The organism is Viridibacillus arenosi (assembly GCF_001955655.1).
In the GTDB taxonomy this organism is placed as follows: Bacteria; Bacillota; Bacilli; order Bacillales_A; family Planococcaceae; genus Viridibacillus; species Viridibacillus arenosi.
Genome location: NZ_MSPW01000003.1, coordinates 288,357 through 403,699, shown reverse-complemented (window position 1 = coordinate 403,699; position 115,343 = coordinate 288,357). Strand labels below are relative to the sequence as shown.

The following is a 115,343-nucleotide window of genomic DNA, read 5'->3' as shown; positions in this document are numbered from 1 at the left end:
AGTGTCGGGATAGACACTTTTACCGAGGATGATACAGAAGCTTCTATCGTGAAAAAGGCAGATCAAGCTCTGTATGTTTCTAAAGAAAATGGTCGAAATCGTGCTACACATTTTATAGATTTATAATGAAAAATTCAACCATACTAGAATCAAGTTCACCACACTGAAATGTAGTTTTGGTAAAGCGTTTATCTACATGGGTTCTTATTAAAATAGCTCCTCAATAAAAAGTTGATCAGCAGTTAACGACCAACTTTTTATTGAGGAGCTAAATTTTTTTATTACAGTTAGTAAAACAGTTTTGACTGAAGAATGTCTAATGCACGATCAATATCCTCTAAATCTTCTTCAGAAGCATGTATTATGCGATTTAGGAAGCGAGATTCAACTAACTTAAATGTCTCGTTCATCATAGCTTCTCCATCTTTTGAAAGACGAATATATTGTTTCCGTCGATCTTTTGTATCACTTAACTTTTCGATTAGATTTTTTTCACTTAACTTTTTAAGTTCTCGACTTGTATTTGGCATAGATAAATGTTGGCAATCACTAATTTCACTAGGGGTAACAGGCTTTTGACTTACTGTAATAGATTCTAAAATGTTATATTGCACTGGCGTGATGGAGTCAGATTTAGCACCTTTTGTTAATTCATGTGTCACACTATGAACAGAAGTTGTAAATGAAACCCATTTATTAAACAGAGCATTTTTGTCCATAAATTTCACCTCTTACTGTGAAGATAACAAAAATATTATCATATTACAATTATCATTTGACAACAAAATGAAACAACTGTATATTTTAGTTATCAAATGATAAGTGAAGAGGTGCAATATGAAAACATTGGTAATTTATACATATCCAAATCATAAAAGCTTAAACTATGCATTTTTACAAGAAGTCATTAAAGGAAGTAAAGAGAATCCTAACATCAAAGAATTACAGATATTAGATTTATATGAAGAAGGTTTTGATCCACTTTTAGTATTTCATGAGAATAAAAGAAGACGTGATATGTATCGTGATCCATCTTTAGAAAAATACCGTGATCAAATTACTTGGGCAGACAAAATTGTCTTTGTCTATCCAATCTGGTGGGGGAGACCACCAGCAATGCTTATGGGATACATTGATCAATTATTTGCAGCGAACTTCGCCTACAGGGATAAAAAGGGACTGTTCCCAGAGGGGCTTTTGAAGGGTAAGTCTGTTGTCTGCATTTCTACGATGAAGGGACCTGCAAAGTATCCACTTTTATGGTTGAATAATGCACATAAAGTATTGATGAAAAAAGCGTTATTTAATTTTGTGGGGATCAAAAAAGTGAAGTTTTTCGAATTTGGGAATATGGAAAGTCCAAATGGAAGACAAACAAAAAAATTAGAAAAAGTTTATCAATATTTCAAAAAAGTAGAAATATAAGATTTCTCAGTTTGAGATAAATATTATAGTTTAAAGTAAGAAGCCGGCTTAAAGTAATAAATTTGAGCCGGCATTATTTATCTTTTTTAATTGTCCTTTTTCATTATAAAACTTATATGTCTGCCAGCTTGTTTATCCTGACGATAGGAGAATCCTTCGGGGCTCATAAAAGTGCATGTCTGATCAATTGTAATTCGATCAGCCGGGATTCCAGCAAGTTCACATTGTTTTTTCACTGTTTGCTGATTATCAATATGATACTTGTGAGTTTTATCATTAAAATAGATAAAATCATCTGCGTAGCCTAGGTTTTTGAATTTTACATTTACATCAGCATCAACTTCAAATTTTTCTTGGCTAAGAGCCATACCAATATGAATATGCAAATCATTAGGATTACAGTTTTCGATTTGTATTAAATGATTAAAAACGTTTAATGTTATTTCTTTTACTGTACCTTGCCATCCGGAGTGAATGACCCCGATTATACCAGTTACTTCATTATAAAAAATCACAGGTACACAATCTGCAGTAAAGGAACATAATAATAGATTCGGTTCATAAGTATACAGAGCGTCTGTATCCGTGATAGCGGTATCAGTACAATCTGCACCACGGCCTTTATCAGCAAGTGTTACCTTATGCAAATTCGAACTATGTGTTTGACTGGCGCAGACAAAAGTTTCAACCTCACAATTCAACGAAGCGGCTAATTTTCTACGATTCTCCATCACATAATCTTGGTTTACACATGCATGAAGAGCCATGTTGTTGCTTTCAAGTTCAGTTTCATCTTTTAAGGTTATTCCTGCAATTAATCTCTCATTGTTTAAATACATGTTTGTTTTCATACTTTCACCTCATTTTAATAAATATGAATCGTTTGATGATGTATATTATCCTTTGAAATTACCAATACATCAATGCTTCAGTGAGCTTTTTAAACGTTAGACGCTAATTATTACTATTTTAAAAAATTACTGCTTAACTTTCCTTGTCATGTATTAATTATTTTAAGTGATTTCTATAAGATTTACAGCAATATTATGTAACTAACAATTTAATTTTAAAATCATACTTGCTACGCAACCTACAAAACTATATATTGACTTTCGTTCTTCTTTCTATTAAATTCATTAAGTAGACCAATCGTTATAATTTTTATTTAGAGGTGATTCTATGACTAATAAAAATCAATCACGTGAACGAATTTTAAAAGCAGCTACTCGACTATTCCATTTAAATGGCTTTCATGCAACGGGTTTAAATCAGATCATTAAAGAATCAGGTGCTCCTAAAGGTTCTTTATATCACCACTTTCCAAATGGTAAAGAACAATTAGCTATTGAAGCAATTCAAATATCTGCTTCTCGTATTGCAGCTGAAATTAAAGATCATCTTAATACAATTGAAGATCCTCTTGAAGCTTTCCAACATCATATTGACGTTATTGCAAAACGTTTTGATAATATAGAAGATGAGGATAGCTTAACAATTGTGCCTTTCGGTCTCATTGCATCTGAAACAGCATTAGTAAATGAAAACATGCGTATGGTTTGTGAAGATACATTTCTATATTGGGAAAATTTATATAAAGAGAAGTTGTTGGCAAATGGATACAGTGATGAACAAGCAACAAATATTAGTACGACATTAAATGCCCTTATTGAGGGTGGGGTAACACTATCTTTAACACAAAAATATGGTGGACCACTAAATCGGGTAGGACAAATGCTTCCATTATTACTGAAAAAGTAAGGAAGCTTTTATTTATCAATTTTATATAGACTGGTCTATTAATTATAATTGAAAGGATGTTTATTTTGACAACATCTACACAAATGGAACAAGTAAGAAATCCAAAAGCAATGGCATTTGTATTAATGTTTGGTGCTTTTATCGGTTTGTTTAGTGAGACAGCATTAAATATGGCACTCACGAATATTATGGAGGACTTCTCTATATTAACAGCAACAGCACAATGGTTAACAACAGGTTATTTATTGACATTAGGTATTCTAGTACCTGTATCTGTACTTCTAATTCAATGGTTTACAACTAAGCAATTAGTTGTTAGCTCTTTAATTTTTTCTATTATTGGGACCATTTTAGCAGCATTAGCACCAAACTTTACTTTGTTATTGATTGGTCGTTTGATTCAAGCAATTGGTACCGGTATTTTATTACCTTTAATGATGAATGTCATTTTATTGATTTTCCCAATTCATAAACGTGGCGCTGTAATGGGTTTAATGGGACTTGTGATTACTACAGCGCCTGCAATTGGCCCGACAGTAGCGGGGGTAATTGTTGATACATTGGATTGGACATTTATCTTTTGGATTAGTTTAGTTCTTTATGCGGGGCTTATTGGTTTTGGATTGAAAAATATTGACAATGTATCTCGTATTACGAAACCGTCAATTGATGTACTTTCAATTTGTCTTTCGACTATTGGTTTCGGTGGATTAATTTATAGTCTTAGTTCGATTGCTGAAAAATCATTTTGGTCTACACAAGTATATATACCATTCTTTATAGGGTTTATTGCACTTGTTTTATTTATCCTTCGTCAATTAAAGATGGAACAACCTATGATTAATTTACGAGTTTTTAAATACCCTATGTTTACACTAGGCACAATGTTATTGTTTAGTGGAATGTTAATTGTTTTATCAACTGCTATTTTATTACCAATTTATTTAAAAGGTACACTGTTATTAAGTGCAGCGTTAGCAGGTCTTGTATTATTACCTGGTAGTTTATTAAATGCTTTACTGTCACCAATTGTAGGGAAATTATTTGACCAATTTGGTGCGAAGAAGTTTTTACCATTTGGCTATTTATTGACACTAACAGGCAGTATAATATTTGCTGTGACAATCTCTGCTGACACACCAATTTGGCAAATTATTTTGGCGAACATGATTTTATTTATGGGAATCTCAATGATTATTATGCCAGCACAAACAAATGGCTTAAATCAATTGCCTCGTAACCTATATGGAGACGGATCAGCAGTCATGAACACATTACAACAAATTGCGGGTGCAACAGGAACAGCACTTGCGATAACATTGATGACTAGTGGTCAAAAAGGCTATATTGAGAACTTTCCTGACTCATCACCAACTGAATTCCTAGCTGCCGGTATCAAGTATACCTTCTATTTTATTTCAGCAATCTCTTTCATTGGTTTCATTTCGTCTCTATTTATAAAACGTGTACGTGTAAGTGGAAGCTGATTGATTGTTCTGAATATAAAAATACGATAAGTCACTAGTAGCTTATCGTATTTTTGTTAGAAAGCATGTTCAATTTATTATTATGTTTGACGTGTGTTAAGTACTAAAAAACTCCCTAATATCTTCATTTTTTACTAGAGCTTGGACAATAACTGGTGTAAACTTAATCAAGTGGAAGATTTTTTCTGTGATTTGTTGTGGTGAATGCATTTCACATAGAAAAAGGCTTCTTTTTTCTATGTGTTCGTTTAGATTAGACATTTTACGTCCTACTAGAAAAGTTGAAATATTAATAAAAGGAGTTTGTATGTTTAAGAATTATATAAGTAATAATCAGAAATTATATTATTTTACAATATTAATAGTAATAACGATTATGACCATGGGATTGTTGATTAAGAACCCCCTTATTGGAGAGTTAGGTGTTGGTTTTATTGTCCACCTTTCTATTGTTGTGATTATTTCCGTAAGCTTACTGCTCTATCCAAAGTATGGAACGCATCGTTTTAGAACAATCATTATTATTGAAGCGTTCATCTATTTTTATAACATTTTCTTTTTATATCCAGAGACTTGGTCTAATTTTATTTTCCTTTGTTTTATACCCGCAGTTGCGATTATGTTTTTTGATTCAAAACTCTTTTATTTTTCTTTAATTATTAACTCTATATTAGTATTAATTACTTTCGGTTTTATTGGGTTTGTTGATCACGGTAATCAATATATTTATATTAAACAAGACTTAGTAGGTAATATCTTTAACTATGTAGGTAGTCAAGCTCTCATATACTTTATCTTCTATCTAACAAATCTACGTGTGAAAAAACAAGAATTATATTATGAACAAATAAAACAAGCAGAGCGTTTGAAAACAGCAGGTCAATTAGCAGCTGCTGTTGCGCATGAAATTAGAAATCCGGTCACGGTTGTTAAAGGTTTTTTGCAGTTTTTTGAACAAGATCCTCAATTTAATGATGATGTAAAAAGCAAATTTTCTTTAATGATTGATGAATTAAATACAGCTGAAAGTGTGGTTTCTCAATTTTTGTCTATCGCAAAGCCAGATAAAAAACAAGATATTGAATCAGTGAATTTAAAAGTTGTTCTTCAAAGCGTAACAGACTTACTAAATTCTTATGGGCTATTAAATAATAATAATATCGAATTAGAAGTAAAAGAAGATTGTTACATAGCAGCTAACAAAATAGAGTTAAAACAATTACTGATCAATATTATAAAAAATGCAATAGAGGCTTCTGAAATTGGTGAGTCTGTTATTGTAACTGGTGGAATGAAGCAAGATTTTGTAGAGATTCAAGTAATAGATCATGGGCATGGAATGTCTGAAACGGAAATAGAATGTCTTGGTACACCTTTTTACTCTCTAAAAAGTAAAGGGACTGGTTTAGGTATGATGATTTGCTATAATATAGCAGCAAAATATAATGGAACAATTGAATTCCAAAGTTCAATAAATGAAGGAACTACTGTAACTATTCGCTTCCCATCGAAAAATTAGACTGTTAAATAAGATTGCATTGGATTACATAAAATGAGGAAACTTGAAATATTTTGATTATTATTTTATGGAATTCTCAACAATAACCTTTACTCAATTTAATCATGAAATAGACTTGTCAGTACTCTAAGCAAATGACTTGCCCCGTGGGTAGGTCATTTTCTCTTTATTTCTATGACTTAGTAATCGTCTGAAATAGGAAGGCTACTTTAATGGAGTAACTCCAAAGAAATTTGCAGCATTATTTGTTGTGGTCCCTCTAATTAGATAGTAGAGATACGAGAACATTTTGCATGTTTTCATTAAATGAGAACAACTTGATATTACAGGGTTAACGTATTCTTAGTTGAACCAACTGACAAACATTTTCAAAAAATTACCATGATTTCTAACATATCAAGATAATTAGGAGGTAGGTAAAGTGTCAAATAGAATAATGGATTCCATTGACTTTCCAATGGTGAAAATTCCCGGAGGAGAAATAGAATTAAGAGACGATAGATTAAAAAGCAAATGGAATGTTGAACTAAGTCCGTATCTTTTTGCAAGTTACCCTGTAACTATGAACCTTTACAATGCTATTACAAATAAATCGCCTATTTCCTTTGACAGGAATCTAAAACCGGTTGTGAATATTTCTTGGTATGATGCAATTTCTTTTTGTAATCTACTTTCACAAAAAGTTGGACTGAAAGAGTGCTATTCTAAAAGTAATGATGGAGAAAACATTATTTGTAATTGGGGATCAAATGGCTTTCGACTTCCTTCAGAAGCAGAATGGCAATATGCATGTAAGGCAGGGACTAAGGGTTATAGATACGGAGAGCTTGATAAGATTGCCTGGTATAACGAAAATTCAGGAGGAAAAATCCATGAAGTAGGAAGAAAGGAACCGAATGCATGGGGACTATATGATATGTTAGGGAATGTTTGGGAGTGGTGCTTTGATTTATACGATGAACAAGTGTACGGCTCCTACCGAATTTTCCGAGGAGGTAGCTGGGCTGAAGAGGCAAGGGGATGTGGAGCAACATGTCGACGTCGTAGCCATCCTTCGTTTTTCATAGACGACCTTGGATTCAGACTTGCTAAGTCTTTGTAACTTCTACAAATAAGCCAACTTTCTAGGTTTACATCACAACTAACTGTCACTTTGTTGGCGGTTTTTTTTGACCCCAAAACAACATAAAGATTTAATAAAGCTATTAATTAACTTAAAGGGAGTAGGAATTGTTAATCGAATTTCATTAAAATCCTACTAATAGTTATATCCGTATATGTATGATAAGTAAACATGTTTTGCTCCAGATGATTTGTATGAGAAAATGAATAATAAGTTATTAAACATGAATGTGAGTAATGTATTAAAGAAAGTCTAGAAAGGACCGAAAGATGGATTTTTCAATGAATGAAAAAAAGATAAAGTTTTTATGTGGAGAAGTCGCTTTTAAAAAGGGTAAATCTTATTATCAAGCTGGAAAAGTAAATCTTCATACCTATCAACAAGATGATTCGATAATCGAAGCTAGTGTAAAAGCTGGAGCTGATTTTGACGTCACAGTGAATGTAGATGCCGATGGAGAAATTGTAGCTCAGTGTAGTTGTCCACCAGTAGGGTTTGTGAAAACGTACTGTCAGCATATTGCAGCTGTCCTACTTGCTATTGAAGAGAAGCAGCAAATTGAAAATGCATTGACTACCAGAATGCTGGGCTTATTTGAAAATAAATTGAAGCAGCAAAGTGGCCAGGGATTACATTTTGACAATAGACAGTCACTTAATGTTGAATTTACTTGCTTACCAGTTTTACTTCCTAATATGGAATATGTGTTTGGAATTGAGATAAGGGTAGGTTCTAATGTATTACATAACATCTCGAAAGTAACCCAGTTTCTTCATGACTTAGAGTTAAGAGAACCGTTTGAATATGCACAGGGATTGGTTTATGTACCTGAGCTCCACAGCTTTCCAAGAGAATCCGATGATGTCCTTCAATTTTTGATAAGAAGTCAACGTGTAAAAAGTAATAGTGACATACAAGATGATTTGGTTTTAATTTCTGCGACTGATTGGGAGCAGTTGCTTCCTTTATTAACTGCTGCCCCGGGAGTACGATTCATGCAAGGGAATAAAATTTATAAAGGGGTACAAATTGGACAAGATCTTCCTTTAAGTTTTGAATTTGATGAAGCTAATACAGTTGACTACCGCTTGAATGTTAAAGGTCTTGAAGAGATAAACGTTTTAAAAGCTTATGGCTATGCTTTTTCAGAAGGCGTATTGTTCAAACTTCTTCAGGAAGATTGTCATCGATTAGCAGAATTAAAAGGAATGTTGAATGAGTCGGGAAAACACCAGCTCGTTATTTCAGAAAATCAAATCGATCATTTTATGAGGAATGTCATACCTGGCTTGATGAAACTAGGACAGGTAAATATTGCAGAATCCGTTTCAAAAAGAATGGGGGAAACACCACTTCGAGCCAAGTTATTTCTGGACCGTGTAAGGCATAGATTGCTTGCAGGTTTGGAGTTCCATTATGATCAAGTCGTTATAAATCCTTGTGAAGAAGCAGAGCAACCCTTTCCACATTTTCCAGGGGTTAAGCGACAGCGAACAAAAGAAGAACAAATTATCAAGCTACTACTTGAAAGCTCCTTTACTCAAACGTCAGGTGGATTTTACTTATATGATGAAGAAGCAGAGTATCAATTTTTGCATCATAACATCGCTGAATTAGAAAAATCAGTTCAAATTTATGCTACAACTTCAGTGAAAATGCGGATTCATAAAGGGTATACGGGACCAAAGATAAAAGTCGAAGTAGGTGAACGAACAGATTGGATTGCATTCCAATTCGACATCAAGGGCATTTCAGAATCAGAAATTCAAGAGATACTCACTTCATTGGAGGAAAAACGAAAGTATTACCGAATACCAAATGGCACGTTAGTATCATTGGAAACACCTGAATTTTTAGCACTCTACCAAGTTGTAAGTGATTTGGAACTGTCTGCTAGAGATATCATTGGAGAAGAAATCAGAATCCCATTAATTAAAGGAATGCAATTAATAGATTCTATTGATCAAGGTGATTTAGTCAATCCGGGTGAAAATTTCACCAAGCTTATGAAAAACTTAAAGGATCCAGAAAAGGTCGAAAATACAGTACCTAGTACTTTAACTACAGTACTTCGAGATTACCAAAAAGTGGGTTTCAGTTGGTTCAAAATGCTAGCCAAATATAAATTCGGTGGCATTCTTGCGGACGATATGGGGCTTGGAAAGACACTACAAAGCATTGCTTACATCGAATCAGTGCTACCGGATGTTCGAGAGCGAGAATTGCCCATATTAATCATCGCACCTTCGTCTCTCATCTATAATTGGAAAAATGAGTTGGAAAAGTTTACGCCTCATATAAAAGTACAAATCATTGATGGCAACAAAGCGACCAGAGTTTCCTTGTGGAATAAGTCTATTGGTGCCGATGTAATCATCACTTCGTATCCTTCATTACGAATGGATGTATCACTTTACCGCAAAGAGAAATTTCATACATTATTCTTGGATGAGGCGCAAACCTTTAAAAATCCAGTTACCAAGACTGCTAAATCGGTGAAAATGATTCAGGCAGACTATCGATTTGCACTAACGGGAACGCCAATAGAGAACTCTTTGGATGAACTGTGGTCAATATTTCATGTCGTCTTCCCAGAGTTGTTGCCAAATCGAAGAGCCTTTAGCGAATTAAGTAGAGAAAATGTAGCAAAAAGAGTACGTCCATTTATATTAAGACGTTTGAAAAAAGAGGTTTTGAAAGAGTTGCCAAATAAAATTGAAACTATGCAATTCTCGGAGTTACAAGAAGAGCAGAAAACATTATATGCAGCTTATTTAGCTGAGTTGAAAAATGAAGCTTTGAAACATTTAAGAAATGGCAGTTTTCAAAAAAATCGTATAAAATTTTTATCTGGTCTGACAAGACTCCGTCAAATCTGTTGCCACCCTGGATTATTTGTTGATGAATATGCAGGAGGATCGGCAAAGTTTGAACAATTGAAGGGAATTATTGAAGAATGCCGTATTTCAGGTAGACGAGTACTGATCTTTTCACAGTTTACTCAAATGCATAGTATTATCAGACACTATTTAGCCTACCAGGGTATACCCTATTTTTACTTAGATGGACAAACTCCTCCGGAAGATCGCGTAGAATTATGTGAGCGGTTTAATAATGGAGAAGGGAATATATTTCTTATTTCCTTAAAAGCTGGGGGCACTGGTTTAAATTTGACAGGTGCAGATACGGTAATACTTTATGATCTTTGGTGGAATCCTGCAGTCGAGCAACAGGCTGCAGACCGAGCACATCGTATGGGTCAAACAAATGAAGTACATGTAATTCGTTTGGTGGCTAAAGGAACGATAGAAGAGAAAATATATGAGCTTCAGCAGAAAAAGATGCATCTCATTGACGAAGTAATTCAGTCGGGCGAAGATTCCTTGACTTCTATGACAGAACAAGATATTCGGGAAATTTTGATGATTGAATAGATGAATCTCTAAGAATTATAGAAAACAAATCCTCCAAATTCTGAGCGAATTGGAGGATTTGTTTGTGTTATTTAGATTACGTAAATATACTCTTTAGTCATATTCACAATGATAGTAGAATGGATAAGCATCGCAACGTCCATTACATTATCATTTACTTTGAAATTACGTATAAACCTCCACAGTGAGAAATAGCTTGAAATTCACAATTAGCAACACCTAGTAATGAAGAATTTAGTTCTTCATAAACAAAATAAAATTCATCATCATCCCAATAGCCAATGCTATCTTTTCTGCAATTTTCAAGATTTTCACGTGTTTGAAAAGCAATATCGCCAATTAATATTTTGCCATTCTCAGAGAGCAAAGATAGTAAGCTCTTAATAAAAGCCATTTTTTCATCATCTGATAGATGGTGTAATGTATACGTGCTGACAATAAAGTCATATTTATTACCTTGTAACTGCTCAGGTAAACCATTTGAAATATCCCACTCCATCAGATTCGCCATCGGCATTTTAGATTGTGCAATTTCAATCATCTTTGCAGAAAAGTCTAATCCATCTATGTGATGATCATTTTCATATAGTTTATTTGTTAAAACACCTGTCCCGAACCCTATATCTAACACTTTTGCTTGATTTACCTGCATGATTTCATTAAATATAGCACTTAATATATTTTTATATCCTGCAAATGGATATAAATTATTATCTTCGCTTACTTGTACAGTTTTATCGTAATCATTTGCCCACAAATCAAATCCTTGTTTATTTAGCATGAAGCTCCTCCTAAAATGTGAACGAGCATTCAAGCATGCCTATAAAAGTTAATGCTTGATTAGTCGCCCATCAGTTCTCCTAAGTTCTTATGATATTGAATAATAGTAATGTTTTTCATCATAAACCCCACCCTTCTTAGTTAAAACAATATTAACATAATTCTGAATATATTAATACCATATTTTAGTATAAGTTTTAATTGATTAATATATATGTAAGAAAAGAAGCAATGAATTTATTATTAGTATCAACTCATTAAATGCAATTGTTTGCCATATATTGAAACAAAATAAGTTGGTGTATTGAGGAGGAGTATATTATTCATACAAAAAAAATACGATTACGGAAGATACAGCATCTTGCCTATGAAATCATGGATGAGATAAATACTAATAAAGAGGAGAAACAGTTTGATACCTTGAGTCCTGTGATTGACAATCTATCTCGAGCAATCGGTGACTTAACAGATCCTTTAGGGAATTATTCGTTGGACTATATAGAAGAAAAAGTGAAAAATGCTCACTATCTATTATTTAAAAATGAAAATGTTAATGCTTATAAATATCAAAAATAAGAAGGGGGCTACTCCTAAAAATTCGATGATTATCGAATTTTGGGAGAAGCCCTATTCCTTTAAATTTTTTTATAAAAAATAGCTTTTCTTTTGCTAATTAATAAACTTTTAAAAGAAAAATATGGATTTGTTGAGAGGAAAACGTAAAAGGTTCTAAAGAAAAACAGTATGTTTTTCTTTAGAACCTTTATTTTAGGTACTTATTAGTCAGTCCCCTAAGAAAATTAGTTTTTCTCCGGATCGAATGTTTTACAATCCGTTTCTTCACTATTAGATGCTTGGTTACCCTTTTGACTTACTACATAAATTGCTTCAGCAGTACATTTATTTCCAGAGCCCCAATACGTACAGTTATTCACTTCGCAAAGAATCTGTTGAGCCATAGTATCACACCTCCTCTTTCGTTTATCTTTAACAAAAATGAAGTGATTAATACTTGATTCAGGAAAGGGAAGCAAAAACAATTTCTGTATTACGGTGGTTAGAGATGCTAACTCCTTAAGCCTTGAACTTCCAAAAACTAGAATAGAACAAAATGTATTTAAAAACGAAACTAAAGAATGATCTAACAATTTTCTATAAGAAAGAAGAACTATAAAGCGTATTTGACTCTACTGTGATGGCTTATTTAGAAGTTTCTTGAAGTTCAATTTTAACTACTTTTTCTGTATCGGTAGTAAACTCAATTTTTACAAAAACACCGAACTCTCTGTTTCCCTCTTTTAACCATAACTTAAACTTTTCAATTGTTGTATCTTTTTTCGATTCTCTACCTTGATGAAGGTAGTCAATTATTTTTGCATTGGGATATTTTGAATGAGTCTCTATTAAAGCGAGCTTTCCCCACTTAACGTATGTTGGAACATCTTGTTGCGCATGAGCGCTATTTAGTGTATGTATTGGTGTTGAATTAGCAATAATAAAAATTCCAAGTGCAATAAACGTTTTACGCATATTTGAACTCATCTCCTTTATTATAGAATGAGTAATTTGCTTAAAAGCATTCTGTATTTAGTATTATTTTTTGAAAAACTTTTTAGCTTTAGACAACAAATAAATGGACAAACTATGAGGGAAATGAAAGTAATACTTAGAGGGAAATAAAAAATATAAAAAAACTAGATAATTTAAGTAATAATAGTTGACTAAAACTTAGTAATCTTATAGGATTTAATTGACTGATGGATCAGTCGAGGGAGTTGACTAACATTCAAACACAAGATAAACGCAAACAAGAACGTAAACAACAGCTACTTTCGATTGCTTTAGAAATGTTCGCAACACAAGGCTACGATAACACAAAGATTTCTGACATTGTTGCAAAAGCTAATGTATCCCAGGGAACATTTTATTGGTATTTCAAAAGTAAGGAAATGATTGCTAGTGAAATGTTGAACGATGGACGGTTAGCAATTTTACATACAATATCAATGGGGTATAGAGTAGAAAAAGCTTCTGTTCAAGATGCATACATATCATCAAGAAATCTTTTTGAACAACTTTTTCACTTTGCGGGGAAAAATCGATATTTTATGGGAATCCTACTTAAAGGAATCCATTCTCAACCGATTTTGCAACAGCAAGTGGAGTTGATAAAAAAAGAGATGCAAGAAGCTTTTGCAAATAATATTCGAAGAGCTTCTGCCTTGAAAATGTTACCACGTCCAGTAGATCCCGTATTACATTCAGTTTTTGTTATGAGCTTGTTGGAAGGCGTATTGTCAAGATGGTTATTTCAATCTGAAAATGAGGAATGGCAACAATTAGAGTTAGAGCAGCTTGTTGAAAAGACCGTTCAATTTGAATTTTTTGGACTGTTTGGTATGTAATCAAAGGAGGAAAACATAATGAAAAAAGGTAAAATTTTCTTCGCTTTAGCTGCAACAGCGGCACTTATTTTAGGTGCATGTGGCAATAGTGAGACAAAAAAAGAAAGTAATAACAATACATTAAGCGCAATTCAAGAAAAAGGTGAAATGACAGTAGGGATTATGGGAACGTATGCACCTTATAATTTCATGAATTCAGATAAAGAATATGATGGTTTTGATGTCGATATTGCAAAAGAATTGGCAAAACGCTTAGATGTAAAAGCAAAATTTGTAGCACAAGATTTTTCGGGATTAATACCAGGATTACAAAAAGGAAAATTCGATGCTTTACTAAGTCAAGTAACGATTACACCAGATCGTGAAAAACAAGTTGATTTTACTGCACCATATATTACAAATGATGTGAAAGTTATTGTGAAAGAGGATAATACTTCTATTAAGGCAGTAGAAGATTTCAAAGGTAAAAAAATCGGTGTTGGTCTCGGTACGAATGACGAAGCATTTTTACGAAATGAATTAATGCCAAAAGTCGGAGACTTCAAAATTAACACATATGATGATGTCATCACAACGTTAAAAGATTTAGAAGCAGGCCGTGTAGACGCAACAATTAATAATGTATATGCATTAAAACCAATCATTGAAAAGAATGGTTTTAAAGTGAAAGCTGTCGGTGAGCCAATCAAATCTGATCAAGCAGCAGTTGCAGTGAAAAAAGGTAATAAAGAATTAGTTGAAGCGATGAATAAGGCATTGGCTGATATGAAAAAAGATGGAACATATAAAGAAATCTTCGTAAAATGGTTTGATGAAGAACCAAAAGCAGATTTAGGAAAGTAGGAAGTTTAGATGGATATAGTTATTGATAATCTTCCTTTTTTACTAAAAGGTGCTTATTATACACTATTAATTACAGTGGTATCAATGTTCTTTGGCTTAATAATCGGTTTAATAACGGCGATTGCTCGCATTAAGGGCAATCGTTTCTTCCGCGGAATTGCGAGAGTTTACGTATCGATTATTCGAGGAACACCACCACTTGTTCAAATAGTCATCGTCTATTATGGGCTTGTAGATTATGGGGTTGAATTAGATTCTTTAACAGCTGCTTATATTGCTTTAAGTATTAATATTGGTGCCTATGTTTCTGAAGCATTCCGTGGTGCAATTCAATCTGTACCAACTGGCCAAACAGAAGCGGCGCTAGCAACAGGGATGACTGAAGCACAGGCCATGCGTCGTGTAGTTATTCCACAAGCGATTCGCTATGCCATTCCACCACTTGGTAACACATTTGTTGGTATGTTAAAAGAAACATCTTTAGTTTCAGTCATTGCGGTAACGGAACTTATGCGTTCTGCTCAGCTACTAGTAGCACAGTATTATGTATATATGCCGTTCTATTTAGCAATTGGATTGATGTACTGGATTATGAGTACAGTCTTTACATTTATATTAAATAAAATCGAAAAAAGATTATCGGTCTATTAAGGGGGGAACGTAATGTTACAAATAAAAGACTTGTCAAAGAGCTTCGATCAAAATGAAGTCTTAAAGCACATTTCATTGACGATTCCTGCCCATCAAGTTGTTGCTGTTATTGGACCAAGTGGTTCAGGGAAAAGTACGTTTTTGCGTTGCTTAAACGGACTCGAAACTATCACTGGTGGTAGTGTTACTGTTAATAATCATTTATTGCAAGCAACAGACTCGAAAAAGGTTCGCCAAAAAACAATTCACTCCATTAGACAAGATACAGGAATGGTATTTCAACAGTTCAATCTGTATCCGCATAAAACGGTTATTGAAAATGTTATGGAAGCTTTACTAGTCGTGAAAAAACAATCAAAAGAACAAGCCGAAAAAATGGCTTCTGCATTATTAAAGCGTGTTGGCTTACAAGAGAAAGAAGATGCTTATCCTTCAAGATTATCAGGAGGTCAGCAACAGCGTGTAGCCATTGCTAGAGCACTTGCAATGGAACCAAAAATCATGCTATTCGATGAACCAACATCTGCACTGGATCCAGAACTAGTCGGTGAGGTTTTACAAGTAATGAAAGAACTTGCTGAAGAGGGTATGACGATGGTGATTGTTACACACGAAATGAAATTCGCTAGAGATGTGGCAGACCGTATATTATTTATGGCAGATGGACAAATTGTCGAAGATGCAGAACCAAAAGTATTCTTTACCCAACCATCGACAGAACGTGCTCAGAAATTTTTAGCAAAAGTAAATGAATTTTAATAGAAGAAAGGTTGATTAATATGCAAATAAAAGCAAAATGGCAAGGTGGACGTGCCTTTGAAGCAGTAGGGCCAACAGGATACCCAATGGTAATGGATGCAACTGCTAATTATGGAGGCGAAGGTAAAGCCCCTACACCAACTGAAATGTTACTTAGTTCTTTAGCAGGTTGTATTGGTATAGATGTTACAATGATTTTAAAACCACATTTAGATAAAATCGATTCTATCGAAATTACAGTAGATGGTGAACGACGTGAAGAACTTCCAACGGCTTTCACAGCAGCAACTTTATTATTTGATGTAAAAGGCGATATAGATGCCAAAAAAGTCTTACGTGCAATTAAGCTTGGAGAAGAGAAGTATTGTGCAGTTTCTGCCTCTTTGAAAGCTGAAGTTACTTATCGTTTAATGTTGAACGGTGAGGAAGTAGCGATAACTGAATAAGATTTATTTAGGAGCTGCCTAGGATATAGGCAGCTTTTTTTGTATTTAATGATTTTTTGTCTACATATTAGGTTGGCTTATTAATCAACTGTAACGGAAAGTTCCTTAACAAGTAGTGAAGGGGAACCGTAGCCGTCTGGAAGGAAGTAAAGGTCTGTACAGGTTTCCTCAATATCCTTCATCAATTCATAGAAGTTACCTGCAATGGTCATTTGCTTAATTGGCGAAGCAATTTTACCTTCTTTAATATGGAAACCAGTCGCCTCAACGGAGAAATCTCCAGAAATTGTATTCGTGCCTGAATGAAGACCAGACAAGTCTGTAATAAGGATTCCTTCAGATACTGATACGAGTAAGTTATCTAAAGTTCTTTCACCTGTTGCAATGTACATATTTTGTGGTGCGATAGAGAGCGTGCTTTTGTAAGAAGGTTTATGTGCATTTCCTGTTGTTTCGCAGCCTTCTAATTTTGCTGATTTCCTGTTATGGAGTAATGTTTCAAGAGTTCCATTTGAAATAATTGCTTGTTTTTTTGTAGCAACACCTTCTCCGTCAAAACTTGATCCAGACAGTGCCTCTGGGTGGAATGGATCATTTAGTACTGTCACTAAATTTGATGCAACTTGTGTTCCCACTTTTCCTTTTAAAAGTGACTGATCTTTTTGCGCGTTCTCTGCTGAGAAGATAGGCGTAAATATTGAAAGTAATGAAGCAGCCGCGTTATGGCGCATTATTATAGGATATTTTCCAGACGGAATGGATTTCTCACCGAGATTAGATAATGCTTCTTCTGCAGCTTCTTTGGCAATTTCATCAGCATCGAGCGATTGGAAATCACGAGTCATTTTCCTGAAGCTACCTGTTTTCATTTCTTCGCCGTCTTTAACGACTGTTGAAACGAATATGATAAGTCCATTCTTTTTCTCTGTTAATGAAAGACCTTTACTGTTTGCTAATGATTGTTCTCCTGAGAAATCATGAAGTACACAATAGTCGAGTGTTACAATACGCGGATCGTATGCACGTATTTTCTCTTCAATAGACTTTATTAACTTTATCTTTTCAGAGATTTGTACATTCGCAAGCTCTTCACTATAAGATTGATAGATTGTATATTCATTACTTCCTTCGAAAATATCAGTTCCATCATCCTCATCAAGCACGTCTGCATTTGCTTTTGCATTGTCTATTAAAAATGATATCGAATCCTCATCGGTTTTTTCTGTATAGGCATAACCCATTTTACCGTTATAAAGACCCCGTAAACTAAGTCCACCATCCACAGATGTTTCGTAGCTATCAATTTCTCCTTCAAAAATCATACATTGAAATGATTCAGCTTTTTCATAGAATACTTCAGCTTCTTTGAAACCGGCATCCATTGCTTTTTGTAGTAGTTTTTCTTGGAATTCAGTGATATTCATTACTTATTCCCCCTTTGTCCCACCGACAGTAATTTCACTGACACGAATCATAGGCTGGCCGACATTAACTGGGAGGCTGCCACTCATCGCTCCACACATACCTGCGCCGTGTGCAAGGTTATTCCCAACGCGATCAACTAACTGTAATGTTTTTGCTCCGTTCCCTATAAGTGTTGCTCCCCGTACTGGGTGTGTAATTTTTCCATCTTTGACGATGTATGCTTCTTCAACTGCAAAGTTGTAGTCACCAGTAGCTGGATTAACTTGACCTCCACCCATATATTTTGCGTAAATGCCATACTCTGTTGAAGCGATAATATCTTCTGGTGTTGATATACCTGGAGCGATATACGTATTTGTCATACGTGATGTCGGACTGAAGCGATAAGACTGGCGGCGTGAAGAGCCAGTTGATTCAGTTTTCATACGACGTGCATTCAATTTATCAATTAAATAACCTTTTAAAATACCATTTTCAATTAAGACATTTTTTCTTGTTTTCTCACCCTCATCATCAATATTAAGTGAACCCCATTCGTTTGGTAGGGTGCCATCATCAATGTAGGTGACGATTTCCGGTGCAACTCTTTCACCAACTCGATTTGCGAACACTGAATTGTTTTTTGCGACAGCTGTGGCTTCTAGTCCGTGTCCACAAGCCTCATGGAAAATAACGCCACCAAATTCATTATCAATGATTACTGGGAATTTCCCACTAGGGCATTCTTCTGCATGTAGCATTGTTACTGCTATACGTGCTGCTTCTCCTGCATAGTGAGTCAAATCTAGGTTTTCCATAAATTCAAATCCGGCATGAGCACCAGGTCCGTAGAAACCAGTTTGCAGTTCATTGCCTTCTGAAGCAGTTGCTTGAATGGCTAGTCTACTGTGGACACGAGTGTCCTCCACAAACTTTCCTTCTGAGTTGGCAATGAGGATGTTTTGTTCTTCGTCCATATAGCGTATACCAACTTGACGAATGCGTTCATCATAATTTCTAGCAATTTCATTTGCCTGTCTCATAATAGAAGCTTTCCTTGCATGTTCTACAGTTTGAGGCATTTGCGCGATTTGATGAATTGGGTTAAATATCTCTTTTTGGAGCGGGTGAATCGTACCTGTTCCGCCGCCTTTTATAGCAAGTGCAGCCCGCTTAGCTGCGAGTAACAAGCCTTCTTCAGATATATCATTCGTATATGTGTAAATACTTTGAAGACCAGAAAAAATACGTATACCTATTCCAAAATCACGACCAGATATACTTTTTTCTATTTTGTTACTTTGTAATGCAATGTTATTTACATACTTATCTTCAATGAATATTTCAGAGAAGTCACCCCCCGTAGAAAGAGCCGCATTAAGCACGTTTTCAATAATAGATTGTTTGATCATTTACCTTGCCCCCTTTACTAAATTATAGCGTAATATGTAATATTTGGTTCGTATTTATTGAATTTTTTGTATAATTAAAATTAATTTTCAATAGCATTATGGATCACCATAGTTAGTAAAGTCAAGATACTAGAGATTTATTAGTAATAAGAAGAATTATAATAGACATAGATTGACGACAATATAACGTTAATTTGAAAAAACATCTTAACAAAAAAGGGTATTTATATTAAATATAGAAGTTAATGTTAAGTTGAATTTTTGGAGGTTATTAGAAAATGAAAATCATGATTAAAAATCTTCCAGACTATGAGGTAGCTTATATTAGGCATTTTGGAAGTTATTTTGAACCTAGTGATCATTGGGGAAGACTAGGGGAGTGGGCAGCGAGGAATGGATTGTTTCCACCCACTCAAAACTATATAGGATTGTCTATTGATAATCCTGAATTTGTAGCTCCGGAATTGTGTAGACACGATGCTTGTATTACATTACCAAAGGATTTTGTAAAAGAAGAGCACTCGGAAATACATTTTAAAACAATAACAGGGGGACTGTATGCTCTATACCAGTTCTATGATACACCTGATAAATTAGCAAACGCTTATCAAGCCGTTTTTGGAGATTGGATACCTCAAAGTGACTATGTTGCAGTTGATAAGATTAGCTTGGAATTTAGTATGAATAACCCTTTAGATGATCCTGAGGGGAAATGCAAAGTCGATTTGTATGTACCTATTAAGAAAAAGTTATCTAAAGATGAATTAATTACAGAATTTGAGCAAGCACAAGATTGGGTAATTAGCTTGAAAAAGCATTCTGAGAATGATTTTTTCAAACCTATTGCAAAAGATAAATGGTCTGTAGCAGAAATTATTGGGCACTTAGCATATTGGGATAAATATGTACTAGAAGAAATACTACCAAATATGAAACAGAATGCTGATATTAATAGTATAGACTTTCAAGAATTGAATAATCAGGCGTCTAACTATGCTTTATCAGGTATATTTGGTATGAGCTTAATAGATCAATTTGTAGAAGGCAGAGAGCGTCTAGTCGCCGAATTAAAAGGCAAATCTGACGCTGAATTTTATGTGCAATTTAAAATCAATGGAGATGAAGTTGACCCAGATTCAGGTGCGCCTTTTTCAATGTATAGCTATATTAGTAGTTTTATTTGGCATGATAACCATCACAAAAAGCAAATAATTGCATTTTTTAATAGTAAGTACTCTGAAGATTTTCAGGTGAAATAAGAAACAGGAGTTAAGCTGTGCTAACAGCTTAACTCCTGCTTTTTTAGAATGCTTATATTAGGCTATCTTTTGTTGTAATTTCAAATGTTTTACTAAGCGTACTTGATACAAGTTTAATAGCATCTACACCTTCTTCAAGCAGACCAGCCATCCAGAAGAAACCATGAATGACACCATCGTAACGTTTTAGTTGTACAGGAATGTTTGCTTCTTGCAATTTTTTTGCATAGGCTTCACCTTCATCTCTTAAAGGATCATATTCAGCGGTTATAACTAATGCAGGTGGTAAGTCCTTTAAATTAGTTGCTTTTAGAGGAGAGACGTAAGGACTTTCTCCATCGCTGTCACTGTTTAAATAATGATTCCAAAACCATTGCATTGTGTCTTTTGTTAAAAAGTATCCATCTGCGTAATCCAAATAAGAAGTAGTTTTTAAGTTATAATCTGTCACAGGATATACCAATACTTGTTGAATAATATTGTTGACACCAAGATCTCGTGCTTTCAATGATACAACAGCTGCGATATTGCCACCAGCACTATCACCGCCAACTGCAATTCTAGAAGCATCTATATTTAATTCTTTTGCATGATCTATTAACCATTCGATTACCGCATAGCTATCATCAATTGCTGCTGGAAACTTATTTTCTGGAGCTAATCGGTAGTCAACTGATACGACAACACATTGCGACTCGGAAGCAATTTGGCGACAAGGATTATCCACTGAGTCAAGGTTGCCAATGACCCACCCCCCACCATGGTAATAAACAAAGACAGGTAGAGCCTCTTCGCTTTTAATTGGTGTATATATTCGAACAGGAACTTCTCCAACATTCGTGTCTAGAGTTCGATTGACAACACTCTCTAACTCTACACGCTCACCTGCTAATTCTTCTATAGCAATACCGTTTCGTGCTTCTTCTGGACTTAATTCGTGAGTTGGTGAAGTACCTGATTGTTCTAATTGTTCTAGCAATAATTTTACCTCTGGTTTCAATGCCATATTAAAATGCCCCTTCCTATAAATGAGAGATATAGATTACTATGAAAAATATCAATACTTTATTCTATCAATCATTTTATTTTAATATTTAAGTAATTCGGTTCTTTAACATTTGGATAAGGAAATGACATACTAACACGCCAATTCTAGCTATACAACAAAAATTTATTAAATAATGCTAAAATAAAAATATCTCTCATACTATAGGAAACGACAAAAACTCGACAAGTTTATGTTGTTGAAGTTGAGGGTAAAACATATAAAAGAGTAGTTAATCCGTTAAAGGGAGGAAGATAATAATGAAAGCAATAGGAAAAGTGTCATCTCTGCTTGTTATTATCAATTTACTATTTGCCTGTTCTAATGATAAGGCAGAAGTAAAAACAAATGATGAGACTAATGAAAGTAAAACTCAAGTTCAAGAGGTAAAGGATAAGAACAATAATGGTGAAATTGAACAAAATGATACTGCAGAAAATGAAGTTGTCAAAACGAATAATGCTCTATCTGAAGAGGAAGTATTGAAGGCAATCAAAACACAGTTGAAAACGGATTTATCTAAAATATTACCAAGCAAATTACCTTTATCTAAGGGAAAGCATTTAACAGCAACAACTAAATCATCAGCTAATTATTATGAAGTGGTATTTATGGAAAGTGATAAGCCGATAGCTATTAATAATAAGGCGTTAAAAAATAAACAAAAAGCAACTGTGATTGCTCGATTAAACGTTAAAAAGTACGCTAATTTGACAAAATCGAGTGAACAAATTGCATTTGAAGATTATAGCAAGCTCGGAGGACAAGAAGTGGATCTGGGTTACGGCATTACAGGGTATCAGGATGCTGGAGCTGGTTCAGTATTTACAAGTTGGAATGAAGGAAGATGGGCACTTAATACTCGCTCGCTAACAACGAAAGGGGAGCAGGGGGTAAAATTAGCGAAAGAAGCAACAAAATTCTTAGAAACTAACACACTCCCAATCCCGAAACCAAATGGACTCGTTCACCTCGACGTAGAGCGCTCAGGTAACAGAATTACTTGGCAAAAAGAAAAAGTCGTGTATACTATTGATCAAGTAAAAGATCCTATGAAAGCTTTAGAAATTGCAACTTCTTTCGAAAAATAAATCATTATAAGAAGTAAAAAATAGAGCTGACTCTACCATGAGGAGAATCAACTCTATTTTTTTATGGCATTTAGAGACCCAATAATTTAATGAAATCGTCAATACTTAAATAACACTATTTATTTTTGGTTTTTAAGTATTGAGTAAATGAATGTATCATGAGCTTTATTATTTTGGTACATATAGTCGCGAAGAACGCCTTCTTTTTGAAACCCAACTTTAGTAAGTAACTTACTTGAGGCCACATTATCAACAAATACAATAGCCCCTATACGAGTTAAACTCATATCATCAAAACCGTAAGAAAGGATTTTAGATAAGGCTTCTAATGCATACCCGTTTCTCCAATGGTCGGGGTGAATTTCATAACCTATTTCTGCTCGTTTATGATTAGGCGACCAAGCATGAAAGCCAATTGTTCCAATTATGCCCTTGAATCCTTTTTTTTGAATACCCCATCGTATACCTCTTTTTTCTGCATAGTTTTTTGAAAAAAGGTCGATGAATTTTTCTGCTTGTTTTATATCTTTTAGAGTATCTTGTCCGTAATAACGTGTAACATTGTCATCAGAAAAATAAGCAAAAATATCTTCTGCATCATCCGTTGTTATTTCTTTTAATAGTAATCTCTCTGTCTCTAATTTAGGAAACATCTTATTACACCCCTTATTCTTTATTTAAATTTCTTCTAACATTCTAAATATTCCCATAAGGCTAATGCAAATCCTTATCAAGCTTTAATGAATAACATGTTCTTATTCAACAAATATTTCTAAAATCCTTTAAATTAATAATAATGGTAACTTCAACCTTTGGTAATATAAAAAAACAATTGTTTCTTAATCGGATACATATAATTGATTTCTCCATAATTGTATGTATTTTCATATATGAATAAGTGTAAGATAAAAGGGAATTACAGCTAACTTTTATATCCGATTTAATATTTTAAACAACTATATTGGAGGAATAAATATGAGACTATTGATTATTCGACATGGAGAATCAGAAGCAGATATTCTAAACGTACATGAAGGAAGAGCAGATTTTGAACTGACAGAAGTTGGACAACAACAAGTGATACTTTTATCAGAATGGGTAAACAATCATTATAAATTAGATAAAATTTATAGTAGTACTCTGAAAAGAGCGACTCAAACAGCCTTATTATTGGGCAATAAACAGCAAATTGAAATCGAGTTTGATGAAGATTTAATGGAATGGAATAATGGGCTAATAGCGGGGTTGTCAAGAGAAGAAGCGGAAGAAAGGTATCCTTTAGTTATAGATCTAGCACCTCATGATGCTGTTTATGAACAAGAGTCCATTTTAGATTTTAGATATAGAGCAGAAAAGATACTATCTAAAATCATTTCTGAAAATCCTGATGATGCAACCATTGCGATTGTTAGTCATGGGGGAATGATAAACAAACTATATCAATCATTTTTAAAGCTACCATTTGATACAAATGTAATTTTTCATTGTGGAGACACGAGCTTACACGAATGGACCATTAAAGATAATCAAAGGCATATCGTATTTTCAAATCGCCTAGAGCATCTAAACAATTTAAAATATAATGGTTAAAACAAATAGTAGTATGAAGAGCTGCGAGTTTTTGGCAGTTTTTTTGTTTATGAATAGAAAAGAGAGGCAAATAATATTGCCTCTCTTTTTCAATTAGCTATTGTTCATAAAATACAAAAACCAAACAGCGTGATTTTGTTCATCAAATGATGCTTGCATAAATTGTTGCTGTATAAATGTATTATTAGCTTCTCTTGCAACCTCATGATAAAAGTCTACAGTTTCTTGTTCATCTTTAAAGGCGTGAAGAATGCCACTTCGATAATTAGTAGGACAATTCACATTCATTTTAGGAGTGTACTGTGTCCCTGTTAGTGAAAAATATATTTGTGAGAAAATTTGAAAATGTCTCATTTCATCACTTCTAATTTCCAAAATTCTGTCTCGAATTTCTTTATTTGGTGACTGTTTTGACAATACTTCATAACACCGAATAGCTGTGAATTCCCCATCAATGGCTTTAGCAATATCAGTTATTAACTTGTTCGGTAATTGTTGTTGTAACGAATTATAATTCAATATCCATTCACCTCGTTGGATATTTTATGTAAGGTAACAGGGGAATGTTACGAGTCCAAGTGTGTATAATAGCGCAAAGAAGACAAGTTTCTTTATCTAAATCGTGAGCTTATCTAGCTTAGCAGATATAAATCTTAGAATTTCGGTCTTTTCTTGCTGTAGTTTTTTAAAAAATATGCATCCATATTACAAATCCAATAGGTGGTAAATGTGATATACGGATAATATAGGAAGTGTAGAAAAGGGGAGAACAGCCTTGTTGAGTAATGAAGCCGGGGTTTTGAATAGAAAGAAGTTAGATTAAGATAAGAAATGTAGCATAAGCCATATCAGGTTACGATAAAGGATGAAGATTTTATCTTTCATCCAATGTAAGAATCATTAATCTATATATGATGTATATGCCAAGGTACCCCCCACTGATCAAGAACAGAGGGTTGAGAAAAACCTTGTGGATTGCAGTCATAAAAACAGCATTGTCAACGATGATTTGGTAAATGGATGTTGATGCGATACTTCCAAAAATAATGGTTGAAACAACTGCAATTATATTAAAAAGCATTACGATCATCTTATTTTTATTCCGAAGAAAAACCATAATAATAGGTAAAACTATGGTAGACAAGACTAATAAAATCTTCAAAATCCCACTCCTTTAATTAAGGCTATAGTTAGTTAATTATTACCTTAAAGAATGGTGGATAAACAAAATTTATAATATTTCTTTCAAGAAGTAGGTAAGGATGTATTGAGGGATGGATCTAATTGTATTTATGAAATGCAACGGATCTTGGAGGCGGAAATAAAGTCGATAAATCTAGACATGGAGCGATGAGAAGAGAAGTATAAATAAGCAAGTTACTTTACGAAATTGTTTTGATGGCTTTTCAAAAGTTAGCAATTTGAGATGATTACTGTATTTAAATTGCATATAAAGGTAATGAGTACATAAAAAATTGAAACAAATTCTCCTCTGTTGGTCTGTATAAAACAGGGGAGAATAGGTCACTTAAAATTTGACTCTGATTAATCTATCCATCCAGTAAATCTTCGCGGATGTTCACTTTTTTATTAGTACGCATCCATTTGAAAGCAAGTATTAGTAGTAGTGAGCCAGTAATCCAATAAAGCCAACTAATACCTAGAAAATCCATCATGATAAAGGCTATTAATGCACCAAATGCCGCTCCTATATCTGAAGATAATGTGTAAAGAGAGAGGACAGTCATTTGTGACTTTCCAGTCGCCACATCAGTCGCGATTGAATCACTCATTGTAACTAAAAGTGTTATAGCTAATTGGAACACAAAAATAAAAAAGATAAATAGTATAGTAGAAAATTTCAAAGGTAAAATGAAAAAACAAACAGTTGCCATCAATAAGGCAAAGACTAAGACTTTTCTTCTTTCCCATTTTTGATCTGACCATTTTCCCAATAACGGAGCTAAAAAAGGTTCCCATCCAGTTCTTATTGCTTGGAATATTCCTGCAAGTGATGCTGCGCCTAAAGATAACCCGAGGACTAATAGATTTTCCTTAATTTGCATACCGATTAAATTACTTAAAGTAGAATTAAATACACCAAATATGACAAAGTAAATAATTATTCCTGTAGCCAACGATAATACGATACGTTCATTTTTCCATATACTTTGTTGCTTTTTCTTCTCCTGATTCATCGGTTCCTCTTCATCTTTTGTTTTTGGAATATATTTCAAAACAAAAGGAATGCTACAAGCGCCTATAATTGAGAACACTGTTGTAACTGACTGAATGCCAATTTGCTCAGCTAGTATTCCTCCAAACAGCATCCCAATTAGCGTACCTAACCCCCAAAGACCATTAAATAGTCCTACATATTCACCTCTTGTATTCTCGGTACTATATGTAATGATGGTTAAATATCCGCCTAAACGAAACAAAGACCATGAGAATCCCCATAAACACCTCGCTATGAGAAGAAACCATATGCCTTTTAAATATCCATAAGAAAAAGTAGAGATTACAGCTAATATGACTGCTAACAATATCCCCATTCGGGTGTTTACTTTACGATAGAACCAGGCAATTAATGAATTAATGACAATCCTGATGAAACGATTAACAGATAAAAGTAGGCCAACCTGCCATAATGCTGTTAACCCAAAGAATTTCCAATACAATGGAAGGACAATGAAAAGCATTTCGTTGCCCAATAAACAAACAGCCATTACGAGTGCGATAACAATAACAGGCTTCTTCGAAGGTACATTTTCAATCATTTGATGTAATAACCTTCTTTCTTATTAAAACAGTTTACGGGCAGTGATCCTCACATTCCAACCTCCACATAGAAGTGGGGGTTGGAATGTGAAAACCCGTTTGGACCAACTATCCATCTTGGAGATTGCTCACCATTGATGGAAGAGTTAACTTATAACAATATTTTATGGTCAAATTCTTGAATCCATTGCTTATTCGCAAAGTCACGTCCCGTTATTCGAATGCTATCGTCGAATACTTGCACATACAGTCCTTGACTTCCATCTGAGTTTACTACTGTGTCTCCGCCTTCTCCATCAGGTCCCCAAGTATTGTAAATTGCTCCTGTACTAACGAAAGTTGTACCTTGCTCTACTAACATATTCGGGTTGCGAAGATCCCAATGTGAATGTCCCGCAAAAAGAAAAGCGTGTTTCAATTCTGATAAGTGATTTCTTACTTCTTTATCTTGGATAACACCATTTTGATAATATTCTATATCCGTTTCGTATGTTGAAAAGGGTAGCGGTTGATGAAGGAATACGAAAACAGGTTTGTTATCCTGTTTTAAAGCGTTGACCTTGTCTTCTAACCAGCATAACTGTTGTTCGCTTAAAACAGCTGAATCTTTTGTCGGGCTACCGACAGGTCCCCAACTTTCCGTTCCTAAAAAAAGAAAAGGATATTCGTTTATCATTACATCGCCATATACGTTTTGAAGGTTACTGAAATCCAAAAAACGTTGAATAGAAGGATTATTTCCATCATTTTTGAAGAATTCGTGATTACCAATTGTATAATATGTCTTTTCTGGATGAGGATTTTCATCCATTATTTTTTTGAATATTTCATAGCTCTTACTTTCGCCATTATTTATTAGATCCCCATTAATAATTAATGCCTCCAATTGGGGATCTACTTCATGAATATCCTGTAAAGCAGAAGCAAGTTTCTGTTGTGACACAACATCAAGCTCAGTAAGCTGAATATCACTAATTACAAAAAATGAAAATATAGGTTTATTACTACTCATAGTGTGTATCCTCCTTGATAATCAATTGTCAATCTTGCTCCTATGAATGACATCATCACTAATCAATGAATATAGCTCTCATATGTATTAATTACTAGAAACTAATACTCAAAAATAGATTTAGACTTAGAAAGCCACTCAATAAAAATCCTTTCAAAATCTTCTAGTTTCGTTTTCACAATGCAGTCTGTTGAATCAGTAATCTGGTTGAAGAAGGGATGATAAATGACAGGAGTGTTAGACTGATTTAAAATGCGCAGTTTGTTTAGTTTCAAAAAGACAAAAGTTCATTAGTTAGAATATTCAATTTAATAGTAACACCAAAAGTTGTAGTGTCAACCCATTCAATTTTAATGCTGAGGGAGAATAAAGGTAGGATATGTTTTTAACTTCTATAGTTTTCTGATCCACATCCAATAAAGCCCCTTTCTTTATTATCTTTAATAATAAGTATTTAAAACTGCTACATGAAAATTACTATTATGTCTCGCTATATGATTCTTAGCATTCTCTGAAGTAATTTATGAAAGAACCAAAAGGTATAGGTTACACATAATTTAACGCTGTAATGCTATTCGTAATATGGTTGTAGGGTATACCAGCTGAAGTGTTATTCTTTTGCTGGTGCATAAAATGTTAATTTAGTTATTTGGGAAATTATGTTGACACTTGGTTTATTTAACTATATATTATCCGTAGTCATAATATTCAGATTACTATTAAGGGTTAGGGTGTTTGCTGTTCTTACTTGTACCTACAACCCGTTAGTGGTACGTGGAAAATGAGTGTTGTGAGGAGTGCAATAATCCATTAAATGAAAACGTTTGCAATGTTGCGGGTGATACAGCAAAACATACTTTATGTTGATTTTGCTAAGTGTTATTTTTCTCTTTTTAGTGAAAGAGATTATACTAACATTTTTACTTCTTAGACACATACATATTTAAGTTCAAACAGATATCATGATAGCAATTTTTGAAAATTTTTTCTCAAGAATGAAGAAGTGCTAGAAAATGCACTACTGTTTTGGTGAACTTGCAAACCCATTCGTTGCACCTGGTTTTACAATGTTACCTTTTCTAAGGTGTTACGAATGGAAAATTCAAAGGGGAACAAATAAAAGAGCTAAATGAGGGGGAGATTGTATTGAAGAAGGGGTATTTTGCAGGTATCGTAACAAGTTTATTACTAACGACTAGTATTTTAGGAGCTTGTTCAAGTAATGAGGGAGCAGATGGTAAAAGTGATAATGTAAGTAACTTAAATAAAACGGGCATGCCAATTGTGAAAGAAAAGATAGAGGTTGATGGATTTGCTGCAAAGCGCTTTTCTTCACAAGATTGGAGCAAACTTATGCTTTGGGAAGAGTATGAAAAAATGACGAACGTTGAAGTAAACTGGGAAACAGTTTCTACTGAGGTATTGTCTGAAAAGCGAAACTTAAAGCTTGCAGCTGGGGATTATCCTGAATTTTATTTTGCTTCGGCTTTTCCAAAAACGGATTTAATTAAATATGGTCGACAAGGTGTATTTTTACCGTTAAATGACTATATCGATAAGTACGCGCCAAATTTTAAAAAAATACTAGATGAATATCCGTCGATGAGAAAAGGAATTACTATGGCAGATGGTAATATTTATGGTTTCCCTGCGATTTACGATCCGAATTTCGAAGCCTTACACATTGGGACACCTTGGATCATGCAAGAATGGTTGGACAAAGTAGGGTTAAAGGAACCTGAAACGCCTGATGAATTATACAAAGTATTAAAAGCATTTAAAGAAAAAGATCCGAATGGCAATGGAAAAGCAGATGAGCAAGGATGGGGTGGAGGAGACGGTATTGCCCCATTCATTGACTATTTACGAGGAACGTATGGTTTGAATAAACAAGGGACTATGAATAAAAACCTCGACTTTAAAGAGGGTACTAAAGAATTCCGATTTGTACCGGCTACTGATGAGTACAAGGAATTACTTACATTCTTGAACAAACTTTATACAGAAGGCTTAATTAACAAAGATGTATTCACGACTGAATCCTTGCAATTTTCTACAGAATCGTCTAAAGGGATCTATGGGATGCTAAGTGAGATTGACCCAGCAACATTGCTTCAACTAGATGGTTATGTTGGTGTGCCAGTGCTTGAAGGGCCAAAAGGAGAGCGTGCATACAATGCAATGACAAATGGTCTTGGCAACTTAGGTATGTTTGTCTTAACAGATAAAGCAAAAAATCCAGAAGCTATGGTTCGTTGGATGGATTACTTTTATGGAGAAGAAGGCAATAAGATGTTCTTTATGGGCTTCGAAGGTGTGACATATGAAGAAAATGGTGATGGGACAGTTAAGTATTTAGATAGTATTACAAACAATCCTGATGGAAAAAATTTAGACCAGGCCGTAAGTGAATACTTGACCTGGCCAGGTGGATATTATCCAGGAATCGTAAGAAAGCAATATTTCCAAGGTGCTGAAGGGAAAGAAGCCTCTGCAGTTAATGCTGAGAAAGCGAGACCATATCGTATAAAAGATGAAGATATTCTTCCAGGGCTAAATTATACATTGGAAGAAAACGATAAGATTAGTACAATTACTACGGATGTTCAAACATATGTAGACGAAATGACAGCCGGTTTTATTACGGGTAAACAAGATTTCGGTAAATGGGATGAATACAAGAAATCACTTGATAAGATGGGATTACAAACTTATCTTGAGGTTTCTCAAGAAGCATACGATCGTATGCAAAAAGAAAAGTAAAATGAAAGAACGCATACAGAGGTTCTCCTTTGTATGCGTTTTACTATGGAAATACGGGGTTTTAAATTTGGGGAATTATATTGGATATCTTAGACTAAAATCATCGAATCTATTATAGTATTGCTACTATTTATACATCACCTATCAATTTTGTTCAACAAATTTATAGTGTAAGACCCATTCGAACAATGCAATTAATACGAGCAGCACCTCCTGTAGGATACTAGTATTAGGCAATAAGTTGACAATCTGAAACGCATCCTAGGATGCGTTTTAAATTTGACATTAACCAATTTAATAGAAGAGTGACACTATATAGCAAAGGAATCTTTAAATAATATTATATTAAGAATATTGAGAATATTTTAGGTGAAATCATAATAAATTACAGTTATACAGTAATTATTCCTCTGTTAAGAGAAAGGAATTAAGTTATGGAAGAAATTTTTCAAAAAATAAAGCAATTAAGATTTGAACAAGGTATGACTTTAAAGGAATTGAGTGAAAAGACAGATTTGTCTGTTAGTTTCTTATCCCAAATTGAGAGAGGAACATCATCACTAGCTATCACATCATTAAAAAAAATTGCTGACGCATTTGGAGTGAAGATGATTCATTTCTTCGAAGAGACAGAAAATCTAAATTACGCAGTGAAAAAGCAAGATCAAAAACCTTTTAAAATAGAAAGTTCTGATTCTACTTATGTTAGGTTAAGCAATAATTTTACAGATAGAAAAATAGAGCCATTTCTCGTAACAATAAAACCTCACCAAAAAGAAAATGAACCATTTAAACATCCGGGTGAAGAGTTTTATTACGTTCTAAAAGGGGCTGTATTATTCACTGTTGACCAGACGGAATATTATCTGCGTGAAGGAGAAGCAATACATTTCCCTTCAAGTCTTCCTCATATATGGGAAAATCCTACGAATCAGGAAACTATATTACTTTCCGTAATCACTCCAGTTATTTTTAACTAAACAAATAAATTTCATAAATTAAACACATAGAGACTTAAGGTTTCCGTAAACAAATAAAAGGAAGATCTACCCAATGATTTTAAGATTTGATTTCCTCTATGGGTGTTAGAATTTCAGAACGGAACCATTTATTAAAGATTTATTAAAACACTTATAGAAATTATTTGATTTTTCGACAATCCAAGAAACTTGGCGAAAATTAAAGGAAGATTGCGAGCAATAGTTAATTTGGTGTTCCCCAAGCCAAATTTTGTGCTATAGATTAGTATGTTAAATTTTCTGAATTATAAGTTTATTTATATCTGTAGTATATCTATTCTTTAGCAATCATTTTTAACAATACTTTTGAAAGAGGTGAAACTGATGACATTACTAAGAGTGGAGGATTTGACGATTAAATTCAAGTCACGCCAGGGTGTTGTCAAAGCAGTAGATAAACTAAACTTTGAACTAGCGCAAGGTAGTTCATTAGGAATCGTTGGTGAAAGTGGTAGCGGCAAAAGTGTTACCTCCCTTACTATAATGGGACTTTTACAAAATGCTAACACTGAAATCACTGGAAATATTGATTTTGATGGCTTAGATTTGTTAAAACTCTCACCTAATGAAATGCGGAAGATTAGAGGAAATTCTATATCAATGATATTCCAAGAGCCAATGACCTCACTTAATCCTTTACATACTTGTGGCAAGCAAATTATGGAACCAATCTTGATTCACCAAAAAGATGTAAGTAAACAAGAGGCAAAAAATCATGCAATTGAATTACTAAGAATGGTAGGAATCCCTTCTCCTGAGCAGCGATTTCATGAATATCCACATCAAATGTCTGGTGGTATGCGACAAAGAATTATGATAGCTATCGCTTTAGCTTGTAATACCAAACTATTAATTGCCGATGAGCCTACTACTGCATTAGATGTTACTATTCAAGCGCAAATTCTAGATTTAATGAACAGTCTGAAGAAAAAAAGAGATATGAGTATTATTATGATCACCCATGATTTGGGTGTCGTGAAAGAAATGTGTGAGAAAGTAGTAGTCATGTACACTGGCCAAATTGTTGAAAAAAGTCCAACTGAGTTAGTATTTACTGATCCTCTTCATCCATATACAAGAGGATTGCTTAATGCTATACCTAAAATCTCTAGTAAAGTGGAAAGACTTGAAGCGATTGAAGGCACTGTCCCTGATGCGTTGAATATGCCAAGTGGTTGCAGTTTTCATCCTCGTTGTAAATATGCAACAGAGAAATGCAAATTGAAAGCTCCACCATTATTTCAACTAGAAGATGGTCGTGAAGTAAAATGCTTTATTTATGACGGATCTAAAAAGGGTGATGATGTAAATGCAACAAAATAAATCGAATCGTATAGCTGCGATATCAAACCACATTGGCACAGAAAACATTTTAGAAGTTTCACACTTAAAAAAGACCTTTCATATTAAAAGTCCAGATGGAAAAAAAGGCTTACTTAGAGCAGTAGATGATGTTTCTTTTACGATAAAAAAGGGTGAAACATTTAGTCTTGTCGGTGAAAGTGGATGTGGTAAAAGTACATTAGGTAGGACGTTACTTGGTCTATATACACCTGATCAGGGATCTGAAATTTTATTTAATGGCGAGGATATTACAAATTTCTCAAAATCAAAACGGAAAAATTTTGCCAAAAAGGCACAACTGATTTTTCAAGATCCATCTGCTTGCTTAAATCCACGTAGAACCATTAAGCAAATTTTACTAGAACCATTCAAAATTCATAAAATACAAAATGGTGAAGCAAAAATTAAAGAACTAATGGATGTGGTTGGTCTAGCAAGTCGCTTCCTCGATAGATTTCCTCATGAAATGTCAGGAGGTCAGAAACAAAGAGTTGGAATTGCTAGAGCATTGGCACTAAATCCAGATCTTATAGTGTGTGACGAACCTGTCTCAGCTTTAGATGTGTCAATTCAAGCACAGGTAATTAACTTACTAGAGGACCTACAGAAACAATTGAACCTTACTTATCTATTTATCTCCCATGATCTAAGCGTGGTACACCATATTAGTGATCGAGTCGCAGTTATGTATTTAGGTAAAATTGTTGAATTGACTACTCGTGATGAACTATATGAAAAAACGCAACATCCGTACACAAAGTCGCTCCTCTCCTCTGTTCCAGATGTTAGCGATGAACATCGAGAGAAGATTATTCTTACAGGAGATGTTCCAAGTCCATCTAATCCGCCTGCCGGATGTCGGTTCCATACAAGATGCCCTGTAGCAATGGATATTTGCAAAACACAGGAGCCTGACTTTATTCAAACAGGTAGTAATCACTTTGCAGCATGTCATTTGCATACAACGTAATACTATAAAATTTTTTATAAAAGGAGAACGTAGATGATGAAAAAAATTTCTTTACTGTCTATCTTATTGGTATTGGTTCTATCACTTTTCGCCTGTAGCAATGATGAAGAAAAAACAAATGAATCTGAAGGCACATCTAACACGGATACAATCGTTATCGGGGTTGCTTCCGACTGGAAAACCTTGGATCCAGCTCGTGCTTATGAAGTGTTTGGGAATCTCTATTTCTATGCAACATATGAGAATTTATACACGTTGGAAGGGTCAGAACTTACACCAAAGCCAGCCCTTGCAAAAGAATATACGGTAGACGAATCTGGACTTGCGTATACATTTAAGCTAGACGAGGGTCGTAAATTTTCAAGTGGTAATGCTGTAACTGCAGAGGATGTTGTATTTAGTTTTAATCGTACAATAAATTTAAAAGATAATGCTTCTGCCCTTGCAGAAGGAGTTGCCAAAGTGGAAGCGCCAGATGACAAGACTGTTGTCGTCAATCTTAAGGAAAAGGATGCATCATTTATTTCAAAACTTACAAGTAATGCCTTTGCAATTGTAGATAGCAAAGTTGTGAAGGAACAAGGTGGATCAGATGCAGAAGATGCAAGTACAACTGATACAGCTACTACTCACCTTGATGGGACATCAGCAGGCAGCGGTCCATATGTATTGAAGAAGTGGACTCCAAATACAGAGATGGTTCTTGAAAAGAATCCGTATTATAAGGGTACAGTGAATGCGAGTAAGATTATCATCAAAGAAATTCCGGATCCAAATACACAAATTCAAGCACTTGAAAAAGGTGAAATTGACGTAGCGTTAAGCGTTGGACCTGACCAAGTGAAAAATATCAAAGAGGGTGGAAATTCGAAGGTTGTATCTTCACCAACTTCAACAATTTCATTCTTACTAATGAATAATAGTACTGAAATAGGAAAAGAAATGGCGGATCCACTTGTTCAGCAAGCTGTTCGTTACGCACTTGACTATGAAGGCTTCCAGCAATTAGCAGGCGATGGCGCACTATTACCAATGTCATTTGTTCAAGATGGTTTTGTTGGTGCAAAATCTAGAGCAGATAATTATCAAAACTTAAAAAAGGCAAAGGATTTGATGAAACAGGCAGGGTATGAAAATGGCTTTACAGTACCACTAACAGCTGCTAATTACGATTCAGAAGGACTTTCATGGGTAACAATTGCTGAAAAAGTAAAAGAAGATCTTGCGAAAATTAATATTAATGTGGAAATTCAAACTGGAGATGTTGGGGTTGTTATCGAAGACTATAGAAACGGGAAAACGCCATTCCTAGTTATGCACTGGTCACCTGACTACTATGATCTAAGCAACCAATTAGCATTTATTCCAGGCGATATTGTAGGAAAACGTGCGAACTGGGAACCCTCAGCTAATGCTGAATTAGTAAGTTTATCTGAACAAGCGAAAGTGGAAATTGATGATACAAAACGTGCAGAAATTTCTGGGAAAATGCAGAAAATAATTGCTGAGAATAGTCCATATGCATTCTTAGTACAGCACCCTAAATCATTTGCTATAGGTACCAAACTTGAAGGTGTTACTTATAACGACCTTTATAAATTACGATTAAATGAATTAAAGCTTTCAAAATAATTTTTTACGATCAAGCAGCTATTCGTAGGTAGGTAACTATCTACTGTAGCTATTTATTGAAATTTACTAGGAAGCTGTATTTTAGTTGGGAGTGTGATTCAAATTGCTTAGATTTATTGCTAGGCGTCTATTGTTTCTGCTTTTCTTATTATTTGGTGTGGCACTTTTCGTTTTTATTCTTTCGCATTTAGTGCCAAGTGATCCGGTTGCTGCGAATTTGAGCCAAAGTGCATTGAATAATCCTGAAATTGTTGCTGCTTTTAAAGAGAAGTGGGGACTAGATCAGTCGCTTTTTAGTCAATTACTTCTGTACTTCCAACACTTATTGACTGGTGATTTGGGTACATCAATACGAACAGGTAGACCTGTGTTTGATGATTTAATGCAGTTCTTCCCAGCAACATTGGAATTATCGATAGTAGCGATGGTGATTGCCTTAGTATTAGGTATTCTATTTGGAACAATCTCTGCCATTTTCAGAAATAAGGCTATTGATCATATCATTCGTACTGTTTCTATTAGTGGGGTATCTATACCAAGCTTTTGGTTTGCTTTAATCATGCTCAATATTTTTTCTTCAGTTTTAGGCATTACGCCTGGACCTGGACGAATTGATGCACGAGCAACAACTCCTGAAGGGGGAACAGGATTACTTCTATTAGATTCACTTATTAGTGGGAATTTTCAATTATTCGGTGATGTGGCTATGCACTTGATTCTACCAGGAACGGTGTTAGGATTCTTTACTATGGGATTAATTGCTCGTCAAACAAGATCTAATTTACTTGAAGTGTTGTCAATGGATTATATACGTACAGCTCGTTCTAAGGGTTTGAAGGAATCTGCGATTATCGTTCAACATGCGATTTCCAATGCAATGATACCGGTCATTACAGTAGCTGGAATAGGATTTTGTAATTTACTAGGTGGAATGGTGCTAGTTGAGAATATTTTTGCTTGGCCAGGAATTGGACAATATGCCTACCTATCTGCCGTTTCACTCGATTTCCCAGCTATATGCGGCGTCTCATTATTAATTGCTTTTATTTATGTTGTTATTAATCTACTAATTGATATCCTTTATGGGATTATTGATCCGAGGGTGAGGTATAAATAATGAGAAAATTTAGCTCTTTTATCTCTCAAAAAGGATTTCTTTTTAAACTGGGATTATTCATTTGTGCATTTTGGATTTTCGTTGTCATTTTTGTACCATTAATCGCTACACATAGTACAACTGCACAAGATTTGTCCATTCGATATCAGCCACCAAGCTTTTCACATTTCTTTGGTACCGATGAGTTGGGGCGTGATGTATTCTCACGTGTTATGTATGGCTCTAGAATTTCTTTATCAGCAGGTATTATTACCGTGATAATTGCCTTTTCTTTTGGTATTTTCTTTGGGGGAATAGCAGGATATAAAGGCGGGAAAGTGGACGAAGTAATGATGCGTTTCTCAGAGCTTATTATGGCATTTCCACCACTAATTTTAGCGATGGTAATCGCAGCAGCACTTGGTCCAAGTATCATAAACTCAGTAATTGCAATGGCCATTATATGGTGGCCAAATTATGCAAGATTAATGCGTTCAATGGTTATCTCCTTAAAAGAAAGTGAGTATGTTACTGCTTCTCGCGTGATGGGTGCTTCACATATTCGAGTTCTATTTTTAGAAATTTTACCGAATAGCTTTGGTCCATTATTGGTTATGGCAACACTTGACCTGGGGAATGCAATCTTGATGTTTTCTGGATTAAGCTTCCTTGGACTAGGAACACAGCCCCCTACACCTGAGTGGGGTTCAATGGTATCAGATGGGGCAAAGGTTATTCAAAATTGGTGGGTATCTACCTTCCCAGGGCTAGCAATTTTCTCAATTTCTATAGGTGCTAACTTCGTAGGGGATGGTCTACGAGACTTCCTGGATCCAAAACTCCAAAAAGAATAGGTGGTAAAATGAAATGAGAAAAATTAATATTAATCAAGTCGAGCCCATTGGCATGCCAATTTATGAAATGAAGAAACTTTTTACAAAACAGGGGAATTTTCAAGAAGTGAGCATGAGTGTTATTTCTCTAACACCTGGCGAACGAATTCCTACTGTAGGCATGAGCTGTCATAATGAAGATGAGTATTCTTATATTTTCAGTGGAGAAATAGAAACATATTGTAATGGTGAATACAGTGTGGAAAAGGCTGGAGATGCAACACTAATCCCCGCTGGCGAAGAGCACTGGTGCGTTAATAATAGCAGTGAACCATGTATGCTCGTTTGCTTTATGGTGAAAAAAGCTGAATAATAATTGGTGCTTTCTTATTCAAAATTGGTCCAATAAGATATGCAATAAATTCCTCAAATTTTAATGAATCTTGAGAAATAGATTGGCTTGCTAGAGGTGATTTAAAATATTTAAAAGGCGCTACTGATACAAGAATTTTAAAAAGTGATATTTTAAATCGTTTAAAGTAAAATAATAAATATGTATTTCATAATAAACTCAACTAATTAGATTAGTTGAGTTTTATGTTTTTGTAAATCTCTAAAAAATATTAAAAAAGATGTGATGAGTCAAATGGGGGAAATTGCTATATTGGCTGAAAAACCATCTTAGGCAAGAGCTTATGCAGAAGCTTTTAAAGTTAAACAAAAAGAGAAAACGTTTATTGAATTAGTGCCTTGTTCTACATTTCCTGATGGTGCAGTTATTTAGTAGTAATAGAAATGATCAGATGGTATTATAAAGGTCCTTTTCATGATTTCTCAGTGAAATAATCATGTATTAAATCTAGTCATTAATCTTTCGTTTTAAAATCTTTGAGGAAATATAGTACTAAATCATCATCATTTTCACATTTTGCATATTGTTCTAATTGTTCCCCCTTATACCAAACGCCGGAACCATCAGGAATATACCCTCGTTTTACATACATTCGTTGAGCTGAACCATATCCGTAATGCAATCCAACTGCTAGTGAAACAAAGTTACTTTTCTCCTTGGCAAGTCTCTCTGCTACATCCATCATTTTATTGCCTATACCTTTATTCTGAAATTTAATAAGTACATTTAGGTCGACGATTTCCGGTATGTTTTTAGATGAAAAAGGACCAACTTCAGTATTCGGAAGTAATGTAACGTATCCAGCAACTGCATTGTTTACTTCAGCAATTATTACAGCCCTTTCATTCTTCTCCTGCTGATTGAAATAGTTATGAAATAACTCAGATGCTTTCTCCCAATTTTGCTCAGCAAACGCAGTTACAAAATTTCCTACATCACTTTTTATCATGGAGCGAATAAGAACACTATTATCTTTATGAGATATCATCATTTTCCACCTTTCTCTAATTCTCGTTTTATTTAAGTGAATGTTTCATCGTGTTAGCTTAATACTTCACCTGTTACATTTAATATGTATTATTTTAAAAAATTAATAATAATCTATATCATTTTACTACAATATTCTATTTATTTAAATATTTCCAAATTATGAAGTGTGTTGATAAGATTTTTTTGAATAGTTTAGTTTACAATAGTATTAATGAATAGAAAATTACCTAATTTATATATTTAAGGTATAATTCGGTCGTGTTTTGATTATAAGGAGGGTGTTTAATGACTGTTAGTGAAGATATATTAAACAGAAAAGGGGCTAGAAAAGCTAGTGAAATCCCCAATGAAGTTCTAGAATTACTTAATCAAGGTGAAATAGAGAGTGTTAATTTAACGGAATGGCTTTCTATTAATCATAGTTCATTAGTAAAGAGTATCTTGCCAGAGATTGGTTTAGAGGATAAAGTAGAATTTGTCATAGCTGAATTAGAGCTGCAGGAAGCCCATTCTGGCATGAAAGCTATACGTATGACAGGAGCTTTGTTAGATAAAGTAATGGCAGGGCAAGTTGAAATAAAAAGGGAAGAAATCATAATGAAATGCTCCATTCATATGTCAGATAGTGTAAGATGTTGGGCAGCATTTATGAATAAAAATTCCAATGACTCATTAGAAGGGAAATTGAAGTATATTGAGCCATTCGCAGCAGATCCTCATTTTGGTGTTCGGGAAATTGCCTGGATGTCTATTCGAGAAAACCTTTCAGAAAATATAGAGATGAGTGTGAATTTGTTAGAAGAATGGGCAAAAAGTGATGATGAGAATATTCGCAGATTCTCAGTAGAATCTATTCGTCCACGTGGTGTATGGACTAAGCACATTGAAACACTAAAACAAGAACCTCAACAAGCCCTACCGATTCTTAATTTACTCAAATCAGATTCGTCTAAGTATGTTCAAGATTCTGTTGGAAACTGGTTAAATGATGCTAGCAAAACCCAACCAGAATGGGTAATAAACCTGTGCGAAAAGTGGGAGAAAGATTCAGATACTAGGGAGACGAGTAGAATTATTAAAAAAGCCAAGAGAACAATAATGAAGGATAATTAAATTGAAAATCATATGCAAAAGTAAATGTTATAATTGATTATTATATTGTAGCTTTTTGAATAATATAATTTTTATATTTATGTGTTAACGAACAGGTAGGATGACGAGAATAATCTTGATAAGAATTAGGAGCAATTTAATTTGGCACAGTATTCATTTTCTTTTTCAGAGATCTTACAGAGTTGCCAAAAGTGAATACAGCTTGTTACCAATCCGTCAGATAATCAAAAATGAAAATCACCTTTCAATTCTTTTAGAAGCAGGTGACCTGATAGAAGAAACAATACAAAAGTGGAATTAGCAAAGATAGAGCGGATAATTTGCAGTAGAAAAGTAATACATAGTTTGGCCAGTTAGCAATTAAAAGCTAACAGGTTATTTTTTTATTTGAAATAAGAACAAATGTTCTGTATACTGATAAAAAAGGAGTGAACATAGTGAAAGAGCAGCTAATCAAAGCCATGCAGCGCAATCAAATTATTGATTTAATATACATGTCGAAAGGTGGAAAGATAACTAAAAGGCGTGTGAAAATCATTAAAATGACCGATGGAATTTTCCAAGATTATTGCTTTGTGAAACATGCAAAAAGAACTTTCATAATAGAAAATGTTCTTGCTACTAGTTCAGTATTTCGAAAAGAGAATGTTGTTGTATGATTCATCAAGACCCACAAATTCATATTCATAATGCAATCATATTAGAACTTACACTACGTACTTTAGAGCGGGATAAAAAACATATGGATTCGTTAAAAACAAATTTTGCTTTTAAAGCGTGGATTGATCAAGAGTTGAAAAATTTAACGAGAGATCTAAGAGATGTGAGCCGAACATTGGGTATGCATGGCATGAAGGTATTGGAAGGTACAAAGGAAATTGACGAATATTTCGTCGCTTATACTATTAAGACTCGAGGAAATGACAAGGAATTACGTTACTCTAAAGTAGCTTTACGAAATCAAGTAAATGAGGAAGTAAAGAAAAGACTTGGATTGGAATATAGAGAGCAACTTAGTTAAGTTACCTAACTCTGCCGAAATGTAATAATAAAGGTAACTGTATGATAAAACTCTAATTACACAGTAAAACTCGGCATCCTCCGGGGTGCTTTTTTACTGTGGTAAAAGAGAGTTTCAAACTAATACTTATTGAATGTTCGTTTATTTGGTGATTATCGTCAATACCCTACTATGTTTAATTATAAACAAAAAAACATCCTAAATGGATGCTTTATTAATATAACTGTTGGTTATGACATGAAGGAAATCCATTGATATCTTGGATCATGTGGAGGTCGTATTGTTTGAGTGCGAATTGTGCTTGATATAGGTATTCAGTAACAAGAAGTTTTCCGCCTGATACACCACACAAAACACCTGAAGTCCCTTGACCATTTGTGAATGAGATTCCAACTGGTTGGCCTATTAAGTACCTAATTTTATAATGCCAAGGCATAATTATCAATCCTTTCAGCACAGTATATGTTTTTTGAGTTACTAGGTGCCTGTACGTTTTAGGATTTATAAGAAGGATGCATTGGAGGTTTGCTATGGAGCTATGTACTATATGTAACGGACCTTTGAAGTCGAAGAAATAAATTGAGAATGAAATCGATTCTGTCTGTTTGCAAGTGAAAGAAAGCAAATGAAGAAGATGAGGTTGAGAAATTTCAAACTAGTATGGGTGAACTACAAGCGTTGCAGAATAACTGAAAGTTAACGAAAACATACAAGAATGCGGGGGAAAAGTTCCGCTATAATTCACTTATACTAGAATTTAGATACTATTGTTGAGCACAACAACTGCAAAGCCCATGGAATAAAAATGAAAAGAATGACTATTTCAATTTTACACAGAGGAGTTAGTCAAACTACTACCTATAAGGTTTCTGTTTATTAACTTGATACTTTAGTTTTTCTAATTCAGAGGTTAAATAATCAATCTGTTTTTGCATATTTTTATTATCTTCTCTATCCTTTTTATCATTATTTATTTCTTGTCGTTCTGCCTCTAATGCAAGTATTGCTGAAATAGTGGATATTGTGTCACCGAGTGTAGATATTACTTCAGCAACGACGGCTAGCTCAGCGGCCTGAAGTGATAATTGGTTTCCATTATCTTGCCCTATGCTTTTATTATTTCCCTTCAAACTGTTAGCCTCCAGTAATCAATGTTTTGTCATAACTATTTTATGCTACATGTATTTTTTTATGAAGAATCGTTGATGTGTTTAATTTCTATTTAAGGAATTTATTGAAACAATGCTATTCATGAAGCAAAGTGAGGTTTAAGTAAATTCACGTATGTAATGTTTCTTTTATTAACATTGTGATTTACATCACAGACTTTTAGTCTTTTACAAATTATAATTGGTATGGGAGGCGAATATCATGTTAGATATAGATTATTTAGAAGATGAAGCATTTGAGAGTGTCGAAGAAGTTGTTAGACAATTTATCGTTAAAATTGGTGATCAGAAGATTAAAATAAGAATCACTAAAGATGCTCATGGACATTTTCAATTTGTAAACAGCCATTACTATCAAGGCAGTAAGCAAGCAGAATCATATATTGCATCTTTATCAAATTTTCCTTCTGAAAAAATAGCGATTATGAATGCAAAATTACAAATAGTTTCGTCTTATGATCCAGCAGATGAAAATGGTGTTTGGCTAGAAAACGAATCTTTCTAAAACTGAAGCATCCTTAGGGGTGCTTTTTTATTTTACTCTGACACAATGATATATTCGAGATGGTGTTATGGAAAGAGAGTTAACAAGGAATCCGAAACAAAGCAAGGACGTGATGGGATATCTATTAAACTTGCTGACAAAATAAAGGCACTCGACCTGTTAACGAAGCATATGGATTTGTTAGATAATCGTGGGTTGAAGATTTAAAAGTTGAGAAGCTCTTTACGTAGTATATAAACTTCAATGCGGTGATGGTGAAGGGGGAGTTGCTCCACACGAAAAGTAATAATAAAGGTAACTGCCCAATAAGACCATAACTATAAAGAATAAATGAGTATCCTTCGGGGTGCTCTTTTTTTGAAAAATTTTCTTGTATGGTTGGTGTTTTAAAGTTTTAAATTTACAAACTGGATGTTAGCGTCAATAAAGATGAAAAGAGTGATAAATAGTCCTTTTTATATTTCATTTAAATAGAATGACTAATTCGTAATTAATTGAGTTTCTTCTATATATATAGTTAATGTATTATGTAAAACACCTGCCGACGTATAGTTTTATTGTGTTACAAGATAGGTCCCCAAAATAGTCCCCGAATGTCCCCCAATTCATCATAAGACAATGAATCACGTTGAAGTAGATAAATGAAAAACTCAATGGTTATAGGGTTTTTATTACACAATGATAGACAATGAATTGTCATCCGTATATACTGTGTATATACAGTTAGAAAATCAGGGCGGTGTGACCATGAAAATAATCATAAGTAATGCAAGTGACAAGCCGATTTATGAACAAATTACGTTGCAATTGAAAAATGCGATGGTAAAAGGGGATTTAAAGTCAGGGGAAGCATTGCCTTCCATCAGAATGTTAGCAAAGGATTTGAAGATTAGTGTCATGACGACGAAACGTGCATATTCCGATTTGGAGAAGGACGGTTTTATTGAAACAGTACCAGGGAAAGGTTCTTTTGTAGCAGAACGTAATCGTCAGTTTATGTTAGAAGAATATCAACGAGAAATTGAGTCGCACTTGCAAAAAGCGTTAGATCTTGCAAAAACAGCAGGAATCGATCGTCAAGATTTAATAGAGATCCTAAATTTCTTGGGGGAGGAGAATATTCATGAATAGCATTGAAGTAAAAGGCCTATCGAAGAAATATAAAGAATTTCAAATCGAGGATGTTTCACTAACATTACCTAGAGGTGTCATTATGGGTTTCATCGGTGAGAATGGGGCAGGTAAGACAACTACTATTAAATGTATCTTAAATTTATTGCAAAACGATACAGGAGAAATACGGTTATTCGGAAAAAAATTAGAGGAAGCCGAAATTGAAATAAAAGAAGAAATCGGTGTAGTCTTTGATGATATTTTATTTCCGGAACCGTTAAACCCAACTAAGATAAATCACTTTATGAAGAAACTATATAAAAATTGGGATGTCAGTTACTATTTTGAACTACTAGAAAAATTCCATGTACCGCTAAAGAAAACAATGAAAGAGCTGTCACGCGGGATGCGTATGAAGCTATCCATTGCCGTAGCATTAGCGCATCATCCAAAACTTTTAATATTAGATGAACCTACAAGCGGTTTGGATCCGATTGTACGTGATGAGATATTAGAACTTTTCCAGGACTTTATGCAAGATGAGTCTCATAGTATTTTATTTTCATCACATATCACTACAGACTTAGAGAAAATTGCAGACTATATTACATTTATCCATGAAGGTAAAATTCAGTTCAGTGAAGAGAAGGACTATTTACTTGAAGAGTATGCCATTTTCCGAGGAGATGATCAGGAGCTTAAAGCGATACCACCAACCGCTATTAAAGGTATTCGTCGAAATGCCTATAGTGTCGAAGCGCTGGTGAAGAGATCTGAAGTAAATACTATCTTCTCTCTTGAGAAACCGACAATTGAAGAGGTTATGTTATTTACAGTGAAAGGGGGGGCTCTAAAATGATGGCATTGATTCAAAAAGATTTGATGGTCATACAAAAGCAAATGAAAGTAATGCTTGGCTTGTTTTGTTTAATGTTAATCGTAAGTTATTCGTTTCAAAATGTAGCTTTTTTCAGTACTTTTATCGTCTTCATTATGATGCAAGTAATGACTGCCTTCACTTACGATGACATGTCAAATTGGGGAAGATTTGCAAACACGATGCCAGTGAAAATGCACCAGCATATATTAAGTAAATATGTTTTAGCATTGATATTGACAGGGATAGGCTTAGTTTTCTCTCTACCTCTACTTTTTATTGGAGGGGACTCAATACTCAACGATAAAAAGGCAGCGAGTTTTATCCTTTTAGGGATCTTGACATTATGTTTAATCCTATTTTCAATCGTGTTACCTGTGTTTATTAAATTAGGACCAAATATGGGGCGGATTATTTTAGTCGCCATTTTCTTGCTTCCAACTTTTGTATACCTTTTAGTAGATGATTATTTTAATTGGACGATACCATCGATGAAAACGATTGAAACCTTTATCTATTTTGCGCCAATTGGTGGGTTATTAATTATGGTTATTTCTTATCTACTATCAGTACAAATTTATGTGAAAAAGGAATTTTAGGGGGTACCAATGAGGGGATTACTTCAGAGAGATTGGTATATAAATAGGATTCATTGGTGGTTTATAGTAGCATCTTTTACATTAATAATTTCTATAGCATTAATCAGTGAAGGGCCATTTGCAATATCATTATTTGGTGCTCCTTTAATGGGGCTATTTTTTATAGTAAATACATTTGCAATTGATGAGAAAGCAAATTGGCAGCAATTCGCTAACATTTTACCAATTACAAGAGAACTGTATGTGAAATCTCGCTATGTAATGTCCTTTTGGATTAATACAATTACGCATATCAGTACATTTTGCATTGCGTTTCTGCTCAATCTAATGGAAAAAGAGCTGTCACTATTTTTATTAATATCAGCAACTTCAGTAAGTTATGGTGTGTTTATATTTATATTTGTTTTTTATCTGCCTGTTGTTATAAATAAAAGCACTCAATTTGCACAGTGGATATTAATTATTGTGCTATTGATAATTAGTGCTTCTGTATTACCATTGTTATTATTACTAATTGTAGCTGAAACTGTTCCATCCATTTTTGTTTTTCTGACTGTACCAGTAATTGCACTATTACTGTTTTATATTTCTTATAGAATTTGCGTATATAAATATAACGAAAAGGATTTATAATAAAAGAATTTTCGTCAAAAGAGAATAAGAATATGAAATATTAAAGGGCATTTCTATTACAGGAGAATGCTCTTTTAATATATAGAAATGTTTAAAAAAACTAACCTTAATATAAAGACTTACTGTTCTAAATTAAATCGTCGTATTTAATAAAAAGAATATATTTTACAAACTAAAATCGATAAATACGATCTACAATTCTCATGAAATCCCAATAATGATTACGTACAAGATATAATTTTTAACAGTCTTTTTAATGGTTTTGGTAAACGAAAAATAAGTATTGTTAATATGCATGAATACGCTGATAGCTCTAGAATAATATTGTATTAACATTAAATAAACTCAACATTTAAACAGTGGTTTAATGATAAATTATGTTAATAAAGTAAATAAAAAAATATATTGACAATTAATATTTCGGATTATATATTGTATTTAGTACCAATTTTCAGAATATAAAAAAGGTATTGATATTTCTTTAATTTAACTTGTACCTACAACCTGTTGACCTAATATAGGCATGCGTAAAAAATTCCCTATACTACTATAAAATATATTGTATAATAATAGGAATTGAAAACGGTTGCAAGGGAATGAGGTACATAGAATGGTTAGGTTAAAAGAAATAGCAGAACATGTTGGTGTTTCAATTACAACAGTTTCACGCGTTATAAAAAATGATCCGTCACGGAATGTGAACCCTGATACGAAGAAGAAAATATGGAAGGCAGTTAAAGAGCTAGGTTATATTCCAAATGAATATGCAAGACAACTCGTATCATCTTCAGCTCAAGAGAAGAAACGTACAAAGAGGATTGCTTGGCTCGCAAGTCCGCGTTTAGCGGAGACTAACCCGTACTTTTCTAAAATTTATTCAGGCATTAATGAAACATTAAATGACGCGGGCTACACTTTATTGTTAATAAGCAATGAAGATTTAGAAGATGATGTACTTTTTCATCAAATAATCCGAGAAAAAGAAGTAGATGGTGTATTACTAATTGATGAGGTTGACGAAGAAAAACTCACTGAAATTAAGGATTTGATTCCAGTCGTTGGAGTGGACTTTAACTATAGTGATCATGCAATTTCTACTGTGGATTATGATAGGGAAGAAGCTGCGTATCAAGCTGTTGAACATTTAATTAAAAGAGGTCATGAAAAAATTGGTTTCATCGGCGGTGGAATTGGAATTGAAATGACGAAAGAAAAACGTTTCAAAGGATTTAAAAAGGCAATGAATGATTTTGAATTAGCAATTGAAAAGCACTGGATCATTAATTCTGATTGGTGCATGGAACAAAGTTATCTGGCAGCAAAAAAAATATTAAGTGAGACAATAAATAACCGTCCTACCGCGATTTTTTGTGCAGGTGATTTACTTGCAATAGCAGCAATGAGGGCTGCACATGAACTTGAACTTAATATTCCAGGTGATATTGCATTCATAGGAATTGATAATAACGAAATGGCACAATACATTGTTCCTGCGTTATCTACTATATCGGTTCCACAATATGAAATGGGTGTAATTGCAGCAAAAACGTTAATGAGTCAAATAGAAGATAATCCGAATATGGCGTTAAAAACCTTATTACCATTCGAATTATTAGTTCGCCAGTCTACATAACAAATCGTCAATTAATTTTTAAAACTCTTTGGGAAAACGTTTTCCGGAAATCAGGAAATATTCCCCCGTTATTTAAATAATTAAAAAATAGATGAGGTGTAAAAATGAAAAAAGTAAGAATTGGTGTCATTGGTGCAGGTTTACGAGGTGGACTTGCTCAATACTGGCACAAACCAGAAGGTGAATCAGAAGTTGTTGCACTCGCTGATCTATCCCAAGAACGATTAGACAAGTTTCAAGAAAAAATCGGCTCACCGTTATTTTTAACAAAAGACTACAAAGAATTATTGACTCGTGATGATATCGATGCAATCGCAGTATTGTCTCCAGATTATTTACATGAAGAACATGTAATTGCGGCTCTTGAAGCTGGAAAACATGTGTATTCTGAAAAACCACTTGCTATTACGGTCGAAGGTTGTGACCGAATTATTGAAGCTTGGGAAAAATCAGGGAAGCATTTAATGGTTGGTTTCAACATGCGTTATATGAGTATGTACCAAACTATGAAAGATATTATTGATTCTGGTGCTATCGGCGAATTGAAAACGATTTGGGTTCGTCACTTCGTAGGATTTGGTGGTTATTTCTATTACCACGATTGGCACGGGAATTCAAAGAATACAACTTCTCTACTATTACAAAAAGGTTCACATGATCTGGACGTTATCCATTGGATTTCAGGAAAGTACGCGACAAAAGTTTCGGCATTTGGCTCACTTGATTATTACGGAGGGGACAAGCCAAACACTTTAACATGTCCAGAGTGTGATTTAAAGAATACATGTCCTGAGTACGTTCCACATACATTTACGGAATGTGCATTCCGAGAAGAAATTGATGTTGAAGACAACAATATGCTTATTATGGAACTTGAGGGCGGCATTAAGGCATCATATCTGCAATGTCACTTTACACCAGATTATAACCGTAACTATACGTTCATCGGTACAGAAGGTCGTATAGAGAACGATGATGTAAACGACAAAATTTACCTAAAAACACGTAAAACTAACACAGTGAAAGAGTTTAGTAATGTCACATACGAAATGAAACCTGAAGAAGGAAGTCATGGCGGAGCAGATCCGAAAATTGCACAAGATTTTGTTGAATTAATCTTACGCAATAAACAACCACTTACAACTCCATTTGCTGGAAGAATGAGCGTAGCAGTTGGATGTGCAGCTACTGAATCTATCCGTTCAGGTGGTAAAGTAGTCAACATTTCTCAAGAATCTACTATCGTACACAGTTAATATGTTTGTAAGAAAAGGGGTGTGACCATGACTAAACTGGATGAAGGTGTAGGTTATGTAGATGAAATAAAGAAAAGTGAAATAAAGAAGCCGTTAAAAAATAGACCTAAAGTGAAGAAAAACGCTCGAATTGAATGGAAAAAATCATTCAAGAAAAACTGGGAGCTTTATCTATTACTTACACCTGTTATTTTATACTTTCTTGTATTTCATTACTTTCCTCTTTATGGTCTACAGATCGCATTTAAAGATTTTATCGCGACGAAAGGGATTACGGGGAGTCCTTGGGTAGGATTTAAACACTTTGAGAGATTCTTTGATAGTTATTATTTCTGGAGACTTATTAAAAACACTGTAGGAATTGGACTATTCACACTTTTAGTTTCATTCCCAGTTCCTATCATTCTAGCTCTTATGCTAAATGAAGTGAAAAGCTTACGATATAAGAAATTTGTTCAAACAGTAATTTATGCACCGCATTTCCTATCAACAGTTGTTGTCGTTGGGATGCTACTCTTGTTCTTGAAATCAGATGGACTTGTCAATCAAGTGATTATGTTATTTGGAGGCAATTCAATTGATTTTATAACAGAGCCTGGTTGGTTTAAAACGCTGTTTGTATTCTCTGATGTATGGCAAACAATGGGTTGGAGCTCAATTATTTATATTGCAGCACTCGCTGCGGTGGATCCCGCTCAACACGAAGCAGCAATGATTGATGGTGCTTCTAAGTTCCAAAGAATTATTCATATCAACATTCCAGCAATTATGCCTACAATTGTTATTCTATTCATTTTGAATGCAGGATCAGTTATGGCAGTAGGATTTGAAAAAGTATATCTTATGCAAAATGATTTAAATATGTCGACGTCTGATGTTATCTCAACTTTCGTATACCGAAGCGGTATCTTGGAAGCTCAATATAGTTTCTCAGCTGCAGTTGGACTGTTCAACTCGCTCATTAACTTCATCATGCTCATCATGGTAAATCAAATTGCGAAAAAAGTGAATGAGACAAGTCTATGGTAAGGGGTGACTAAATTGAGAGAAACGAAAACAGATCGCGCGTTTAATATATTCAACATTGTATTTCTTGCAATTGTCGCTTTACTAGTAATCTATCCATTGGTTTTTGTTCTCAGTGCATCTCTTAGTAACCCACAGTATGTTTTATCAGGTGAGCTGTGGTTATGGCCTAAAGAATTTACATTAGATGCATATGAAAAGGTATTCAAGAACGAGGATATTATTAATGGTTTTGTGAACACGTTGAAATATACAGTATTTGGTACTATCCTGAATGTTATCATGACCATTTTAGCGGCATATCCGTTGTCACGTAGAGATTTAAAGGGACGCGGATTCATCATGGCATTTATCGTTTTCACAATGTTCTTTAGTGGGGGGCTTATCCCGACATATTTACTTATTCGTGATTTAGGAATGTTAAATACGTTTTGGGTTATGGTCATTCCGAATGCTGTTGCAGTCTGGAATATTATCATAATGCGTACGTTCTTCCAGTCTATTCCTCATGAGTTAGAGGAGTCGGCAATGATTGATGGTGCAGGGAATTTCAAAATTCTTTGGAGTATTGTACTTCCTTTATCGTTCCCTGTAATAGCTGTAATGGTACTTTTCTATTCAGTAGGCCATTGGAATTCATACTTCCAAGCATTAATCTATTTGCAAGATCAAGATAAGTTCCCACTTCAATTGATTCTTCGACAAATACTGATTCAAGGTCAAACTGATGACATGATTAAAGCAACTTCTGAAAGCTTTTTAGCTCAACAACTAAGTGTTGAAGGGTTGAAATATGCAGTACTGATTGTGGCAAACTTGCCAATGCTTATGCTTTATCCGTTTTTACAACGATATTTTGTAAAAGGGGTTATGATTGGATCACTTAAGGGGTAACAAAGAAAACAGATATACGAGGGGGAGATTGTATTGAAGAAGAGGTATTTTGCTGGTATTGTGACAAGTCTATTATTAACATCTAGTATTTTAGGAGCATGCTCTAGTGATGAAGGAACAACTGGAAAAAGCGAGAATGTAGATAATGTTAATAAAACAGGTATGCCTATTGCTAAAGAAAAAATCGAAGTAGATGGTTTTGGAGCAAAATTCTTTGCATCACAAGATTGGAACAAATTGATGCTTTGGGATGAGTATGCGAAAAAGTCAAATATTGAAGTGAACTGGAAAACAGTACAAACTGAGGCTTTAGCTGAGAAAAGAAACTTAATGCTTGCAGCAGGAGATTACCCAGAATTATTCTTTGCATCAGCTTTTCCTAAAACAGATTTGGTTAAATACGGACAGCAAGGAGTGTTTCTACCATTAAATGACTATATTGATGAATATGCACCAAATTTCAAGAAAATTATGGATGAATATCCATCAGTGAAACAAGGCGTTACAATGGCAGATGGCAATATTTACGGCTTCCCTACAATCTATGACCCGAAATTTGAATCGCTTCGTGCTGGGACACCTTGGATTAACCAAGAGTGGTTAGATAAATTAAACTTAAAAGCGCCAGAAACAACGGATGAATTATATAAAGTATTGAAAGCATTCAAGGAAAATGATCCTAATGGCAATGGTAAAGCGGATGAACAAGCTTGGGGTGGTGGATATGGTATTCTTGAATTCATTAATTATTTACGTGGAACGTATGGCTTAAATAAACAAGGAACGATGAATATTAACCTCGACTTTAAAGAAGGAACTGAAGAATTCCGTTTTGTTCCGTCAACGGATGAATATAAAGAATTACTTACATTCTTGAACAAGCTTTATACAGAAGGCTTAATTAACAAAGATGTTTTCACTACAGAACCTCAAACATTTTCTGCTGAAGCATCTAAAGGTAATTATGGTATGTTAAATGAAGTTGACCCTAAAGAATTGTTGAAACTTGATGGTTATGTAGGTATACCAGTTTTAGAGGGTCCTTCAGGAGAACGTGCTTATAACGCAGTTACAAATGGACTTGGAAACCTTGGTATGTTTGTTTTAACTGATAAGGCGAAAAATCCAGAAGCATTAATCCGCTGGATTGATTACCTTTACGGTGATGAAGGTACGAAAATGTTCTTCATGGGCTTCGAAGGTGTAACTTATGAAGAAGATAAAGATGGTAATTTCAAATATCTACCAGAAATTACAGATAATCCAGACGGTAAAAATATGGACCAAGCGATCAGTGAATTTTTAACTTGGCCAGGTGGATATTACCCTGGGATTGTAAAACAGAAATACTTCCAAGGTGCTGAAGCAAAAGAAAATACAATTAAAAACGCTGAGCAAGTTCGCCCATATCGTATTAAAGACGAAGATATTCTGCCAGGACTGAACTATACACTTGAAGAAAGTGATAAAGTTAGTGCAATCTTGACAGATATTCAGACATATGTTGATGAAATGGCTGCAGGCTTTATAACAGGTAAACAAGACTTCAGCAAGTGGGAAGACTACAAGAAGACTCTTGATAAAATGCAATTACAAGATTATCTTAAAACTGCTCAAGGAGCATACGATCGCACTAAAGGTGAAAAGTAAATTTAAAATTGCTCATACAAGGACCTCCTTGTATGAGTTTTACCCTTTAAGGGAGGTAGTATAATTGAACATGAACGGATGGATAGGGAAGCTCTATTGGTTTGTAGAATTTGTGACGATGTTGGCTGTGCTGCAACTAATGTGGATTGGATTAACTTTACTAGGTCTAATTATTTTTGGTGTATCACCAGCTACTGTTGGACTATTTTCGATAATGAGAAAAAGATTACATGGTCAGGATGATTTAAAAACACTTATCAAAAATTATTGGAAAATATATAAAGAAGAGTTTATTAACTCAAATAAGATTGGTGTTATTTTAATTGGTATTGGTTATTTTTTAATAATCAATTTGAAAATTGTTTTAAATATGAGTGGTAGTTATAGTATTTTAATGTTGACGTTGATTGTCATGATTACGATTTTGTATGCTGTAATGGTAATGAATATATTCCAAGTGTTTGCGCATTACGACCTACCATTCTCTCGTTATTTTTCGACATCTCTTCTATTAAGTATCTCATTTCCACTCCAAATGCTTGGTTCTATTATCGGTCTCTATGTTTTGTATCGAATTTTCTTATTCATACCAGGTTTACTTCCGTTTTTTGGAATAAGTGTAACGATACTATTTCTCACATGGATGTCATCCCAAATTTTTAAATTAAAAGGCGAATCGGATGGTTCTATACAGAAAGAAGATAAAAATAATAAACAGCAATTTGAAGAAGGTACTATATCATGAAAAATATAATATTAATTAACGCAACAGTTGTACTTGAAAAAACAATTGTTCCAAATGGATTTGTTTATATAAAAGGGGAAAAGATTGAGTCTGTTGGTAAGATGGAAGAATGTCCGAAATATAGTGATGTGGACCAAGTGTTTGATTGTACCGGAAAACAATATGTTATTCCAGGTATGATCGATATGCATATACATGGTGCTGCCGGATATGATTTTATGGATTCGACTAAAGAATCTTTTGAAGAAATCGCCTATGCACTTGCAAAAGAGGGTACAACTTCTTTTCTTGCAACAACGATGACAAATCCGATATTACATATAAATGAGGTTATTAAAAATCTAGCAAGCTATATGAAAGAGAATAATCTTTCGGGTGTGGCGGAGATGTTAGGTATTCATGTTGAAGGACCATTTATTAATAAGGAACAAAAAGGGGCTCAACCTGAAGATGCTATTCTAGTACCTAATGTGAGTTTATTTAAAGAATGGCAAACGCTATCTGGAGATAATATTAAAGTTTTAACATTTGCTCCTGAATTAGATAACCATTTTGAATTGCTAAAGGAACTTAAAAGTAACGGTGTTATTCCATCAATGGGTCATACAGATGGTTCTTACGATGAGTGTTTGCAAGCTATAAATCATGGAGTTGAACATGCTACGCATCTTTTTAATGGAATGAGAGGATTGCATCATCGTGATCCGGGTGTAGTAGGAAGTGCACTTTTAAATGATGATATTTTTGTTGAAGTCATTCCTGATGGCATTCATTTTCATCCAGACTTATTGAAAATGGTTGTAAAGATGAAAGGGCTTGAAAGGATGCTCGTAATAACCGATGGAATTCGTGCTAAAGGAATGTCCGATGGGGTTTATGATCTAGGTGGTCAAAAGGTGACGGTTAATGCTGGTAAATGCATTTTAACTTCTACGGGATCACTAGCAGGTAGTATCGTCACGATGAATAATGCACGATTGAATCTAATAAAATGGCTAGGACTTACTATTCACGAACAACTACAAGTCACATCGGCTAATCAAGCTAAGCGTCTAGGTATATACGATATTAAAGGATCTATTCAAGCTGGAAAAGATGCTGACATCGTAGTTCTAGGGGAGAATGGTGCAGTCGAATTGACAATTTGTAGAGGATTAGTTGCTTTTCAACAAAAAGATGTATTCAAATAATGTCAATCTTTGTGAAATGATGATATATTGAAATTATGAAGAAGTAAGAAGAGGATGAGTAACGTATGAAACCGTTAGATCAAAAAAGTATTATTCCATTATATCATCAACTAAAGCAACGTTTAGATGCGCGCATTAGAGGAGGTGAATGGAAGCCGGGTGATAAAATAGATTCTGAAAATCGTTTAATGGAATTGTTTCAAGTAAGTAGAAACACAGCGAAAAAAGCGATTGAAGAATTAGTTCAAGAAGGTACATTGTATCGAGTACAAGGAAAAGGGACTTTTGTTTCGAAACCTAAATTTGAACAGTCACTAGGTGGTTTTTATAGTTTTAGTCGAGTTTTACAAGAACAAGGTCTACATCCAAAAGATCATGTGCTTGAAGTGAAGGAAGTCAAGCCATCAGCAACTGTAAGGCAAGGACTACAGCTTCCAGAAGGTGAAATGGTCGTTGAAATAAAACGACTACGCTGTGCAGAAGACGAACCTATTATTCTTGAATCATCATTTTTGCCAAAATCGGTTATTCAAGATATGTCCGTTTTGCATGAAGTTGGAACGTTTTCTCTTTATGATTTATTAGCTGAACGATATAACGTGGTAGTTGTTCGAGCGAAAGAGGCTTTTGAACCGGTTCTAATTCGAGAGGAAGAAAGTGTACTTTTAGAGACAGAAGTCGGAAAACCTGCTTTACTATTGGAAAGAACAGCCTTTGACACGAATAATCGCCCTGTAGAATTTTGTATTTCAATTGTACGTGGTGATCGTTGTAGATTTTACACTGAGCTTCATTAATACTCATAGAATTTTCTATGAGTTTTTAAATAACTAAAGTTAACCCAACAACCCATCTATTAGGAGGAAGAAATTATGTCATTAGTTACAACGAAAGAAATGTTAAAAGACGCTTACGATAATCATTATGCAATCGGTGCATTCGGTGCGCACAATTTAGAAATTATTAAAGCAGTAATTGCGGGCGCTGAAGCAACTGGTTCACCAGTTATTCTGCAAACTACTGCAAGCACATATAAATATGTAGAAATGCCATATATGATTGCAATGGCAAAAGCAGCTGCCGAACAAGCAAAAGTACCAGTAGCACTACATTTGGACCATGGTGAATCATATGATGTTGTGATGGAATGTTTACGCGCAGGTTATACATCTATTATGATCGATGGTTCAAGACTACCATTAGAAGAAAATATTGCGCTTGTTCGAAAAGTAACGGATGCAGCAAATGCAATCAATGTACCAGTAGAAGCGGAACTAGGAACAATTGGTGGTGTAGAAGATGATCTTGAACTTGAAGAGTCTAAAGCATTTTTCACTGATCCGGTAATTGCTGAACGATTTGTACGAGAAACAGGAATCTATTCATTTGCCCCTGCTTTTGGAACGGCACACGGAAATTATAAAAAAGAGCCTAAGTTACAATTTGATTTACTAGAAGAAATTCAAAAATTAACAAATATCCCTTTAGTTATGCACGGAGCATCGGGTGTACCGGATGCTAGTCTAAGAAAGGCATTAGATTATGGTGTTGCAAAAGTGAACTTCTCAACGGAATTAAAAGACATGTTCGCAGAAGAAGTTCGAGCATTTTTTAAAGAAAATCCAAATGAAAACGACCCACGCAAATATTTCATGCCTGCACGTGAAGCGCTTATTGAATTAGTAAAAACAAAGATTGTTACTTTACAAAAATGATAACAACAATCACGTTAAATGCAGCAATCGATCAAGTCTATGAAGTTGATTCATTAGCTGTTGGAGGTACGAATCGAGTTTCAACCATAATTCAAGAAGCGGGCGGTAAAGGGATTAATGTTGCAAAAGTTCTCAAGCGTTCTGGAGCAGACGTTACTGTCGGTGGGTTTGCAGGTGGTATTAATGGTGAGAGAATTCGTCAGTTACTTTTGAAGAAAAGTATTCCAAGTGAGTTGATTCAAGTAGAGGGTGAAAGCCGTGTCTGCTTAACTGTGCTAGATTCAAAGAAAAGTAAAGTAACAGAATTACTTGAGAGTGGTCCAGAGATTACAAAGCAAGAATGGCAAGCAATGCTCAATTGGATAGATGAACAATCTAAAAGTGTGAAGTGGTTTGCACTATCTGGCAGTTTGCCGAAAGGTTTACCAACAACGGCTTATACTGAACTTATTGATATTATTAATGCAAACGGAGCAAAAGCGATTCTTGATTCAAGTGGAGATGCTTTACGAAATGGCATTAAAGCAAAACCTTTTGCGATTAAACCGAATGAATTTGAAATTGCTACAATTCTCGGCAAAGCAACAGTAAATGAAACTGATCTACTTGATGTAGGAAAACGTTTTGTAGACGATGGAGTTGAGCATGTCTGCTTTAGTTTAGGAGAAAAAGGTGCGATTTTTGTCAATAAAGATGGTTATTTCAAAGCAGATGCACCGAAAGTAGAGGTTGTTAACACAGTAGGTAGTGGAGATGCTTTTGTAGGTGGTTTGTTATATGGATTAGCTAATGGTGAAGAACCTTTAGAAGCTTATAAAAGAGCATTAGCATGTGGTTCAGTCAACGCAATGTATAGCAAAATTGGTTTCATTGATTCGCAACAAGTTGAAGAATTGATGGGGCAAATTACAATCATAAAATTATAGATAGGGGAAAAGAAATATGTATACTTATAAAGAGATAACTGGTCAAGGCGAACAACTTCAAAAGACTCTTGAGATTGTAGAGAATTTAAATCTTGAAATCGGAAATGTAGATCAAGTCTTATTTACAGGATGCGGAACATCCTATTACATAGCAGCTTCAGCAGCTAAGTATTTCCAAACAGTTACAGGAGTATTTGCTTCAGCAATTCCTGCATCTGAATTATTCCTTCATACTTCTTCATGTATAGTACCAGGTAAAAAGTATCTTATTGTTGCAATTTCAAGATCAGGAACTACTTCTGAAATACTTATCGCATTGGATCATTTAAAAGGCCATGCTAACCTTAGCACTATGGCAATTACATGTAACGGTGATACACCGATGGCAACTGCAGCAGATAAAGTAATCGCTCTTGATCATATTTCTGAAAAGAGCGTTGTAATGACACAATCATTCTCAAATATGTTGTATGGCCTACAAGTATTTGCAGCAACACAAGTAAATTCAACTCACAATTTAAATGAGTTAAAACAAGTGCCACAATTGGTTGCAGACGCGTTAACAAAAGAAGACTTAACAAAAGTTGTTGCTGAGGATCTTACTAAAACTCGTATTATCTTCTTAGGATCTGGTTCATATAACGGTATAGCGAAAGAGGCAACACTAAAATTAAAAGAGATGACGCAAACAGAATGTGAAAGCTATTCTAATTTAGAATTTAGACACGGTCCGATTTCAATTGTAGACGAAACTACAGTTGTTATCTTGATGACTCAACTAGAAACAGCTGATTATGATCAAGCATTAGTTAAAGATATTCAAAAACTTGGTGGCCGTGTTCTTACTATTGGGCCAACACCTGAAGGCTTTGAAGCGGACCATATTATAAATTTGACGGATGAAATTAGCGATTTAAATAGACATGGAATTTATGTCCCATATCTGCAATTACTTGCGTATCAACGTGCGATTCATCTTGGATATAATCCAGATAAGCCTCGTAACCTTACTCAAGTTGTTAAATTGTCGTAATTGGATGGTGAATGAGAATGGAATACATTTTAGCAGCCGATGTTGGAGGAACTAAACTAGCAACAGCTTTATTTCGCAAAGATGGTACCATTGTGGAAGAGAGCGTAATACAAAGTGAAAAACAAGACGGTGAAAAACTATTCCATTCACTAGTAGATTCTTTTAAGAATCTACTAGTGAATTCATGTGTTTACATGGATGATGTGATGGGGATTGCATTGGGAATTCCCGGGATTGTAGACTCAGAAAAAGGCATCGCAGTTTTTCAAAATAATCTACCATGGAGAGATTTTCCACTATCAGATAGACTAGCTATTGAGTTTCCAGAAACTAAGATTAAAATAGACAATGATGTGTATATGGCTACTTGGGGAGAGTATACGAACCGAGGATATTCTAAAGAGTCCATGGTTTATGTGACGCTGAGTACAGGCATTTCTTGTTGTTCGATTCATCAAGGAGAGTTTTTACGAGGAGCAGGCATGGCAGGAGAAATTGGGTTTAGTCTCACAGACAATCCAGAGACAACGCTTGAACCTCTAGTTTCTGGTCCTGCATTGGAATCAAAAGGACGAGAGCATTTTAATAATACTACATTAAAATTACATGAAATGATGGAATTATATTATCAAGGTGACGATGCAACCGTTTCTATCATAAACGAGGCAGTTACTTCGTTAGCTAAAGAAGTACATCATATTATGGTTTTTTTAGATCCGCACTGTATCGTTCTTGGAGGTGGTGTTTTCAATCATCATCCTGAACTGATCAAGGCAGTTAAGAATGAGGTCGGAAAGTATCTTAGCCATCCATTACTAAAAGGCAAAGAAGAGCGTATTGAAGCAAGCATATATAAGGACGAAGCTGTATTACGTGGTGTTGCCTCAACAATAATAGAAGAAAAAAGATAAAAAATTAACCCCCATCCAGATTACTAGGTGGGGGTTTTTGTTATCTAATGCGACTCTTACTTTCTTTATCAAAGAAATGACTTTTTGAAATATCGAATGCAAGCTTAATTTTTTGTCCAGGTTGGATAAGTGAATCAGAAGATAATCGAGCAATATATTGTTGACCATCTAGTGCAGAATAGACCATTAATTCGGCTCCTGTTAATTCAGATACTTCAATATTTGCCTCAACAGTTGACTCTGTATGTTGAGCCAGTACTAATGGATCTTCAGAAATATGCTCGGGTCTAACACCAAGAATAATTTCTTTACCGTTATAGCCTTGACTATTTAAGATTGCTAGTTTTTCTTGAGGGATTTTCAACAATACACTTCCAGCTTTGAAGTAACCACTATCGATTGTACCTTCAAAAAAGTTCATTGCAGGTGATCCAATAAAGCCGCCTACAAATACGTTTTCGGGATTTTCATAAACATCTTTTGGTGTTCCGATTTGTTGAATTAGACCGTCTTTCATAACAACAAGACGTGAAGCCATAGTCATCGCTTCAGTTTGATCATGAGTTACATAGATTGTTGTCGTTTTCAAACGTTTATGTAATTTTGCAATTTCAGCACGCATTTGAACACGCAATTTTGCATCTAAGTTTGATAAAGGCTCATCCATTAAAAATACTTTTGCATCACGAACAATTGCGCGACCAAGTGCAACACGTTGTCGTTGTCCACCTGATAATGCTTTAGGTTTACGATCTAAATAAGGCTCAAGATCAAGAATACTCGCTGCATTTTTCACACGTTTTTCAATCTCCGTTTTAGAGAATTTTCTTAGCTTTAATCCGAACGCCATATTGTCATATACAGTCATGTGAGGATAAAGTGCATAGTTTTGGAACACCATTGCGATATCCCGTTCTTTTGGAGGGACATTATTCATAGATTTACCATCAATGCTAAATTCCCCTTCAGAAATCTCTTCAAGTCCTGCAATCATACGTAGTGTTGTCGATTTCCCACATCCAGAAGGACCTACAAGAACGATAAACTCTTCATCTTGCACACGCAAATTGAAATTAGAAACTGCTGTACTTCCGTCATCGTAAACTTTAAAAATATCTTCAAGAACCATTTTCTCCATATTAAGCACCCCTTTATTATCGCTTTATATATTAAAGTTTAACAATCATATACGAAACATCATATGTATAATGTGCACAATTTTCTGACGTATTAATTGTGCGCTTTGTCTTCTTCTTCACTAGCTATCAAACTCGCACAATATGAAACAAGAGCACCGTCAAAATACCGTACAGAAATACCAGTAATATCTTGGAACTTTGTAAGGCGATATTGAAGCGTATTTCTATGCACATGTAATTCTTTAGCAGTAACAGAAGCATTAAATCCATTTTCAAAAAAGAGTTGAACTGTTTGCAGTAACTCCATATCAAATTCAATTGGCTCTAATACTTCTTTGCGGATCATCTGTTTCATTTCGTCAGACATTTGTTCAATTAAACTAATAGGGAAAGTCTTTTCCATCGTATAAATTTGTTCAGAATGATTTCTTATAAGACCTTTTTTAAACCATTCTTTTTCTTTTATAAAATGACTAGAAAAGGGTGTAGCTGTCGAATAGAATTTTCCAATATACATTTTAACTTTTAAAAAAAAATCACTTTCAAGTGCAACGACAAAAGAAGAGAAGTCATCAAAAGTATGTATATATGAGGCTTTCTGTTCAATAAGGACGGCATCATGTGTAGAAATAAAAACAAGTTGCATAGCATCATTAAAATAAGCTTGAACAGCTTGATTCAAGTCGGACTTTAAGATGTCGTCAGCTTTAAAATGAAGTTGGATAATACGGATATCACAATCCTCTTTTAAAGGAGAAGAACCACTTTGTAGTAAAAATTGAATCCATTTTTCTGAGATGGAATCATTACTAAATGGAGTGGGTTGTATCTCTTTAAAAAGTGAAGTTAACAGAGCATAATCACGAGCTGTTAATTCTTTTCTGTCGACGGTCATCCAAGTATTGTTGAATTGGTTATGGAATATATGAATATTTTCTTCAGTATTAACGGGACATTCGGTTAGTAGATTGATAGAAGGAAATAGAGCTGCTAAGTTAGTTGACATAATATGTGATCTCCTCTCCTTAAGCTATTACAGCTTATGATAATAATAAAGTAATTTGATATTAGGAAATGCCAATTAAAAGTAAACATTCCTTTTTACTATTATAAATCACAAAACTCTATTTGACATAACTGAACAGTTGAAATATTTGAAAGATAAATAATAGTTATTTTTATTTAATGTTAATCATATCTATTAAGGTTAGAGGCGTATTAAAAATGACGAATTTAGCATTGAGAATGAAGGTATTATCGTAATTTTATAAATCTAATAATTTCAAGCAAAAGTCAATAGATATTTGTTTTAGGGAGGGGAGAGATTATTTGAAGAAGGGCATGCTTAGTTTCTTATTATTTATAGCAACCATTGCATTTCTTACACCAGTAGAAATTATGGCATCTACAAATGAATATTACATTTCAAATGATAGTGAAAATGTTTCCAAAGGGATGTATTATGCAAAACCTAATGCCAAAGCAAAAATGGTTGTTAAGTTTACTCGTTATAATACTAATAAAAAGGTGAAGAAATCTCTCGGATTAAAGGATATGACAGCTCAGTATAAATTATCTACGAAATCTGGTGACCTAATTCCTGATTTTGATCGTTCGATATATAAACTGCAAAAAGTAGGGTCTAAACTCTACCTCACTTCGCCTGTCTATCGAACTGAAAGTATATATGGACCAGCAGAAGGATATGCTCTAAAATTATATGAAATGACAGCTAACGAAAATAAAAAACGTGTGATCAAAGATTATATCCCATCGAATACTGTCACACCTTATAAAATAGAGGGCTATAAACTGTTTTACGTTACTTATAATAAACAGTCCATGAAGGAATATGATTTAAATGTATTTGATCTGAAATCAAAAAAGAAAAAGACTCTGAAGAGATTGGTAGATAGTTTTTGGATAAAGTCGGGAAGGATATATTACACGAAAAAAGGTAGTTTGTATTCGATGCAACAAGATGGAGAAAATATAAAAAAATATAAATCGATTGATTACTTATATAACTCTATTGGTTTTGAGGCAAGAAGTTTCGGTGTTACGATAAATGATGTTCTCATTTATTATAGTGGTAGAGATGGTAGGTACTATTATTTAAACACGAATACAGGAAAAAGTATTAAATTTCCTAATATTAATATTTATGAAGGCAATCAGTATATCGACTATTCTTCTCACAGTATTGTTTTTACAGATAAAGAAGGCTTGAAAATATATGATAGTAAAACGAGAAAGACTAAGTTGATTAAACGAACAAATAAAATTGTTTACATCTATAAAGTGAGAATGAGTGCTAAAAAGATTCAGTATATACAAGGTATTCGGTTGTATGAGGTTGGGTTTTAGATATAAACTTAATTATTTTTAATAATGAGAAAGCCCCAAATGACTTTTAAATAAGTCATTTGGGGCTTTTATTGTATATATTTTACAATAGCACAATCCAACCTTGATTTATGTACTAAATAATAATTCAAATAATTAGTTGACATAAATGGAAAAAGTCGATAAGCTAAAATAAAGTTTCCTTAAGGAAAAACAATTGTTCGAAGGAATTATTTTTTTACCTAAAAAGTTTCCTTAAGGAAAAACAATTAACATAGGGAAAAAGGGGAGAAGAGATTGAAAAAGTTAGTTATTTTTTTTGCTGCAATCTTATTTTTAGCTGGATGTTCAACGAAAAAAGAAAATGATAAACCAGTTGTTGTAACAACAATTAGCCAAATTGCAGACGCTGTATCTGTTATTGCTGGAGATCGTGTAGAAGTAAAGGCTTTGATGGGACCTGGAGTAGATCCACATTTGTATAAGGCGACACAAGGAGACTTGAGTAAATTAGAAAGTGCGGATGTGATTTTTTATAGTGGCCTTCATCTTGAAGGAAAGATGCTAGATGTTTTTGAGAAGATGCAAGAAAATGATAAAACTGTTAATGCAATAAGTGAATCAATTGAAGAAGAGAAATTGTTAGGAAATGAAATGGATGCAAAGTTATATGACCCTCACGTATGGTTTGATATCGATATTTGGAAAACTGCTGTCCATCAAATTACAGCTACATTAAGTGAAAAATATCCAGAATATAAGAAAGAGTTTAGTGAAAATGAAGCTATCTACTTTGAAGAATTGGATGATCTATCGAGTTATGCAAAACAAAGAATTGATGAGATACCTTTAGATCAGCGTGTACTGGTAACAGCACATGATGCTTTTAATTATTTTGGTCGTAGTTTGAATATAGAAGTACGTGGTTTACAAGGGTTAAGTACGGAGTCTGAATATGGTCTAAAAGATGTAAGGGACGTTGTTGACTTTTTAGTCGGAAACAATATTAAAGCTGTATTTATTGAATCAAGCGTGTCTGATAAAGCGATGAAAGCAGTAATTGATGGAGCTAAAGAAAAAGGACAAAATGTGAAAATTGGCGGGGAGTTATATTCAGATGCTATGGGAAAAGAAGGAACAGAACAAGGAACTTATATTGGAATGTATAAACACAATGTAGATACAATTGTAAACTCATTGAAGTAGGGGGAGGAAAATATGAATGCAATTGAAGTAAGCCATTTATCAGTGGCATATGAAGACAATCTTGTTTTACGTGATATTAATTTAAGTGTACCTGTTGGAAAATTAGTTGGGATTATTGGTCCGAATGGTGCTGGGAAATCTACACTGATAAAAGCAATTTTAAATCAGCTACCTAATAAAACTGGGAAAGTGGAGATATTAGGTCATTCTTTAAATCCTAAAAATCATCTTGTGGGTTATGTTCCACAACGAAATGCAGTAGATTGGGATTTTCCAACAAATGCATTAGATGTCGTTTTAATGGGACGTTATGGTCATATAGGATTATTTAATAGACCTAAAGCTAAAGATCGAAAAAAGGCTATTAAATGTCTGAAAAGTGTTGGTATGGGGGAATTTGCAAATCGTTCAATTGGTCAATTATCAGGTGGGCAACAACAACGCGTTTTTTTAGCTCGAGCACTTGCTCAGGAAGCTGAAATTTATTTTATGGATGAACCATTTGTAGGTGTTGATGCAGCAACTGAACTTACAATTATCAATATTTTAAAGGAATTAAAAGCAAAAGGGAAAACAGTACTGGTTGTACACCATGATTTACAAACAGTAAATGATTATTTTGATTGGACCGTATTACTGAATAAAACAATCATTTCTTATGGACCAACTAAGGAAATTTTTACAAAAGAAAATTTACAACAAGCGTATGGAGGAAAGTTATTCTTTATGAATGAAAAGCAAAATGAAGCGCTTGCTGAAAGGGGAGGATTGAATGCTATCAGGTAACTTATTGTGGGTTCTAGCTGGTGCATCTTTATTAGGAGTTGCCTCTGGATTAATCGGATCATTTGCATTTCTTCAAAAGCAAAGCCTTGTAGGTGATGCTGCTGCTCATGCAGCACTTCCAGGTATTGCAATTTCATTTCTGATATTTCAGCAAAAGGATTTACCATTATTAATGCTGGGTGCAATAATAACGGCAACTATATCAGTATATTTGATTCAAGGTATTATTAATCGCTCCAAATTGAAGTCAGATGCTGCCATTGGAATAGTATTATCAGTTTTCTTCGGAGCGGGTATTGTTTTACTAACAATTGTTAATCAAAGTAGTTCTGGCAATCAAAGTGGATTAAACGATTTTATATTTGGCAAAGCAGCAACTATGGCAAAAAGCGACCTAGTGTGGTTATCAGGAAGTGCTTTAATAATCATTTTGACTTGCTTAACTTTTTATAAAGAATGGAAATTAATCATATTTGATACTACATTCGCTAAAGGAATTGGCTTACCTGTAAATTTTCTTAGATTTATACTTACAGCAATAACAGTGTTAACAATTGTTACAGGTATACAGGCTGTAGGTGTTATATTAATGTCTGCAATGCTGATTATTCCGGCGGCTACAGCCAGAATATGGTCGGATAAATTAGTCACCATGATAATTATGAGTGCTTTGTTTGGTGCTTTTTCAGGTGCATGCGGAACTTTAATTAGTTCTTTAAAGACAGGGTTATCAACTGGACCAATCATTGTCATTACAGCATCTTTGTTATTTATTTTTTCATATATATTTTCTCCAAGACGAGGTCTGTTAGTGAAAATTCAAAGAAGACGACAAATAGCGAAGCGGGTTTTAAAACAGGAGGTGCAAGCCTCTTGAATGAGTTTTGGGTTTTAGTAACTGGTTCATTAGTTGGGATTACTTGTGGTTTAACAGGTGTATTTTTAATATTACGCAAAATGGCTATGATAGCAGATGCGATTAGTCATACTGTTTTATTTGGTATCGTCATGGCATTCATTATTACACAGTCATTAAATGGCATATGGATGATGCTAGGAGCTGGAATTGCAGGGGTTATAACGGCTTATTTAGTGCAAGTTCTACAATCGAATGGATTACAAGAGGATGCTTCAATTGGAGTTGTTTTTACTACTTTATTTGCGGTAGGAGTATTACTGATTACACTTTTTGCTGGAAATGTACATTTAGATGTAGAACATGTATTAATGGGCGAAATTGCATTTGTACCTTGGAATACTTGGACATTTATGAACTTAACAATGCCGAAAGCTGTATGGATGTTAATGTTTGTGTTGTTGATAAATATTCTATTTCTTTTAGGGTTTTATAAAGAAATAAAACTGTCAACATTTGATCCTATCTTTGCAATGAGTATTGGCCTACCTCTCGTTTTTCTACATTATGCATTTATGACACTCGTATCGTTTACAACTGTTGCGGCATTTGACAGTGTAGGTGCTGTCTTAGTTGTTGCGATGTTAATTGTACCGGCTTCTACGGCGTATTTACTTAGTAAATCTGTAAAAAGAATGATTATTTTAAGTATGATAATTGGAATGTTGTCTGCTATTGGAGGCTATTATTTCGCAAAATTCTTTGACGCATCAATTGCAGGCATGATGGCTACTACAGCGGGAGGGATATTCTTACTTGTCTTTTTATTTAGACCGTATGAGGGTTTATTAATGAAAAAAAGGAAACTACTTAACTTGAACAATCTCACTATAAAATCATAGGTAGGTTTACCCGGTTTTTTAAAGCCTTGTTAAGTTTTATAATTATTAGCTTTATGCTATTCCATAAAGTTGAAAAAAATTAAAAGTTGTTAAAAAAACGTTAGTATCGTTAAATACGATACTAACGTTTCTTTACATAAAATATAGATTTCATTGGACATGCCTCAAATACATTTAAAAGAGATTTTAATAGAAGTATTTTGATCTAAGTGAATAAATTTCAAACTACTTACTTTCCTATGAAGAAAAATTAAAAATAGTATAACTGGATATATTATTTTACAGGAACTAAAACTTTATATTCCTCAGGTATGTGTAAAATTGTTTCGTAATATGCTTTTTTCGTATAATCTTTTGAGATATCTTTATTTATAGATTTATATGTTAAATAAGGTTCTTCAATAGGTTCTTTTTTAATAATAGTTTGAACAGATATTGTTTTAGAAGCGTTATTTTTATCTAGTACATCTAATTCAACCCAAATAGGTTTAACGTTATTATTAAAATAAATTGATTTTATTTTCTTGTTGTGATTTTTATGTATTTCTAATATTTGTGTAAAATCTTGTACATATGTTTTGTTTTCAGGTAATCCATTCATGTATGGCTCTAAATAATCACCTTTCCATTGTTTTTCGTTCATTGAAAAATCAGCTTTCATTATATGAATAGATGAGAGTACTACTAATGATAGTGTGAACAAAAAGAAAATCCCTCTCATTATAAAGCCGGAAGATGAAATTGTTTTTTTGTTTTTTATGATATCCATCAGTGAATATATACCGATTATTATCCATAACAGTTCAGCAGGGATTAATATGAATGCTGAATCGGCTTGTATTATACTTTCTTGTATTTCAATTACTTTGTCAATACTAGGCACTTTTAAGTCCTCCAATTTTATGTCATGTATTATTTGTATGAAAATTAAATAATTTACACGCTTTACTTTTTAGCTATACAATATACTATTTCAAAGTTAATGTATATAATAATTTCCTTTTCTACTATATTTATATCGGAAATATATGATAGGAGATACGTCTAAGTTATATTTTGGGAGTAAAACTGCGCTAGATACCGTGGATTTGCACTGGTAAACGTAGAAAATAAAATGCCTATTAATTCCTTTCACAACACATGATCTAATTGAGAGCTTAAACTAAAAATAAAGAAGAAGCCAATAACCTCATTTGTCGTACTAAGGATATTGGCTTCTGAAATTTTACAAGTGGTTCTTTTAGTAGGATAGGAAATTAAAATATAATGAATTAAATATTACACAAAGGACTTCTGCAAATACCTATGTCGATTTCATTTCCATTTATACCTTCTTTTAAATTTACTAAAGTAGAACCTGTATAAATTTGTTCGATTATGCTTGATATTTCTATTTTCTCATGATCAGTTATCGGTTGATTAGATAACATTTTCATAAACCAATTTTTGATTGTATCAGGAGATATATTTGCTGCAATTGATGATAATCGATTAAACCCTATTTGCACTTTATCTTCTAAATCTATTTCTCCACCGGCATAATAATAAAAGTCATTTTTAATTTGATCCTTCAATTTTTTTATTTTATCTTTATGACCTGCTTCTTTTATTCCTATTACATGATCGTTCTTACTTAAGAAAAGGATGTTATTTATAGATAAATCAAATCCTGTTCTTTTTGGATTATTGTATATTATTGTAGGTTTGTTAGTTTGTTCAATAATCTTTTCAGAATATCTCAATGCTTCTTCTTGAGTCGGAAGAATATAAGGTGGATATCCAAGTAAAATCCCTGCAATCTTTGTCTTATTTATCGCCTTCCCAAACTCAACAGCTTCAAGCTGTCTAATAGAAGAAACACCAAATAATATTTCCATGTTGTTTATGAGTTCTTCTTCTATTGAAACAGCGTTAAGCAAATCCATCTTTTCTTTGAGATTTAAACTATGTTGTTCTCCAGTAGACCCACCGACAAGAACGGATTTTATCCCTTTATTATATAAATATTTAATATGGTCTATAGTACCTTGTACGTTTAACGATTCATCTTTAAAAAATGCGGTAGGCACAGCAATATGAAGGATTCTTTTATCATTTGTGTCACTCCTTGTTTCTTAGGGAATATTAAACTATTTTTTAGTATTAACGGATTTTGTCCACATTTAATAAATGATTAAATTTCTAATATACATCCATTTCAAGTTGATTGCCCTTTATAAAGTAAGTAGTGCTCGATTTAACGACAATTCATCTGACGGGAAAAGAAATATTAAATTTCTCCATTTTTCTGTATAGTGTGCGTACACTTATTCCTAATTGCTCGGCAACTAACTTCTTACCTTCAAAATCAAACCCATAACGATTGAAGGCTTGGATTATTCCATCCTTTTCCATCGTTTTTAAATCATTTTGTTCCAGCAGCTTCTTAGGTGCTTGAACGAGTGATGGATGTAAGAAATCTGGAAGTGAAGATTCTGTTAGTTGATGACTCCTCTCCATATTCATACTGTACTCAATGACATTTTCAAGTTCGCGAATATTTCCTGGCCAATGGTATTGCTGTAAACTTTTTAAATATCCTTCTGAGCATGTCTGTATGAATTTTCCTGTACGATTCTGAAGACGATCTATTAAGATAGGGACTAATGATTCTATGTCTTCTTTTCTTTCTCTTAATGCCGGTAAGTGGATTGGGATGACATTTAATCTATAATACAAGTCTGAACGGAATTGTTTAGCCTCCATCATTTCCTCAAGAGGTTGATTAGTGGCAGCAATCACACGAATATTAACTTTTTTAGGATTGATTCCGCCTACTCGATTAACCATCCCATCTTGTAAAACTTTTAATAACTTTGGTTGTAAATGGACAGGCAAATCTGCAACTTCATCTAAAAATAATGTTCCTCGATCTGCAAGTTCAAAATACCCTGGCTTGCCTTTTTTGTTTGCCCCAGTAAATGCTCCTTCCTCATATCCGAATAATTCACTTTCAAATAATGTTTCAGGAATGCCAGCACAATTGATTTCTATGAATTTACCTTTTCTTAACATACTTTGCTCATGGATGAACTTTGCTAAAAGGCTTTTTCCTGTACCCGTTTCACCTGTAATAACGATTGAAGATGTACTGTTAGCAATTCTAGAAAGAAGTTCTTTTAGTTTTTTTAGTTGAGTATTGTTCCCAATAATATAATTAATATTTTCCTTCGAATCTCTCCCTATATATTTAAATTCTCCGGAACCAACCAATATCGTTAAAATGATATCGCTTAATTGTGTTAACCAGTACTTAAATTGATCTTGTTGTGCTATTAACTTTTCTTGTCCCTCTGAAGTAAAACTGACAAAGGAAAGAAAGCCATAATGGTTATCATTTTTTGTGATTTTAATTAGAATTTCTGCTTTTGAAGGGCAGTTCGATTGGAAATGGCAACCTTTACACATTTTCATATGTCCGGGGTCTTTTACAAAACTAACAGCTTCTTTGTTTTGTTTTTGGAAAAATGGTATATAGACTCGATCTTTTTTTTGTACTTTATATTCTTCAGTGGATGCTATTAATACACCTTCATAATTAAAGAAAGCAATTTCGACTTGTAAAAGTTCTGCAAATGTTCGAATAGTCTTTGTAATTGAGGAAATAGATGACATTCATACAACCTCCCACTTTTAGAGTGTGATTTTTTCTGAAAAGTAAGTTTAGACACAGAAATCGAAATATCAATCAACCATTCTACTATTTAATTTGGATTTTTAATTATATGTACTTTTCCATAATGGAATAATTAAGATGTCATAATTGTAGATGAATAGAGTTAAAATTGTCAATTTTCAGTCAATAATGACAAAATGACAATTTTCTTTTGATCAAAAGCTAGGAATTATAACGAATGAAAGTTGGCACGCTATTTGCTTTATTACTAGTAAAACAGCTCAAGGGGGTTTTTACATGGAAATGGATTATTTTAAGCTTACTAACAAAGTAGCAGTTGTAACAGGAGCAGCCTCTGGAATTGGATATGCTACAGCAGAGCTATTGGCTGAAGTAGGTTTGCGTGTCATTTTACTAGATATCGATGAAGTAAAAGGTATGCAAGCCGCTAGAACAATTCTGGAGAGTGGTTATCAAGCGCAATTTATAAAATGTGATGTGACAAGTGCAGCAAATTGCCAAGCAGTAAGTGAGGAGATTAAACAATCATATGGCAATATAGATGTACTTTTCAATAATGCAGGTATTATTAAACGAAAAACTGTTGTGGATTTAGAAGAACATGAATGGGATGCAGTTATAGATGTCTCATTAAAAGGTGTTTATCTTCTATCTAAATACATCATTCCTATTATGGCTGAAGGTACAGGCGGAAGTATTATCAATACCGGATCTGGTTGGGGACTAAAAGGTGGTGACAAAGCTGCGTCATATTGTGCGGCAAAGGCTGGTGTTGTCAATTTGACAAAAGCAATGGCAATTGACCATGGACCACAGAATATCCGTGTCAATTGTATCTGTCCAGGGGATACAGATACACCGTTATTGAGAAGTGAGGCACAACAATTAAATCTCGAAGAAGGCTCTTTCTTAAAAGATTCCGCAGTGAACCGTCCATTGGCACGCTTAGGAACACCGCAAGATATTGCTAAGGGAGTTCTATTCTTAGCAAGCGATTTATCTAGTTGGGTAACAGGAACGGAATTAATCGTTGACGGTGGCGGCTTGGCATAACGATAACCAAAATATTAGGAGGTAATACTATGACAAAAAAGGTGCACCCATACATCCCAAATATGGTCCCTAAAGTTAAGGAAGAAATGCTGAAGGTAATTGGGGTAGAGAACAGTATGGAATTATATTCATGTATCCCTGAAGAACTTCAGCTGAAGGAAGAGATGAATATACCAAAAGCATTAACAGAATACGAATTACGAAGACATATTGAGGGTCTTTTGAAGAAAAATATTAGCACAAACGACTATATTAACTTTTTAGGTGCCGGATGTTGGCAACATTTTGTTCCAGCGGTTTGCGATGAAATTAACCAAAGGTCGGAATTTCTAACAGCTTATGCTGGAGAGCCGTATGAAGATCATGGTAGATTTCAGTCATTATTTGAATATCAAAGTCTATTAGCGGAGCTTGTAGATATGGATGTTGTGAATGTGCCTACATTCGATTGGGGGCAGGCTGCAGCAACTTCAATTAGAATGGCCGCTCGCATTAATGAAAGAAAAAAAGTTTTGATAGCAGCTACAGTTGCTCCAGAAAGAACAAAGATTATTGCTAACTATGGTTCACCAGAGCTCGAATTTACTAATATTGCTTTCGATCTTGATACAGGTTTAATGGACTTAGATGACTTGAAAAGTAAAATTTCAGATGAAGTAGCAGCGATTTACTTTGAAAATCCATCTTATTTAGGATTTATAGAATCTCAAGGAAATGAAATTTCTGCAATTGCTAAAGAACATGATGTACTACTTGTAGTTGGGGTGGATCCTATCTCATTAGGTGTTTTGGCACCACCAAGTCATTATGGTGCTGATATTGTTTGTGGAGATCTACAACCACTTGGTATGCATATGAATTACAGCGGTGGCCAAGCTGGTTTTATCGCTACTCGTGATGAAGAAACATTCATTAATGAGTTCCCATCACGATTATTTGGTATCGTGCCAACAATAAAAGAAGGGGAATATGGATTTGGTGACGTGGCGTATGAAAGGACTTCTTTCGCTCAAAGAGAAAAAGGGAAAGAATCAGTTGGTACTCAAACAGCATTATGGGGTATTACAGCTGGCGTGTACTTATCTTTACTAGGGCCTGAGGGGATGTATGAATTAGGGCAAACCATTATGCAAAATAGTCAATACACCGTAAAGAAATTGAATAAAATTGCGGGTATACAAGGTTCAAGAATTGTTTCACCATTCTTTAAAGAATTTATTGTGGACTTTAACGAAACGGGAATCTCGGTTCAAACAATTAATGAACTGTTATTAGAAAAGAAAATTTTTGGTGGTAAGGATCTTTCTAAGGAGTTCCCAGAGTATGGACAATGTGCTCTATTTTGTGTGACAGAGGTTCATACGAAAGAAGATATGGATTGTTTGATAGAGGCTCTTGAAGAGATTGTAACAAAATAAACGTCTACAAAAGGAGTTTTGAGAATGAAACCAATAAAAAGAACTGAAGCTACTCGCGATTTTCATCAAGCAAAATGGAATGAACCTATTATTTTTGAACTTCATCAAGAGGGAGAAAAAGGTGTTGAAGTCCCACTAGCAAATGAAGAAGTGGTATCAACAATTGGTGACGGTGTGTCTACTATTCCTGCATCTATGTATAGAAAAAATAGACCGAATCTTCCGGAAATTGGTCAAGCTCGTGTGCTTCGCCATTACTTACGACTGTCTCAAGAAACACTGGGATCAGATTTTAATGTAGAAATCGGTCAAGGTACTTGTACGATGAAATATATCCCGAAAATAAATGAATTATTAATTAGAAATCCCAAGATGATGGATCTTCATCCACTTCAAGAAGAAAGCACTGTACAAGGGATGTTAGAAATTATTCATAATTTAGATTTGTGTATGCGTGAAATTTCGGGGATGGGCGCTTTTTCATTCCAGCCAGGTGGCGGAACACAGGCATTATTTGCGATGGCTTCAATTGTTAGAAAATATCATGAGACACGTGGTGAAGGAGATCAGCGTGATGAAATCATCACAACTATTTTCTCGCATCCATCACAAGCAGCAACAGCTGTTGTGAAAGGGTATAAAGTGATTACATTACATCCAGATGAAAATGGCTTCCCGGACATTGAGAAATTAAAAGAAGTTGTTTCTGAAAGAACGGCTGGGTTTGTAGTAGCAAATCCTGAAGATACAGGAATCTTTAATTCTAAAATTAAAGAATTTACAAAGATTGTACATGAAGCGGGTGGTATTTGTTATTACGATCAAGCAAATGCAAATGGATTATTAGGTATTACAAGAGCAAAAGAAGCGGGCTTTGATATGTGTTTCTTTAACCTTCATAAAACGTTCGCTGCACCTCATATGTGTGGAGGGCCAGCAACAGGAGCTTTAGGAGTTGCTGAAGCATTAAAAGAATATTTACCAGGTCCCATTGTAGAATATGATGGTGAAAACTATTCATTAAATGATAATCTACAACACTCAATTGGCAAAGTACGTGCATTTCATGGCGTAGCCCAAACAATTTTAAGATCTTATGCATGGATACGCGCATTAGGTCCAGATGGATTACGAGAAGTAGCCCAAACGGCAGTATTAAATAATAATTACTTATACCATAAAGTACAAAAAATTCGTGGTGCAAGTGCTCCATACGTTAAAGGCCAGCGACTAGAACAAGTGCGATATAGTTGGGATCAGATGGCTAATGAAACAGGTATTACTACAGAAGATGTACAAAGAAGGATGACTGATTTCGGTCTCCATTACTGGACTAGTCACCACCCGTATATCGTTCCACAACCATTTACACTTGAACCAACTGAATCCTATTCAAAAACGGATTTAGATGAATACATTAATGCGCTTCAGCAAATTTCAAATGAGGCATATAACAATCCTGAAATTGTAAAAAATGCCCCATCCAATAGTACAATTCATCAACTAGTTGAAGAAGATTATTTAGATAATCCTGAGAAATGGTGTATTACGTGGAGGATGTATCAAAAGAAAGTATTAAAACCAGAACTTATTAAGTAGAGGGAGCGGCAATCAATTGATAAGAATTGATTGCCTTTGTTTCCTAAAAAAAACGAAAATTGAAAATTCTTAAGTTTTTTAAGTAGAGTCAAACTGATTTATATTCAATGAAAATAAGGAGTGGATGAATAATGAAGAAGAATAAAAATGCTTTATTATCTCTTTTTGTTGGATTAATAGTTATTTTAGTTTTAAGTGCTTGTAGCAGTAATTCTTCAAGCAATTCTAAAGGAAACGAAAAGACTGATAATGAAGTGAAGATGGATCTTGTAAATAAGGGGAAATTGACTTTCGCAATGAGTGGTCTTTTAAAACCGCTAAACTATAAAGAGAACGAAAAATTAGTAGGGTTTGATGTTGAAATTGGCACTGAGATTGCAAAACGAATTGGATTAGAGGCTAATCCAGTAACAAATCCATGGGAAACGATTATACAAGGGTTAAAAGGGAAAAAATATGATGCGATTATTGGCAGTATGACCGCTACAGAAGACCGCTCTAAACAAGTAGACTTTTCAGATCCTTACTACACTTCGGGAGCACAAGTATTTGTAGCTGAGGGGAATAATGAGTTAAAGGCGAAAGCGGATTTAAAGGATAAAACGATTGGTGTTATGCAAGCGAGTACTTATACAGACGATGCAAAAAAATATACGACTAAAATTAAGAGCTTTCCAAGTGATATATATGCATTGCAAGATTTACCGCCAGGTCGTGTAGATGCGGTAATTACAGACCGTATTGTTGGCGTTTCTGCAATTAAAGAATCAGGATTGAAAATTAAACCAATCGATGATGTAATCAAAACTGAAGAAATTGCAGTTGCAATAAATAAAGGAAATCCAGAGTTATTAAAAGCAATTAATGAAGCGATAGCATCTATGGTTGAAGATGGAACATATGAAAAAATCAGCACAAAGTGGTTTGGAGTAAATCTTCTTGATAAAAAATAGAGTTTAATTTCAATAGTACAAAATGAGAAAGGAGGAGATTGTTATTGAACTTCTTAACCAATATTACTTCAATATTTCAAACTCATGGAATTGAATTTTTAAAAGCGACAGTAATTACAGTAGAACTTACCTTTGTATCATTAATAATTGCTACTATTATTGGTTTAGTATTCGCATTCTTTAAAGTCTCAAATATTAAAATACTAGGAAAAATTGCAGATATATATATATTCTTAATTCGAGGAATGCCGTTAATTGTTCAATTAATGTTTTTATACTATGGTATTTCAAGTGTTTTTGTATTATCAGATTTTACTGCAGGAGCTTTAGCATTAGGAATACACTCAGGAGCTTATATAGCTGAAATTTTCCGTGGTTCTATTCAATCTATTGACCGTGGACAGGTGGAGGCAGCTCGCTCATTAGGTATGCCATATATGCTAGGAATGCGACGTATCATACTTCCTCAAGCTTTTAAAAGAGCTATACCAGCATTAGGAAATCAATTTATCATTGGATTGAAGGATTCATCGTTGGTGGCTTATATTGCAGTTTCTGAACTATTTAATCATGCCCTATCTGCCCAAGCGGCTAACTATATGCCTTTTGAAACGTATTTTGTAGTTGGTATTTATTATTTAATCTTAGTTCTAATCTTCACACTTCTTTTCAATAAGCTGGAGAAAAAATTAGATGTTGGAGGGAGAGAGAAGAAAAATGATAAAACTGAAAAATTTGCGTAAATCATTCGGTGATTTAGAAGTGTTAAAAGATATTTCTTTAGAAATACAGAAGTCAGAAGTTGTCGTATTAATTGGTGCGAGTGGTTCAGGGAAAAGTACTTTGCTGAGATGTCTGAATTTTCTTGAAATTAATAATGGCGGTCAAATAGAGATTAACGGAAAATTAATCGATGCTGGAAAAGAGAACCTAAATAAAGTTCGAGAAAATATGGGAATGGTATTTCAACATTTTAATTTGTTCCCACATTTATCGATTTTACAAAATGTTATAGAAGCACCTGTTCATGTGAAAAAACAGAGTAAGGAAGAAGCTACAAGAAAGGCGAAGGAACTTTTACAAAAAGTAGGTTTAGCAGATAAAGCAAACTTTTATCCGGATCAACTGTCTGGTGGTCAAAAACAGAGAGTCGCGATAGCAAGAGCCCTTGCTATGGAGCCTGAAGTTATGTTATTTGATGAACCTACATCTGCTCTAGACCCAGAGCTTGTAGGAGAAGTTTTAGAAACGATGAAAAATCTAGCAAAAGAAGGAATGACGATGGTCATCGTAACCCATGAAATGGGCTTTGCTAGGGAAGTAGCTGATCGTGTCATTATGTTGGCTGATGGCAAAATTATTGAAGAAGGACCACCATCTGAATTTTTCAAAAATCCAAAAGAAGAAAAAACAATCCGTTTTTTACAGCAAGTTTTATAAAGGTAATTAATATGAGGCCGTAATTTATTTTAGAGGAGTGCATTTAAATGTTGACTTGTTATGATGATGTTTTGAAAGTAACGGATGAATTAGTAGGAGTGGAAAGTATCGTAAATACTACTGGAGAGATTGAGGTTGCTAAGAGGTTATTTGATTTAATCTTCTCACAAAATTATTTCAAAAGTAACCCATCCCATGTATTCATGTCACGTACAGAAGATGATAAAGTCGAACGCTACAATGTTTTTGCCTTTGTCAAAGGTACAAAGGCAAAGTCGAATAAGACTGTTATTTTAATGGGTCATACCGATACTGTAGGAATTGATGATTTTAGTCATTTGAAAGATAAAGCATGTTCACCAAGTGAATTAAAGAAAGCGCTTGCAAATGAGAAACTTCCGGATTTAGTGAAAGAACATTTACAATCAGATGAATGGCATTTTGGACGTGGTGTTTTGGATATGAAGAGTGGAGTTGCAAGTCATTTCTACTTATTAAAGTATTATTCAGAACATCCTGAAGAGCTTATTGGTAATCTAGTATTCTTTGCAGAATGTGACGAAGAAGATAGTTCACATGGTGTTTTATCTGGTCTGAAGGATTTAAAACGATTAAGGGAAGAACATCTTTTTGATTATCAAGCATTAATCAATTCAGATTTCGTTGCCCCTCGCTACGAAGGTGACCCTAATCGATATATCTATAAAGGAACAGTCGGTAAACTATTACCTTCTTTCTTTATCACAGGTGCTGAAACACATGCAGGTTCTAGTTTTGAAGGATTAGATCCAAATTATATTGCAGCGGAGTTAACGAGACAGATTAGTTATAATCCAGATTTATGCGATCAATCCCTCGGTGAAACGCCTATGCCGCCAGTTTCGTTGAAACAAACTGATTTTAAGCCAACTTATACGATTCAAACAGCTTTATCAGCATACGTTTACTATAATTTTTTTATCCAATCATGGTCTCCTAAAGAGGTACTTTGTTTGTTGAAAGAACAAGCGGAAATCGCCTTTGAAAACGGGATTAATACAATGAAAGAAAGACATCGAAAATATTGTGAAATAAGTGGGCAACCATATTCAGAATTACCTTGGAAGACTAGAGTAATTGTTTATGAAGATATGCAAAAAACGCTGGTGGAGCTTCATGGAGATAGATACTTAAACCATATGAAGCAATTTAAAGAAAATCTACTATTAGATGAAACGCTTGATGTTCGGATGTTTTCTGCACGAGTTGTCGAAGAAGAATGGAATTGGATGAAGGATAAAAGTCCAGCAATCATTCTATTTTACTCTTCACTCTATTCACCTCGTGTCGATTTGAGTGGGAAAAATGAAAAAGAGCAAAATTTGATAAAGGCATTGGACTATGCAATTGAAATTGTACAACCTCATTATTCAAAACCTATAGTAACACGCAACTATTTCCCCTATGTATGTGATATGAGCTGTGTTGCATTAAGTGATGGGGAAGATGATATAAAAGCAGTTATTGAAAATAATCCAAGTTGGGGCACAAAGCATTATGTAAACTATGATGCAATCCGTGAAATAAATGTTCCAACTATTAACATTGGTCCATATGGATACGATGCACATAATCGATATGAGCGTACAGAACTAGCTTACACGATGGAAGTAGTTCCTAATTTAACAAATCAAGTAATAAGAAAGTTATTAGGAATGGAAGTTGTTGAAGTAGAAAAGTAGAAAGTGGATATAGATAACTAATTTTATTGAAAAATTTTTGCAGAGGGTGTGAAGTTTCATGGGATTCGGAAGATATTCAGATAGTCTCCAAAATAAACGTGTTGTAGTGACAGGGGGAGCTAGTGGTATTGGTCTAGCCACATCGCTTCGATTTGCTGCAGAAGGATCAATTGTAGCCATATTTGATAATAATGAAGAACAATTAAAAAAGACTTTAGAAGAACATTCTGCTATCAAATACGGGATTTTAGTCGATGTTAGTAATCCTGATGAAGTGAAAGAAGCCTTTAAAGAAGTTGATGAGGCAATGGATGGAATCGATATATTAATATCAAATGCAGGTATTAGTATAAGAAATAAATTTATAGACATCACTCCAGAACAATGGAAAAAAGTAATTGGAATTAATTTAGATGGTATTTTTTACACAGCACAAGAAGCAGCTAAACGAATGTTGATACAAGGTAGTGGGGTTATTTTAATGACAGCCTCTACAAATGGAATAACAGGTCATCCATATTACGCCGATTATAATGCGTCAAAAGCTGGTGTAAACCTTTTAGCAAAAACAATGGCTTTAGAACTTGCACCAACGATTCGTGTAAATACAGTTTGTCCGGGTTATGTGTTAACAGCTATGCAAATTGCCGAGTATTCGCCTGAAATGTTAGCGCAGGTTAATGAAAATATACCACTTAAAAGACATGCTACTCCTGAAGAAATTGCAGGGGTTTATGCGTTCCTAGCTTCTGATGAGGGGGTATATATTACAGGTCAAAATATACCCGTAGACGGAGGAGAATTAGCTTAACAACATAATTCTATACTTGCTTTATTTTCGCTTAATTCAAATACTCTATCAAATTTATTTAATAGAATCTAGATTATTAAATAGATTGAATAACAGACTATTAATAAGGCGTTTTGAAAGTAATTGTAAAAGGGGTGTTGATTATGGAAATGCAAACAGAGAAAAAGGGCAGGTTCAGAGTTCCTCATGTGTATGTCATTTTATTTTCTGTCATTATAATTGGAGCTATTTGTACTTACATTATCCCAGCTGGAGAATTTGATCGCATCGAACAAGATGGTAGAACGATTGTGGTACCAGGAAGTTATCACGAAATCCCAGAAAATCGAACGACAATTTTAAATGTATTTGAGTCAATTCATAAAGGGATGATTGCCACTGCACCGCTGATTTTTTATATTTTTATAGTAGGTGGAGCATTTGGAATATTGCGAGCTACTGGGGCTATAGAAGGTGCAGTCCATAGTATGGCGAAAAAAATTGCTGGGAGAGAGCAACTCTTAATCCCAGTATTAATGACTTTCTTTGCATTATCAGGTGCTATGCTAGGATTAGCAGAGGAGACTATCCCTTATATCACCATTCTAATCCCATTAGCAGTTCTAATTGGATTTGACTCGATGGTAGGGACAGCAATCGTACTACTTGGAACATCTGCTGGATTTACTGCTGCATTTATGAATCCGTTTACAGTCGGTATAGCTCAAGGAATCGCAGAATTACCCATTTTCTCTGGTATGTATTTAAGAATCATCTTTTTTGTCATTTTCTTAACGGTTAGTATTTGGTATGTCATGCGATACGCAAATAAAATAAAAAAGAACCCAAAGGCAAGTGTTATGTTCGGTGAAAAAAATGCACTCATAGATAGTTCGGATTCAAACCAAACATTTCCTTTTACTACACGGCACAAACTCGCTTTCTTTGTGTTATTAGGGACGTTAGTAGGGCTAGCTGTTGGTGTCATTAAATTTGAGTGGGGATTAACTCAAATGACAGGACTGTTTTTGATAATGGGTATACTTATTGGTCTTGTCTCAAAAATGAATTTTAGTAGTATGGCTGAAGCATTTATTAAAGGCTGTGAGGTTTTAATAATGGGTGCTTTAGTTGTAGGTATTGCGAATGCAATTCTAATTATTTTAAGAGAAGGTCTTATAATGGATACGATTTTATATGGGCTTGCTTCTGCTGTAGACTCCCTACCACCTCAACTAGCTGCACTTGGTATGTATATAGTGCAATGTTTAGTGAATTATATTGTCCCATCAGGTAGTGGCCAAGCCGCATTAACAATGCCAATAATGGTTCCGTTATCTGACTTGTTAGGGGTTACCCGTCAAACAGCAGTATTAGCTTTCCAATTTGGTGATGGTATTTCAAATATTTTCACACCTACTTCTGGCTATTTTATGGCTGGTTTAGCATTAGGAGGTATCTCGTGGATCAAATGGGTGAAGTGGATTTGGCCATTGATCGTTATTCATTATGTTCTAGGTGCTATTTTTGTAACCATTGCCCAATTAATCAATTATCAATAACTGAAGAAAGCAGTAGGAGGTGGTTCATATATGACTTTAACTAATTTACATCAAACTATGGTTGATTACCGTAGACATTTTCATCAATATCCAGAAGTATCTTATGATGAGGTCAATACTAGACTTTATATAATAAAAGAATTAGAGAAATTAGAATTGAAACCTTACACATTTTCTGGGAAAGATGTTGCTGTTGAAATAGCCGGACTACAACCAGGGAAAACTGTTATCATAAGAGCCGATATGGATGCTCTACCCGTATTAGAAGAAACTGGCTTACCCTTCTCTTCGAAAATAGAAGGAGTAATGCATGCTTGTGGGCATGATGGACATATGGCAATTTTATTAGGATTGATCCATTATTTTAAAGAAAATCCTGATAAAATCGTAGGGAAAATACGTTTTCTATTTCAACACGCCGAAGAAGATGTTCCAGCAGGTGCTATTGAAGTCGTAAAAAGTGGTGGTTTAAAAAATGCAGACGCAATTTTTGGTTTTCATTTATGGGAACCGTTAGAGTTAGGTAAAATAGGCGTCCGTAGTGGCCCTACAATGGCGGGGTGTGATAAATTCACTCTCACTATCTTTGGTAGTGGAGGACATGGTTCAATGCCAAATGAAACAGTGGACCCAACCATTATCGCTGCTCAATTTATTACTCAGTTACAGACTATTGTTAGTAGGTCATTACATCCTCTTGAACAGGCAGTTATAAGTATTGGAGAATTAAAATCTGGAACAAACTATAATGTTATTCCAGATACAGCCTATATAGCGGGAACTGTGCGGCAATTCGGAAAAGAAATTGCTGAGAAGATCCATAATCGGATGGATAAAATAATTAGTGGATTATGTGAATCATTCGGTGCAAAATATCAATTGGAGTATTTACATGGGGACCCTACATTGGTGAATGATGACCAGCTTTATAAAATGGTGAAGAAAAATGCTATTCAATTATTCGGTAAAAAAAGAGTAGAGGAGATTACTCCGATACTTGGAAGCGAGGATTTTTCTAATTATACAGAAGTCATTCCGGGTATGTATACTTATATTGGTATTGGGCGACCAGGGGAAACCTATGGACACCATCATCCAAAATTTGATATCGACGAGTCAATGCTAGTTCCAGCAGCTACATTGATTTCACAATCTGTTATCCATTTTTTAGCGGGTGAAGAAAAATTAATTAATCTATATCAAGCTAATAATATTTAGAAAAATATTACAAAAAATGATAATGTTTTAATAAAGAGGTATTAGTTATGAAAAAAATCGTTTCTAGCACAATCTTGAAAAACTATAAGATGCTAAATGATTCAAAGTTGATTATCTAGAAGTAGCTGCTGAATTAAGTGTTAAATTTTATAATGATTTTTAATAGTATACGTAATTATTTTTATCAGGGGGAGGCAAATGAAAAATAGACTAAAGGCAATGCTATTTATGCTGACGTTTTTACTTATAGCCTGCAACACTGACATAAATCCAAAAGAACATGCAAGTGAAATATATACAATTGCTTTAAATGCCATTATGGAAACAGACAAATCATTGAATGATGATATGAAATTTATAGCTATTGATATGAGTAATTTTGATGCATTAAATGAAAAACAGAAAAAATCAATTCTAGATTATTTCGAAGATAAATATAAAGTTAAAGTAATGGAAGCAACTTTCGATGATTTAAAAGAAAAAGGATATTATAATGAGGATACCTTAGACGGAGTACTTCTAACAGTTCAAAAAGTTAATTTTAACGTAAAAAACAATATCTTCTTTAATGGTTCGAAATACAGATCAGCAAAAGGGGCTATCGGAGTAGAAAGTACAGTTCACTACAAAGGTGGAACTTGGCGAATAAAGAAACTAAGAGAATCTTGGGTGAGCTAAAAGTATTTTTCTTAAAGCGTGCTATTTAAACTAAATTTGACAGCTAAACCTCAAAAAACGCAGGGTGTAAAAACCTTGCGTTTTAATTATTGAGAGCTTTTTATCTAACTAGAACCTGTTGAAGAAATATCATTCTTCTACCTGTATAACAAATTCACTGAATAATTTATCTTCATTAACAGGACTAAACTCATTGTTTACAATATGTCCCTTCATCAGGTTTTCTGAAATTGTTAAGTGAACTAAGAACTGTGATAGTCATTTGTACATACTTTGTGCTGAAATAGGTATAAATATAAATTTCCCCTATGAATAGTGAACCAAAACGGAAATAGGTAATATATTATAATAAAGTTTCCTTAAGGAAATAAATTTTCCGTAAGGAATAAAAAGGGGAACTGATATGTCATGAAATGGATGGAAATATATATGCCAAAAACTTATGGGTTAATATCGATATGTGGCAAGCTTCTACCTCATAAGAACAGGAAACAACAACGGTAATGAACTATCGATTCAAAAAGTTTAGTAATAATCTAATAAAATTTTTTATATATAAAACCCCACTCTCACCTATTTCGATTGGTAGAAGTGGGGTTTTTAAGTTAATCAACTTTTTTCAATAACAAATTTTGTTTAATGACTTGTAAACAAGTACATACTTTTTCTAATACTAATGTCCATTTGAAAGGGGAATTCAAATTGAGCTTTTCAAAGAATAATAATTCAAATTCTCCTGAATCCAAAAAGAATAAATCTAAGGATCCGCTTCTTAAAAGCCTTTCTGAGAATGTGAAAATCATCAAAAAAGCAATGGGAAACAGTAACGATATTATTATCCGAGAAGTAGATATTTTAAAAACAGATAAACAACGGATTGCAATTATTTATGCTGATGGTCTTGCTGATAAAACTGCAATTACAGATTTTATCATGGAATCGCTTATGCTAGATATAGAGTCGACACCAGAAACACGCGAAGAAGATATCATTCAATATCTGAAAAATTTTTGCTTAACAGTTGGTGATGTGGAAGATGTTACTGATCTACAGAGTGTATATCGTGCTGTTTTAAATGGTGAAACAGTCATTCTATTAGAAGGTCAAACAAAAGGTATTGCTACAAGTACAAAAAGTTCAAAGGATCGAGCGATATCACAACCAAGTACGGAATCAGTCATTCGAGGACCTCAGGAGTCATTTACTGAAACACTCCGTACGAATACAGCACTTATTCGTCGTAAGATAAAAGATCCTAATCTTTGGATAAAATCAAGAGTTATTGGAGAAATAACACAAACAGATGTTGCGATTATGTACATCAATGGAATAGCAAACGATAAAATCGTAAAAGAAGTTCTTGAAAGATTAGACCAAATTGAGATAGACGGCATATTGGATAGCGGCTATATTGAAGAGTTAATTCAAGATTCTAAATTCACCCCGTTCCCAACCGTTTATAATTCAGAGCGACCAGATGTTATTGCTGCAGCACTGTTAGAGGGAAAAGTTGCAATCATAGTGGATGGTTCGCCATTTGTTTTGATTGTTCCAGCGTTGTTTCCAACTTTTTTACATGCGGCAGAAGATTACTATCAACGGTCAATTATTAGCACTTTAATTCGTATTTTAAGATTTGGAGGAATATTTGTTTCGTTAATGATTCCTTCTTTGTACATTTCAATCACCACTTTCCATCAAGAAATGATACCAACTCCCATGTTGATTAGTATTGCACTTCAACGAGAAGGAGTTCCATTTCCAGCATTTATCGAAGCAATCCTTATGGAAATAGCATTTGAAATATTAAGAGAAGCCGGCCTACGAATGCCAAGAGTCATCGGTCCAGCAGTATCCATAGTAGGGACATTAATCATTGGGCAAGCTGCAGTAGAGGCTGGGATTGTTTCAGCAGTAATGGTTATTATTGTGTCAATAACAGCCATTTGTAGTTTTTTATCACCAGCGTATGCAATGTCAAATTCAATTCGTATGCTAAGATTCCCTTTAATGATTTTAGCTGCGATGTTTGGTTTGTACGGAGTAATGATGGGTGCCTTTGCAATTATTCTTCATGTTTGTAGTTTAAGGTCTTTTGGTATACCGTATACAGCACCATTTGCACCATTAATACCATCTGACCAAAAAGATGCAATTGTACTATTTTCACGTGATTCACTTTTAACAAGACCACGTTTAGTTAATCAAAAGAATATCAAGAGAGAACAGAAGCTAGTACGAAAAAAGGGTAGGAGTGATCTAGGTGAAAGTTAGAAAAAAAATAACGTTTATCCTATTTCTACTTTCAATTACGCTTTTATTAACAGGATGTTGGAGTAAACGTGAATTAAATGAACTAGCAATTGGAGTGGCGCTGGGTATAGATAGAGTAGACGATCAATATGAAGTTACTGTTCAACTTGTCGATCCTTCTGAACTTTCAATTAAACAATCAAGTAGTAGAACAGCAGTAGTAACATATACAACACAGGGTAAAACAATTTTTGAAGCAATAAGAAAAATGACGTTAATATCTTCAAGGGCAATCTATTTATCTCATCTTCAAATGATGGTAATCGGTGAGGGGATGGCAACTGATGGGATTAAACCGACGCTTGACCTCCTAGCGAGGGATCATGAAGTACGGAATAATTTTTATATTGTTGTTTCAAGTAAATCTACTGCAAGAGAAGTCTTGAATATTTTAACGCCTTTAGAAAAGATTCCAGCCAATAAATTGTTTTCTTCATTAGAGGTTTCTCAGAAAAAAATTGGTATAACATCAAAGATGCGTTTAGATCAATTAATCAACCATCTAAGTAGCGAAATTAAAAGTGCTGCATTATCAACCGTAGAAATAATCGGGGACCAACAAATCGGGAATGAGCAAACTAATATGGAAATTGTTAATACTCCTGCATTATTGAAGTACAGTGGTTTATCAATTTTTAAAGAGGATAAGTTAGTTGGTATTTTAAATGAAGAAGAAAGTAAAAGTTATAATTACTTAAGAGATGAAATAGAAAGTACGATAGAAAGTGTCTCATGTCCAAAAAATGACGGGAATGTTGCAACAGAAGTTATTAATTCTAAAACAGAAATAAAAGTAAAATTAATAAACGATATTCCTGAATTTGATGTCAATATTAATGTTGAACAAAATATTGGAGAAGTGGAATGTCAAATCGACTTAACAGATTCCAATACATTAAAGCAAATTAATGAAAAAGAAAGCAAACAGATTGAAAAGAGAATAAAAAGCTTAATTGAGAAATTACAAAACAAATATCAAGTTGATGTAGTAGGCTTTGGGGAAACGATGTATCGTTCTCACCCAAAAGAATGGGAAAAGATAAAAGGTCAATGGGAAGAAGAGTTTTTTCCTAAAGCAAAAATAAATGTGAAAGTGAAAATTAAGACAAAAGGATTAGGGACTTTGAGAAATTCACCGCTATATGAAACAAAGGAGTAATGGAGAATGTTTAAAACAATTGGGATTTTAATCCTCTTTACTGCCATCTTGTTATTTCAATTACCAAAACTAAAGCAGAATGGTGAAAAAAAAGAAATTTGGACCTTTTCAATATTACTATTCATCAGTACTACTTTATGTATAGCTGTAGCTTTAAAAGTAAAAATACCAAATCCTTTTGATTTAATCATTGTAATCTTTAAACCAATGGGAGAATTTATTACGATGGCACTTAAATAAAGTGGCATAATTTAACAGTAAAAGAGGAAATAAGCTATGGGAAAAGAGATTATTAGTGTAAGACAATTCACGATAATTGTAATGCTTTATTCTGTAGGAGCAGCTATTTTAATTGTACCTGCAAGCTTAACACAAGTTGTGAAGCAAGATGCATGGGTTGCAGCTGTATTAGGAGTATTGGTCGGTTTATTACTAGCGAAATTTTATATCACTGTTGGAAATATTTCTCCTAAATTATCTTTAGTTCAATTGATTGAAAAAGTTCTTGGAAAATATGTTGGTAAGATTATTGTAATTTTGTTTCTAATATTTACGTATCTCTCTGGGACTGGACTTCTATATTTTTTAGGCGATTTCATGCGTACTGAAGTTATGCCTGAAACACCTATCGTAGCATTTGGTGGGTTATTCATGATTGTGATTATGTTTGGTACTTATTTAGGAATAGAAACATTTGCACGATCTTCGGAAATACTCTTTCCAATATTTTTTTTACTGTTTATATTCTTAGTGGTTTTTATTTCTCCACAAGTAGATATAAAACATTTAGAGCCGGTTTTAAATTCGAATCCTAAACCATTAATCAATGGTATTTTGATTTTTATTAGTGAATTTGCATTTCCATTGGTCGTATTGTTAATGATATTCCCTGTTGCTATTAATGTTCCTAAATCTGGAACAAAAGGGTTTTATATAGGTGCTATAGCTGGGGGGGGTATTTTAATAATCTTGATTACTTTATGTGTCTTAGTTCTTGGTCCTACTGATACGGCTCACCGAGTTTTCCCTAGCTATGCAATGGCACAAAGGATTTCTATAGGGAATTTTATTCAACGTATTGAAATCACTATGGCTCTCTTATGGATTATTACACTGTATGTTAGAATCTATTTTTATTTTCATGTGACAGTTGTAGGAACGGCACAGTTACTCAAGTTAAAGAATTATAGATCTCTAATATTACCTTTAGGATTAAGTATGGTTGCTCTTTCTCAAACGATTCATACTGATGTAGTCCATCAACTAAAGTTTAATAAGGAAATCTGGATACCATATTCAGCTACATTTGCTTTATTACTACCTTTATTGTTATTAATTGTTGCTAAAATTAGAAAAATAAAAAGTGAGTAAAAACCTTATCCACTTAAAGTGTTTTTTGTAAATATTTTGTGAAAATATACTAGTTGCTCATTCAAATTCGATGAATAAGAATCAGTCCTAATTAGATATAATCACTGAATATAAGCTACTTTCCAAGGATACCCTTAATAAATTTTATATAAAATGAATGAAAATTTACAAAACAATTAAATAACATTAACTTTTAGAGGATATAATTATTAAAGCAAGACATCTTCCATGCATAGATTTTATTAAATGAAATAAAATAAGCACTAAGGAGGAGTAAACTTGGCTACTTTAATCGACATATTGATTACAAGTTTGATCAGTCTCTGCTTTTTAGCCTTAGGGTTATTTATCTATAAAAAAGAAGATGTTGAATTAGTTGCAGGATATAATGGTCAAAAATTCAAAGGCAATAAATCAAAATTCGCAAAAAACAACGGCTTATTCTGTATAGCCTTTGCATGTTTACTTTTTATTACCCCTTTTTTAAAATATTTTGGGCATATATTTTTAAACTTAATTTCATTCATCATGCTGTTGTTGTTAATCATTTTGGTTCTTTATACAAGAAAGCAACATCAATAAGTTGGATATAATCCGCTTGTTCCTAGGAATGAGCGGATTTTAATCTGTGAAAAGCCTACTACTACAAGTGTAATCGATTCATAATTAGATGGTTTAAATTCGCATTATTACGGGAAATGTTACAGGGAAAGTATGGCGATATGTAAATCAATAGATCTGAAGGGATATTGGATTAACAAAAAGCGCTTCTACATTAAGTAGGAACGCTTTTTGTTAGAGATTATTATTAATTTTTAGAGACACCTTTATTTGCAGCAATCATTAAAAACATTGGTCGACGGTTTTCATCGTGCATTTCAGGTATATTCTTTAACATTTCTTCAGAAGGTGTAGATTCTTTGACTGCACTAATACTAAAACCTGCGTTAATCAAATCATTGATATAAGTAGAAATCGTACGGTGATATTTTTGAACGCTTTCATTTAAAAAGGACGTTTCACGTAATCCTTCAAAATGATAATTGTCTACTGGCCAGTGTAAACGATTGCCTTTTTCATCGTTATACCAATCTTGTTCACTTCTAGAAGTAAAGATTGGATGTTCAACAGAGAAGACAAATGACCCACCATCATCTAAGTAATCATAGACTTTCTTGCAAATTGTATCGAATGACTGAATATAGTGTAAAGCGAGAGAGCTTATGACTACATCAAATTGTGCATCTGAAAATTGAATATCTTCAATCGATTCTTGAATATAGGTTATGCCAGAGTCATCTGTTTTTTCACGCGCTTTTTCCAACATTTTTTTTTTTAAATCAACGCCAATTACAGAACTGGCTTGTTGCTCACGAGCAAATCGGCAATGCCAGCCAAAACCGCATCCAAGATCAAGTACGCGCTTATTTTTTAGTTTTGGTAGTAGTGTTTTTAATATATGCCATTCACCTGCAGCTTCAAGACCTTCGACTGAGCGAGGCATTTGTTCATAAGCAGAAAAGAAATTTGTTTCATCATATTTATTTTGTTTGGTCATGTTATATCTAAACTCCTATCTATATAAATAGAATATGGATTATTGTGTTGTAAATCAAATTATTTGAAGATTTTCGCTATACTATTTTCTACCTGAACAATATACACCAGCAATTACGCATAATCCTCCGATTACTTGTGATAAAGTAAGGGATTCACCAATAAAGAGTACTGCGAAAATCGAAGCAAACACAGGTATGAAATTTAAATATAATCCGGCTTTATTGGCTCCAATACGCACTACACCAGTATTCCAGGAAATAAATGCAATAATCGATGCAAATATACCTGTATAAATAATAGCGAAAAATGCTGTTCCAGACCAATGGATCACAGTCGTTGTTTGAACAGATTCATATAGGAAAAAGGGTAGTAACATAATGATACCTACGAATATTGAAACAAGAAATGTTGAATTTCCAGGTAATTGCTTTGCATATTGTTTTACTAATAAAGAATAGATACTCCATAAAACTACAGCAGCAATAACGATTATATCCCCTTTATTAAAGGAAAAATGGCGTAAAGTTTCTACTGAACCGTTTGAAATGATACATAAAACACCGATAAAAGAAATGGCTGTACCAATCAATTGATTTTTCGTTAAACGTTCCTTTAAAAATATAAAAGATAATATGTAAATGACAACGAGTGTTAACATATTCATCAATGATGCATTAATCGAAGTTGTGTAGTGTAGAGCTATGTATACGAGTGTGTTGAAACTAGCGACCCCAGTAAAACCAAGAATAAAAACAATTCGCCAATGCTTCAGTATCTCTTTGAAATCTCGTTTTAAAGCAACATAGGCTATCGGTAAAAAGACGATAAAAGCCGTACACCAACGTAGAAATGCAAGTGTGAATGGTGGTAAATCATTGGCAACTGCACGTCCAATGACAAAATTGCCGCCCCAAAGAATAGTTGCTAAAAGTAGCAATACAAACGCTGGGATTCTATTCATATAAAGGACCTCACTCTTAAAATATATAGCATCCATTTTTTCGACATACTGATTTAATCTGCAATAATATTTGAATATATCAGAAAATCAAGGCTTAAATACCTAAGAAATAAAGTACAACCGGTATTGATACGATACTAATAATTGTAGTTACAAATGTAGTAAAGGATACTAAATCAGGTTCTGTATCAAACTGTAGTGCTATCATCGTTGTATTTGCAGCAGCGGGCATAGCAGATTGGATGATCAAAACGGTTTTAATTAGAGAACTGAGGGGCATAAAAGTTAAGATAACTGCTGCTAGAATCGGTGATAAAACTATACGGATAATAGATACAACTGAAACTAAGCGATAATCTACCTTTTTAGCAGAAATAGCAGCTAACTGCATCCCTAAAACGAGCATAACTGTTGGAATAGAAGCTTCAGCTACTAAACTAACACCATCCATTACTGTTTTAGGAATAGGAATATGGTAAAATTCTAAAGTAATACCCGCTAGTGCTGCGTAGATTAAAGGCATGCGCAAAACTTTTTGAATGGATTGTTGTATTGTTGCTTTTTGTGATCCGCCAATTGAAGCAAAGAAAATGCCTAAACTATTCATTAGAAGTGAATGAAGTACCATTATAATTACGGCTATATCAAAACCTGCAGCACCTAAAGCAAATAACACAACGGGTGCTCCGTAATTGCCACTATTCATGAACACGGCTCCGAGGATCATTGCAGAAAATTCTGATCGAGAAGCCTTAAATATAGCGGACATAGCCCATGTAATGAGAAACAGTACAACCGTTAACAAAATTGCGAAAATCGCTATGTATAAATAGTCTTTAGTTAAAGGTGTCGTATAAAATGTCCGAAAAGCGAGGAATGGTGACATTAAGTATAGGGCTGCTGTAGAAATTGATTTTATATCAAAGCCTATACATTTTTGTCCGATAAAACCTATTGAAAACACTATTAGAACCGGTAAAATAATAAGAAATAATGACAAATAATCATCTCCGTTAGATTTATTAGATATTTCTTATTATTCCACTTTAAAAAATATAGACAATACTATTTTAAAAAAAGTTTATTTTTCAAAGAAAAACACGTAGTAACTAACCTACGTGTTAACTATTGTTACTTCCAATTTGTATTGATAAATTCATCGCGACCGGATTTTGCACGGTCTTCTTTATAGTGTTTGGCACTTTTTTTGTAATAATCCTGATGGTAATCTTCAGCAGGATAGAATATACTTGCTTCTCGAATCTCAGTAACGATTGGCTTTTTAAAACGACCACTTTCAACTAACGCTTGTTTGGAAGCTTCGGCTAATTGTTGTTGCAATGAATCATGATAGAAAATGGCAGCTTTATAAGATTCACCACGGTCCTGGAATTGACCTCCGTCATCTGTAGGGTCGACTTGTGGCCAATAGATTTCGAGTAATTTTTCGTATGAAAAGAGCGCTGGATCAAATTCAATCTGAACGACTTCTAAGTGACCTGATTGACCTGCTTTTACGTCTTCATATGTTGGATTTTCTATATGTCCACCCATGTATCCTGAAGTTACTTTATGTATTCCGTCATATTCGACAAATGGCTTGACCATGCACCAAAAACATCCACCAGCAAATGTAGCCTTATTTGTAATTTGTTCCATGTTGTAACCTCCATTAGTATAAAGACGTCATTAATACGTGCCATCTTGTACATCTTATAGTTTACAACATTGACTACTAGAAAAACATACCCACTTGAAAGGAGCATACATCATGCAAGAAAATCAACAAACGCGAGTGCGCAAAAAAAGACGCAAACTTCGAAAAGGACGTGTGTTCTTTACTTTTCTACTACTTCTATTAGTAGGGGTAGGAGTATATGCATACACTGAATATAAAGCAGGATTAGAACTTGCGAAAGGGCAAGAACATATAAAAGAAGACTTTATTGGTGATGAGGCTTCATCAAAAAATATAGATAATATTTTACTTTTAGGTGTCGATTCTCGCGGAGAGGCAAAATCGCGAACAGACTCTATGATTCTTGTTTCATGGAACAAAGACACAAATGACATTAAAATGGTATCATTCATGCGAGATATTTATGCAGAAATCCCTGGCTATCAATCATATAAGTTGAATACAGCTTATTATTTAGATGGTGTTCAATTATTGAAAGATACAATTAGTAATATGTTCGATGTTGAAATTAATCACTATGCATTAATTGACTTTAAAAGCTTTGAATCAATGGTAGATATTCTTGCACCAAATGGGGTAGAAGTAAATGTCGACAAAGATATGTCGAAAAACATCGGAGTTAAATTGAAAAAAGGAACACATCAGTTGAATGGTAAAGAATTATTAGGCTTTGCTCGGTTCCGTTCGGATGAAAAGGGTGACTTTGGGCGTGTAGATCGTCAACAAAAGGCTCTAGAGGCATTGAAAAAAGAAGTTGTATCACCTGGAAATTATAAAAACTTCCCTAAATTATTAGGTGCGCTTCAAGGTTATGTTCAAACTGATATGACAACTAAAGATGAATTATCATTTATGACATCAATCATAAAAGGTGGGGACCTTAATATCGAAAAACTAACTATTCCGGTTGAACATGGCTATTCATTTGCCAATTATCCTCATGCAGGATCTGTTATTGAAATTGATCGTGCATTAAATAATAAAGCTTTAGAGGAATTTCTTGATTTTGAACAGTAATATAGGGGTATAATATTATTAGCGCAAAACGAATGCATCCTGTAAACTAATCATATAGCACTTTTTGTCAAAAGGGGGGATTGGATGGAACCAGAAAAACCATCATTTTTTTCAACGAGATTTATTCGTTTCTTAGGAGGTAGAAATTTACTTTTTGGATTATTAACCTTATTAATTTTAGGTTGTATTATTTTCATCTATGATAAAGTATCATTTATTTTCTATCCCATTATTGTTTTTTTACAAACAGTAGTACTCCCGGTTATTTTAGCCGCAATTGCTTATTATTTATTAAGACCTATTCTGCGTATACTTGAGAATTGGAAAATTCCGAGAGTATGGGGGATTTTGATTATTTACCTTGGGCTAGCCGGAATAATTACTTTGTTAGTTATTCTAGTATTCCCATTCCTAAAAGGGCAGTTTACGAATTTAATCAATGAATTCCCACAATACTTTATGGAAATGCTTCATAAAACGCAATCTTTCGTACAAGGATCGACTTTCAATTCCTTCTTGTCTAAATACAATTTTGATTTAGATCAAGTAATGTCAGATATAACGAAAGATTTAAGTGATACAGTTAAAGATACAGCGGGTAAACTAGGAAGCGGTATTGCGACAGGTATTACAGGCTTTATTTCCACTCTAACGGGAATTCTTTTAGCAATCGTAACTGTCCCATTCATCTTATTCTACTTATTAAAAGATGGAGAAAAACTTCCAAAATTTATTTTGAAAATGCTTCCTCCTCGTATGAGAGATGACGCGGCTCACCTTTTCCATAAAGCTGATCGCCAAATTAGCTCATATATTCAAGGGCAAATTATTGTTGCATTTTGTATCGGTGTCATGATCACAATTGGTTTCTTAATTATCGATATGGATTATGCTATCGTGCTAGGTTTTTTAGCGATGGTTACAAGTGTTGTGCCTTATTTAGGACCTATTATTGCCATAACACCTGCTGCGATTATCGCTATCGTAACGTCGCCAATTATGTTGGTCAAACTGGCAGTGGTATGGACTATCGTGCAATTAGTGGAAGGGAAATTTATTTCACCACAAGTTATGGGGAAATCGTTACATGTCCACCCTATTACCATCATATTTGTATTACTAACTGCAGGTTCGTTATTCGGTGTACCAGGTGTTGTTCTAGGTATACCAGGTTACGCAGTTCTCAAAGTGTTAGTAACACACTTATTCTATTTATATAAGAAACGCTATAATCGCCAAGAACCAGATCCTACTATGGAATATGAAGTGGAGAACTGGAAAGACGAATAATCGGTAGCATTTGCTACCGATTTTTTTTGTTAAGGAAAGGAAAAATGTATGATTAGTTGAACAGTTTTTTGTCAATTCAATAAATCTAAATACGGTTATATGCAATTTTATAAAGAAAAACAGCTATTCTTTCAATTTAAACTGAAGGATTTGCTGTTTTTTTATGCATGAAAATACAATTTGTTATGAAAAATCCCTTTTGAAGAAATATTTTTACAATATCAAATGTTTTTGTATCAATGATGGAAGCGTGTACATTTTCAATAGAATGAAATATAAATAAAAATACAATTGACTTTATATTTATACATACTTATAATAGTTTGTAACATACACGTGAGGTGATTCAGTTGAAGGTCGGAATTATTGGTGCAACAGGATATGGCGGGTTAGAACTAATAAGATTATTACATAATCATAATGAAGTCGAAAAAATTAAATTATTCACTTCTTCTGATGAAGGAGCCATTTTTTCACAAAAATTTGGTCATTTAAAAAAACTATATGATCAACCATTAGAGAAAATTGATGCAGATACATTAGCTGAATTAGATGTTGTATTTACAAGTACTCCTTCTGGGGTTTCAAGCAAGCTTCTACCACCTCTATTAAATAGCTCAACGAAATTCATAGATTTATCAGGTGATTTCCGACTAAAAAATTTAGAAGATTATGAAAAATGGTACAAAAAAGAGTCAGCTCCTAGTGATGCAGTAGAACAAAGCGTATATGGTTTGAGTGAATGGAACAAAGAAGCCATTCAAGATGCAAAACTTATTGCCAATCCAGGTTGTTATCCAACGGCAGTTTTACTTTCTCTATTACCTTTGTTAAAAGAAGATTTAATTTATGCAAATGGTTTAGTCATTGATGCCAAAAGTGGAATCTCAGGGGCGGGTAATAAGCCTAGTATGATGACTCACTTCAGTGAAACAAATGAAAATACAGCCATCTATAAAATACATGAACACCAACATATTCCTGAAATTGAACAAGCTATGAAAATGTTCGCAAATAGTGATACACCAATTACATTTACAACAACATTAGTACCGATGACGCGAGGGATTCTGGCAACAAGCTATGCGCAGATTACTCCATGCACAACAGAAGAACAACTATATTACTGTTTAGTTAAACAATATCAAAGCAATCCTTTTGTTCGAATAATAAAAGAGACAGCAAAATTTGGAACGAACCAAGTTTATGGTTCTAATTTCTGTGATATCCATGTGAAAGTAGATTCTAGGACTGGTAGAGCTACGATTATTGCGGTTATTGATAATTTAGTTAAAGGAGCAGCCGGTCAAGCCATTCAAAATATGAACATACAATTTGGTTTTGATGAAACAACCGGCCTTATGCAAGTGCCATTATACATTTAAAAAGGGAGTGTTTATATGACAATAACATTTGAGAGTTTAAAAAGAATTTCGAGTAAAAATATCGTTTCACCTAAAGGGTTTACTGCAACAGGTATACATTGCGGCGTAAAACATAAGAAAAAAGATTTAGCGATTTTAGTAAGTAAAGTACCTGCAAATGTAGCTGGTGTTTTTACAACAAACGTTATTAAAGCAGCCCCTCTTGTACTGACAAAGCAGGTTGTGAAAGAATACGGAAAAATGCAAGCACTTATTGTCAACTCTGGTAATGCAAATGCGTGTACAGGAACTCAAGGCTATAAAGATGCTGAAACAATGCAACAATTAACAGCAGAAAAATTAGGGATTGCGAAAGAACTTGTTGGGGTTTCATCGACAGGCGTAATCGGAGAAATCATGAACATGGAGCCGATTGCAAAAGGAATTGCTGAAATTACACCAAATGCAACGTTAGAAGGAGCAATTGATTTCGCACAAGCAATACTAACTACTGATACGGTCACTAAAAATACAGCATATAGCGTAGTTATAGACGATAAAGAAGTTGTCATCGCGGGTGTGGCAAAAGGATCAGGTATGATTGAACCTAAAATGGCTACAATGCTTGCCTATGTTACAACTGATGCAGATATCGATCAACAAGCATTGCAACAACTATTAAAAGAAGTAACTGATGTGACTTTTAATGCGATAACGGTAGATGGCGATACATCTACAAATGATACCGTCTTAGTATTAGCTAACGGATTAGCAGGCAATGCCACATTAACGCCAGCACATCCAGAATGGGAGACTTTTAAAGCCGCTTTCCATGCTGTATCTCAAGACCTTTCAAAAATGATCGCAAAAGACGGTGAAGGTGCAACTAAATTAATCGAAGTTAAAGTTGAAGGTGCTGTAACTGATGAAGAGGCACGTAAAATTGCGAAAACAGTTGTAGGTTCACCTTTAGTGAAAACAGCGATTTTTGGTTGTGATGCAAACTGGGGACGAATTATTTGTGCTGTAGGATACAGTGGTGCAACAGTTGACCCGACCGATGTGAAAATTCAAATTGGTTCAACTACAGTTGTTGAAAAGGGTGAACCAGTACCATTTTCTGAAGAAGAACTTATTGTCTATTTGAAACAAAATGAAGTGAAAATCGCAGTATCCTTAAATCAAGGTGTAGGCTATGGTACTGCTTGGGGATGTGATTTAACATATGACTACGTACAAATCAATGCAACATACAGATCATAAAACGATTGTTATTAAACTAGGTGGTAGTATGTTAAAAGGTTTAAATGCTGAATTTTTCGAAAACTTTAAAAAGATGCAACAAGCTGGCATAGATATTATTATCGTTCATGGCGGTGGACCTGCTATTAATCAAGCATTAAAAAGCGCTAATGTTGAAACTACTACTAAAAATGGTATTCGAGTGACATCAAGTAAAGCTGTTGAAATTGTACAATCAACATTAATTGGTAAAGTAAATCCAGTATTAACGCATCAATTGAATGTTGCAGGTATTAAAGCGTTAGGGCTAAGTGGTTATGATGGAAGTTTATTTAACTGTTCGTTCTTAGACGAAAAAGAATATGGTTACGTAGGAAATATCGAAGCAGTAAATACGGAACTTCTAAAAACTTTACTTGCTGAAAAAATCATTCCAGTAGTTTCTTGTTTTGGAGCGACATCTGATGGGATACCTCTGAATATTAATGGTGATACAGTTGCTAGTAAAGTGGCTTTATCAATGAATGCTGATAGCCTTTTACTCGTGACGGATACACCAGGGATAAAAATTGAGGAAGAAGTTCAAATCAGTGTAAATCCAGAACAGATCAAAGAATGGATTAATTCTGGCGATATATATGGAGGCATGATTCCAAAAGTTCAAGCTGCCGTTGATTGTTTAAATGAAGGTATACCAACTGTTCAAATCGTTGGTTCAAAATTAGTCGGTACAACGATCCAAAGAAAGGAAGTTTTCGCATGAGTGCATTATTTGGGAACTATAGCAGACGTCCAGTTCATTTAGTAAAAGGGCTAGGAACGAAAGTATATGATGAAGCAGGAAAAGAGTATTTGGATTTTACTAGTGGCATTGCAGTACTAAGTCTAGGTCATGCAAATCCTATTTTAGTAGAGGCCATTAAAGTGCAAAGTGAAAAATTATGGCATATTTCTAATTTATTTGAAAGTCCAGAACAAGAGCAATTAGCAGCCACTCTTCTGAAAGATACTCATCTGGCACATGGATTTTTTTGTAATAGTGGGGCTGAAGCAAATGAAGCAGCAATCAAACTTGCTCGTAAGCATACGGGTAAACATACAATCATCACTTTTGAAAATTCATTTCATGGAAGAACATTCGGTGCAATGTCAGCTACAGGTCAAGCAAAAGTGCAACAAGGCTTTGGTCCTTTAGTAAATAAATTCATCCATGTTCCATTTAACGATGTGAAAGCTCTAGAAGCAGTAGTAAATGATGAAGTAGCAGCTATTATGCTAGAAGTCGTGCAAGGCGAAGGTGGAGTCAATTCTGTTTCCGAAGAATTTGGTGAAGCCATTACTAAAATCTGTAAAGAACAAGGAATCTTACTCATTATTGATGAAGTACAAACAGGTATCTCTCGCACAGGTACACGTTATGCTTATGAACAAACTGCATTGAAACCAGATATTTTAACCCTAGCTAAAGGACTCGGTGGTGGCTTCCCAATCGGTGCAATGCTTGGAACATCTGAAATGTATGACACATTCAGCCCGGGTACACACGGAACAACATTTGGGGGGAACCCACTAGCAGTAGCCGTTGCGCAAACAGTTCTTAATCATGTGTTTGAAGAGTCGTTTTTAGGGGAAGTACTTAAAAAATCAGAGTATTTCACAAAGCAATTAGAAAAAACTCTACCAGCTGAGAAGTTTACAGTAAAAGGAATGGGCTTACTGCTAGGTGTAGACTGCGGAAAAGCTGTAGCACCTTTTATTACAAAAGCTGAAGATGCAGGCTTACTATTAGTTGGTGCAGGTGAAGAAGTCATTCGTTTACTGCCACCTCTTACAGTAACACATGAAGAAATCGATGCAGCCATCGCAATCTTAGCAGATATTATTAACGATTAATAAGTTTGAATTAATGCGTTCAGAGAATCGCAATTCATTACTCTATACCTCTTTCAAAAGTGTTTTATATAAGCGAATGGGTTCACGGACCTTTTCGCTTATTGTTGAACACGAAACTTCCAGGTATGTAATTCGTCAAAAGTAAAAAAGGGGGAATTAACATGTCTAACTTTATACATTTCAAAGGTATACTCACTGAACTCCAGGAAACATCATCTCATTTCGCCTTAGCTTGTCAAAAACAAGATGACAACTCTACATTTATACTTAATCTAACGAAAGAAACACTTATTTTTAATAGCACTTCATATGAGCCCCTTCTAGTAAGTGAACTAAAGCGAGGCTTTTTTATTCATGCCTATGTCCATGAGCTTCAACCTGCAATGATGATCTTTCCACCGCAATTCTCTCCAACACTCGTGCTTGTGAATGAGAAAGATTTATTCTATGGCAACAAAGTTGGTACATACAATGCCGAAACATCTTTAGTAGAATCAGATTTACGGCTAAATATTAGTCAAAATACGAAAATAATAGATGCAGTAGGGGAAAGTATTGCGACCGAAAAGCTTGATGGACATGACATAGCTGTATTCTTCAAAATGAGTACACGTAGCATTCCACCACAAACAACACCGCAAAAAATTATATTGTTGGATGATTAAGTGCCTGTATAAAAAAGAATTCATTTTATCAGAATGGATTCTTTTTTACTTTATGAATTGATTTACTTTTGAATTAAACTACAATATTTTCATATATAAGAAACAATAATATAGAGTAATATTGTTTGGCTATTCTGTATATAAGGTGGTATGAATAAAAGTGTGGTGGTTTAGGGGGGAAGCCTATATTCATTAAGCGACAAGTACCAAGTGAAATCTTTGCACATAAGCGACTCATTAAACGACTCTCCCCAGATCATCAAAAAATCGAAGACATCATTCGCCAACTTGAAAATGTAACAGCTGGTTTTAATGGTGAATGTCGCGTAAATCAAATGGTACTAGAAGTACCGTTTAACAAATCTTTTTTTACTTCCCAAACTTCGAGTGTCAACTCTCTCCAACTCGTATTGCCCAAATAGATTCCGACTTACTCACACAAAGCTATATTCTATTAATTGAAATTAAAAATATGAGAGGAACTTTACATTTCCAAGAACAGCCCTATCAACTCATTCAAGAACTTGAAGGGCACTCCATTGCATATCATTGTCCGCAAATCAATTAATTCGTGCAACAGATACATTTGAGCGCTGGTTAAAAAACATGAAGTTTTTGCAATTACCTATTTATAAAACAATCATTATGCCTAATAGCCGTACAGTAATTAAAACTGTACCTACAACTGTACCGTACATCATGTCGAAAGAAATCGCACTATTTATCCAAAAACTAAATGAGCTCTAGTAATAAACAAAGCTCAATTAGGAGCAGTAATTCATTCAATTAAAGTGAATAATAGATCTTTTAAACATAGACCTTTATGCGGAAAATACAATATACCAATTGAACAAATAAAAAACGGAGTCATCTGAATAGGTTAAAAGAGAGCTCGAGTAGCACAAAAGAAAGGCCAAAAAGAGCGAGTGAGTTAAAAGAAGAGCTGAATAGGTTAAAAGAGAGCCATAATAGCACAAAAGGAAGCCCAAAAAGAGCGAGTAGGTTGAAAGAAAAGCTGAGTGTTTTATATCACAAGAAAAATTTCCATCACCTTCACCACAAAAAAACCGCAAAAGGTATTACCCTATTGCGGTCAAAAGCTATTATGCGTGCACTACTGATAATGTAGCAAGTCGTTCAACAGCCTCAGCTATTAATTCTTCATTTTGAACAAGTGCTAAGCGTACATAACCAGCTCCAGCATCACCGAAGATGATACCTGGTACCATGACTACGCCTGTTTCTTTAATTGCGTGATATACAAAGTCGATATCGTTCATTTCTTGATTTGGGTATTTAGCCCAGACGAACATACCACCCTTTGAAGGTGTTACGTTCCAGCCAATTTTAGTTAAACCATCCATTAAAATATGGTGGCGTTTTGAGAATGTAGCACGAAGACGATCTGTTATTTCTTCAGCATTGTCTAATGCAACAATACCAGCTTCTTGGATTGGCTCAAAAGTTCCGTAATCCAAATTAGATTTTAGTTCTTGGATAATTGAGATCATCTCAGCATTTCCTGCTATGTAGGCAATACGTGCACCAGCTAAACTAAAGCTTTTAGAAAGAGAGTTGATTTCCATGCCGACTTCTTTAGCTCCTGGTGTAGCAAGGAAGCTTGATGGACGGTCGCCTTCAAAATAGAATTCTGAATAGGCAGCATCATGTAAAATAATGACATTATATTTACGGCCAAATGCAACTGCTTTAGCGAAAAATGCTTCGTTAGGCATTGCAGGAACTGGATTTCCTGGTAAGTTAAGAATCATCAGTTTTGCCTTTTCAGCAACCTCTACAGGAATTGCATCGAAATCTGGTAAGTAATTATTTTCTTCTAATAAAGGCATATAGTAAGGAATAGCTTCTGCAAGATGAATACCGGCATCAAAGGCTACGTAGGCTGGGTTCGTCGTTAGTACATAGTCACCTTTATTACAGAAGGCCATCGGTAAATGGACCAGTCCTTCTTGTGAACCCATTGTTTGAATAATTTCCGTATTAGGATCTAAATCTACATTAGTACGACGTTTGTAATAACGGGCTACCGCTTCGTAGAATCGTTTCGTACCACTTAGTGTATAACCATATGAGCTGGCTAATGCACTACGCTCAGACAATACTTTACGTACTTTTTCGTCTGGTGGAAGATCCGGGCTTCCTAAGCTTAAATCGATTAATTTAACGCCTTCAGCTGCTTTCGCATTGGCCGCCGCTTTCAAATCACCGAATATTGCTTTTGGAAACATAGCCATTTTTTTTGATTTTTCGATTTTCACATGCAAGCACTCCTTAGTTGCAAAAGTAATTTTAAGAAATATTTTAACATACTAAAGCTATTATGTAACAGATAAACTTTAGTAATTTCATATTATTTGATAAATATTCTCTGAATGTTCAATGTTTATAAATGTTTTAAGATTAAAAAAAGAGATTTTAGTTCATCTTCACTAGTGAAATATATTAATACAAGTGATATTTATATTGGCTTGCCTCTAAAAATGATCTATATATTACTACTATATGGTAGCTTTAATTATGTAAATATACAAAATGTAACAATCGAATTGTTGTTTGGGGTTATAGTAAATAAATCATCTATCATTTTTAGAGTGAAGATTCCGAGTTCTAATAAATAGATTTTGTAACAGTTTATGATACAGATTCGGACTAGAATAGTCATAAAGTAGGTATATCATCAATTGAATCTGTCTCAACAGTATCAAAAAAATTGGCAAACTTTAGTGAGGATTTAGTTAACTCTGTAAAAAGTTCAAAATAAAAATTTTATGGTAAATCAAATGTCTTATAGTAGGCATTTGATTTTTTTGTGGAAAATTGTATGTATTTTCAAAATAAACTATTATAAAGTTGGTTTTTACTATGGAAGTGTTGCAAACCTTATTAAATTTTCAAAAAAACTATAACATGATGCTTTTTCTTAGTGTTTTACCTTCATTGATATAGAAATGTTTAAAAAATAAATATACTTAACTTAGATTTCATCATAAAAGAAGAAATATGTTCATATATTTCTTAAAGAAAAGACCGTGAAAAATAAGGTTTAGAATGAACTTGACGCAAATTTTTATCTTCTATGAAATATTTTATTTTCGATAAAAAATGGAATGTGTATTCTAAATCAAATAATAGAATCAATACATTTGTTATAAGTGTAGTTCGAAATTGATGGTGAAAAAGGAGGTTTGATATGCATATAAATGTAATATATAGACCTAGGTTTTATGCTAAATATGGAAAGAGACTATTAGATGTAGTTGTTTCTAGTATTCTTTTGCCTATTATTGTACTTATGATGCTAATAATAGCTATTGCATTACTAATTGTATCTGGAAGACCTATTTTCTTTACACAAGAGAGAACGGGATTAAATTACTCAAACTTTCAAATTTGGAAGTTCAGGACGATGCGTAATGATCTTAGTCAGAAGTGTAAAGTGACTGACTGGGAAGGTGGGGTCCCCGAACAGTTTGTTTTTAAGAACTCACAGGATACGAGGATGACAGGTATAGGGAAGTTACTAAGAAAAATGAGCTTAGATGAACTACCACAAATTATTAATGTTTTAAAAGGTGAAATGAGTCTAGTAGGACCAAGACCTGAAGTACCTGAAATTACAGCTTATTATAATGTAGAACAGTCTAAAAGATTGTATATGAAACCAGGAATTACAGGATTGGCGCAAATAAATGGACGTTCTAATATTCCTCATGGAAGAAAAATAAATTATGACATTGATTACGTAGAGAATTGCTCTTTACTACTCGATATCAAAATATTAATTCGCACTATTCGTGTGGTTTTTAGTCGAGAAGGAGCTTATTGATATGTAATTCAAGTTATATTTCATCTATATAAATGGCCATGTATTGCGAGCAAGTCGAAAAATAATGAAGTTTGATCATCCAGTAAACTGACATGTGAAGCCAAAAATGATGGAGTAAAAAGAAATAATAGCTTATTTCACTTATACATAATAGATTCTTAGAAGGTTTTTAGTATTTGTAACTGTATTACAGGCAGTAATGTTTGACTGTTAACAGCGGCTATTAATTCCATATTAAAAACCAGATAATTGCAGCAAAGTATTTGTGTAATCATAAGCATTCGTTAATGGTGGTTTCAAGGTAAATAAATTGGCCATATGGAGAACAGTTTCATTAATCAGCGTATATTGGCTAACACAAAGATCAAAGAAAGGTGAGTTAATGAAAATTGTTCAAATAATCACGAAATTAGATACAACTGGCGGAGCTCAAACACATGTACTTGCTCTCACAAAACAACTTGCTTTAGATGGACATGAAGTAACAATACTCACTTCAAAAGGAGAACTCATTTTTAAGCCGTTAAATGAAAAGAATATAAGCATTATTCAACTTCAAAATTTAAAATGGGCTATTCACCTTGTAGCTGATATTCGTGCATTTTTTGAAATACGTTCCATATTACGTCGTATTAATCCAGATGTAGTTGCTCTTCATTCATCAAAAGCGGGTGTAGTTGGTAGGTTAGCAGCTTTTTCTTTAAATATACCAACTGTCTTTACTGCACATGGTTGGGCATTTACTGAAGGAGTAAAACCAATAAAACGTTGGATTTATCAACAAATCGAGAGGGCATTTGCGAGAAAAACGACTAGAATTATTACTGTTTCAAATTATGATTACGCACTTGCTATCAAAAAAAAAGTTGGCAAAAAAGAAAAAATGACGACGATTCATAATGGTATTCAGAGTAATAGTAATAAACATAGCTTTCCTCAAAATAAAATACCTAAAATCGTTATGGTAGCAAGATTTGAGCAACCTAAGCGTCAAGATCTTTTGATTGAAGTTCTTTCCTCAATGAAAGAAAATGAGTGGCAGCTAGTTTTCATAGGTGATGGAAAAGAGATGGAAGCTGCAAAAACGTTAACGCTACAAAATGGTATCGACCACCGCGTTACATTTCTAGGTTCTCGTGATGATATAGAAACACAACTACAACAGGCTGACATCTTTGTCCTTTTGTCTAATTTTGAAGGACTACCTATCTCTATTTTAGAGGCAATGAGAGCTCAGTTACCAGTTATCGCTTCGAATGTAGGGGGTGTACAAGAACTCATTATCGATAATGAAACAGGGTATATAGTAAATCATGATATACAAGTTATTAGAGACAAGTTGATTCAATTACTAGAGAATAGCGACTTAAGGCTGCAACTTGGTCATGCAGGTTGCCGTTATTTTGAAGATAGATTCTCATTTCATTCTATGTATGACAAAACAGTGAGTCAGTATTTACAGGCTCAAAATGAAAAGAAACAGATGTAACAATACTTGATCATCACTAAGTTTTTATTAGCAATTCTCTAGATTTTTAAATTTAGACAAGTTACAAACGGATTTGTATTAAAGGAGGCGATTATCCTAAAGACATCTCGTTCTAGGAGGAAGAATGTAATAAGTAATTCAAAGAAGTTAAGAAATGGAGAGAAGCATTGAACATTCTAGTAACTGGTGGAGCAGGATATATTGGCTCACATATATGTATCGAGTTAATACAAGCTGGTCATGAAATTATTATTGTAGATAATTTTATTAATAGTAATAAAGAAGTAATCAATCGTATGCAAGCAATCACAAAGAAAAAAATAACATGTCTCTCCGTAGATATTAGTCATAAAGAAGATTTAGAAAAGGTGTTTCAAAACTATTCAATCGATAGCGTCATTCATTTAGCAGGTTCCAAATCTGTTTCAGAATCCCTCCACAATCCAATTAAATACTACTTGCAGAATTTGGTAAGCACAATCCAGTTAGTCGAACTAATGAATAAGTATAAAGTACGTCAACTCGTTTTCAGTTCATCAGCAACTGTCTATGGCACCCCAGAACAATGTCCTATCCCTGAAACTGCAACCTTAAATACAACGAATCCCTATGGAACAACAAAGCTAGCTGTTGAAAAATTCTTATATGAATTTGCACAATCCAATCATTCTTTTTCCATTGTTTCATTACGATATTTTAATCCAATTGGAGCACATGAAAGTGGCATGATAGGAGAAGATCCTTTTTCCGTTCCGAATAATTTGATGCCTTATATTACGCAAGTGGCAACGGGTAAATTACCTTTTTTAAATATATATGGAAATGACTATCCAACGCTTGATGGAACCGGTATTCGTGATTATATTCACGTAGTAGACTTGGCAAAAGGTCATGTAAAAGCGTTAGAAAGTTTAAAAGGAAAGTATGGATGGAGAGTATTTAATCTAGGTACTGGTGAAGGATATAGCGTCCTACAAGTTGTAAAAACATTTGAATATGTCTCAGGTATTCCAATTAAATACCTAATAAGTGATCGACGTGAAGGTGATGTTACCATTAGCTATGCAGATGCGACAAAAGCAAAACAACAACTGAATTGGGTAGCAGAAAAAACTTTGGAAGATATGTGTCGAGATGCTTGGAGATGGCAAAGGAATAATCCAAATGGTTATAAGGTAAGGAATGTAGCAGAAAATCAGTTGTTATATATAACTGATTTGTAATTGTTGCATAAAAATGGAAAATGATTTATACTGTATTAAACATACTGAATTACCCTGTTTTAAAATACTTTTCTAAAGCCCTATAGGAAAACTATGAGGGCTTATTTCCTATGGTTAAATTGACAGAAATGTTTGCTTATCTGACAATTTAATGATAGGATTAAATCAATTACATATTCTTATCAAGAGAAGCAGAGGGATAAGGCCCTGTGAAGCTTCAGCAACCTCTGATTTAATCAGAAAGGTGCTAAGTCCTACAAGACAAAAGTCTTGGAAGATAAGAAACGAGCGTGTTAAGTTAGCCCTCATTCTTATCCTTAGAATGAGGGCTTTTTATATGCGTGTACATAATAGACAAAAAGGAGAGAAATAGCTATGCCAATTAATATTCCGAAAAACCTTCCGGCAACGGAATTACTAAAAGAGGAAAAAATCTTCGTAATGGAAGAGGACCGTTCAAAAAGCCAAAATATTCGTCCTTTAAATATATTAATTTTGAATTTAATGCCAGAAAAAGAGAAAACTGAGCTTCAATTATTACGTCTACTTGGTAATACACCTCTACAAGTAAACGTAACGTTTTTAAATACTGCAACGTATGTTTCAAAAAATGTTAGTAAAACACATTTAGAATCATTTTATACGACGTTTGAACATGTTAAGCACCGACGCTTTGACGGCATGATTATAACGGGTGCACCGATTGAATTAATGGAGTTTGAAGATGTTGATTTTTGGAAAGAAATCGTCAGTATTATGGATTGGACTAAAACAAATGTCACTTCTGTGTTACATATCTGTTGGGGTGCACAAGCAGCACTTTATCATCATTATGGTATTGGGAAATTCCCACTTGCGAAGAAATGCTCAGGAATTTATGATCATACAATCACAGATCCAACTGTAAAGCTTGTTCGAGGTTTTAATGATATATTCACTGCACCACACTCACGGAATACATCTGTATCTATTGAAGAAGTTGAAGCTCATCCAAAGCTCAAACTACTTTCAGCCTCTGATGATGCTGGAGTATTTATTGTCATGTCAGAAGATGAAAAGCACATCATGATAACTGGGCATTTAGAATACGATGCTCATACTTTGGCAGACGAATATTCACGTGACGTTGCAAAAGGGTTGAATATAGAAGTTCCTCAAAATTATTTTCCAAATGATGATCCAGCAAAACAGCCATATAATACTTGGCGTTCACATACGCATTTATTGTTCTCTAACTGGCTGAACTACTATGTGTACCAAGAAACACCATTTGAGTGGGAATAATATAAATAAATGCTCTATTCTATTAGTAAAATAGCATAGGGCATTTTCTTTTTTTGTAGATACTCTTTATAAGTAAAGACCATTTTCTATTAAAATCTAAAGGTGAGCACCAACAAAGCATACTTTATGCTATTATAAATATAGTTTATCTCGAAGGGAAGACAATTAATGAACTCACCTTTTACATTTATTCATACAGAACCAAAAAATATGGATCCATCTAAAAAATACCCAGCCATTTTCTTATTACATGGAATGGGGAGTAATGAGCAAGATTTACCTGGATTAGTAGCTGAATTTAAAGATAGTTGTCATATTTTTAGTTTGCGTGGCCCTATTACACATAAACCTGGTTATGCCTTCTTTACAATTCAAGATATAGGGGAACCAGATCGTCCAGTTTTTGATAAAGTAGTACATTTTATCCGAGAATTTATAGATGAAGCTTCTTTCGTTTATAATATTGATGTAGAGAAAGTTGTATTAATGGGCTTCAGCCAAGGAGCTATTTTAGCACAGTCACTAGCATTTGTTTTAGGCGATAAGTTGACAGCAGTTGTCGCTTTAAGTGGTTATATTCCTGATTTTGTGAAAAACGAATATCATAAACAATCAGTGGAACATATGCCAATTTTCATCTCTCATGGTGAATATGATTATGTTCTACCGCATCAATGGGGTCTTGAAAGTAAGGACTTCTTTGAGTCATTAGGTGCAGCTGTCACGTTTAAGAGCTATCCAGACGGACATGGTGTTACACCAGCTAATCACTTAGACTTAGTCACTTTCTTAAAAGAACAAATTTCTTAACTATATTTTAAATGCTACGAGAAAAATTATGTACTGACATAGAAAAATGAGACAAATAAAAACACCTTTCGTTGAAAAATTGGGTATCCTACTTCTAAAAATCAACGTGGAGGTGTTTTTTCTATGGGGACAAGAACCAGTTATCTAGAATAAATGAAAATGAAGGCAATTAAGATGAAATTAGCTGAGATTCCTGTAAAGCATGTATTTGAAGAAACAGCCAGCTGCCATTACAATCTCATCAACTGACTGTTTGCTTTTGATAAAAAGATGAAAAGTTTATAATCCTGCCTTTAATTCAGAGTCCAATAGAAGATCTAGGTCCTTGAACCGTCAAATTGAAAAGTATTAATGATATTTCATAGGGTGTTTGTTTCATATCACTATCTAACCATTGTTGAATAACTCCTAAATGAGCAGAAGTTGGACCAAGAATGACATTCATGAAGTCGGAATTTTCTTTTATATATTCAGATAATTCTATTAAAAAAGGTGCTGGCTGATTTTTAGTATAAAAAAAAGCGGATACTAAATAGAAAAAACCACTTTAGAACAAGCAAAAAATTAAATAGAAGAAAAATAAACAAAGCCATGGTAAAAAGTCGCTCGTGGCTTTGTTTATTTCTATATTAATTGTAAATAGTAATAACTTTAATATTATCGTATGAATAAATATTGATTAAATATAAACCTCGGTAATCTATATAGATAAGATCAAAATCCAGTGTCTAAGAGAAAATAAAAACCATACTAGAAAAATACTAGTATGGTTTAAGAATAATAATTGTTACTTTACTGTTTTGTCTGCCTTAAATTGTTGAAATAATTGCTCCCTATTTCGAGGGAAGGGGACATCAATTGCTAACATGCCGTTTTGCAGTAATTGCTCTGCCGTTTCAAATACCCATGGCTTCTCAAGATGAGCTTTTGAAAGTAAGTTAGGTTGTTTAAAAACGGAGACAGGATCACCATGATATAGAATTTGTCCATCACTCATGACAATGATCTCATCAGCCCATTCATACGCAAAATGCACATCATGTGTCGATAAAATAATAGTTTTATGCGGTTTATGAATCGTATTTAAAAGTGACATGATTTGTTTAGAATAATATGCATCGAGACCTGCAGATGGTTCATCTAATATTAAGACATCGGGATTCATTGCTAAAACTCCAGCAATAGAAACACGTTTTTTCTGTCCTAAACTTAAAAAATGAATTGGTTTTTGTTGTAGGGTGATAACTTCAGTTTCTTGCATCGCCCAGTCAACTTGTTCAACTACTTTTTCTTTAGACCAGCCAAGATTAATTGGACCAAACGAGATATCCTGTTTTACAGTGCCAGAAAATAATTGAGAATCTGGATCTTGAAATACGATGCCTACTTGCTCTCGTAACTGTAATAAAGATTTGCGCCCATACTCCATCCGTTCTCCTTTAAAATATATCTCACCTGAAGTGGGTTGCAATATCCCATTTAAATGCTGAAATAATGTAGATTTACCAGCTCCGTTATTACCGAGTAGTGCAATTTTCTTACCTTTTTTTATAGAAAGAGAAAGCTCGTTTAATGCAATCGTCCCATCTTGATAACTATGAGTAAGATGTTGTATGTCAAAAAAAAGCTCATCCATTTAGACTTCCTCCAAACTGAATATAAACAGAGACAATGCTAAAAGAAATGAGTCCAATTAATACCCAGTTTCTTTTAGAAAATGAATACTCACCCTCTAATAATTTTATATCTTCCGTATAGCACCGAGAATTCATTGCAATTATTAATTCTTTAGAACGTTGAAATACATGGACAAATAAAGTGGAAACAAGTAAACCTAATGAGTGGATACTTTGTTTCACAGTAAAATAACCAAGACGAGAATTTTGTGCTTGATGAATTTTAAGTGATGTTTCTAAAAAAACGAAAATGAAGCGATATGTTATTTCAGTTAATTCGATTAATAATGCTGGTACTTTCAGCTTACGTAATACATGTAAAATATCATGGATGGGTGTAGTCAATGTTAAGAAATATAAGCAACTAATACTACTTAGCACTGTAAAAAATAATTGGATTGCTGTCTCTACACTATTTTCTGTAATAAAAATATGAAATCCTAAAAATTCAGTTGTCCAAAGTGAAGAGGGGCTTAAGCTATGATTGCTTGAAACTGAAATTAATATTGTAAGCATACTCGATAATAGGAAAAAACTAGGCACTAATAATAACTTGAAATAATATTTAAAAGGAATTTTCGCACCTAAAATTGTAAAAGCACTCATCACAGTGAATGTGATGAGTGATACAAGTGTATCTTTCACAGTTAACGAAAATAACATCAGAAAAAAGGTGAATACCATTTTTTCTATTGGATGAATATGCTGCCAACGATTCATATAAGCATATTTATCAATAAGAAGCATCTTATATTTGACCCTCTTTGTTATTCACATTATCTTTGCGTTTGTATTTACCTCTTGTTAGACCAACAAAGTAACCGATAAAACCAGCACCAATGGCTGCTTGAAGGCAGAATAATAGACTTTCGATTTCACCACTTGGTGGCTCCCAAATACTTGAGAACCAAGGCTCATACGAAGCATTAATTTCGCCAATGGCAGCTTCAGCTTCACCATCAGCTCCTCCAAATTCAGCCCCTTTTTGAATGAAAAGAGGGAAAATAGCAAGAATGACAACGATTGAGATTAGTATTAAATTCTTTTTCATCGTTGTTCAGCTCCTTTTGTGAAGACGCGAAGTGCTTTTAGCTCAGCTACGTTGTATTTTTTTAAGAAATTCATAATGACCACAGTTAAAATACCTTCAGAAATAGCTAAAGGAATTTGCGTTAAAGCAAAAATACTACTAAATTTAGTGAAAGAGGCAGAGATTCCACCGATTTCAGAAGGGAATGCAAGTGCTAATTGAATAGAAGTGACAAGGTAAGTACCAAGATCACCTAAAGTTGCAGCCAAAAATACAGCAAATGCAAAGGATAAACCTGCTTTAGAAGCCCCTTTGTAAACAGCGTAAGCAATTAGTGGACCAACGACTGCCATTGAAAATGCGTTAGCACCAAGTGTTGTTAAGCCACCATGAGCTAAAAGCAATGATTGGAATAAAAGAACAATAAAACCTACAATACTCATTGCAAATGGCCCAAATAATACAGTTCCTAAACCTACACCAGTAGGGTGAGAACAACTACCAGTTACAGATGGGATTTTAAGTGCGGATAAAACAAAAGCAAAAGCACCAGATAAGCCAAGCATCATTTTAGTATCTGGATTTTCCTTAATTGTTTTACGTATTGAACGGAATCCAATTATCAAAAATGGAATTGTTACTGCCCACCAGAAGATAGCCCATTCTACAGGTAAGAATCCCTCCATAATGTGCATGGCAAATGCTTGATTTGGAACAATCATGACAAATGCTAAAAAATAAATCATTTTCCAGTTAAATATTGATTTTAACTTATTCATATTATTCTCCCTTTTATTTATGTATTTTTACTAGATATACAGTTATATACAAATAACACCTCCTATGAAATACCTCTCTGGATAGGGCGTACAGCCAGTTTGTAAATAAAAAAGCACTTCTTTCATAGAAAGAAGTGCGTGAAGGAAAAGTCATCAAAAAATAAGACTTACTCACTTTCACACCCATCCTCGTAGGTTGAAACAGTTCCTCACTTTATGGCAGGTCTCCTGGCTTAGAATCCTCATTTTGCTACAGCCTTCCCGTCTATTGACAGTGACATAATGTAGCAAAACTCCTCAACACAGTGGCGGGACCGCGTCGGATTAACACCGACTTCCCTTTTAAGTTAAACGCTAATTTAACACCATAAAGTTTATTGAATTGTTTGATTTCAGAATATAGTGTATCATGAGAATTTTCTTTCTACTAGATTTTTTTATGGAATTTTCAAAAATATTGAAATTGAGTAGTAAGGTAGATATAACTGTTTTTAATAACTTTATATAGGTGTAAATGTAGAATTTAAATTATGTCAAGATAATATTCATAAAAAAATCTATTTGAATCTAGTAAAATTTAGTATATGATAGTTACAGATTTAGAATTTACTGAATAATACAATTGAATATCAAATTTAAAAGTGCCGACATGTTTGGTTTATTGAACATGTAGGATAATAGGGAAATCGGTTAGAATCCGATGCAGCCCCCGCTACTGTAACGCTGATGAAATGATAACACTCACTGGTAAAATACTGGGAAGAGATCAAAGTAAAGTGACGCGTAAGCCAGGAAACCTGCTTTTATAATTATGAACGATACTTTTCGGAGGGAAAGGTGAAGGCTACAGTGGACGATGCTTATTTATTTTGATGTGTTGTCTGAATAATCTAGTTTTTAAACCTTAATTCTTTGAATTAAGGTTTTTTTATTTACCAAAATAAATAACTAGTTGCCAATTTACCCTATTTCCATAGATTTTTCATAAAAAATGATGAACACAGTATGGGAGGATCACGATGACAACTTGGAATTTAGAAAGAATGAAAAGCCATTTGCTCATTTGTAATGGTAGTAGCTGTTTGAAAAAGGGCGGCGAAGAAGTAACGCTGGCAGTAAGGGATGAGATTGCTAGGCTTGGGGTTGACGAACAAATACATACAACTCGAACTCGCTGTAATGGACGTTGCAAAGATGCCTGTGTCGTTATTGCGTATCCACAAGGTACTTGGTATCAAGCAGAATCTCCTGAAATTGGCCGTCAAATTGTTCGCGAATGTATGGATCAGCAAGTTGCACCTCATGTCGTCTACCAAACATTAAATGGCAACATGACGAAAAACCCTACATCAGGAGCGATTAAAGGTATTTCGAAAAACAAATAGTTAGATGTAACGAAAAGGAGATGTTTGAATGTCGCAACTTGGCAAACTTTATGTAGTTGGTTTTGGTCCAGGAGATTTTAAACATATTACAACTAGGGCAGTTGAAGCACTGCAAGAAAGTGATTTTATTATCGGTTATAAAACGTACGTTGAACTCATTCAAGATCTAATTGATAGTAATACATCTGTCATCAGTACCGGTATGACTGAAGAAGTTTCTCGGGCTCAAGAAGCCGTAAGACAAGCTGAAAATGGTAAAAAAGTAGCGGTCATTTCAAGTGGTGACTCAGGTGTGTACGGTATGGCCGGACTAGTTTATGAAGTGTTAATAGAAAAGGGATGGACAGAAGCAACCGGTGTTGAAATTGAAGTTATTCCTGGCATTTCCGCTATTAACTCTTGTGCTTCTTTACTTGGCGCACCGGTCATGCATGATTCATGTACGATCAGCTTAAGTGACCACCTAACTCCATGGGATTTAATAGCAAAACGTGTGGAAGCTGCGGCAATGGCGGATTTTGTAATAGCTCTTTACAACCCACGGAGTGGTCGTCGTACACGACAAATTGTCGAAACGCAACGTATTTTATTACAGTATCGTTCACCTGAAACACCAGTAGGTTTAGTGAAAAGCGCTTATCGTGATCGACAAAATATCATCATCACTAATTTAAAAGATATGTTAAATCATGATATTGGTATGTTAACGACAGTTGTCATCGGTAATTCATCGACATTTTTGTATGATAATAAAATGATTACGCCTCGTGGTTACCAAAGAAAATACACATTGAATGCTGAAAAACAACCACTAAAACCACATCAACGTTTGAAAGAAGAGGCAGAACCGTGGGCAATGGACCAAGAAACCGGCATTCAGCGTAGTCAAATTATTGATAGTGCACCTGCTTTAGTAAGAGCTAAGCAACCGTCAGTTGTAAAAACAGAACCAAAACCTAAAATTGGCTCATTTGAAATGGCATTAGATGCATTAACTCGTGTAACGGGTCAGCAAGTGGAAACTCAAACTACTTTTGTACAGCAAGAAATGGAATCTATTTTCGAATTAGCCGTAAGCCCTGGGGTTGCAAATAAAAGGTTTACACCAAAACAAATGATGACATTAGCTGATGTAGTTGGAGATAAAGGCACGATGGAATATACACCAAACCATAATATTCTTTTGAAAATCCCAACAACAAAGCCAGATTTTATTACAGCTAGACTGCAAGATGCAAACTTTATTCTGTCACCAGTTGGTGATGTTGTCACAATAAAAGCATGTGATTTCTGTGATGGTGACAAAACGGGCGGAATTCCTTATGCTGAGGAACTTCAAGAAAAACTTGGAGGTCTGAACATGCCTAAAGAATTTAATATCGGTTTTAATGGCTGTGGTATGGCATGTTATAAAGCTGTAATGGAAGACGTCGGAATCGTCTATCGAAAAGGTAAATTTGATCTTTTTGTAGGTGCGAAGCCAGTTGGTAGAACGGCTCACCCAGGACAACCAGTTGCAGAGGGCATTGAGCCAGAAAAGATTGTAGAAGTTGTCAGTAATATCGTTGAAGAATATCGTCAAAATGCACATCCGAACGAGCGCTTGTTCAAATACTTCAAACGTGTGAAGCGAATTCAAGGATTTAACTATCAAGATATGTCACCGAAAATTGAAATTGAACCTGCTCCTTGCGGGGATTAAAACTTAGGGGGAACTATATTTATGAAAGCTATTTTATTCGTCGGGCATGGTAGTCGTTTAGCAGAGGGTAATGCAGAGGTTAATAAATTTGTAGAGCAATTAAAGCCAACATTAGATGGTCAATTACTAGTGGAATCTTGTTTTTTAGAATTTGCATCACCAAACATTGCACAAGGGATTGATAACTGTGTCGTTAAAGGTGCTACAGAAATCCATGTTATTCCGATTATTTTATTGCAAGCAGGACATTCGAAAATTCATATTCCAGCAGCGATTGATGAAGGTAAAGAAAAATATCCTACTGTACAAATTACATATGGTCGTCCACTAGGTGTACATGAATCCATTTTCTCAATTTTAAAAGAACGTTTAACAGATGCCGGTTTCAATCATGAAGCGGAAAATAAAGATACAGCTATTTTATTAATCGCACGTGGTGGTAGTGACCCAGATGCTAATAGCGACTTTTATAAAATTGCCCGTATGCTTTGGGAACAGTTAAATGTTCGTACAGTAGAATGTGCATTTATGGGTGTAACTTACCCAACAGTTGAGGAAGGTATTGAAAGATGTCAGCAGTTAGGAGCTAAAAAAGTAATTATGCTGCCTTACTTCCTATTCACAGGTATTCTGATGGAACGTATGGAACAAATGGTCTTAAGTTACCAAACTAAGTACCCTGAATTAGAAGTAAAATTAGCGTCTTACTTTGGTTACCACGCTGAACTAAAAACAGTATTAGCAGATCGAGTTGAAGAATCACTTCAAGGTAATGTGAAAATGAACTGTGATACTTGCCAATACCGTATCAATGCAATGGAATTTGTAGAGCATCATCACCATCATGACCATGATCATGACCACGACCACGGCCATCATCACCACGATCATGACCATCACCACCATGAACACGATCACGAACATGCTGGTACTGCAAAATGATTTTGTT

At 34.2% G+C, this 115,343-nt stretch carries 113 protein-coding genes, 1 pseudogene and 3 riboswitches (2 of these 117 cut by a window edge); of the genes and pseudogenes, 84 read left to right on the top strand and 30 right to left on the bottom strand.

Translation table 11 applies throughout. From position 1 onward, the window contains the following. On the top strand, positions 1 to 126 hold the final stretch of the coding sequence (locus BK137_RS08560) for a sensor domain-containing diguanylate cyclase (RefSeq protein ID WP_038181194.1). It extends 852 nt beyond the left edge of the window; the window shows 126 of its 978 coding nt (coding positions 853-978); its start codon lies beyond the left edge, outside the window; its stop codon occupies positions 124 to 126. Positions 127 to 287: 161 nt separating this feature from the next. Here BK137_RS08560 and BK137_RS08555 read toward each other — a convergent pair whose 3' ends face one another. Continuing rightward, complete coding sequence (locus BK137_RS08555; RefSeq protein WP_038181197.1) at positions 288 to 719, bottom strand: MarR family winged helix-turn-helix transcriptional regulator; 432 nt, start codon at positions 717 to 719, stop codon at positions 288 to 290. A 118-nt stretch (positions 720 to 837) separates the two neighbouring features. Here BK137_RS08555 and BK137_RS08550 point away from each other — a divergent pair, with 118 nt between their 5' ends. Then, entirely contained in the window at positions 838 to 1,425 is a 588-nt protein-coding gene (locus BK137_RS08550) for an NAD(P)H-dependent oxidoreductase (RefSeq protein WP_038181199.1), read from the top strand. 86 nt (positions 1,426 to 1,511) lie between these two features. Here the strand turns inward: BK137_RS08550 and pgeF are convergent, their stop codons facing one another. Next, complete coding sequence (gene pgeF, locus BK137_RS08545; RefSeq protein ID WP_038181204.1) at positions 1,512 to 2,276, bottom strand: peptidoglycan editing factor PgeF; 765 nt, start codon at positions 2,274 to 2,276, stop codon at positions 1,512 to 1,514. 328 nt (positions 2,277 to 2,604) lie between these two features. Here pgeF and BK137_RS08540 point away from each other — a divergent pair, with 328 nt between their 5' ends. The 5 genes from BK137_RS08540 (at position 2,605) to BK137_RS08520 (ending at position 10,746) form a co-directional block, all read left to right on the top strand. Beyond that, positions 2,605 to 3,183, top strand: coding sequence for a TetR/AcrR family transcriptional regulator (locus BK137_RS08540; RefSeq protein WP_038181207.1), 579 nt, complete (start codon positions 2,605 to 2,607; stop codon positions 3,181 to 3,183). A gap of 56 nt (positions 3,184 to 3,239) precedes the next feature. Continuing rightward, entirely contained in the window at positions 3,240 to 4,670 is a 1,431-nt protein-coding gene (locus BK137_RS08535) for a DHA2 family efflux MFS transporter permease subunit (RefSeq protein WP_038181210.1), read from the top strand. A 307-nt stretch (positions 4,671 to 4,977) separates the two neighbouring features. Further along, positions 4,978 to 6,189, top strand: a complete 1,212-nt coding sequence (locus BK137_RS08530) for a sensor histidine kinase (RefSeq protein WP_038181211.1) — start codon at positions 4,978 to 4,980, stop codon at positions 6,187 to 6,189. A gap of 436 nt (positions 6,190 to 6,625) precedes the next feature. After that, positions 6,626 to 7,291: a formylglycine-generating enzyme family protein gene (locus BK137_RS08525; RefSeq protein ID WP_235175706.1), complete on the top strand. Its 666-nt coding sequence runs from the start codon at positions 6,626 to 6,628 to the stop codon at positions 7,289 to 7,291. 290 nt (positions 7,292 to 7,581) lie between these two features. Beyond that, the gene (locus BK137_RS08520; protein WP_038181215.1) at positions 7,582 to 10,746 is read left to right on the top strand and encodes a DEAD/DEAH box helicase; all 3,165 of its coding nucleotides are present in this window, start codon (positions 7,582 to 7,584) and stop codon (positions 10,744 to 10,746) included. 154 nt (positions 10,747 to 10,900) lie between these two features. Here BK137_RS08520 and BK137_RS08515 read toward each other — a convergent pair whose 3' ends face one another. After that, positions 10,901 to 11,527 carry a class I SAM-dependent methyltransferase gene (locus tag BK137_RS08515; protein WP_038181217.1) on the bottom strand — a complete coding sequence of 209 codons (627 nt, stop codon included), beginning with the start codon at positions 11,525 to 11,527 and terminating at the stop codon, positions 10,901 to 10,903. Positions 11,528 to 11,901: 374 nt separating this feature from the next. Between BK137_RS08515 and BK137_RS08510 the strand changes: the two genes are divergently transcribed. Further along, on the top strand, positions 11,902 to 12,102 hold the full coding sequence (locus tag BK137_RS08510) for a hypothetical protein (protein WP_051448608.1): 201 nt from the start codon (positions 11,902 to 11,904) through the stop codon (positions 12,100 to 12,102). Between the two features lie 224 nt (positions 12,103 to 12,326). On the opposite strand, the gene BK137_RS08505 is transcribed toward BK137_RS08510, so the two are convergent. Beyond that, positions 12,327 to 12,485 carry a DUF1540 domain-containing protein gene (locus BK137_RS08505; RefSeq protein ID WP_076034905.1) on the bottom strand — a complete coding sequence of 53 codons (159 nt, stop codon included), beginning with the start codon at positions 12,483 to 12,485 and terminating at the stop codon, positions 12,327 to 12,329. A 241-nt stretch (positions 12,486 to 12,726) separates the two neighbouring features. Beyond that, positions 12,727 to 13,056, bottom strand: coding sequence for a DUF3889 domain-containing protein (locus BK137_RS08500; protein ID WP_038181222.1), 330 nt, complete (start codon positions 13,054 to 13,056; stop codon positions 12,727 to 12,729). 227 nt (positions 13,057 to 13,283) lie between these two features. On the opposite strand from BK137_RS08500, the gene BK137_RS08495 reads away from it, so the two are divergent. Genes BK137_RS08495 through BK137_RS08475 form a run of 5 tightly spaced genes read left to right on the top strand, consistent with a single transcriptional unit; the run spans position 13,284 to position 16,630 of the window. Next, on the top strand, positions 13,284 to 13,931 hold the full coding sequence (locus BK137_RS08495) for a TetR/AcrR family transcriptional regulator (protein ID WP_038181225.1): 648 nt from the start codon (positions 13,284 to 13,286) through the stop codon (positions 13,929 to 13,931). 18 nt (positions 13,932 to 13,949) lie between these two features. Continuing rightward, positions 13,950 to 14,774 (top strand): substrate-binding periplasmic protein, encoded by an 825-nt coding sequence (locus tag BK137_RS08490; protein ID WP_038181228.1) that lies wholly within the window; start codon positions 13,950 to 13,952, stop codon positions 14,772 to 14,774. Between the two features lie 9 nt (positions 14,775 to 14,783). Continuing rightward, positions 14,784 to 15,425, top strand: coding sequence for an amino acid ABC transporter permease (locus BK137_RS08485; RefSeq protein ID WP_038181230.1), 642 nt, complete (start codon positions 14,784 to 14,786; stop codon positions 15,423 to 15,425). A gap of 12 nt (positions 15,426 to 15,437) precedes the next feature. Beyond that, positions 15,438 to 16,184, top strand: coding sequence for an amino acid ABC transporter ATP-binding protein (locus BK137_RS08480; RefSeq protein WP_038181234.1), 747 nt, complete (start codon positions 15,438 to 15,440; stop codon positions 16,182 to 16,184). Between the two features lie 20 nt (positions 16,185 to 16,204). Continuing rightward, complete coding sequence (locus BK137_RS08475; protein ID WP_038181238.1) at positions 16,205 to 16,630, top strand: OsmC family protein; 426 nt, start codon at positions 16,205 to 16,207, stop codon at positions 16,628 to 16,630. Between the two features lie 80 nt (positions 16,631 to 16,710). On the opposite strand, the gene BK137_RS08470 is transcribed toward BK137_RS08475, so the two are convergent. Both BK137_RS08470 and BK137_RS08465 read right to left on the bottom strand, forming a co-directional pair. Then, entirely contained in the window at positions 16,711 to 18,054 is a 1,344-nt protein-coding gene (locus tag BK137_RS08470; protein WP_038181249.1) for a TldD/PmbA family protein, read from the bottom strand. Between the two features lie 3 nt (positions 18,055 to 18,057). Further along, complete coding sequence (locus BK137_RS08465) at positions 18,058 to 19,446, bottom strand: TldD/PmbA family protein (RefSeq protein ID WP_038181252.1); 1,389 nt, start codon at positions 19,444 to 19,446, stop codon at positions 18,058 to 18,060. 278 nt (positions 19,447 to 19,724) lie between these two features. Between BK137_RS08465 and BK137_RS22630 the strand changes: the two are divergent. After that, positions 19,725 to 20,192, top strand: a pseudogene (locus BK137_RS22630) (AraC family transcriptional regulator); the annotation flags it as partial. Next, entirely contained in the window at positions 20,172 to 20,705 is a 534-nt protein-coding gene (locus BK137_RS22625; RefSeq protein WP_244898243.1) for a DinB family protein, read from the top strand. The pseudogene BK137_RS22630 and the gene BK137_RS22625, both read left to right, overlap by 21 nt. A gap of 52 nt (positions 20,706 to 20,757) precedes the next feature. Here BK137_RS22625 and BK137_RS08455 read toward each other — a convergent pair whose 3' ends face one another. Continuing rightward, positions 20,758 to 21,711 (bottom strand): alpha/beta hydrolase, encoded by a 954-nt coding sequence (locus BK137_RS08455; RefSeq protein ID WP_038181254.1) that lies wholly within the window; start codon positions 21,709 to 21,711, stop codon positions 20,758 to 20,760. 299 nt (positions 21,712 to 22,010) lie between these two features. Here BK137_RS08455 and BK137_RS08450 point away from each other — a divergent pair, with 299 nt between their 5' ends. Beyond that, on the top strand, positions 22,011 to 22,841 hold the full coding sequence (locus BK137_RS08450; protein WP_051448609.1) for a hypothetical protein: 831 nt from the start codon (positions 22,011 to 22,013) through the stop codon (positions 22,839 to 22,841). A 119-nt stretch (positions 22,842 to 22,960) separates the two neighbouring features. Here BK137_RS08450 and BK137_RS08445 read toward each other — a convergent pair whose 3' ends face one another. Then, positions 22,961 to 23,494, bottom strand: coding sequence for a GNAT family N-acetyltransferase (locus BK137_RS08445; protein ID WP_038181263.1), 534 nt, complete (start codon positions 23,492 to 23,494; stop codon positions 22,961 to 22,963). Between the two features lie 322 nt (positions 23,495 to 23,816). Here BK137_RS08445 and BK137_RS08440 point away from each other — a divergent pair, with 322 nt between their 5' ends. Beyond that, positions 23,817 to 24,431, top strand: coding sequence for a histidine phosphatase family protein (locus BK137_RS08440; RefSeq protein WP_038181265.1), 615 nt, complete (start codon positions 23,817 to 23,819; stop codon positions 24,429 to 24,431). A gap of 93 nt (positions 24,432 to 24,524) precedes the next feature. Here BK137_RS08440 and BK137_RS08435 read toward each other — a convergent pair whose 3' ends face one another. The 3 genes from BK137_RS08435 to BK137_RS08420 form a co-directional block, all read right to left on the bottom strand. Then, positions 24,525 to 24,950, bottom strand: a complete 426-nt coding sequence (locus tag BK137_RS08435; protein WP_038181268.1) for a ferritin-like domain-containing protein — start codon at positions 24,948 to 24,950, stop codon at positions 24,525 to 24,527. A gap of 1,031 nt (positions 24,951 to 25,981) precedes the next feature. Continuing rightward, on the bottom strand, positions 25,982 to 27,211 hold the full coding sequence (locus BK137_RS08425; protein WP_038181272.1) for an MFS transporter: 1,230 nt from the start codon (positions 27,209 to 27,211) through the stop codon (positions 25,982 to 25,984). A gap of 152 nt (positions 27,212 to 27,363) precedes the next feature. Further along, a complete protein-coding gene (locus BK137_RS08420; protein WP_051448610.1) occupies positions 27,364 to 28,224 on the bottom strand; it encodes a metallophosphoesterase family protein in 861 nt (286 codons plus the stop codon). A gap of 1,146 nt (positions 28,225 to 29,370) precedes the next feature. Between BK137_RS08420 and BK137_RS08415 the strand changes: the two genes are divergently transcribed. The 8 genes from BK137_RS08415 to BK137_RS08380 all read left to right on the top strand — a co-directional run bounded on the left by BK137_RS08415 (position 29,371) and on the right by BK137_RS08380 (position 38,254). After that, the gene (locus BK137_RS08415; protein ID WP_038181275.1) at positions 29,371 to 30,987 is read left to right on the top strand and encodes an extracellular solute-binding protein; all 1,617 of its coding nucleotides are present in this window, start codon (positions 29,371 to 29,373) and stop codon (positions 30,985 to 30,987) included. 434 nt (positions 30,988 to 31,421) lie between these two features. After that, a complete protein-coding gene (locus BK137_RS08410) occupies positions 31,422 to 31,967 on the top strand; it encodes a helix-turn-helix domain-containing protein (protein WP_038181277.1) in 546 nt (181 codons plus the stop codon). Between the two features lie 363 nt (positions 31,968 to 32,330). Further along, on the top strand, positions 32,331 to 33,329 hold the full coding sequence (locus tag BK137_RS08405; protein WP_038181280.1) for an ABC transporter ATP-binding protein: 999 nt from the start codon (positions 32,331 to 32,333) through the stop codon (positions 33,327 to 33,329). Continuing rightward, on the top strand, positions 33,316 to 34,320 hold the full coding sequence (locus BK137_RS08400; protein WP_051448611.1) for an ABC transporter ATP-binding protein: 1,005 nt from the start codon (positions 33,316 to 33,318) through the stop codon (positions 34,318 to 34,320). The genes BK137_RS08405 and BK137_RS08400 overlap by 14 nt, the downstream gene beginning before the upstream one ends. 33 nt (positions 34,321 to 34,353) lie before the next feature. Continuing rightward, on the top strand, positions 34,354 to 35,952 hold the full coding sequence (locus tag BK137_RS08395) for an ABC transporter substrate-binding protein (protein ID WP_038181281.1): 1,599 nt from the start codon (positions 34,354 to 34,356) through the stop codon (positions 35,950 to 35,952). A gap of 103 nt (positions 35,953 to 36,055) precedes the next feature. Continuing rightward, entirely contained in the window at positions 36,056 to 37,069 is a 1,014-nt protein-coding gene (locus tag BK137_RS08390) for an ABC transporter permease (RefSeq protein ID WP_038181284.1), read from the top strand. After that, on the top strand, positions 37,069 to 37,902 hold the full coding sequence (locus tag BK137_RS08385) for an ABC transporter permease (RefSeq protein WP_038181287.1): 834 nt from the start codon (positions 37,069 to 37,071) through the stop codon (positions 37,900 to 37,902). Before BK137_RS08390 ends, BK137_RS08385 begins: the two co-directional genes overlap by 1 nt. A gap of 13 nt (positions 37,903 to 37,915) precedes the next feature. Then, positions 37,916 to 38,254: a cupin domain-containing protein gene (locus BK137_RS08380; RefSeq protein WP_051448612.1), complete on the top strand. Its 339-nt coding sequence runs from the start codon at positions 37,916 to 37,918 to the stop codon at positions 38,252 to 38,254. A 493-nt stretch (positions 38,255 to 38,747) separates the two neighbouring features. On the opposite strand, the gene BK137_RS08375 is transcribed toward BK137_RS08380, so the two are convergent. Then, entirely contained in the window at positions 38,748 to 39,281 is a 534-nt protein-coding gene (locus tag BK137_RS08375; RefSeq protein WP_038181293.1) for a GNAT family N-acetyltransferase, read from the bottom strand. Between the two features lie 287 nt (positions 39,282 to 39,568). Here BK137_RS08375 and BK137_RS08370 point away from each other — a divergent pair, with 287 nt between their 5' ends. The 3 genes from BK137_RS08370 to BK137_RS08360 all read left to right on the top strand — a co-directional run bounded on the left by BK137_RS08370 (position 39,569) and on the right by BK137_RS08360 (position 41,417). After that, positions 39,569 to 40,396, top strand: coding sequence for a DNA alkylation repair protein (locus BK137_RS08370; RefSeq protein ID WP_038181305.1), 828 nt, complete (start codon positions 39,569 to 39,571; stop codon positions 40,394 to 40,396). Positions 40,397 to 40,833: 437 nt separating this feature from the next. Next, the gene (locus BK137_RS08365; RefSeq protein WP_038181308.1) at positions 40,834 to 41,055 is read left to right on the top strand and encodes a hypothetical protein; all 222 of its coding nucleotides are present in this window, start codon (positions 40,834 to 40,836) and stop codon (positions 41,053 to 41,055) included. Beyond that, positions 41,052 to 41,417: a YhjD family protein gene (locus BK137_RS08360; RefSeq protein ID WP_038181312.1), complete on the top strand. Its 366-nt coding sequence runs from the start codon at positions 41,052 to 41,054 to the stop codon at positions 41,415 to 41,417. Before BK137_RS08365 ends, BK137_RS08360 begins: the two co-directional genes overlap by 4 nt. 214 nt (positions 41,418 to 41,631) lie before the next feature. Here the strand turns inward: BK137_RS08360 and BK137_RS08355 are convergent, their stop codons facing one another. Beyond that, complete coding sequence (locus BK137_RS08355; RefSeq protein ID WP_038181315.1) at positions 41,632 to 41,853, bottom strand: hypothetical protein; 222 nt, start codon at positions 41,851 to 41,853, stop codon at positions 41,632 to 41,634. Between the two features lie 418 nt (positions 41,854 to 42,271). Further along, entirely contained in the window at positions 42,272 to 42,547 is a 276-nt protein-coding gene (locus BK137_RS08350; RefSeq protein ID WP_235175687.1) for a hypothetical protein, read from the bottom strand. A gap of 241 nt (positions 42,548 to 42,788) precedes the next feature. Here BK137_RS08350 and BK137_RS08345 point away from each other — a divergent pair, with 241 nt between their 5' ends. From BK137_RS08345 to BK137_RS08265, 17 genes are all read left to right on the top strand, one after another. Continuing rightward, positions 42,789 to 43,091 carry a hypothetical protein gene (locus BK137_RS08345; protein WP_038181316.1) on the top strand — a complete coding sequence of 101 codons (303 nt, stop codon included), beginning with the start codon at positions 42,789 to 42,791 and terminating at the stop codon, positions 43,089 to 43,091. 747 nt (positions 43,092 to 43,838) lie between these two features. Then, a complete protein-coding gene (locus BK137_RS08340; protein WP_038181317.1) occupies positions 43,839 to 44,222 on the top strand; it encodes a GntR family transcriptional regulator in 384 nt (127 codons plus the stop codon). Continuing rightward, a complete protein-coding gene (locus tag BK137_RS08335; RefSeq protein WP_038181320.1) occupies positions 44,215 to 45,063 on the top strand; it encodes an ABC transporter ATP-binding protein in 849 nt (282 codons plus the stop codon). The genes BK137_RS08340 and BK137_RS08335 overlap by 8 nt, the downstream gene beginning before the upstream one ends. Further along, positions 45,060 to 45,680: an ABC-2 transporter permease gene (locus BK137_RS08330; RefSeq protein ID WP_038181323.1), complete on the top strand. Its 621-nt coding sequence runs from the start codon at positions 45,060 to 45,062 to the stop codon at positions 45,678 to 45,680. The genes BK137_RS08335 and BK137_RS08330 overlap by 4 nt, the downstream gene beginning before the upstream one ends. A gap of 9 nt (positions 45,681 to 45,689) precedes the next feature. Beyond that, entirely contained in the window at positions 45,690 to 46,313 is a 624-nt protein-coding gene (locus tag BK137_RS08325) for an ABC-2 transporter permease (RefSeq protein ID WP_038181326.1), read from the top strand. A 610-nt stretch (positions 46,314 to 46,923) separates the two neighbouring features. After that, complete coding sequence (locus tag BK137_RS08320) at positions 46,924 to 47,946, top strand: LacI family DNA-binding transcriptional regulator (protein ID WP_038181329.1); 1,023 nt, start codon at positions 46,924 to 46,926, stop codon at positions 47,944 to 47,946. A 104-nt stretch (positions 47,947 to 48,050) separates the two neighbouring features. Next, positions 48,051 to 49,202 (top strand): Gfo/Idh/MocA family protein, encoded by a 1,152-nt coding sequence (locus tag BK137_RS08315; protein WP_038181330.1) that lies wholly within the window; start codon positions 48,051 to 48,053, stop codon positions 49,200 to 49,202. A gap of 27 nt (positions 49,203 to 49,229) precedes the next feature. Continuing rightward, positions 49,230 to 50,231 carry an ABC transporter permease gene (locus tag BK137_RS08310; RefSeq protein ID WP_038181333.1) on the top strand — a complete coding sequence of 334 codons (1,002 nt, stop codon included), beginning with the start codon at positions 49,230 to 49,232 and terminating at the stop codon, positions 50,229 to 50,231. A gap of 12 nt (positions 50,232 to 50,243) precedes the next feature. Next, positions 50,244 to 51,122, top strand: a complete 879-nt coding sequence (locus BK137_RS08305; protein WP_038181336.1) for a carbohydrate ABC transporter permease — start codon at positions 50,244 to 50,246, stop codon at positions 51,120 to 51,122. Positions 51,123 to 51,155: 33 nt separating this feature from the next. Further along, the gene (locus BK137_RS08300; protein WP_038181339.1) at positions 51,156 to 52,772 is read left to right on the top strand and encodes an extracellular solute-binding protein; all 1,617 of its coding nucleotides are present in this window, start codon (positions 51,156 to 51,158) and stop codon (positions 52,770 to 52,772) included. A 70-nt stretch (positions 52,773 to 52,842) separates the two neighbouring features. Then, positions 52,843 to 53,517, top strand: a complete 675-nt coding sequence (locus tag BK137_RS08295; RefSeq protein WP_235175709.1) for a YesL family protein — start codon at positions 52,843 to 52,845, stop codon at positions 53,515 to 53,517. Then, positions 53,514 to 54,707: an N-acetylglucosamine-6-phosphate deacetylase gene (gene nagA, locus BK137_RS08290; RefSeq protein ID WP_038181342.1), complete on the top strand. Its 1,194-nt coding sequence runs from the start codon at positions 53,514 to 53,516 to the stop codon at positions 54,705 to 54,707. The genes BK137_RS08295 and nagA overlap by 4 nt, the downstream gene beginning before the upstream one ends. 65 nt (positions 54,708 to 54,772) lie before the next feature. Continuing rightward, positions 54,773 to 55,504 (top strand): GntR family transcriptional regulator, encoded by a 732-nt coding sequence (locus BK137_RS08285; RefSeq protein WP_038181344.1) that lies wholly within the window; start codon positions 54,773 to 54,775, stop codon positions 55,502 to 55,504. 75 nt (positions 55,505 to 55,579) lie between these two features. Next, complete coding sequence (locus BK137_RS08280) at positions 55,580 to 56,422, top strand: class II fructose-bisphosphate aldolase (RefSeq protein ID WP_038181347.1); 843 nt, start codon at positions 55,580 to 55,582, stop codon at positions 56,420 to 56,422. After that, the gene (gene pfkB / locus BK137_RS08275; protein ID WP_038181350.1) at positions 56,419 to 57,348 is read left to right on the top strand and encodes a 1-phosphofructokinase; all 930 of its coding nucleotides are present in this window, start codon (positions 56,419 to 56,421) and stop codon (positions 57,346 to 57,348) included. The genes BK137_RS08280 and pfkB overlap by 4 nt, the downstream gene beginning before the upstream one ends. Positions 57,349 to 57,364: 16 nt before the next feature. After that, on the top strand, positions 57,365 to 58,381 hold the full coding sequence (locus BK137_RS08270) for an SIS domain-containing protein (RefSeq protein ID WP_038181352.1): 1,017 nt from the start codon (positions 57,365 to 57,367) through the stop codon (positions 58,379 to 58,381). 17 nt (positions 58,382 to 58,398) lie between these two features. Next, positions 58,399 to 59,292 carry an ROK family protein gene (locus BK137_RS08265; RefSeq protein WP_143691031.1) on the top strand — a complete coding sequence of 298 codons (894 nt, stop codon included), beginning with the start codon at positions 58,399 to 58,401 and terminating at the stop codon, positions 59,290 to 59,292. A gap of 40 nt (positions 59,293 to 59,332) precedes the next feature. Here BK137_RS08265 and BK137_RS08260 read toward each other — a convergent pair whose 3' ends face one another. Next, positions 59,333 to 60,430 carry an ABC transporter ATP-binding protein gene (locus BK137_RS08260; protein ID WP_038181355.1) on the bottom strand — a complete coding sequence of 366 codons (1,098 nt, stop codon included), beginning with the start codon at positions 60,428 to 60,430 and terminating at the stop codon, positions 59,333 to 59,335. A gap of 92 nt (positions 60,431 to 60,522) precedes the next feature. Then, on the bottom strand, positions 60,523 to 61,437 hold the full coding sequence (locus BK137_RS08255; protein WP_038181358.1) for a PucR family transcriptional regulator: 915 nt from the start codon (positions 61,435 to 61,437) through the stop codon (positions 60,523 to 60,525). Between the two features lie 323 nt (positions 61,438 to 61,760). Here BK137_RS08255 and BK137_RS08250 point away from each other — a divergent pair, with 323 nt between their 5' ends. The 5 genes from BK137_RS08250 (at position 61,761) to BK137_RS08230 (ending at position 66,527) form a co-directional block, all read left to right on the top strand. Further along, positions 61,761 to 62,798 carry a hypothetical protein gene (locus BK137_RS08250; protein WP_038181362.1) on the top strand — a complete coding sequence of 346 codons (1,038 nt, stop codon included), beginning with the start codon at positions 61,761 to 61,763 and terminating at the stop codon, positions 62,796 to 62,798. A 276-nt stretch (positions 62,799 to 63,074) separates the two neighbouring features. Beyond that, the gene (locus BK137_RS08245) at positions 63,075 to 63,983 is read left to right on the top strand and encodes a metal ABC transporter solute-binding protein, Zn/Mn family (protein ID WP_038181365.1); all 909 of its coding nucleotides are present in this window, start codon (positions 63,075 to 63,077) and stop codon (positions 63,981 to 63,983) included. A 12-nt stretch (positions 63,984 to 63,995) separates the two neighbouring features. Beyond that, a complete protein-coding gene (locus BK137_RS08240; protein ID WP_038181368.1) occupies positions 63,996 to 64,769 on the top strand; it encodes a metal ABC transporter ATP-binding protein in 774 nt (257 codons plus the stop codon). Further along, positions 64,756 to 65,646 (top strand): metal ABC transporter permease, encoded by an 891-nt coding sequence (locus BK137_RS08235; protein WP_038181370.1) that lies wholly within the window; start codon positions 64,756 to 64,758, stop codon positions 65,644 to 65,646. Before BK137_RS08240 ends, BK137_RS08235 begins: the two co-directional genes overlap by 14 nt. After that, on the top strand, positions 65,643 to 66,527 hold the full coding sequence (locus tag BK137_RS08230; protein WP_038181373.1) for a metal ABC transporter permease: 885 nt from the start codon (positions 65,643 to 65,645) through the stop codon (positions 66,525 to 66,527). Before BK137_RS08235 ends, BK137_RS08230 begins: the two co-directional genes overlap by 4 nt. 274 nt (positions 66,528 to 66,801) lie before the next feature. On the opposite strand, the gene BK137_RS08225 is transcribed toward BK137_RS08230, so the two are convergent. From BK137_RS08225 to BK137_RS08215, 3 genes are all read right to left on the bottom strand, one after another. Then, positions 66,802 to 67,410 (bottom strand): hypothetical protein, encoded by a 609-nt coding sequence (locus tag BK137_RS08225; protein ID WP_038181374.1) that lies wholly within the window; start codon positions 67,408 to 67,410, stop codon positions 66,802 to 66,804. A gap of 388 nt (positions 67,411 to 67,798) precedes the next feature. Beyond that, positions 67,799 to 68,596 (bottom strand): dihydrodipicolinate synthase family protein, encoded by a 798-nt coding sequence (locus BK137_RS08220; RefSeq protein ID WP_235175688.1) that lies wholly within the window; start codon positions 68,594 to 68,596, stop codon positions 67,799 to 67,801. A 178-nt stretch (positions 68,597 to 68,774) separates the two neighbouring features. Then, positions 68,775 to 70,181, bottom strand: coding sequence for a sigma-54 interaction domain-containing protein (locus BK137_RS08215; RefSeq protein WP_051448614.1), 1,407 nt, complete (start codon positions 70,179 to 70,181; stop codon positions 68,775 to 68,777). Between the two features lie 298 nt (positions 70,182 to 70,479). Between BK137_RS08215 and BK137_RS08210 the strand changes: the two genes are divergently transcribed. From BK137_RS08210 to BK137_RS08135, 16 genes are all read left to right on the top strand, one after another. Further along, positions 70,480 to 71,256 (top strand): SDR family NAD(P)-dependent oxidoreductase, encoded by a 777-nt coding sequence (locus BK137_RS08210; RefSeq protein ID WP_038181377.1) that lies wholly within the window; start codon positions 70,480 to 70,482, stop codon positions 71,254 to 71,256. A 29-nt stretch (positions 71,257 to 71,285) separates the two neighbouring features. Next, on the top strand, positions 71,286 to 72,674 hold the full coding sequence (gene gcvPA, locus BK137_RS08205; protein WP_038181380.1) for an aminomethyl-transferring glycine dehydrogenase subunit GcvPA: 1,389 nt from the start codon (positions 71,286 to 71,288) through the stop codon (positions 72,672 to 72,674). A gap of 24 nt (positions 72,675 to 72,698) precedes the next feature. Beyond that, complete coding sequence (gene gcvPB / locus BK137_RS08200) at positions 72,699 to 74,273, top strand: aminomethyl-transferring glycine dehydrogenase subunit GcvPB (protein ID WP_038181382.1); 1,575 nt, start codon at positions 72,699 to 72,701, stop codon at positions 74,271 to 74,273. 131 nt (positions 74,274 to 74,404) lie between these two features. Further along, the gene (locus tag BK137_RS08195; protein ID WP_038181385.1) at positions 74,405 to 75,226 is read left to right on the top strand and encodes an ABC transporter substrate-binding protein; all 822 of its coding nucleotides are present in this window, start codon (positions 74,405 to 74,407) and stop codon (positions 75,224 to 75,226) included. 62 nt (positions 75,227 to 75,288) lie between these two features. Further along, positions 75,289 to 75,969 (top strand): amino acid ABC transporter permease, encoded by a 681-nt coding sequence (locus BK137_RS08190; RefSeq protein ID WP_412104682.1) that lies wholly within the window; start codon positions 75,289 to 75,291, stop codon positions 75,967 to 75,969. Beyond that, positions 75,944 to 76,666, top strand: coding sequence for an amino acid ABC transporter ATP-binding protein (locus BK137_RS08185; protein WP_038181390.1), 723 nt, complete (start codon positions 75,944 to 75,946; stop codon positions 76,664 to 76,666). The genes BK137_RS08190 and BK137_RS08185 overlap by 26 nt, the downstream gene beginning before the upstream one ends. Positions 76,667 to 76,713: 47 nt before the next feature. Then, entirely contained in the window at positions 76,714 to 78,387 is a 1,674-nt protein-coding gene (locus tag BK137_RS08180) for a M20/M25/M40 family metallo-hydrolase (protein WP_038181392.1), read from the top strand. Positions 78,388 to 78,445: 58 nt separating this feature from the next. Then, a complete protein-coding gene (locus tag BK137_RS08175) occupies positions 78,446 to 79,198 on the top strand; it encodes an SDR family NAD(P)-dependent oxidoreductase (protein WP_038181396.1) in 753 nt (250 codons plus the stop codon). 143 nt (positions 79,199 to 79,341) lie between these two features. Further along, complete coding sequence (locus tag BK137_RS08170) at positions 79,342 to 80,739, top strand: YfcC family protein (RefSeq protein WP_038181398.1); 1,398 nt, start codon at positions 79,342 to 79,344, stop codon at positions 80,737 to 80,739. Between the two features lie 30 nt (positions 80,740 to 80,769). Next, complete coding sequence (locus BK137_RS08165; RefSeq protein ID WP_038181400.1) at positions 80,770 to 81,957, top strand: M20 metallopeptidase family protein; 1,188 nt, start codon at positions 80,770 to 80,772, stop codon at positions 81,955 to 81,957. A gap of 198 nt (positions 81,958 to 82,155) precedes the next feature. Then, positions 82,156 to 82,635: a hypothetical protein gene (locus BK137_RS08160; RefSeq protein ID WP_038181403.1), complete on the top strand. Its 480-nt coding sequence runs from the start codon at positions 82,156 to 82,158 to the stop codon at positions 82,633 to 82,635. Between the two features lie 639 nt (positions 82,636 to 83,274). Then, positions 83,275 to 84,909 (top strand): spore germination protein, encoded by a 1,635-nt coding sequence (locus tag BK137_RS08155; protein WP_081730040.1) that lies wholly within the window; start codon positions 83,275 to 83,277, stop codon positions 84,907 to 84,909. Further along, a complete protein-coding gene (locus BK137_RS08150; RefSeq protein WP_038181409.1) occupies positions 84,899 to 86,107 on the top strand; it encodes a Ger(x)C family spore germination protein in 1,209 nt (402 codons plus the stop codon). Before BK137_RS08155 ends, BK137_RS08150 begins: the two co-directional genes overlap by 11 nt. A 6-nt stretch (positions 86,108 to 86,113) precedes the next feature. Further along, the gene (locus BK137_RS08145; protein ID WP_038181413.1) at positions 86,114 to 86,347 is read left to right on the top strand and encodes a hypothetical protein; all 234 of its coding nucleotides are present in this window, start codon (positions 86,114 to 86,116) and stop codon (positions 86,345 to 86,347) included. Between the two features lie 36 nt (positions 86,348 to 86,383). After that, positions 86,384 to 87,478 carry a GerAB/ArcD/ProY family transporter gene (locus BK137_RS08140; RefSeq protein WP_038181416.1) on the top strand — a complete coding sequence of 365 codons (1,095 nt, stop codon included), beginning with the start codon at positions 86,384 to 86,386 and terminating at the stop codon, positions 87,476 to 87,478. A gap of 279 nt (positions 87,479 to 87,757) precedes the next feature. Then, positions 87,758 to 88,060, top strand: coding sequence for a DUF3784 domain-containing protein (locus BK137_RS08135; protein WP_038181418.1), 303 nt, complete (start codon positions 87,758 to 87,760; stop codon positions 88,058 to 88,060). Positions 88,061 to 88,286: 226 nt separating this feature from the next. Here BK137_RS08135 and BK137_RS08130 read toward each other — a convergent pair whose 3' ends face one another. From BK137_RS08130 to msrA, 4 genes are all read right to left on the bottom strand, one after another. Continuing rightward, complete coding sequence (locus tag BK137_RS08130) at positions 88,287 to 89,036, bottom strand: class I SAM-dependent methyltransferase (protein ID WP_038181421.1); 750 nt, start codon at positions 89,034 to 89,036, stop codon at positions 88,287 to 88,289. An 81-nt stretch (positions 89,037 to 89,117) separates the two neighbouring features. Next, positions 89,118 to 89,999: a DMT family transporter gene (locus BK137_RS08125; protein WP_038181424.1), complete on the bottom strand. Its 882-nt coding sequence runs from the start codon at positions 89,997 to 89,999 to the stop codon at positions 89,118 to 89,120. Between the two features lie 94 nt (positions 90,000 to 90,093). Further along, complete coding sequence (locus BK137_RS08120) at positions 90,094 to 90,999, bottom strand: AEC family transporter (protein WP_038181427.1); 906 nt, start codon at positions 90,997 to 90,999, stop codon at positions 90,094 to 90,096. 131 nt (positions 91,000 to 91,130) lie between these two features. Beyond that, positions 91,131 to 91,658, bottom strand: a complete 528-nt coding sequence (gene msrA, locus BK137_RS08115) for a peptide-methionine (S)-S-oxide reductase MsrA (RefSeq protein WP_038181440.1) — start codon at positions 91,656 to 91,658, stop codon at positions 91,131 to 91,133. 112 nt (positions 91,659 to 91,770) lie between these two features. Here msrA and BK137_RS08110 point away from each other — a divergent pair, with 112 nt between their 5' ends. The 9 genes from BK137_RS08110 (at position 91,771) to BK137_RS08075 (ending at position 99,916) form a co-directional block, all read left to right on the top strand. Continuing rightward, positions 91,771 to 92,715 carry an LCP family protein gene (locus BK137_RS08110; protein WP_038181443.1) on the top strand — a complete coding sequence of 315 codons (945 nt, stop codon included), beginning with the start codon at positions 91,771 to 91,773 and terminating at the stop codon, positions 92,713 to 92,715. An 84-nt stretch (positions 92,716 to 92,799) separates the two neighbouring features. After that, positions 92,800 to 94,005 (top strand): AI-2E family transporter, encoded by a 1,206-nt coding sequence (locus BK137_RS08105; RefSeq protein ID WP_038181445.1) that lies wholly within the window; start codon positions 92,800 to 92,802, stop codon positions 94,003 to 94,005. A 350-nt stretch (positions 94,006 to 94,355) separates the two neighbouring features. Next, positions 94,356 to 95,390, top strand: coding sequence for an N-acetyl-gamma-glutamyl-phosphate reductase (gene argC / locus BK137_RS08100; RefSeq protein WP_038181446.1), 1,035 nt, complete (start codon positions 94,356 to 94,358; stop codon positions 95,388 to 95,390). Between the two features lie 15 nt (positions 95,391 to 95,405). Beyond that, entirely contained in the window at positions 95,406 to 96,632 is a 1,227-nt protein-coding gene (gene argJ, locus BK137_RS08095) for a bifunctional glutamate N-acetyltransferase/amino-acid acetyltransferase ArgJ (protein WP_038181447.1), read from the top strand. Next, a complete protein-coding gene (argB, locus tag BK137_RS08090) occupies positions 96,595 to 97,374 on the top strand; it encodes an acetylglutamate kinase (RefSeq protein ID WP_038181450.1) in 780 nt (259 codons plus the stop codon). Before argJ ends, argB begins: the two co-directional genes overlap by 38 nt. Beyond that, complete coding sequence (locus BK137_RS08085) at positions 97,371 to 98,504, top strand: acetylornithine transaminase (protein WP_038181454.1); 1,134 nt, start codon at positions 97,371 to 97,373, stop codon at positions 98,502 to 98,504. Before argB ends, BK137_RS08085 begins: the two co-directional genes overlap by 4 nt. Positions 98,505 to 98,665: 161 nt before the next feature. Continuing rightward, positions 98,666 to 99,169 (top strand): hypothetical protein, encoded by a 504-nt coding sequence (locus tag BK137_RS08080; RefSeq protein ID WP_038181456.1) that lies wholly within the window; start codon positions 98,666 to 98,668, stop codon positions 99,167 to 99,169. A gap of 361 nt (positions 99,170 to 99,530) precedes the next feature. Then, positions 99,531 to 99,737 carry an NERD domain-containing protein gene (locus tag BK137_RS22965; protein WP_412104683.1) on the top strand — a complete coding sequence of 69 codons (207 nt, stop codon included), beginning with the start codon at positions 99,531 to 99,533 and terminating at the stop codon, positions 99,735 to 99,737. Further along, positions 99,719 to 99,916: a hypothetical protein gene (locus BK137_RS08075; RefSeq protein ID WP_038181459.1), complete on the top strand. Its 198-nt coding sequence runs from the start codon at positions 99,719 to 99,721 to the stop codon at positions 99,914 to 99,916. The genes BK137_RS22965 and BK137_RS08075 overlap by 19 nt, the downstream gene beginning before the upstream one ends. 356 nt (positions 99,917 to 100,272) lie before the next feature. On the opposite strand, the gene BK137_RS08070 is transcribed toward BK137_RS08075, so the two are convergent. Next, the gene (locus tag BK137_RS08070) at positions 100,273 to 101,448 is read right to left on the bottom strand and encodes an aminotransferase class I/II-fold pyridoxal phosphate-dependent enzyme (RefSeq protein ID WP_038181461.1); all 1,176 of its coding nucleotides are present in this window, start codon (positions 101,446 to 101,448) and stop codon (positions 100,273 to 100,275) included. Between the two features lie 932 nt (positions 101,449 to 102,380). On the opposite strand from BK137_RS08070, the gene BK137_RS08065 reads away from it, so the two are divergent. From BK137_RS08065 to BK137_RS08045, 5 genes are all read left to right on the top strand, one after another. After that, complete coding sequence (locus tag BK137_RS08065) at positions 102,381 to 103,016, top strand: sugar transferase (protein WP_038181464.1); 636 nt, start codon at positions 102,381 to 102,383, stop codon at positions 103,014 to 103,016. Positions 103,017 to 103,398: 382 nt separating this feature from the next. Continuing rightward, on the top strand, positions 103,399 to 104,505 hold the full coding sequence (locus BK137_RS08060) for a glycosyltransferase family 4 protein (protein ID WP_038181468.1): 1,107 nt from the start codon (positions 103,399 to 103,401) through the stop codon (positions 104,503 to 104,505). Positions 104,506 to 104,672: 167 nt separating this feature from the next. Further along, complete coding sequence (gene galE / locus BK137_RS08055; protein WP_038181471.1) at positions 104,673 to 105,728, top strand: UDP-glucose 4-epimerase GalE; 1,056 nt, start codon at positions 104,673 to 104,675, stop codon at positions 105,726 to 105,728. 176 nt (positions 105,729 to 105,904) lie between these two features. Then, positions 105,905 to 106,012, top strand: a riboswitch (SAM riboswitch). Between the two features lie 91 nt (positions 106,013 to 106,103). Continuing rightward, positions 106,104 to 107,012, top strand: coding sequence for a homoserine O-acetyltransferase MetA (gene metA, locus BK137_RS08050; RefSeq protein WP_038181475.1), 909 nt, complete (start codon positions 106,104 to 106,106; stop codon positions 107,010 to 107,012). A gap of 168 nt (positions 107,013 to 107,180) precedes the next feature. Then, the gene (locus BK137_RS08045) at positions 107,181 to 107,822 is read left to right on the top strand and encodes an alpha/beta hydrolase (RefSeq protein ID WP_038181480.1); all 642 of its coding nucleotides are present in this window, start codon (positions 107,181 to 107,183) and stop codon (positions 107,820 to 107,822) included. A 298-nt stretch (positions 107,823 to 108,120) separates the two neighbouring features. Here BK137_RS08045 and BK137_RS21875 read toward each other — a convergent pair whose 3' ends face one another. The 5 genes from BK137_RS21875 to BK137_RS08025 all read right to left on the bottom strand — a co-directional run bounded on the left by BK137_RS21875 (position 108,121) and on the right by BK137_RS08025 (position 111,307). Continuing rightward, positions 108,121 to 108,267: a TetR-like C-terminal domain-containing protein gene (locus BK137_RS21875; RefSeq protein ID WP_143691030.1), complete on the bottom strand. Its 147-nt coding sequence runs from the start codon at positions 108,265 to 108,267 to the stop codon at positions 108,121 to 108,123. Between the two features lie 342 nt (positions 108,268 to 108,609). Then, positions 108,610 to 109,458 (bottom strand): energy-coupling factor ABC transporter ATP-binding protein, encoded by an 849-nt coding sequence (locus BK137_RS08040; protein WP_038181485.1) that lies wholly within the window; start codon positions 109,456 to 109,458, stop codon positions 108,610 to 108,612. Then, positions 109,451 to 110,245: a cobalt ECF transporter T component CbiQ gene (gene cbiQ, locus BK137_RS08035; protein ID WP_038181491.1), complete on the bottom strand. Its 795-nt coding sequence runs from the start codon at positions 110,243 to 110,245 to the stop codon at positions 109,451 to 109,453. Before cbiQ ends, BK137_RS08040 begins: the two co-directional genes overlap by 8 nt. Position 110,246: 1 nt before the next feature. After that, on the bottom strand, positions 110,247 to 110,549 hold the full coding sequence (locus tag BK137_RS08030; RefSeq protein ID WP_038181494.1) for an energy-coupling factor ABC transporter substrate-binding protein: 303 nt from the start codon (positions 110,547 to 110,549) through the stop codon (positions 110,247 to 110,249). Next, positions 110,546 to 111,307 carry an energy-coupling factor ABC transporter permease gene (locus tag BK137_RS08025; protein WP_038181498.1) on the bottom strand — a complete coding sequence of 254 codons (762 nt, stop codon included), beginning with the start codon at positions 111,305 to 111,307 and terminating at the stop codon, positions 110,546 to 110,548. Before BK137_RS08025 ends, BK137_RS08030 begins: the two co-directional genes overlap by 4 nt. A gap of 201 nt (positions 111,308 to 111,508) precedes the next feature. Next, a riboswitch (cobalamin riboswitch) is annotated at positions 111,509 to 111,692 on the bottom strand. Positions 111,693 to 111,936: 244 nt separating this feature from the next. Next, a riboswitch (cobalamin riboswitch) is annotated at positions 111,937 to 112,126 on the top strand. A 200-nt stretch (positions 112,127 to 112,326) separates the two neighbouring features. Here BK137_RS08025 and BK137_RS08020 point away from each other — a divergent pair. The 4 genes in view from BK137_RS08020 to cobK are tightly spaced (at most 28 nt apart) and all read left to right on the top strand, a layout consistent with a single transcriptional unit that may run on beyond the window. Further along, positions 112,327 to 112,692 carry a (2Fe-2S) ferredoxin domain-containing protein gene (locus BK137_RS08020; RefSeq protein ID WP_038181501.1) on the top strand — a complete coding sequence of 122 codons (366 nt, stop codon included), beginning with the start codon at positions 112,327 to 112,329 and terminating at the stop codon, positions 112,690 to 112,692. Positions 112,693 to 112,720: 28 nt separating this feature from the next. Continuing rightward, positions 112,721 to 114,394 (top strand): precorrin-3B C(17)-methyltransferase, encoded by a 1,674-nt coding sequence (gene cobJ / locus BK137_RS08015; protein ID WP_038181504.1) that lies wholly within the window; start codon positions 112,721 to 112,723, stop codon positions 114,392 to 114,394. 21 nt (positions 114,395 to 114,415) lie between these two features. After that, the gene (locus BK137_RS08010; protein WP_038181505.1) at positions 114,416 to 115,336 is read left to right on the top strand and encodes a sirohydrochlorin chelatase; all 921 of its coding nucleotides are present in this window, start codon (positions 114,416 to 114,418) and stop codon (positions 115,334 to 115,336) included. Further along, positions 115,333 to 115,343, top strand: the start of a protein-coding gene (gene cobK / locus BK137_RS08005; protein WP_038181508.1) for a precorrin-6A reductase. 760 nt of this gene lie beyond the right edge of the window; 11 of the gene's 771 nt are visible here — the first part of the coding sequence; the start codon lies at positions 115,333 to 115,335; the stop codon falls past the right edge of the window. The genes BK137_RS08010 and cobK overlap by 4 nt, the downstream gene beginning before the upstream one ends.

Excerpts from the sequence above, each read along its gene's own strand:
- BK137_RS08555 (WP_038181197.1), bottom strand. The coding sequence starts at position 719 with ATGGACAAAAATGCTCTGTTTAATAAATGGGTTTCATTTACAACTTCT.
- BK137_RS08550 (WP_038181199.1), top strand. The coding sequence starts at position 838 with ATGAAAACATTGGTAATTTATACATATCCAAATCATAAAAGCTTAAAC.
- pgeF (WP_038181204.1), bottom strand. The coding sequence starts at position 2,276 with ATGAAAACAAACATGTATTTAAACAATGAGAGATTAATTGCAGGAATA.
- BK137_RS08540 (WP_038181207.1), top strand. The coding sequence starts at position 2,605 with ATGACTAATAAAAATCAATCACGTGAACGAATTTTAAAAGCAGCTACT.
- BK137_RS08535 (WP_038181210.1), top strand. The coding sequence starts at position 3,240 with ATGTTTATTTTGACAACATCTACACAAATGGAACAAGTAAGAAATCCA.
- BK137_RS08530 (WP_038181211.1), top strand. The coding sequence starts at position 4,978 with ATGTTTAAGAATTATATAAGTAATAATCAGAAATTATATTATTTTACA.
- BK137_RS08525 (WP_235175706.1), top strand. The coding sequence starts at position 6,626 with ATGGATTCCATTGACTTTCCAATGGTGAAAATTCCCGGAGGAGAAATA.
- BK137_RS08520 (WP_038181215.1), top strand. The coding sequence starts at position 7,582 with ATGGATTTTTCAATGAATGAAAAAAAGATAAAGTTTTTATGTGGAGAA.
- BK137_RS08515 (WP_038181217.1), bottom strand. The coding sequence starts at position 11,527 with ATGCTAAATAAACAAGGATTTGATTTGTGGGCAAATGATTACGATAAA.
- BK137_RS08510 (WP_051448608.1), top strand. The coding sequence starts at position 11,902 with ATGGATGAGATAAATACTAATAAAGAGGAGAAACAGTTTGATACCTTG.
- BK137_RS08505 (WP_076034905.1), bottom strand. The coding sequence starts at position 12,485 with ATGGCTCAACAGATTCTTTGCGAAGTGAATAACTGTACGTATTGGGGC.
- BK137_RS08500 (WP_038181222.1), bottom strand. The coding sequence starts at position 13,056 with ATGCGTAAAACGTTTATTGCACTTGGAATTTTTATTATTGCTAATTCA.
- BK137_RS08495 (WP_038181225.1), top strand. The coding sequence starts at position 13,284 with ATGGATCAGTCGAGGGAGTTGACTAACATTCAAACACAAGATAAACGC.
- BK137_RS08490 (WP_038181228.1), top strand. The coding sequence starts at position 13,950 with ATGAAAAAAGGTAAAATTTTCTTCGCTTTAGCTGCAACAGCGGCACTT.
- BK137_RS08485 (WP_038181230.1), top strand. The coding sequence starts at position 14,784 with ATGGATATAGTTATTGATAATCTTCCTTTTTTACTAAAAGGTGCTTAT.
- BK137_RS08480 (WP_038181234.1), top strand. The coding sequence starts at position 15,438 with ATGTTACAAATAAAAGACTTGTCAAAGAGCTTCGATCAAAATGAAGTC.
- BK137_RS08475 (WP_038181238.1), top strand. The coding sequence starts at position 16,205 with ATGCAAATAAAAGCAAAATGGCAAGGTGGACGTGCCTTTGAAGCAGTA.
- BK137_RS08470 (WP_038181249.1), bottom strand. The coding sequence starts at position 18,054 with ATGAATATCACTGAATTCCAAGAAAAACTACTACAAAAAGCAATGGAT.
- BK137_RS08465 (WP_038181252.1), bottom strand. The coding sequence starts at position 19,446 with ATGATCAAACAATCTATTATTGAAAACGTGCTTAATGCGGCTCTTTCT.
- BK137_RS08455 (WP_038181254.1), bottom strand. The coding sequence starts at position 21,711 with ATGGCATTGAAACCAGAGGTAAAATTATTGCTAGAACAATTAGAACAA.
- BK137_RS08450 (WP_051448609.1), top strand. The coding sequence starts at position 22,011 with ATGAAAGCAATAGGAAAAGTGTCATCTCTGCTTGTTATTATCAATTTA.
- BK137_RS08445 (WP_038181263.1), bottom strand. The coding sequence starts at position 23,494 with ATGTTTCCTAAATTAGAGACAGAGAGATTACTATTAAAAGAAATAACA.
- BK137_RS08440 (WP_038181265.1), top strand. The coding sequence starts at position 23,817 with ATGAGACTATTGATTATTCGACATGGAGAATCAGAAGCAGATATTCTA.
- BK137_RS08425 (WP_038181272.1), bottom strand. The coding sequence starts at position 27,211 with ATGATTGAAAATGTACCTTCGAAGAAGCCTGTTATTGTTATCGCACTC.
- BK137_RS08420 (WP_051448610.1), bottom strand. The coding sequence starts at position 28,224 with ATGAGTAGTAATAAACCTATATTTTCATTTTTTGTAATTAGTGATATT.
- BK137_RS08410 (WP_038181277.1), top strand. The coding sequence starts at position 31,422 with ATGGAAGAAATTTTTCAAAAAATAAAGCAATTAAGATTTGAACAAGGT.
- BK137_RS08405 (WP_038181280.1), top strand. The coding sequence starts at position 32,331 with ATGACATTACTAAGAGTGGAGGATTTGACGATTAAATTCAAGTCACGC.
- BK137_RS08400 (WP_051448611.1), top strand. The coding sequence starts at position 33,316 with ATGCAACAAAATAAATCGAATCGTATAGCTGCGATATCAAACCACATT.
- BK137_RS08395 (WP_038181281.1), top strand. The coding sequence starts at position 34,354 with ATGATGAAAAAAATTTCTTTACTGTCTATCTTATTGGTATTGGTTCTA.
- BK137_RS08385 (WP_038181287.1), top strand. The coding sequence starts at position 37,069 with ATGAGAAAATTTAGCTCTTTTATCTCTCAAAAAGGATTTCTTTTTAAA.
- BK137_RS08380 (WP_051448612.1), top strand. The coding sequence starts at position 37,916 with ATGAGAAAAATTAATATTAATCAAGTCGAGCCCATTGGCATGCCAATT.
- BK137_RS08375 (WP_038181293.1), bottom strand. The coding sequence starts at position 39,281 with ATGATATCTCATAAAGATAATAGTGTTCTTATTCGCTCCATGATAAAA.
- BK137_RS08370 (WP_038181305.1), top strand. The coding sequence starts at position 39,569 with ATGACTGTTAGTGAAGATATATTAAACAGAAAAGGGGCTAGAAAAGCT.
- BK137_RS08360 (WP_038181312.1), top strand. The coding sequence starts at position 41,052 with ATGATTCATCAAGACCCACAAATTCATATTCATAATGCAATCATATTA.
- BK137_RS08355 (WP_038181315.1), bottom strand. The coding sequence starts at position 41,853 with ATGCCTTGGCATTATAAAATTAGGTACTTAATAGGCCAACCAGTTGGA.
- BK137_RS08345 (WP_038181316.1), top strand. The coding sequence starts at position 42,789 with ATGTTAGATATAGATTATTTAGAAGATGAAGCATTTGAGAGTGTCGAA.
- BK137_RS08340 (WP_038181317.1), top strand. The coding sequence starts at position 43,839 with ATGAAAATAATCATAAGTAATGCAAGTGACAAGCCGATTTATGAACAA.
- BK137_RS08335 (WP_038181320.1), top strand. The coding sequence starts at position 44,215 with ATGAATAGCATTGAAGTAAAAGGCCTATCGAAGAAATATAAAGAATTT.
- BK137_RS08330 (WP_038181323.1), top strand. The coding sequence starts at position 45,060 with ATGATGGCATTGATTCAAAAAGATTTGATGGTCATACAAAAGCAAATG.
- BK137_RS08325 (WP_038181326.1), top strand. The coding sequence starts at position 45,690 with ATGAGGGGATTACTTCAGAGAGATTGGTATATAAATAGGATTCATTGG.
- BK137_RS08320 (WP_038181329.1), top strand. The coding sequence starts at position 46,924 with ATGGTTAGGTTAAAAGAAATAGCAGAACATGTTGGTGTTTCAATTACA.
- BK137_RS08315 (WP_038181330.1), top strand. The coding sequence starts at position 48,051 with ATGAAAAAAGTAAGAATTGGTGTCATTGGTGCAGGTTTACGAGGTGGA.
- BK137_RS08310 (WP_038181333.1), top strand. The coding sequence starts at position 49,230 with ATGACTAAACTGGATGAAGGTGTAGGTTATGTAGATGAAATAAAGAAA.
- BK137_RS08295 (WP_235175709.1), top strand. The coding sequence starts at position 52,843 with ATGAACGGATGGATAGGGAAGCTCTATTGGTTTGTAGAATTTGTGACG.
- nagA (WP_038181342.1), top strand. The coding sequence starts at position 53,514 with ATGAAAAATATAATATTAATTAACGCAACAGTTGTACTTGAAAAAACA.
- BK137_RS08285 (WP_038181344.1), top strand. The coding sequence starts at position 54,773 with ATGAAACCGTTAGATCAAAAAAGTATTATTCCATTATATCATCAACTA.
- BK137_RS08280 (WP_038181347.1), top strand. The coding sequence starts at position 55,580 with ATGTCATTAGTTACAACGAAAGAAATGTTAAAAGACGCTTACGATAAT.
- pfkB (WP_038181350.1), top strand. The coding sequence starts at position 56,419 with ATGATAACAACAATCACGTTAAATGCAGCAATCGATCAAGTCTATGAA.
- BK137_RS08270 (WP_038181352.1), top strand. The coding sequence starts at position 57,365 with ATGTATACTTATAAAGAGATAACTGGTCAAGGCGAACAACTTCAAAAG.
- BK137_RS08265 (WP_143691031.1), top strand. The coding sequence starts at position 58,399 with ATGGAATACATTTTAGCAGCCGATGTTGGAGGAACTAAACTAGCAACA.
- BK137_RS08260 (WP_038181355.1), bottom strand. The coding sequence starts at position 60,430 with ATGGAGAAAATGGTTCTTGAAGATATTTTTAAAGTTTACGATGACGGA.
- BK137_RS08255 (WP_038181358.1), bottom strand. The coding sequence starts at position 61,437 with ATGTCAACTAACTTAGCAGCTCTATTTCCTTCTATCAATCTACTAACC.
- BK137_RS08240 (WP_038181368.1), top strand. The coding sequence starts at position 63,996 with ATGAATGCAATTGAAGTAAGCCATTTATCAGTGGCATATGAAGACAAT.
- BK137_RS08235 (WP_038181370.1), top strand. The coding sequence starts at position 64,756 with ATGCTATCAGGTAACTTATTGTGGGTTCTAGCTGGTGCATCTTTATTA.
- BK137_RS08215 (WP_051448614.1), bottom strand. The coding sequence starts at position 70,181 with ATGTCATCTATTTCCTCAATTACAAAGACTATTCGAACATTTGCAGAA.
- BK137_RS08210 (WP_038181377.1), top strand. The coding sequence starts at position 70,480 with ATGGAAATGGATTATTTTAAGCTTACTAACAAAGTAGCAGTTGTAACA.
- gcvPA (WP_038181380.1), top strand. The coding sequence starts at position 71,286 with ATGACAAAAAAGGTGCACCCATACATCCCAAATATGGTCCCTAAAGTT.
- gcvPB (WP_038181382.1), top strand. The coding sequence starts at position 72,699 with ATGAAACCAATAAAAAGAACTGAAGCTACTCGCGATTTTCATCAAGCA.
- BK137_RS08195 (WP_038181385.1), top strand. The coding sequence starts at position 74,405 with ATGAAGAAGAATAAAAATGCTTTATTATCTCTTTTTGTTGGATTAATA.
- BK137_RS08185 (WP_038181390.1), top strand. The coding sequence starts at position 75,944 with ATGATAAAACTGAAAAATTTGCGTAAATCATTCGGTGATTTAGAAGTG.
- BK137_RS08180 (WP_038181392.1), top strand. The coding sequence starts at position 76,714 with ATGTTGACTTGTTATGATGATGTTTTGAAAGTAACGGATGAATTAGTA.
- BK137_RS08175 (WP_038181396.1), top strand. The coding sequence starts at position 78,446 with ATGGGATTCGGAAGATATTCAGATAGTCTCCAAAATAAACGTGTTGTA.
- BK137_RS08170 (WP_038181398.1), top strand. The coding sequence starts at position 79,342 with ATGGAAATGCAAACAGAGAAAAAGGGCAGGTTCAGAGTTCCTCATGTG.
- BK137_RS08165 (WP_038181400.1), top strand. The coding sequence starts at position 80,770 with ATGACTTTAACTAATTTACATCAAACTATGGTTGATTACCGTAGACAT.
- BK137_RS08160 (WP_038181403.1), top strand. The coding sequence starts at position 82,156 with ATGAAAAATAGACTAAAGGCAATGCTATTTATGCTGACGTTTTTACTT.
- BK137_RS08155 (WP_081730040.1), top strand. The coding sequence starts at position 83,275 with ATGACTTGTAAACAAGTACATACTTTTTCTAATACTAATGTCCATTTG.
- BK137_RS08145 (WP_038181413.1), top strand. The coding sequence starts at position 86,114 with ATGTTTAAAACAATTGGGATTTTAATCCTCTTTACTGCCATCTTGTTA.
- BK137_RS08140 (WP_038181416.1), top strand. The coding sequence starts at position 86,384 with ATGGGAAAAGAGATTATTAGTGTAAGACAATTCACGATAATTGTAATG.
- BK137_RS08130 (WP_038181421.1), bottom strand. The coding sequence starts at position 89,036 with ATGACCAAACAAAATAAATATGATGAAACAAATTTCTTTTCTGCTTAT.
- BK137_RS08125 (WP_038181424.1), bottom strand. The coding sequence starts at position 89,999 with ATGAATAGAATCCCAGCGTTTGTATTGCTACTTTTAGCAACTATTCTT.
- msrA (WP_038181440.1), bottom strand. The coding sequence starts at position 91,658 with ATGGAACAAATTACAAATAAGGCTACATTTGCTGGTGGATGTTTTTGG.
- BK137_RS08110 (WP_038181443.1), top strand. The coding sequence starts at position 91,771 with ATGCAAGAAAATCAACAAACGCGAGTGCGCAAAAAAAGACGCAAACTT.
- BK137_RS08105 (WP_038181445.1), top strand. The coding sequence starts at position 92,800 with ATGGAACCAGAAAAACCATCATTTTTTTCAACGAGATTTATTCGTTTC.
- argJ (WP_038181447.1), top strand. The coding sequence starts at position 95,406 with ATGACAATAACATTTGAGAGTTTAAAAAGAATTTCGAGTAAAAATATC.
- argB (WP_038181450.1), top strand. The coding sequence starts at position 96,595 with ATGACTACGTACAAATCAATGCAACATACAGATCATAAAACGATTGTT.
- BK137_RS08085 (WP_038181454.1), top strand. The coding sequence starts at position 97,371 with ATGAGTGCATTATTTGGGAACTATAGCAGACGTCCAGTTCATTTAGTA.
- BK137_RS08080 (WP_038181456.1), top strand. The coding sequence starts at position 98,666 with ATGTCTAACTTTATACATTTCAAAGGTATACTCACTGAACTCCAGGAA.
- BK137_RS08065 (WP_038181464.1), top strand. The coding sequence starts at position 102,381 with ATGCATATAAATGTAATATATAGACCTAGGTTTTATGCTAAATATGGA.
- BK137_RS08060 (WP_038181468.1), top strand. The coding sequence starts at position 103,399 with ATGAAAATTGTTCAAATAATCACGAAATTAGATACAACTGGCGGAGCT.
- metA (WP_038181475.1), top strand. The coding sequence starts at position 106,104 with ATGCCAATTAATATTCCGAAAAACCTTCCGGCAACGGAATTACTAAAA.
- BK137_RS08045 (WP_038181480.1), top strand. The coding sequence starts at position 107,181 with ATGAACTCACCTTTTACATTTATTCATACAGAACCAAAAAATATGGAT.
- BK137_RS21875 (WP_143691030.1), bottom strand. The coding sequence starts at position 108,267 with ATGAATGTCATTCTTGGTCCAACTTCTGCTCATTTAGGAGTTATTCAA.
- BK137_RS08040 (WP_038181485.1), bottom strand. The coding sequence starts at position 109,458 with ATGGATGAGCTTTTTTTTGACATACAACATCTTACTCATAGTTATCAA.
- cbiQ (WP_038181491.1), bottom strand. The coding sequence starts at position 110,245 with ATGCTTCTTATTGATAAATATGCTTATATGAATCGTTGGCAGCATATT.
- BK137_RS08030 (WP_038181494.1), bottom strand. The coding sequence starts at position 110,549 with ATGAAAAAGAATTTAATACTAATCTCAATCGTTGTCATTCTTGCTATT.
- BK137_RS08025 (WP_038181498.1), bottom strand. The coding sequence starts at position 111,307 with ATGAATAAGTTAAAATCAATATTTAACTGGAAAATGATTTATTTTTTA.
- BK137_RS08020 (WP_038181501.1), top strand. The coding sequence starts at position 112,327 with ATGACAACTTGGAATTTAGAAAGAATGAAAAGCCATTTGCTCATTTGT.
- cobJ (WP_038181504.1), top strand. The coding sequence starts at position 112,721 with ATGTCGCAACTTGGCAAACTTTATGTAGTTGGTTTTGGTCCAGGAGAT.
- BK137_RS08010 (WP_038181505.1), top strand. The coding sequence starts at position 114,416 with ATGAAAGCTATTTTATTCGTCGGGCATGGTAGTCGTTTAGCAGAGGGT.